Below are 115343 nucleotides of genomic sequence, written 5' to 3' on the forward strand. Positions count from 1 at the left end.
TCCAGCTCCTCGGCGAGTGCGGCGCGCAGCCAGGCGCGGACGTCGGAGGCGGCCGACCCGGGGCGGGGTTGTGGCCGCGCGGTCTCGGAGGCCTCGGTCCGGACCGGCTCCGCGCGCGCGTGGTCGCTCCGTGCGGGCGCGTACCAGTGGTCGCGCCGCGCGAAGGGGTACGTCGGCAGGCTGACGCGGCGCGGCGGGTGCCCGGTGTACAGCTCGCCCCAGGTGACGCGCGCTCCGGTCAGCCAGCTCCGTGCCGCCGCGTGCGGGTCACCGGTCGCGCCGCCCGCCGCCGAGGCGCTCGCGGCCGCGTCGGTGAGGTCGGCGTACCGGTCGGGGCCCGCGACGCCGTCGGCGCTGAACTCCGCCAGCGCGGTGGCCAGTTCGGCGGTGGAGCGGACGACGAGCGCCAGGCGCACCGGCAGCTCGTCACGGCCGGTCTGGAGGGTGTGCGCGATGTCGCGCAGCGGCGTCCTGCGTCCCTCGCGCTCCGCCTCGCGCAGGTGTGCGGCCAGCCGTCCGGCCGCCGTGCGCAGCCGCTCGGGCGTGTGCGCCGACAGGGGGACCAGGCAGGTCTCGTCGGCCGCCGCCTCGATGGAGCGCGCCTCGTCGTCGGCCATGTCCTCGTATTCCTCGATGATCAGGTGTGCGTTCGAGCCGCCCGCGCCGAAGCAGGAGATGCCCGCGCGCCGCGGCACGGGGCGCCCCGCGGCGTCGGCCGGGTTCCAGGGGGCGAGCTCCCGCTGGACGTGGAACGGCGACTGCTTGAAGACGATGCCGGTGTTGAGGTCCTCGGCGTTGATGGAGGGCGCGAGCGCGCGGTGGCGCAGCTGCATCAGGACCTTGGTGAGGCCGGCGACGCCCGAGGCGCTCTCGCAGTGGCCCAGGTTGGACTTGAGCGAGCCGACGGCGCAGTACTGCCCCGGGCGGTCACCGGCGAAGGCGCGGCTGAGCGCGGAGATCTCCAGGGAGTCCCCGAGCGGGGTCGCCGTGCCGTGCGCCTCCACGTAGCTGACCGTGTCCGGCGTGACCCCGGCCCTGGCCAGGGCGCGGGTGACGACGTCACGCTGCGCGTCCAGGCTCGGCATGCTGTAACGGCTCGTGCGGCCGCCGGAGTTGACGGCGCTGCCCTTGATCACGCCGTAGACGTGGTCGCCCGCGGCCACCGCGTCGGCCAGCGGCCGCAGCACCACGGCGCCGACGCCCTCCGCGGCGAGGAACCCGTCCGCGTGTTCGGAGAAGGGGCGGCACCGCTCGCCGGACGACAGCAGGCCGTGCTCCTGGAGCACGTCGAAGTGGTCCGTGCCGAGGAGCAGGTTGACGCCGCCCGCCACCGCGCAGGCGCTGTCGCCGGAGAGCAGGCTCTGCACGGCCAGGTGCAGGGCCGTGAGCGACCCGGAGCACGCCGTGTCGACGGCCACGCTCGGGCCCTGGAAGTCGAAGAGGTACGAGGTGCGGTTGGCGATGGACGAGTAGGCCGTACGGCCGTTGTACGTGGCGTTCATGACGCCCACGAACACGCCCACGCTGCCGTGCCCGGCGAGCGCGGCGGGCGTGTAGCCCGCGTCCTGCACGGCGCCGTGCGCCGTCTCGATGAACAGCCGCTCCTGCGGGTCCATGGCCGCGGCCTCGCGCTCGTCGATGCCGAAGTACGCGGCGTCGAAGGAGGCCACGTCGCCGAGGAAGCCGCCCCAGGGGCGCTCCCGGTCCCGCCAGTCGCACCACCAGCGGTCGGCCGGGTAGGGCGCGGTCGCGCTCTCGCCCCTGGCCAGGTTCTCCCACAGGCGCGCGGGGCTGTCGGCGCCGGGGTAGCGCCCGGCGAGGCCCACGACGGCGATGTCGCCGGAGTGCGGCTCGGGCTGCCGCGGCGCGGCCTCAGGCCGCGCCGCGGCGGTGCGAGTCGCCGGACGGGTGTCTTCCGTCGGAAGCACCATGGGCGTCGCGGTGCCCAGGACCTCGGCGAGCCGCGCGGCATGTGTCGTCGCGAAGTACGCGGCAACGTCGCGGACCGTCGTGTGGTCGAAGAAGAGCGTGCTGCTGAGGTCCTCGAAGGCGCGGCCGAGGGTGTTGTTCAGCTGGACCACGAGGATGGAGTCCAGGCCGAGGTCGAAGAGGTCGGCGTCCGCGTCGAGCCGCTCGGGATCGAGCTTGAGCGTCTCGGCGACGAGGCCGGTGACGTACGCGACGGCCCGGTCGGCGAGGGAGGCCGCGGACGCCTGGGGCGCTTGCGGCACCTCGGGCGCTTGAGACATCTGGTGGGCTTGAGGCACCTGGAGTGCCTGGGGCGTCTCGGCCCGTTCGTCCCGGGCGGCTGCCGCGTCGAGGCCGAAGAGCGCCCTCAGCTCCGGGCGCCGCCGCTCCACGAAGTGCTCCACGAGCTCGTCCAGCGTGCGCAGTTCGAAGAACAGGGTGCTGCTGACGTCCTCGAAGTCCCGGGCCACGGCGCTGTTCATGCCGGACACGAGGATGGAGTCGAGGCCGTAGTCGTGCAGGTCCTTGGCCGGGTCGAGCTCCCCGGCGGCCAGGCGCAGGGCCTCGCGCAGCAGCCGCTCGAAGTAGTCGGCGGTACGGGCGCGCAGCTCGCCCGCGTCGTCCGCGAAAGGCGCTGCGGAAGCCGCCGCGGGAGGCGCCGCGGGAGGCGCCGTCACGGCGGCCGCGGGGGCGGTGGCGCGGGACGCGGCCCGGCCCCGGGGGCCGTCGGCCGTGCGGAACCGGCCGTCGCTCTCGGCGACGAGCAGCATCTGCCCCAGCACGTGGGCCTCGGTGTCCGGCTGGGCGCCGGTGCGGAACCCCTCGTCCTCCAGGACCTCGCGCCAGCTCTCGGCGGAGAGCACCGGGCTGCCGGGGATGCGCAGGGCGGCGTCCCGGTACAGCCACCAGCCGTCCAGGAGGCCGAAGGTGACGTGCGCGAGGAGGGTGTTGCGGCTCATCTCGTTGAGGAAGAGCAGGCCGCCCGCCCGCAGGGTCGCCTTGACGTTGCGCAGGGTGCGGGAGATGTCGGCGGTGGCGTGCAGGACGTTGGTGGCCACGACGACGTCGAAGCCGCCGAGGTCGACGCCCTGCGGCCCGGGCGCGTGCTCGGCGTTGAAGATGCCGGTGGTCAGGTGCGGGTAGCGGGGCTTGAGGCGCTCCTCGGCGCGGAACAGGAACGCCTTGGACAGGTCGGTGTAGCGGTACTCGGCGATCCGGTCGCCGAAGGGCTCCAGGGCCTCCAGAACCTTGACGCTGGTCGCGCCGGTCCCGGCGCCGACCTCCAGGACGCGCAGCCGCCGCCCCGGCTCGGCCGCGCCCCAGGCGCGCACCGCGTCGGCGAGGACCACGCCGAGCTGGTCGTTGAAGTAGTCGACGACCGGGTCGCCCCGGTAGACGCCCTCGACGCGGGACAGCGAGGAGCCGGGGAAGAGGATCTCGGTGCCCTGGCGCGCGCCGGTCAGGACGTCCGCCAGGGCCTGGAGGCAGGACTCGACGAGGTCGACCTGCGCGCGCTGGTTGGCGTTGGGCTGCCAGCCGTCGCGCTCGGCCCGCCACTGGCGCCACAGGGCGGCGGCGTCCAGGTCCCGGGCGGCGAGGGCGGGCCCGGCCTCGGCGAACAGCCGGTGGCTCTCCGCCAGCCAGCGCGCGTACCGGGGCAGGACGCGGTGGCCCGTGCCGTCCGGGCGGGCGGCGCCGAGCTCACGGAGCGTCACGTACAGCAGGTTCAGGGTGAGTTCGCGCATGCGCGGGTGCGGCAGGAGGCCGCGCAGGCGCTCCACCTCGCCGTGCGGCGCGCGGTGCGCGGACACGACGGCGTCGCGTACGGAGGGCAGCGCGGGGCGGTGGTCGCCCTGGTGCTCGTCCAGGGCGAGGCCGCGCAGCGCCTCGTCGCCGAAGGTGCGCATCAGCGTGACCTGGCTGTGCTCGCCCGCGAGGAAGGACTCCAGGGCGGTGAACGCCTCGTCGGGGTCGAGCGAGTCCACCCCGGCGGCGGCCATCCGCTCGCGGTAGAAGGCGTCGCTGACGACACCGGCCACGCCCCAGTACCCCCAGTTGACCGTCTTGGCCACGGTGCCGCGGCGGCGCAGGGCGTGCGCGAGGGCGTCCTTGAAGGTGCACCCGGCGGCGTAGTTGGCCTGTCCGGGAGCCCGTACGAAGCTCTCGACCGAGGAGAAGAACAGCAGGAAGTCCAGCGGCTCGGCCCCGAACACGTCGGCCACGTGGACGCCGACGTCGGCCTTCGCGGCGAGGGCGGCGCGGAAGCGGTCCTCGTCCATGTGCGCGAGGGTCTTGTCGGCGAGGACGATCGCCGAGTGCACGACGCCGTCGACGCGCGGGTGGTCCCGCTTGATCCGCGCGTGCGCGGCCAGCAGGCTCGCGTGGTCGCGCGCGTCGGCCTGGACGTAGGAGGGGGCCGCCGCGCCCGCCGCGCGGGCCCGCTCGGCGAGGTCGGCGAGGCGCCCCTCGACCTCGCCGGTCAGGGGGCGGCGACCGATCCACACGATCGTGGCCCGGTAGCTCTCCACCATGGAGCGGCTCCACAGCTCGCCGATGCCGCCCGCGCCGCCGATGACGACGTAGACGCCGCCGTGCCGGTAGGGGCCCGCGGCCGGTTCGAGGGCGGTGGTGGGCAGCAGCTCCTGGGAGAACCAGCGGCCGCCGCGCAGGGCCACGGTGGTGCCGGGCCGCACCCCGGTGAGGTGCCGCTCCTCCCCCAGGTGGTCGCCGACGCCGTCGCCGGAGTCCGGGTGCGGCAGGTCGACGAGGTCGACCGTCCAGCGCGCGTGCTCCCGGGCGAGGCTGCCCGCAAGGCCGTGGACGCTCGCGTGCGTCGCCGCGACCGCGTCCCGGTCCCGGACGGACTGGGTGCCGAACGTGTAGAGGGACCAGGCCAGGTCGCGCGTGCCGTGGCCGAGGGCGAGCAGCGCCTTGACGATCCGGAAGACCTCGACCGCGCCGCGCTCCTGGCCCTGGACCATGCCGTCGGGCGTCTCGGTCGGTGCGACCCAGACGACCCGGGCGACGCGCCCTTCGGTGGCGGCGCAGGCCGTGCGGACCAGCCCGGCGATGGCCTCGGGCGAGGCGCCTTCGGGCAGGTCGACGCGCTGGTGGCCGGGGTGGAGCGCGGCGAGTTCGGCCCGCAGCCTGCGGTCGGCGTCGAGGACGAGCACCGTGCCCTGAGGGCGCTGCGGGGCGGGGGCTTCGGCGGGGTGCCGGGGCTCCCACACCGGAAGGAGCGTGCGCAGCGCGGAGGCGGCGGACGGCGCGGGGCGGCCGGGCGCGGTCAGGGCGCGGTAGGCGAGGCCGCGCAGCGTGGCGCAGACCCGGCCGGCCGGGTCGAGGAGGTCGATGTCGAGGACGCGTTCCGCCGCCGTGGAGCGGTGGGCCGCCGGGCGCACCCAGGCGTACATCGTCTCGCCGAACGGCGCGTGCGCGTCGAGCCGGTCGAGGGCGAAGGGCACCCGCGTCGTCCCGTCCGTGACGGCCCGGACCGTGGCGGAGTCGAACGCCGGGTCCAGGCCGAGCGAGGCGTGGACGGCCGCGTCGAGGAAGCTCGGGTGGAGCGCGTACGCCGCCGCGGTGGAGCGCAGGTGCGCGGGAAGGCGCAGCTCGGCGAGGACCTCGCGGCGCCCGTCGTGCTCGCCCCGGTGCAGGACGTGCACGAGGCGGAAGCCGGGGCCGTAGGCGACGCCCGCGCGGGCGATGTGCGCGTAGACGTCTTCGCCGGGGAGGGGCCGCAGGCGCAGTCGGTCGCGCAGCTCCGCGAGGTCGACGCGGGCCGGCGGCGCGGCCTCCTCGGTGGTGGCGCGGCCCTGGACGCACGGCTGCTCGCCGTCCGTCAGGAGGGCGAAGCCCAGCGCCCCGGACGGTGCCGCGTCGTCGCGGGTGAGGGTGAACTCCACCTGCCTGCCGCCGTCGTCCACGACGACGGGGCGCGCCCACGTCACGTTCTTCAGGACGGTACGCCGCCCGGCCGTCTCCGGCAGGGCCTGCCGCAGGGCCGCGCAGGCCATCTCCAGGCTGGCGACGGCGGGCAGCAGCTTCCTGCCGTCGACGACGTGGTCGCGCAGGACGTACTCGTCGCCGGAGAAGGACGAGCGGTGGCGCTGTCCGTCCCGCGACGCGTTCTCGTGCAGCAGCGGGTGTGCGGGCGGCGTGCCGGGGGCCGCGTCCGGGCGGGGCGCGGTGGACGTGGCGGCGGCGCGCGGCGCGCGGGCCGGGTACGGGTGGCGCACCGGTGCGAAGGCGTACCCGGGCAGGCTCACGCGGCGGGCGGGCCGCTGCCCGGCGAGCGGGCTCCAGTCGGCCTCGGCGCCGCGCACCCAGGCCTTCGCCGCCTTCTTCAGCTTGCCCTCGGCGAGCCTGCGGGCGAGCTGCGCGGTGCGCTTGCGGGTGGCGTCGCGGTCGGCCGCGGCACTTCCCGCGGCGGGCCCCGCGAAGCGGCGTGCGGTGTCGTCGCCGTCGGGGTCCTGGACGAACGCCTCCAGCTCGGCGGCCAGTTGCGCCAGGTCGCGGACCACGAACGCCACGCGGCAGGCCATGGCGACGCGGCCCGTGCGCAGGGTGTGCGCGACGTCGTCGAGGCGCAGCGCGGCGGCGCGGGGCCCGGTCAGATGCCGGCGCAGCTCGGCGGCCGCGCGCACGAGGTCCTCGCGCGTACGGGCGGACAGCGGCACGAGCTGCGGCGCGCCCGCGCCGTCGGGGTGTGCCGGCGCGGCGGCGGGGACGTACTCCTCGAAGACGGCGTGGGCGTTGGTCCCGCCCAGGCCGATGGAGCTCTGCGCGGCGCGGCGCGGCCCCTCGGCCCGGGGCCACTCGCGCAGCCGGTCGACGACGTGGAACGGCGAGGTGTCCAGGCGCAGTTGGGGGTTGGGCTCGCGGTAGTGGAGGGTGGGCGGGAGCTGCCCGTGGTAGAGGCTCAGGAGCACCTTGACGGCCCCGGCGAGTCCGGCCGCGGTGTCGAGGTGGCCGAGGTTCGTCTTCACCGAGCCGATGCCGCAGTAGCCGGTGTCGGCCGTGGCGGCGCGGTAGGCCTCGGTGAGCGCGGCGACCTCCACGGGGTCGCCGAGCTTCGTGCCGGTGCCGTGGGCCTCGACGTAGCCGATGGTGCGCGGGTCGACGCCGGTGCGGTCGAGTACCTGGCGGATCAGCCGGGACTGGCCGTTGACGCTGGGGCTGTAGAAGCCGGTGGCGTCGCCGCCGTCGTTGTTGACGGCGATGCCGCGCAGCAGGCCGTAAATGTGGTCGCCGTCGGCCACGGCGTCGGCGGCGCGGCGGATCAGCAGGGCCACGACGCCCTCGCCGCCCGCCATGCCGTCGGCGTCCGCGTCGAAGGCCTTGACGCGGCCGTCGCCGGAGAGGTTGAGGCCCGCCTTGTGGACGTAGCCGAGGCCGTCGACGCTGTTCGCCGAGGCCGCCGCCACCAGGGCGAAGTCCGTCTCGCCGGACTGCACGGCGCGGGCCGCGAGGGCGAGCGCGCTCAGCGAGGAGGAGCAGTTGGAGTGCACGGACATGCTCGGCCCGCCGAAGCCGAGCTGGTAGGAGACCATGGAGGCGACGGTGCCGCTCTGGCTCATCACCCACGACAGGTACTGCCGGGGGTCCTCGATGACCGCGGCGGGCGTCTCGCCGGTGTCGTCGGGGGCGCCGTAGTGGTGGTTGCCCGTGGAGACGTACACCCCGGTGTTCGGGATCTGCCGGTGGTCGCGGCCCGCGTCCTCGACGGCCTTCCAGGAGTGCAGCAGGACCTGGCGGAACTGCGGGTCCATCAGCTCGACGTGCTGGGGCGAGAGCCGGAAGAACGCGCCGTCGAACTCGTCCTTGCCGTCGAGCCCCGAGCGCAGCGGCACGAAGTCCGGGTCGCCCAGGACCCGTTCGGGCACGCCCGCCGCGCGCAGCTCGGCCTCGCTCCACCGTCCGGCGGACGCGTGGCCGCGCTTGAGGTTCTCCCAGAACTCCCAGTGGTCGCGGGCGTCGGGGAAGCGGCACGAGATGCCGACGACGGCGACGGCGTCGTCGGGCAGCGCCGCGGGCTCCGACGCGGGAGCTGAAGCGGGAGCCGATGTGACGGGCTCCGTCACGACCGCCTCGCCCGCGTGGTCCGCCGCGTCCGGCGTCCGCTGTCGTACGTACGCGGCGACGGCGGCCGCGGTGGCGTACTTGAACAGGTCGGCGGCCGTGAACGCGACGCCGAGGCGGCGGCTGATGAGGTCCGCGAGCACCACGGCCGACAGGGAGTTGCCGCCGGACTCGAAGAAGGAGGCGTCCGGGGTGAGGTCCTGGAGCTTCAGCACTTCCCGCCAGCAGGCGAGGACGTCCCGCTCGACGTCACGGGACGGCTGCGCGGCCGCCCGCGCGGGCGCGGCGGGTGCGGACACGGGTGCGGCGGGCGCGGGTGCGGGCACGGCCGACACCTCGCGCCGCATCAGGGCCGTGCGGTCGACCTTCCCGCTGCCCGTCAGCGGGACGGTGTCGAGCGGCACATAGAAGTCCGGGACCATGTACGCGGGCAGCAGCGCGCGCAGGTGTTCCTTGAAGGCGTCGGCGCGGGCGCCCGCGCCGCGCGGCACGTAGTAGGCGACGAGCTGCTTGGCGCCGTCCTCGCCGCGCGCGACGACGACGCACTCGGCGACGTCCTGGTGGCGGCCCAAGTGGTACTCGATGTCGCCCAGTTCGATGCGGTAGCCGCGGATCTTCACCTGGAAGTCCTTGCGGCCCAGGTAGTCGATCTCGCCGTCCTCGGTCCAGCGGGCCAGGTCCCCGGTGCGGTAGAGCTTGCCGCCGGGCACCAGGTCGTGGTCGACGAACTTCTCCGCGGTGAGCTCGGGGCGGTTCACGTAGCCCTTCGCGAGGCCCTTGCCCGCGATGCACAGCTCGCCGGTCCCGCCGTGGGGCACCGGGCGCAGGTCCTCGTCGAGGATGTGGACCTGCGTGTGGGCGACCGGCCTGCCGATGGTGGTCGGCCGGTCGTGGCGGACCGGGCCGCCGGTGGAGTACACGGTCGTCTCCGTCGGCCCGTACAGGTTCCACGCCTCGGTGCCGGTGTCGCGGAAGAACTCCTTGAGGGTCCGGGGCAGCGCCTCGCCGCCGCAGAAGACGCGCACGCCCTCGGGGTTGCGCCAGCCCGAGTGGAACAGCATGCTCCACGTCGCCGGGGTCGCCTGCATGACGGTGGGCCGCACCCGGGCGACGCGCTCCTTGAGCCGCTCCACGTCCTTGATCGTCGGGCTGTCGCAGACGTACACGCGGGCCCCGCACACCAGCGGCAGGAGCAGTTCGACCTGCGCCATGTCGAAGCTGACGGTGGTCACGGCGAAGAGCGTGTCCGCCGCGTCCATGCCGGGCTCACGGCGCAGCGAGCCGAGCAGGTTGGTGAAGCCGCGGTGCGGGATCATCACTCCCTTGGGGCGGCCGGTGCTGCCCGAGGTGTAGATGACGTACGCCAGGTCGTCGGCGGCCACCGCGGCGGCGGCCGGTCCGGAGCCGAGGGCGGCCGTGAGCGCGGCCCGCTCCGCGTCGAGCACGAACAGGGCGGGCGCGGCGGCGCCCTCCGCGAGGCCCCGGGCGCGGTCCTCGTGCCGGGCCTGGGTCACGATCAGCGGGGTGCCGCTGTCCGTGACGATGTCGGTGAGCCGGGCGGCGGGCAGCTCCGGGTCGAGCGGGACGTAGGCGGCGCCCGCCTTGAGGATGCCGAGCAGGGTCACGACCAGCTCGGGCGAGCGGTCGAGCAGCACGGCCACCAGGTCGCCGCGGCGCACGCCCCGCGCCGCCAGGCAGGAGGCCAGCGCGTCGCTGCGGGCGCTGAGCGCCTCGTACGTCAGGACCTCCTCCTGACCCGCCACGGCGACCGCGTCCGGGGTGCGGCGCGCCGTCTCCTCGACGAGGTCCTGTACGCACCGCTCGCCGCTCCGCCGCCGCAGCGCGGCCACGGTGGTGTGCGGGTCGTCGCACACCACCGCCAGGACGCCGAGGAAGCGGGCCGCCAGCTCCTGGACGAAGGCGGGCCGGTAGAGCTCCGGCTGGTACTTCCAGTACAGCGCGTAGCCCGCGCCGCTGCGCCACACCTCCACGGAGAGTTCGTACTCCCCTTCCTGGTGCAGCTCCTCGACGAGCCGGTAGGGCCGGTCGGCGTCGGCGATGCCGTCGAGGACGTCCTGGAAGACGAACGCCGTCTGGAACACCGGGGAGCGCCCCGCCGGGGTGTCCTGCGCGAGGTCCCGCACGAGGGCCGGGAAGGGGTGGCCGTGCAGCAGGTCGTCGGAGACGTCGCGCTGGGCGCGGGTGACGAGCCGGTCGAAGGGCTCGTCGGCGGGGAGCGCGACGCGCACCGGCACCATGTTGATCATCAGACCCACGGTGCGGGCGAGGGCGTCGCCCTCGCGCTCGTTCACCGGCATCCCGACGACGAGTTCGGCGGCGTCGGAGTACGTCGCCAGGGTCGCCGCGTACGCGGTGAGCATGGCCGTGGACACGAAGGTCCGGCGCGCGGTGGCGAACTCGGCCACGCGCGCGGCCAGTTCCGCGGGCACCTCGGTCACGAGGGTCTTCCCGGCGAAGCGGTCGGCGAGGGCCGTGTGGGGCCGCTCGGCGGGCAGGTCGAGCACGGGCAGGGGCGGGGCGAGCCGGGTCCGCCAGTACGGAAGGCGCTCGGCGCCGCGCCCGGCCAGGGTGCGGCGCTCCTCGCGGACGAAGTCGTGGAAGCCCGCGCCCGCCTCGGCGCGCGGGGCGCGGCTCCCGGCCGGGGCGCCGCCCACCCGCGCCTCGTACTCCTCGAACAGCGTGCTCATCAGGAGCGTCGCCGACGTGCCGTCGAAGACGATGTGGTGGACGACGATCAGGATCAGCGACTCGCCCCCGGGGCGGTCGAAGACCCGGACGCGGAACAGTCCCCCGCCGTCCTGCGTGATCGTTTCTCCCGTCCCGGCCAGCGAGAACACCCGCTTGCTCGCGCGCTCGACGACGGCGAGCGCCTCGCCCTCGTCGGCGGTGCCCGTCAGGTCGACCCGCGCGAAGTCGAGCGCGCGGGCCGGGTCGACGGACTGCGTCGGCTCCCCCGCGTCCTGGCGGATCACCGTGCTGAGCGCGGGGTGGCGCACGAGCAGCGCCCGGCAGGCGTCCTTGAACGCCGCCGCGTCCAGGCCGCTGACGCGGAAGCACAGCGGTACGTTGTACGCCGCCATGTCCGGGTACGCCCGCTGGAGCGCCCACAGTCCGCGCTGGCCCTCGGAGAGCGGGTAGGCGAACTCCCCGGCGGGGCGCGGGGCTTCCCCGGCCCCGGCCTCGGCCCCGGCCGCTGCCCGGGCGCGCGGCTCCGCCGCCTGGTCGCGCAGGTCGCGCAGGAGGTCGCCGACCTCACGGGCGCCGACGCGGCCCGCCTTGTAGTCCGCGATGAGGGCGCTGAGCTCGTGCTTCACTTCTCGTAACTCTCTTCGTCGAGGAGCGCGATGGCGTCGTCGAGGTGCAGGGCGCCGGCGCGCAGGCACTCGAGGACGTCCAGGACGTCGGGCGCGGTGGGCCGTTGCTCCGGCCCGGCGGACGGCCGGTCCGGGTCCGGGGTCTCCGGGATCTCCGGGGCCTCGGGGGCCTCGGGGGTCTCCGGGATCTCCTGCGGCTCCGGAACGCCGGGGGCCTTGGGGCGCGTGGCGACCAGGCGCTTCAGGCCCGCGGGCCACCGGTCCGCCAGATGTCCGGCGAGTTCGGCGACGGTGCCGTACTCGAACAGGGCGCTGGGCACGAAGCCGGGCGCGACCGTCGCCGCCAGGTCCTTGCTGAGGCCGACGGCGCCGAGCGACGTCAGGCCGAGCTCGATCAGACCCGCGTGCGGGCCGATGTCCTGCGCGGGCCGTCCCACGCGGGCGGCGACGAGCTGACGCAGATAGCCGCGGGCCTTCTCCTCCACCGGAGGCTCGGCCCGGTGGACGGAGACGGGCGGCTCCGCGCCGTCCGGAACGAAGCACCAGCGGACAGCGTCCGTCACCGGGGCCCCGGCGGCGGGTGCCGCCACGGTGGGGGCGGTCGTCGTGGCGGGCACCGTCGCCCTGGCGGGGACCGCCGTCGTGACCCAGTGGCGCCGCTTGGCGAACGGGTACGTGGGCAGGTGCACGCGTCGCGGTGCCGCCGCGCCGTGCGGGGCGGGCCAGGCGACGGCGTGACCGCCGAGCCAGAGCTCCGCGACCTTGCCCCACTTGCCCTGCGCCGCCCACCGGCCGACGAGCTCCGCGCGTACGTCGTCCTCGTCGAGGAGCCGGGACTCGGCGGTCGTCTCCGTCACGCGGCCGCGCCACACCTGGACCCCGGTGCCGTCGGTCCCGGTGCCGCCGGCCACGGCCTCCAGGCCCTCGCGGACCTCGTCCAGGTCGTGCGCGAGGATCACCGCCCGCTCGGCCAGGGCCACGCGCCCGGTCTGGAGGGTGTGGGCCAGGGCCGCGGGGGCGAGCGCGGCGCCCTCCTTGGTGTCCAGGAAGCGCAGCAGCTTCTCCGCGTAGGCGCGCAGCCGGTCGCCGTCGGTCGCCGACAGCGGGACGAGCACGGGGCCCGTCGCCGCGCCGCTCAGTGCCTGGTCGGGCACCGGCGGCGCCTCCTCGACGACGACGTGGGCGTTGGTGCCCGTGGCGCCGAACGCGCTCACTCCGGCGCGGCGCGGCGTGCCGGGACCGCCCGCGTCCACCGTCCACTCCTCCAGGTCCGTCTGGAGCCGGAAGGGCGAGTCGGCGAGGTCGAGGTACGGATTGGGCGCGGCGGCGCCGACCAGCGGCGTCAGGGTCCGGTGGTGCAGCTGGAGGACCGCCTTGGTCAGCCCGCTGATCCCGGCGGCCGCCTCGGCGTGACCGATGGCGGACTTGACCGAGCCCAGCGCGCAGAAGCCCTTGGCGTCGGTGTGCTTCTCGAACGCCCGCCGCAGCCCCTGGACTTCGATGAGGTCGCCGATCTCGGTGCCCGTGCCGTGGGCTTCGAGGTAGCCGATCGTCCCGGCGTCGACCCCGGCGCGCTCCAGGCAGGTCTCGATGAGCTCCGCCTGCGCGGCGACGGACGGCACCCGCATGCCGGGCGTCCGGCCGGAGTGGTTGACCGCGGTGCCCTTGATGACGGCGTACACGGCGTCGCCGTCGGCGAGCGCCCGCTCCAGCGGCTTCAGGAGCACCGCGCCGACGCCCTCCGCCGCCACGTAGCCGTCGCCGCCCGCGCCGAAGGAGCGGGCGGGCGCGTCGCCCGCCAGCAGGTCGAGGCCTCCGTACGTGCCGTACTTGGCGGGGTGCAGCGAGAGGTTCACCCCGCCCGCGAGGGCGGCGTCGCACTCGCCGCGCCGCAGGCTCTCCACCGCCAGGTGCACGGCGTTGAGCGACGAGGCGCACACGGAGTCGACCGCGAGGGACGGGCCGCGGAAGTCACAGACGTGCGAGACGCGGTTGGCGACGGCCGCGGCGTTCAGCGCCAGGGGCGGGCCCGCCGGGTCGCCGTCCGCCGCGTCGTGCTGCACCAGGACGTAGTCCTTGTGCATGACCCCGGCGAAGACGCCGACGGTCCCCCGCCGTCCGCCGTCCTCGGCCCCGGAGAGGCCCGCGGGCGTGTATCCGGCGTCCTCGACGGCCTCCCAGCACACTTCGAGGAACAGCCGCTCCTGCGGGTCGAGCCGGGCCGCCTCGGCGTCGGATATCTGGAAGAACTCCGCGTCGAAGCAGTCGGGGTCGTCCAGGAAGCCGCCCAGGTGGGACACCGGCCGCCCCGAGGGGGTGCGCTCGCCGCCGAAGGTGTCGCGCGGCCAGCGGTCCTCGGGCACCTCGCCGACGCAGTCGCGCCCGGACTTGAGGTTCTCCCAGAACTCGGCGAGGCCGCGCGCCTTCGGGTACCGGCCGCCGATGCCGACGATCGCGATGTCCCGCGTCCCGCTGCGGTCGGGCAGGGCGGGGACCGGGGCCGGAGCCGGGGCCGGGGCGGCGGGGGCCTCGGGGGCGGCGGAAGGCTCTGCCGACTCCCCCGACTCCACGGCCTTCGCGGCCTCCACCGGCTCGGCCGGCTGGTGGTGGCGCGCCAGATGCCCGGCCAGTGCCGCCACCGTGGCGTGCTCGAACAGCAGCGTCGGCGCGAGCCGCGTGCCGAGCCGCTCCCCGAGCTCCGCCGCGACCCGCAGCAGCGTCGCGGAGTCCAGGCCCAACGCGTAGTAGCTCGCGCCCGCGTCGACCCGCTCCGCGGGCACGCCGAGCCGATCGGCGACGACCGACCGTACGAGGGCCTGCATGGCGTCGGCCGCCGGTGCGCCCACCGGCACGGCCGTGACCGAGGACTCGGCTGCCGCCACGGCCACCGGCGCCGCTTCCCGCGCGGGGGCGATGTGTCCCGCGTCGCGCACGGCCTTCGTGGTCAGGCCCGTCAGCTCGGCCAGCTTGCGCCCGTGGTCATCGAAGAACTCCATCCCGAAGGTGAGGAGTTCGTCCCCGCGCGTGATCGTGTCCCGCCGCACGCGCGTGTGGCAGGCGCGGCCCAGCGGGCCCGTGGCCCGGAACGAGGCGTAGTGCAGGGGCAGGAAGAGCCGCGGCTCGCCGCCCAGGGCGACGGCACTGGCCGCCACCGCGCTCCCGTCAATGAGAACGGGCTGGAACGAACGTTCTATCCAATCGTGCAACAGGAAGCCCTCGTCGACCGCCACGCTCACCCAGATGTCGTCGGGCGTGGTGCGCACGGAGCCGACGGCCTTCATCGCGCCCGAGTGCACGAGTTCCTGGGACCGGAAGCTCCGGTAGATCTCGCTGAGGTCGCGCGCGTCCTCGCCGGGGGCGTGCAGCGCGTCGAGGACGTCGGCGGGAACCTCCGTGGCGAAGGCGGTGGGGTGGTCCGTCAGGTGGACATCGGCCGTCACGTACGGGGCCGGGGCCCCGCCCTCGCCCCGTACGGCGTCGGTGACGGTGATCCGCCAGGCGTCGGCGGCCGTGGCGCGGGCCTCGACGCGCAGGTCCACGGCGGCGCCCTCGTCCACGCCGAGCGGCCGGTAGATCGACAGGTCGCGCAGGACGAGCCGGGCGGGCGACGCGTCGGGCGTCAGCTCCGCGCAGCACCCGTAGAGGAGGTCGATCCAGGCGAGACCGGGCAGCAGCCGCCGTCCGTAGACGCGGTGTCCGTCGACGACGGCGTCGCGGGCGTCGACGCGCCGCGTCCACACCCGTGCCTCGGCGACGGGAGCGCCGGTGCGCACGTCCCGGCGGTCGAGTTCCGGGAGCGCCAGGGGGCGCCGTCGCTCCTCGCCGGGGCGCGGGGCCGCGGGGCGGCCCAGGACGACGTGCCCGTTCGTGCCGCCGTCGGCGAAGCTGCTGACCGCCGCGTACGCCAGGTCCACCGGCTCGGCGTGCCGGGGCAGGCGGAGCACGGCGGGGTCGATCGTGAAGTGCTCCATGGGCTGCTCGCCCGACAGGAACGGCACCGTCCGCTGATGGTGCACCATCAGCGCCACCTTGATGAACGCGGCGATGCCCTCGGCGCACAGCGGGTGCCCGATGTTGGGCTTCATCGACCCGACGTGCAGCGGCGCGGCGCGGTCCACGCCGTATACCTCCTGGACGGCCTTGAGCTCCAGGAGGTCAGTCAGTTCGGAACCGGAGCCGTTGACGTCGAGGTGGCCCACCTGGTGCGCGGGGCAGCCCGCCTGGCGCAGCGCTTCGCGCATCACCTGCTTCTGGGCGGTGAGGTTGGGCGTGGCGGGTCCGGCGGTGCGGCCGTCGTTGTTGACGGCGAGGCCCTCGACGACGGCGTACACGGTGTCGCCGTCGCGCTCGGCGGCGGCCAGCGGCTTGAGCAGGACGACACCCGCGCCCTCGCCGAGGACGACGCCGCCCGCGCGGCGGTCGAAGATGTGGAACGCGCCGTCCTCGCGCAGCAGTCCGCGGCGCCGGAACAGCTCGTGCGCCTCGGGGTCGGCGAGCAGGCTGACGCCCGCGACCAGGGCCAGGTCGACGGAGCCCGCGGCCAGCGCGTCGGTGGCGACCTTCATCGCCGTCAGCGCGGACGAGCAGGCGGTGTCCGTCACCATGGCGGGTCCGTGCCAGTCGAAGAACTGGGAGACGTTGGCCGCCAGGTAGTTCTGGCCCACCGTCATGATGGGGTTGCGGGCGCCGTCCACCAGCGTGCCGTCGGGGCGCTGTCCGCTGCGGGCGCCCACGTACACGCCGGTGCGCGAGCCCTCCAGGTCGGCCGCACGGTAACCGGCGTGGTGCACGGCCTTGAGGCTCTCCTCCAGGAGGACGAGCGCCTGCGGGTCCATCGCGCGGACGTCCTCGTCGTGCAGCATGAAGTGCCCGGCGTCGAAGCCGTACACGTCGTCGATGAGCCCGGCGCGGAAGCCGGTCGGCCGCCCCCAGCGCTCGGCGGGGACCTCGCGCACGGCGCGGCGGCCCTCGGACAGCAGCTCCCAGTAGGCGTCGAGACCGGGGGCGCCGGGCAGTCGGCAGGCCATGCCGACCACGGCGACCCGGCGGTCACCGGCACGATCCGTGTCCTCGTTCGAGGCGCGCGTCTCGGCAGGGGCGGGCACGGCCGCGGACGGCGTCGGCCCGGGCCGCACCGGCTCCGCGCCGAACCGCGCGGCGACCTCCGTCGGATAAGTGTCCAGCAGCCAGGTCACGAGCTCGCTCAGGGTCGGGTACTCCAGGAGGACCGACGGGTCGAGCGGCACGTCGAGGCGCTGCCGGATCCGCTGGAGGATCTGCGCGAGCAGGATCGAGTCGGCGCCGTAGTCGGCGTACGAGGTGTCCGTGTCCAACTGGCCGGACTTGAGCCCGAGTTCACCGCTGAAGGTGTCACTGAGGAAGGCGGTGAGCCGCGCCCCGAGGGACTCGCTCGCGGCGGAGTCCTCCTGGACCTCGACGGGACGGGTCCGGGGCGCCGGGGCGGCCGGGGCGGCGGGGCGCGCGTCCAGGAGGGCGGTCGCGTCGAAGCGGGCGGCGTCGACCCGGACCGGCATGACCACGGGGCCGCGCGGTGCGGTGAGGATCTCGTCGAGAAAGGCGAGGCCCTCCGCGTTGGTGATGCTGAGCAGGCCCGTGTCGGTGTACGCCTTGTTGGTGACCTCGCCGAAGCCGGTCTCCCGCCAGCTCGGCCACTGCACGCTGGTGACGGGCAGTTCGTGGGCGCGGGCGTGGGCGAAGTAGTCCATGAAGGCGTTGCCCATGGCGTAGTCGCTCTGCCCGGCGCCGAGGGTCGGCAGGGCGGCCGAGACCGAGGAGAAGAGGACGGCGAAGCGCAGGGCGCGCGGGTCGAGGGCCGCGAGCAGGTTCACGGTGCCGTCGATCTTGGGTGAGACGACCCGGGCGACGTCGGCCACGGGCTTGCGGACGAATGCCGGGTTACTCGTGTCCACGAGCCCCGCCGCGTGCAGCAGGCCCGCGATCGGCCCGAGCGTCGACTCGACGGTGGCGACGGCCGCCGCGACCGCGTCCGCGTCGTCCAGCGGCAGCGCGAGCACCCGCACCTCGACGCCTTGTGCCTCCAGGGCGGCGACGGCGTCGGTCTTCGCCCGTACGGCGGGCGGGCAGGCCTGCGGGTCCGTCCACAGGTGGCGCGGCGGCAGGGCCTCACGGCCCGTCAGGACGAGCCGTCGTACGCCGTGGCGGGCGACGAAGTGCCGCGCGCACAGCAGCCCGATGCCCCGGGTGCCGCCGGTCACGAGCAGGACCTCGTCGGGGGCGAAGGCGGGCGGGGTGCGCCGGGACCCCGCGGGTGCCGGGGACGCGGCGAGCACGGGCGCGAGCCGGGCGCCGTCGCGGTGGCAGACCTCCGGCGCGCGCCCCTCGTCGAGGAGCTCGCGGTGGACGACGGCCGCGAGGGCGGCGAGGTCGCGCACGGCGGGGTCGAGGTCCACGTGGCGGGACGTGAGGCTCCGGTACTCGCTCTGGAGCAGCCGGTAGAGCGCGGCACGGGCGGCCCCCGCCAGCGGCACGCGACGGGACTCACCGCGCTCGGCCGCGTCGGCGCTCTCCAGACCCTGGGTCACGAACAGCAGCCGGATGTCCCGCGACGCCTTCGCGTCGAGCACGCGGCGCAGCAGCGCGAGCGCGCGCCCGGAGGGGCTGTCCTCCGCGATCCGGTCGATGCCCCCGGCCGGGGCGGTGTCGTCGCCGGTCCCGGTCAGGTCGATCAGGGCGGCGCACGCGGCGGCACGCCGGTCGACGAGGCTGTGCGCGCCGGGGTCCGTGGCGTCCACCAGCACGGCGCCGTCGAGCAGTTCGGCGATCCGCTCGGCGAGCCGCCGGGTGGCGGGGCCGTACAGGACGAGGGCGCCGGACGGCCCGGAGGAACCGGGCGCGGACGGGGCCGGGCGCCACTGCTTGGTGAGGAAGAGCTCCGCGGTGGACGCCGAGCCGGAGGAGGCGGCGGCGGACGCGGGGGCGGCGGGCGTCTCCCCGGCAGCCGCGGGAGAGACGGGCGCGGCCTCCGGGACCCAGTGCCGGTCGCGGGCGAACGGGTACGTGGGGGCGCTGATCCGCCGCGGCGCGACGGCCGCGGCGGCGTGCAGGGCCTGCCAGTCGGGCGCGGCGCCGCGCGCCCACAGCTCCAGGAGTTCGGCCGACTTGCCGCGCCGCGCCAGGGAGGCGACGGTCTCGGCGAGTTCCTCGGCGGGGACGATGGCCAGGGCCTTCCGGTCGCGCTTGGCGTTGCCGCGGCAGACTCCCTCGACGGCGGTGTCACCGGCCAGGTGGCGCTCCAGCTTCTCGGCGAGCGAGGCGAAGGAGTCGGCGACGACGCCGAGGCGCTCGTCCATGGCCTCGCGCCCGGTCTGGAGGGTGTACGCGAGGTCCGCGGGGGTCACGTCGGCGAGCCCGGCCGTGTCCTTCGCGAAGCGCAGCAGCCGCTCGGCGTAGGCGCGCAGCCGCTCGTCGTCCTTGGCCGAGAGCGGGAAGAGCTGCGGGCCGTGTGCGGCGGGGGCGGGGCGGCGGTCGGTGTGCTCGGCCACGATCAGATGCGCGTTCGCGCCCCCGGCGCCGAAGGAGGAGACACCGGCGATCCGCGGCTGCGGGCGCCCGTCGACGACGGGGCGCTCCCAGTCGCGCAGCTCCTGATTGACGACGAACGGCGTACGGGAGAAGTCGATGTGGGGGTTGAGCGTGGCGGAGTGCAGCGACGGGGCGATCTGGCCGTGCTGGAGCTGGAGCAGGACCTTGGTGAGCCCGGCGATGCCCGCGGCGCTCTCGCAGTGGCCGATGTTGGACTTCGCCGAGCCGAGGTGGCAGGGGGCCGCGGCGCCCGCGCCGTCCGGGGTCGCGGCGGTGAAGGCCTGGCTCAGGCCGGTGATCTCGATGGGGTCGCCGAGCTTGGTGCCGGTGCCGTGCGCCTCGACGTAGCTGATGGCCCGCGGGTCGACGCCGGACTCGCTCAACGCGTCCTGGATGGCGGCCTGTTGGGCACGCGGGTTGGGCACGGTGTAGCCGTTGGTGCGCCCGCCGTGGGACAGGCCGCTGCCCTTGATGACGCCGTAGACGTGGTCGCCGTCGCGCTCGGCGTCGCGCAGGGGCTTGAGCAGGACGACGCCGACGCCCTCGCCGGGTATGTAGCCGTCGCCGCCGACGCCGAAGCTCTCGCAGTGGCCCTGGCTGGAGATGAACTGGCCGGTGCTCAGGCCCAGGTACTTGTTCGGGTGCACGGTCACGTTGACGCCGCCCGCGAACGCGAGCCCGGTGCGGCCCCGGCGCAGATCGCGGCAGGCCAGCTCCACGGCGGTGAGCGAGCTGGAGCACATGGTGTCCACGGTCATGCTGGGGCCGTGCACGTTCAGGACGAAGGAGACGCGGTTCGCGACGCTGGCGTAGCTGCTGCCGAGGGCGTGGGGGTTGCCGCGGCCCGCGCCGCCGTCCGGGAACAGCAGTTGGTACTGCCCCCACATCACGCCCGCGTACACGCCGACCCGCCCGGCGGCGCCGTCGCCGGTGGCGCGGCCGAGGCGCTCGCGGGTGTAGCCCGCGTCCTCCATCGCCGTCCAGGCGTGTTCGAGGAACAGCCGCTCCTGCGGGTCCAGATAGTCGGCCTCGTGGGGCGCGATGTTGAAGAACAGCGGGTCGAAGCGGTCCACCTCGCTGATGAAACCGCCCCACTTGCTGTAGTGGCGGCCGGGCACGGTGCGGTCCTGCTCGTAGTACTCCCGCCAGTCCCAGCGGTCCTCGGGGACCTCGACGACGCAGTCGCGTCCGGCGCGCAGGTTCTCCCAGAACTCGCGTACGTCCCGGGCTTCGGGATAGCGGCCCGACAGGCCGATGACGGCGATGTCCAGGGCGGAGTCCGCCACGGCGGGGGCGGCGTGGCGCGCCTCGGTCCCGGGGGCTTCCTGGGCGACCGCCGCGCGCGCCACGGCAGCGGGCTGCCGCTCCGGCTGCGCGGGGGCGTCCGCCCCGGGGGCGTCCGCGAACATCGCCTCCAGGACGGTCCGGTGCGCGCCGGCGAAGTAGCCGCCGAGCTCGGCGAGCGTGTGGTACTCGAAGAGCAGCGTCTTGGGCAGCGAGCCGAACGTCTTCTCCAGGCCCGCCGTCAGCTCGGTCGCCAGGATCGAGTCCATGCCGTACGCGCCCAGGGGCTCGGCGTCGTCGAGCTCGTCCGGCGGCAGCTGGGTGAGGCGGCAGAGCTCCGCCTTGAGGAACTCCACCGTGCGGGCGCGCAGGGCCCGTTCGTCGGGCGCGGGGACGGGCTCGGAGGCAGGCGCGGTGGCGGGCGTGGAGCCAGCTGTGGAGGCAGGCTCGGGCCGCCCGGCGTCGGCGGCGGCCGGGGCGGCCTCGGGGGCGGGCGCCGCGTCCAGGAGGGCCCGCTCGCCCGCCGAGCGGTCTCCGGCCCAGACGACGACGTGGGGCTCGGCGCTGTCCAGGGCGCGGTGGAAGGCGTCGATCCCGGCGTCCGTGGCCATCGGCAGGAAGCCGCCGCGCAGCCGCAGGGCCCGGCGCGTGTCCTCGTCCGCGCCCATGCCTCCGCCGTGCCACAGCGGCCAGGCGACGGACAGGGTGCGGCCCTTGCGCTCGCCCGTGGTGACGCGGGCGCCGCGGTGGTGTGCGAACGCGTCGAGGAAGGCGTTGGCGACGGCGTAGTCGCCCTGGCCCACGTTGCCGGTCGTGCCCATGACGGACGAGAACAGCGCGAAGAAGTCCAGGTCGAGACCCTTGGTGGCCTCGTCGACGGCGCGGCACCCGGCGAGCTTGGGGGCGAGCACGCGGCGGAACTCCGCGTCGGTCTTGCGCTGGAGGAAGGCGTCGTGCAGGACTCCCGCGGCGTGCAGGACGCCGTGCAGCGCCTTGTGGCGCCGCGTCAGCTTGCGGACGAGGCGCTCGGTGGCGCGCCCGTCGGTGACGTCGAGGACGTGGTACTCGGGGCGGGCGCCCGCGGTGCGCAGCGCCGCGAGTTCCGCCTCGACCGCGGGGCCCAGCGGCGACCTGCCGGTCAGGCACAGGACGGCTCCGGGGGCGCGGCGGGCGATGTCCCTGGCGAAGATCCGGCCGAGGCCGCCCGCGCCGCCGGTGATGAGGTACACGCCGCCGGGCCGCCACGGCACGGGTGACGCCCCGGTCGCGGCCGTCTCGTCCAGGGGCTCCCAGGCGAGTACTTCGCGGGTGCCGTCGCCGCGGTGGATCCGCTGGTCGCCCGGGTGGCGGCGCTCCGCGTCCAGGGCCTCGGCGAGGTCTGCCGCCGTCGCGTCGGCGGGCACCGCGATGACCTGGCCGAGGAGGGCGGGGTTCTCCAGGCGGGCCGTGCGCAGGAGTCCGGACAGGGCCTGGTGGAGCGCCTGCTCGCCCTCGGCGTGGGTCAGGACCTGGAGGAGCACGGAGCCGGTCGGCCTGCCGATGAGCAGGCCCCGTACCGCACGGAGCAGTTCGACGGCGTGCTCGGCCACGGAGTCCGCCACCGGGCGGCCGGAGGCCTGCTCGGGCGGCTCAAGAAACGTCACTTCTGGGGCCAGCGCGCGCAGTTCGCCGAGCCGGTCGTCGAAGCCGCAGGCGAGCACGAGCCGCGCCGTGTGCGTGGGGGCCTCGGGGCGGGCCTGGATGTCGGCCGCGCGCCACACCGGGCGGAACAGCGTCACGTCGTGCGTGGCCCCCGGCTCGGCGGCGGGCTCCGTCGTCTTGCGCATGGAGTAGCCGCGCAGCCGCGCGAAGATCCTTCCCTGGGGGTCACAGAGGTCGAGGTCCCAGCGCCGCACCTGGCGCGAGGTGGTGGGCACCGCGCGGACCCACGCGTACGCGGAGCGCGGCGTCGGCCCGTGGACGTCGATCCGGTCGAGGGCGAAGGGCAGCGCGAGGCCGCTCCGTTCGGCCGCGTGGGTGTCCGGCGCGAAGGCCGCCTGGAGCGCGCCGTCGAGCACGCTGGGGTGGAGTACGCAGGCGTCGAGGGTGTCCGCCACCTCGTCGGGCACGGTGAGCGCGGCGAGGATCTCGCCGTCGCCGAGGCGCAGTTCGCTGACCGCCCGGTGCGCGGCGCCGTAGTCGAGCCCCGTGGCGCGCAGGGTGGCGTAGAAGTCGTCGACGTCGAGCGTGGCCGCGCCGGTGCGCGTCTTCAGCGCGTCGAGGTCGAGGGGCTCGGGCGGGGCCGTCCGTATCCGCGAGGCCACTCCACGCGCGTGGGCGGCGTCGGCGGCGCGGATCTCGAAGGCGACGGGGCCGGGCCCCGGGGCCGGGGCGTCCACGGCGGCCGGGCCCTCCCCGGGAGCCGGGCGGTGCGCACCCGCGGTCACCACCGTGCGGACCGTCCGCGTCCCTTCGCGTACGACGACGGGGCGCGACCACACCACGTTCTCCAGGCGGAGCACCTCGACCGCGCCGGCCGGGCCGGAGTCCGTGCTGTCGGCGGCGGGCAGCGTGCGGCTCGCGGCCTCGCGCGCCATCTCCAGGGAGGCGACGCCGGGCAGCACGGGATCGCCCGCCACCCGGTGGTCGCGCAGGAAGAGGTCCTCGGCGGAGAAGGCGGACGCGAAGGAGGCGAGGGCGTCGGTGTCCTGGATCGCGCGCTGGAGCAAGGGGTGCCGCGGGGCGGCGGACGGGTCCGTGGCGGGCGCCGCCGGGGCCGCGGGGCGGTCCGCGGCGCCGCGCGGCCGGGCGTCGGCGGGCTCGTCGGCGAGCCAGTAGTGGTCGCGGTCGAAGGCGTGCGTGGGCAGCGGAACGCGGCGCGGCCGGGCCCCGCCCGCGTGGCACGCCTCCCAGTCGACGCGGGCGCCGCGCACCCACGCGGCCAGGACGTCCTCGGCCGCCGCGCCGGGGGCGGCGGACGCGGCGTCCCGCTCGGCGCGTCCGCGCAGCACGGCGGGTGCCGCGCCGGCGCCCGCCACGAAGTCTTCGAGGAGCGCGCCGAGGGAGGCGACGCTCGTCACCGCGAGGCCGAGGCGCTCGGGCAGCTCCGCGCGGCCCACCTGCGTGGTGTACGCGATGTCCCGCAAGGCGGTGTCGGCCGGGCGCTCCTGTCGCAGGTGGTCGAGCAGACGCCGGGCCTGGCGCAGCAGTTGGGGCGTACTGCGGGCGGACAGGACGACCATCGCGGGCTCGTGGGCGCCGCCCTGGCCGTGGGTGGTGTCCGGCGCGGCCCCGGCGCGCGGGAACTCCTCGACGACGACGTGGGCGTTGCTGCCGCCCGAGCCGAAGCTGCTGATCCCGGCGCGGCGGAGGGGGCGCCCGTCGAGGTGCCAGTCGCTGAGCCGGGTCACGACGGAGAACGGCGAGGCGTCCAGGTCGATGTGCGGGTTGGGGCGTTCGTAGTGCAGCGAGGCGGGCAGCTGCCGGTGCTGGAGGGCGAGGACCGTCTTGAGCAGTCCGGTGATGCCCGCGGCGGCCTCCAGGTGGCCCAGGTTCGTCTTCACCGAGCCGAGCGCGCAGGGCGCGTCGCTGTCGGCGAACGCCTTGGTGAGTCCCTGGATTTCGATGGGGTCGCCGAGGGCGGTGCCGGTGCCGTGCGCCTCCACGTAGCCGATGTCGCGCGCGCCGAGGCCCGCGTCGGCGAGGGCGGCCTCGACGAGGCTCGCCTGGAGGGCGGCGCTGGGCACGGTCAGACCGCCCGCCTGGCCGCCGTGGTTGGTGGCGCTGCCCTTGATGACGGCGTGCACGGGGTCGCCGTCGGCGAGCGCGGCGGCGAGCGGCTTCAGGAGCAGGGCGACGCCGCCTTCGGAGCGCACGTAGCCGTTGGCGGACGCGTCGAAGGTCTTGCACTGTCCGTCGGGCGACAGCATGCCCGCCTGGTGGTAGGCGACGCTGTTGGCCGGGTGGGCCAGGACGTTGACGCCGGCGACCAGGGCGGTGTCGCACTCCCCCGCGCGCAGCGCGCGCAGGGCCGTGTGCACGGCGACGAGGGAGCTGGAGCAGGCCGTGTCGAGCTGGACGCTCGGGCCGCGCAGGTCGAAGAAGTACGAGACGCGGTTGGCGATGACGGCCATGGAGGTCGCGAGTCCGCTGTGGGCGCGCACGGGCAGGCCGCGGGTGTCCATGACGCGCTGGTAGTCCGAGCCGCTGGCGCCGACGAAGACGCCGGTGCGGGTGCCCGCGACGCCGCTCGGCGCGTATCCGGCGTCCTCCAGGCAGGCCCAGGCCAGCTCCAGCGTCCAGCGCTGCTGCGGGTCCATGTGCCGTGCCTCGTACGGGGTGACGCGGAACAGGGCCGCCTCGAAGGCCCCGGCGTCGGTGACGAAGCCGCCCCGGTCGATGCCGGGGTGGGTGTCGGGCCCGGTGCCGTCGGGCCACTGCCAGCGCCCTTCGGGCAGGGTGCCGATCGCGCTGGTGCCGGTGGTGAGCAGCTCCCACAGTCCGGCGCGGTCCTCGATGCCGCCGGGCAGCCTGCAGGCCGTGCCGATGACGGCCACGTCACGGGAGTCGTCGGCGCCCGCGGGCCGTGCGGCCGCGGCGGAGGGCGAGGCGTCCGGTGTGTGGCCTGTTTCTCCCTCCCTGAGATCTTCCAGATAGGAAATGATCAAGGCGCCGGTGTTGTGCTCGAAGAAGAAGAGGGGCGCGAGGGCAATTCCGTATCGGGACTCGATCTTTTCCTGAAGATCCAGAAGCCCGGCCGAGTCGAATCCCAGCTCGAAGAGAGGGCTTTCTAGCGGGTGCTCGATTCCCTCGTAGTCAACGCCGAGTATAACGTCGAAGAACTCCCGTATTTCTACGGCGAGTTGCGCGCGCGGCGGAATGGGTGCCGCCGCGGACTTCTCTCCTTCGCTTTGGAGAATTCGCACTCGTTCCTGACGGTCCGACAGATCGTAGACGACGAGTACGCCGTTTCCCTCGTTGACCAGATCCCCCGGCCGATATCCCGGGACGAGCGCGCGGATCTCGGCGCCGTGCAGCTGGTGCATGCGCAGGACGGTGTCGAGGCAGCGGCCCCGCGCGTTGGTCGCGCGGAGGTACGCGGCGAGGTCCGGCTCAGGGTGCCTGCCGAAGTCCCGGAAGCGGGTAACGCCGACCGCCGCCCCGATGGACGTCTCCTCTTCGGCGCAGGTCAGCAGGTGTTCCAGGAGCATGTCACCGAAACGGAAGCTTTGCTTCGAAGGGTCGACGTTGAGCGAGAGGACCTGGGCGACCGGGCCGTCGGTCCGGTGCAGGCGGTCGGCGGTGTCGAAGGTCGCCGCGAACACGTCGTCCGGGCTCCCGATGCGCTGGGAGTAGATGACCGCGTGCACCGCGCCGTCGGACTCGACGACGAACTGACCGACGGGATAGGAGAAAAGGCGCCGCCGGATGACTTCTGCGGAGACTCGCAGCGGCTCGGCCCAGCACAGCTCCTCGAGTTCGAGAAGTCGGGGCATGTCGGAGAGGCGAGCATGACGAATGACATCGTTGCGCTGCTGAACCATGTGTACGTACGCCCCGTCCCCCGTGCCCGGCGTTTCCCAATCGTCGAGCAGTCGCCCTACTCGCCTACTCACTGACGACTGTCCCGCAACACTGCGTCACGAATGGGCCGACCGTCAAGCACCAATTTCCTGGCCGCACCCGCCGTCGCGAGTTCCGCCTGTCCGGAATTCATGGTGGACCGAGGATGGAGGGGGTACGAGCTGCGGGGACGGAGTCACGGGCCGGTCGCCGCAGTGGCTCGAAATATACCTCAGCGTGCCCGGCCCCCCTCCAGTGTCACGTCGGGGGCGCGGGGAGCTTAAGGTAGCCCTCGCCCGCGCACCACTCCCGCGCGAGCACCACCCGCAGGACCGGGTACCACCCGGCTGACCTGCACCACCGGCACGAAGCGGAGAAGAGGCACCGTGGTGGCATCGACCGGCAGCGCCTGGGTCCGGCGGTTCCATCCGGCACCGGAGGCGGGCGCCCGCCTCGTCTGTTTCCCGCACGCGGGCGGCTCGGCGACGTACTACTTCCCGCTCTCCGCCGCGCTCGGCGAGGCGGCGGACGTGCTGGCCGTGCAGTACCCCGGCCGACAGGACCGCCTCCAGGAACCGTGCATCACGGACATATCAACCCTCGCTGACCGTCTGGCCGCTGAGCTCACGCCCTGGACGGACCGGCCGCTGACGTTCTTCGGGCACAGCATGGGCGCCACGGTCGCCTTCGAGGTGGCCCGGCGCCTGGAGGAAAGCGGTGTCATCCTGCGCGGCCTCTTCGCGTCCGGGCGCCGGGCGCCGTCGCGCCACCGCGACGAGCGGGTGCACCTGCGCGACGACCAGGGGCTCGTCGAGGAGCTGCGACGGCTGAGCGGCACCGACGCGGAGCTGCTCGCCGACGAGGCGGTCCTGCGGATGGTCCTGCCCGCCATGCGCGGCGACTACCGCGCCATCGAGACCTACCGCTACCGGCCGGGGCCGCCCCTGAACTGCCCGGTCGTCACGCTGACCGGCGACAGCGACCCGCTGGTGGACGTCGCCGAGGCCCGGGCCTGGGCGCAGCACACCGTGGCGCCGTTCCGGCTGCGCGTCTTCACCGGCGGACACTTCTTCCTGGGCGAGCACACCGAGTCCGTCGCCCGTGAGCTCACCGAGCACCTCGGCGCCACGGCTCCGGGCCGCTGAGCCTGCCGCGTACGCGAGCGCACACGGCACAGACACAAGCGCACACGACACACACGACCGCAACGGGCAGAACGAGGAGCTGGGAGCGCTGGAGCTCGACGAGTACGCGTCCTTCGACGCGGTGGGCCTCCGTGAGCTGATCCGGACGCGCGAGGTGAGCGCGGCCGAGGTCGAGGCCTGCGCGCGGCGCGCCCTCGAACAGGCCGACGGCGAGCTGAACGCGCTGACGCAGCCGCTGTTCGACCCGTCCCTCGCCCATGAGCCCGAGGGCCCCTTCGGCGGGGTGCCGTTCGTCATCAAGGACAGCGGGCCCTTCGCGCAGGGCGTGCCGTTCACCCTCGGCAGCCGCTCCATCAAGGGCGCGTACGCCCTGGTCGACCACGACCTGATGGCCCGGTTCCGCGCCGCGGGTCTGGTGGCGCTCGGGCAGAGCACCGCGCCCGAGTTCGGCCTGAGCTTCGCCACCGAGTCGGTGCGCTACGGCCCGACGCGCAACCCCTGGAACCCGAAGCGGGGCGTGGGCGGGTCCAGCGGCGGGGCGGCCGCCCTGGTCGCGGCGGGCGCCGTGCCGTTGGCGCACGCGAACGACGCGGGCGGCTCCATCCGCGTCCCCGCGTCCTCGTGCGGCCTCGTCGGGCTCAAGCCCGGCCTGGGGCGCACGCCGTGCGGGCCGACCAGCGGCGAGATCGCCTTCGGGCAGCTGGTGGAGTTCGCGGTCACGCGCACCGTGCGGGACACCGCCCATCTCCTGGACGCCGTCTGCGCGCCCGCCGTCGGCGACAAGTACCAGGCGCCGCCGCCGACGCGGCCGTACGCCGAGGCGATCCGCACGGACCCTGGGCGCCTGCGGATCGCCCTGACCACCGTGCCGTGGACGGGCGGCACCGTCGACCCCCAGGTCGCCGACGCGGCGGTCACCGCGGGCCAGGTCCTGGAGTGGATCGGCCACACGGTGACCGAGGCCGGTCCCGACGTCGACGGCGGCGCCGTCGTCGAGGCCGCGATGCTGACGGTGGTCACCACCGGCGGCGCGGTGCTGCGCGGCGCGCCCCGCAGGCCCGACCCGGCGAAGCTGGAGGCGGTGTCGCGGCGCGTGCTCACCGAGACCGAGGACTTCACGCTGCTCGACGTGATGGCCGCGACCGAGGCGCAGAACGTGGTGACGCGGGCGGTCGGCCGCTTCTTCCAGGAGCACGACCTGCTCCTGACGCCCACCCTCGGCCGGCTGCCCGCGCCGCACGGGACCCTCGACTACGACCACGAGGGGCACTCGGCACGCTCGTGGCTGCACCGCCTGTTCACGTACGGGCCGTTCACCGCCACGTTCAACGTGTCGGGCAACCCGGCGATCAGCCTGCCGCTCGGCCAGAGCCGCGAGGGCCTGCCCATCGGCGTGCAGCTGGTGGCCGCGCACGGCCGCGAGGACCTGCTGCTCCAGGTGGCCGCGCAGCTGGAGCAGGCCGTTCCGTGGCGGGACCGCACCCCTCAGGTCTCCGTCGGCTGAGCGCACGTGCGCTCCGGCAGGCGTACGCCGCGGTCCCCGCTCTCGATGCGCCGCAACAGGGCCTGTACGGGGGCGACGGCGTCCTCGGTGGCGAGGTGGCCCGCCACCAGCTGGGCACGCTCCCGGTGGCGGGGGTCGCTCGTCGCCCGGATCAGCGCGTGGGTGAGGCGCTCGGTGGTCAGCCGGCGCAGGGGCAGCGGGTACGGGGCCGCGCCCAGGGCGGTGAGGCGGTCGGCCCAGAACATCTCGTCGAACTGAATGGGCACGGGCACGGCGGGAACGCCCGCGCGCAGGCCCGCGGCGGTGGTGCCCGCGCCGCAGTGGTGCACGACGGCCGCGGTGCGCGGGAAGAGCAGACGGTGCGGGACGTCGTCGATGGTGAGCATGTCGTCACCGGTGGCGGACAGGCCCGCCCAGCCACGCTGGATCACGCCGCGCAGGCCCGCCGCGCGCAGGGCGCCGACGACCTGGCCGCAGAGGCGGGCGGGGGCGGGGACGGTGGCGCTGCCGAGCCCGACGTAGACCGGGGCGGCGCCCGCGGCCAGGAAGTCCTCGAGGTCCGCGGGCAGTCGGTCCCGGAGGTCGTGCGGCCACCAGTAGCCGACGACGTCCAGGCCGGGACGCCAGTCCGCGGGCCGGGGCACGACCCGGGGGCTGAAGCCGTACAGGACCGGCCAGTTCTGCCGTTCGCGGGCGCGGCGCGCGGCCGCGACGCCGAGCGGCGGCAGCCGCAGGCGGCGGCGCGCCTCGCGGGCGGCCCGGGTGAAGATCTGCTCGATGAGGGCGGTGACCGCGTGCCCGGCCAGGCGGTTGCCCGCCGGACCTAGCGAGCGCGCGGTGGCCAGCGGGGGCGCGAAGGCGCGGGTGGCGTGCATGGGCTGGAGGTTGACGCCGACGCTCGGCAGCTTCAGGCCCTCGGCGACGGCGCAGCCGAGGGGGGCCACGACTCCGCCCAGGATCAGGACGTCGCTGTCCTTCGCGACCTCGATGAGGCTGTCGGTGAACTGCCCCACGACGGCTCTGCCCATCGCCATGGCCCGCAGCAGCTTGCCCGCGCCGGTGCCGCTGCGGTGCAGGCCCTGGCCGCGCTCGGAGTGCAGCTCCGCCCGCGGGTCGACGGGGAGCGGGTGGAAGCGGACGCCGGAGCCCTGGACCAGGGGCTCGAACATGGCGTGCGTCACCAAGGTCACGTCGTGTCCGGCCCGGACGAGTCCGGCGCCGAGTCCGGTGAACGGGGCGACGTCGCCCCGGGAGCCCGCTGTCATCATCGCAACCCGCACGGCGGACAGTATGGGTGCACGGCGGCCCGTTCCCGAGGCGAACGCGCGGAGAACGACGGAAAGGTGCCGGCGCGCGCCCGAACCGCCGCGCCCCCTCCTGGCGGGGCCCGGCGGCTCGGGTGGGGGTCAGCAGCTCAGGTTGTCGCCGGGGGTGGTGCCGAGGACCTGGACGAACTCCTTGTAGCGGTTGATGCGGCTCTGGACCTGGGCGGGGTTGCCGCCGTTGCACTCCAGGGTGCCGTTGATGCTGCGGATCGACTCGCCGAAGCCGTGGCCGTCGACGATGGCCTGGTGGCCCGTCACGGTGCCCGGGCCCTTCTGGGTGTTCCAGTACCACAGGCCGGTCTGCCAGGCGACGGCCGGATCCCGCTCGACCAGCCACGGGTTGTTCAGCAGGTCGATGCCGAGCGCGTCGCCCGCGGCCTTGTAGTTGAAGTTCCAGCTGAGCTGGATGGGGCCGCGGCCGTAGTAGGCGTCGTTGCCCGCGGGGCAGCCGTAGGGCTGGGTCTTGTCGCAGTAGTGCGGGTAGTTGGCCTGGTTCTGCTCGACGACGTGGACGAGCCCGCCGGTCTCGTGGCTGACGTTGGCGAGGAAGGCCGCGGCCTCCCGCTTGCGCACGGTGTCGCTGCCCGTCCTGGTGAACTCCGGGTAGGCCTTCAGCGCGTCGACCAGGCCCTGGTAGGTGTAGAAGGGCTTCCTGTTCGGGAACATCCGGTCGAACTGGGCCTGGCTCACGATGAAGCCGCTCGGGTCGGGGTTCCCGCCCCCGGTGCCGCACTCCCCCTTGTCCACCCAGACTCCCCACTCGCCGGTGGTACCGGGGGTCTCGCCCTTGGTCCACCACTTGGCCTGCCAGTTGCGCTGCCCGTGCGACACGGTGGAGCCGTTGGTGTAGACGGCGCCGGAGTCCCACGCGCCGGCGCAGGCGGGTGCCGCGGCCGGGGCGGCCGACGCCGACGACGTGGGGATCAGGGTGGCCAGGAGGGCCGCGACGCCGGTGGCGGCCGACGCCGCGAGCAACGGCCGCAGCCGTCGCACGCGTTCGCGGACCCGGGCGGCGACGCCTCTCTTCGGCTTGCGCTCGTTCAATCTCATCACTCCTCGATGCGGCAGCGAGCCACGCTGGGGGGTCGAGACGGACTGGGGCGCAGTCAACCCGGCTTGGTCTATACCAGTCAAGGTGCAGACCAGTGGGAATTCCTTTAACTCCCCTTGGGGAAGCCTTGGTTCGCGGCCAGGACCCCGTCGGTGGTGGTGACCACGGCGCAGCGGCCCGCGGCCCAGCGCAGGGCCATCGCGTGGTCGTCGGCGGAGAAGTCGGCCACGGCGTCGGCCACCACGAAGGCCTGGATGTCGCGCATCCAGGCGTCGCACGCCGTCATCAGGACGCCGATGTGGGCGTACACGCCGACGATCACCAACTGGTCGCGGCCCTGGGCGCGGAGGTCGTCGGCCAGGGACGTACGGACGAACCCGCTGTACTTCCACTTCGTGAGGACCTGGTCGCCCGGGCCCGGGGCGACGGGCCCGGCGATGGCGGCGGCCTGCGGGTCGTCGGGCAGGCCCGGCCCCCAGAAGTCCTGCTGGAGGCCGCGTTCGGCGGGGGTCTGGCCGCCGGGCTGCGCGGTGTAGACCACCGGGACGCCGACGGCGGCCGCGCGCTCCTTCAAGACGCCCACGTTGCGCAGCAGTTCGGGGACCGGCGCGGCCTCGGCGTCGTACGCGGACAGGAAGTAGTTCTGCAGGTCGTGCACGAGGAGCACGGCGCGGGCCGGGTCGACCGTCCAGTCGACGCGGTTGGCGGGCAGGTCCGCGGCGGCGGGCATGGGATAGGGGGTGATGCGGGGCAGGGCCATGGTGCGGTGCGTTCCGTCCGGGTGGGGTGCGAATCGGTGGGTCGGGTGGCGAGGGGGCAGACCCCGTCAGGGCGCGGCGGGCCGTTCGGCGGCGGCCGCCCTGAGGTCCTTCTTGGAGATCTTGCCGACGCCGGTGTGCGGGAAGGCGGTCACGAACTCGACTCGGTCGGGGACCTTGTACGCGGCGAGGCCCCGCTCGCGCACGAAGCGCTTCACGGCGACGGGCTTCAGCGGCTCCGCTCCGGGGCGCAGGATCACATAGGCGCAGGTGCGCTCGCCGAGGTAGGGGTCGGGTTCGCCGACGACGTTGGCGTCGTGGACGGCGGGGTGCGCCAGGAGGTGGTTCTCGACCTCCTCGGCCGCGATCTTCTCGCCGCCGCGGTTGATCTGGTCCTTGGCGCGGCCCTCGACGACGAGGTGGCCGGTGTCGGTGAGACGGACGATGTCCCCGGTGCGGTAGAAGCCGTCGGCGGTGAAGGAGCGGGCGTTGTGCTCGGGGGCGTTCCAGTAGCCGCGGATGGTGTACGGGCCGCGGGTCAGGAGGTGTCCGGTGGCGCCGGGCGGCAGGTCGTTGTCCTCGTCGTCGACGACGCGTATCTCGTCGTCGGGGGAGATCGGCCTGCCCTGGGTGGTGACGATCACCTCCTCGGGGTCGTCCAGGCGGGTGTAGTTGACCAGGCCCTCGGCCATGCCGAAGACCTGCTGGAGCGTGCAGCCGAGGGCCGGGCGGACCCGCCGGGCGGCCTCCTCGCTGAACTTGGCGCCGCCCACGAGGAGGACGTCGAGGCTGCTCAGGTCGTGGGCGGTGGTGGCGGCCGCCTGGGTCCACAGCAGGGCGAGCGGCGGCACGAGCCCGGTGAGGGTGACGCCTTCGGCCGCGATGAGCGAGAAGGCGGTCTCGGGGTCGGGGCGCGGGCTGAGGACGACACGGGCTCCGGCGTACAGCGCGCCGAGCGTTCCGGGCGAGGACAGCGGGAAGTTGTGGGCGGCGGGGAGCACGCACAGATAGACGCTGTGCTCGTCGACGCCGCACAGTTCGTTGGAGCCGCGCAGGGAGTAGAGGTAGTCGTCGTGGGTGCGCGGGATCAGCTTGGGCACGCCGGTGCTGCCGCCGGACAGCTGGAGGAAGGCCAGGTCGCGCGGTGCGGGCCCGGTCATGTCCACGGGGCCGCCGGTGTCCTCGCGTACGTCGTCCAGGGGTGTGAGCGGCCCCGGTTCGCCCTGGGCGACCCACACGTGCCGCAGCGTCGGCACCTCGGCGCGGACGGTGGCGGCGAGGGCGCGGTAGTCGTAGCCCCCGTGCTCGGCGGCGATGACGTAGGCGGCGGCCTCGGTGAAGCGGCAGAAGTAGGCGATCTCCGTCTCGCGGTGCGCGGGCAGCGCGAACACCGGAAGCGCGCCGATCCGGAAGAGGGCGAAGACGACCTCGAAGAACTCGGCGATGTTGGGGAGCTGGACGACGACGCGGTCGCCGGGCGCGATGCCGCGGGCGAGCATTCCGGCGGCGAGCCGGTCGGCGCGCGCGTCGAGCTCGCCGTACGTCCAGCGGCGGTCGGTGGCGGGGTCGACGATCGCGATCCGGTCCGGGTGGGCCGCGGCGCGCTCGCGCAGCATGCTCCCGAAGGTCTCGCCGCGCCACCAGCCCGCCGCGCGGTAGCGGGCGGCGAACTCCTCGGGCCAGTCGGGTGCCAGGGACCGGGCGGTCAGGGGCGTTTCGGTGCTCACAGCTCGGCTCCCACGGCGGCGAGGAACGTACGGAACTTCGCGGCGGTCTCCGCGGTCTCGGCCGCCGGCTCGGACGCGGCGACGACGCCCGCGCCCGCGTACAGGCGCAGGGAGTTCCGCTCGGCCTCCGCGCAGCGGATGGTGACGACCCACTCGCCGTCACCCGATGCGTCGCCCCAGCCGACCATGCCGGTGAAGAAGCCGCGGTCGAAGGGCTCGCTCTCGCGGATGACCTCGCGGGCGGTGGCGGTCGGCGTGCCGCACACGGCCGGGGTGGGGTGCAGGGCGCAGGCGAGTTCGAGCGCGGAGGTCTCCGGCCTCGCGAGGGTGGCGGTGACGGTCGTCGACAGGTGCCACATGGCGGCGGTGCGGATCAGGGTGGGCGCGGCCGGGACCGTCAGGTCCGCGCAGTACGGGGCGAGCGCCTGGTGCACGGCGTCGACGACGACGGCGTGCTCGTGCAGGTCCTTCGAGGACCGCAGCAGGGCCGCCGCGCGGCGCACGTCCTCCGCCAGGTCCTCGCTGCGCGGGACGGACCCGGCGAGCGGGTTGGCGACGACCTGGCGGCCGCGCCGGGACACCAGGAGTTCGGGGCTGGCGCCGATGAGGGTGCGCTCGGGGCCGGTGGGCAGGGCGAAGGTGTAGCCGCCGGGGTCGCGGCGGGCGAGGCGCTGGAGCATCGCGGCGACGTCGACCGGCTCCGCGCTGTCGAGGGCGTCGAGTTCGAGGGTGCGGGCGAGCACCACCTTGCTGAACTCGCCCCGCCACATGCGGTCGACGGCGGTGGCGACGGCCTTGCCGTAGTGCTCGGGCGCGGGCACCTGCCGGATGCGCCAGTCGGCGGCGGCCGGAGCCTGGGCGGGCAGGGCGACGAGCGGGTCGGCGGCCAGCGGCGGCGCGCTGTGCAGGGCTGCGGGCACGGCGAGCGCCGCCGGGGCGTCCTGGTCGAAGGGCACGGCGCCGATGACGACCGGGGCGTCGACGCCCGCCTCCCGGGCGGCGGCCAGGGTGTGCGCGACGCGCGCGGCCAACGGTCTTCCGTCGTGCGGCACTTCGCTGTGGACGCCCTGTCCGAGCAGGGTCCGGGTGGGGCTGCCGAGGAAGCGGGCGCCCGGCGCGTAGTCGGCGAGGAGCGCGGTGGCGGCCCCCACGGCGGGGTGGTCCGGGTCGGCCTCCACCGCCCGGCGGGCCTGGTCCGCCGCCCTGGTGGGGGCGGCCGGGGCCGGGGCGTGCGGGGCGACATCGGGTGCCGTCGACACGAGGGTCTCCGTTTCTCTCACGGTCCGTGGGCGTGCGGGCGTACGGACGCGATGGGCGTGCGGGTGCGGGTGCGGCAAAGAAGTGCGGCAAAAAAGAGGTGTGGCAAAGGGGTGTGGCAAAGGGGTGTTGTGGGCGGTGGAGCCTCAGCGGAGGGTGGCGCCGCCGTCGACGTAGAGCTCCTGCATGGTGATGTGGCGCGCCCGGTCGGAGACGAGGAAGACCACGGCGTCCGCGATGTCCCGGGGCTCGGCGATGCGGCCGAGCGGGATGCCGGTGCGGTAGGTGGCGGGGTCGCCGTCGATGACCCGCCGGGGGGCGCTTTCGTCGGTCCACAGGGCGCGTTGCATGGCGGTGTCGGTGGAGCCGGGGGCGACGACGTTGCACCGCACGCCGCTGCGGGCGAGCTCCAGGCCGAGGCACTTGGTGTACATGGCGGCCGCGGCCTTGGACGCGGCGTAGGCGGCCATGCCGGTGCGGGGCACTCCGGCGGCGTTGGAGCCGACGGTGACGACGCTGCCCCGGCCGCGCGCGGCCATGCGGGGCGTGACGGCGCGTGCGGTGTGGAGGACGCCGCTGGTGTTCACGGCGAAGGTGTCCGCCCAGTCGGCGTCGGTGAGTTCGGCGGCGGGCCCGGGGCGGAGGATTCCGGCCACGTTGACGAGGATGTCGAGCGGTCCGTGCGCGCGCTCGGTGGCGGCGACCACGGCCTCGACGGACGCGGCGTCGGTGACGTCCATGACCTGGGCGGTGATGGTGCCCGCGCCCCCGCCCCACCGGGCCGGGTCGGCGGCCCAGTCGGCGGCGAGTTCCTTGACGCCGCCGGCGTCGCGGTCGGTGGCCACCACCTGGGCGCCCTCGGCGGCCAGCGCCTCGGCGACCGCTGCGCCGATGCCCTGTCCCGCCCCGGTGACCAGGGCGGTTCTGTCGGCGAGCGCGGCGCGGGCGCCGGGTATGTGGTCAGGCATGGGCGACTCCCCCCGTATCGGTTAGGTAAGCCTAACCTAATGCAGTCGCAATGATCACCCAAGGCGCGCACATTCGGGGAACTCCTTTGGTAAGGCTAACCTCACTTGCGGCGGGCGCGATACGAGGTCGCTCCCCCAGGTCTCCGCTGAAGGGTCGCTGAAGGGCCCTTGGTCCGGGGGAAGTTCATGGCCGCCCACCGCGCCGCCCCTGCTCACACACGGGCCAGCCTGGGGTAGTCGCGCGTGAACGCCTCGGGTCCCGGGGCGGCGCCGCCGCCCTCGACGAGCAGGGCCAGATAGCCGCGGGCCGCGTGCGGGGCGAAGTCCGGACCCGCGTCGCGGTAGGCGGCACAGGCGGCGGCGAACTCCTCGGCCGTGCCGATGACGATGTCCGCCAGATACGCCTCGCCGCCCTCCGGCGACAGCGGCTCGGAGCCGAGGCGAGCGACCGTCATCGCCCTCGTCCGCTCCAGGAGCGGGACGAAGAAGTCGGCGTACTCCTTGGCGCGGTGGACGTCCGGCGCGATGACGTGGACACCGGCGCCCCGGTGGACCGCGTGCCCGGCGTCCCGCGAACCGAGCGCGTACAGATGGCTCACCAGGAACAGCGCGGTCAGCTTGGCCTGGCCGCGCAGCCCGCGCACCGGTCTCTCGTCGCCCTCGCACAGGGCCAACGCGGCCGCCACGACGGCCTCCTGGGGCGGCCGGGACACGCTGATCAGACCGTAGGCGAGGGCGAAGGAACTGCGGCGCACGTCCGCGGAGAAGTCCTCGGCCGTGAGCGCCTGGGCGGTCCGGGAAGAGCGGAGGGAGGAGCCCACGGAGGACAGCCGAGCCGGGCCGAGCGCCACCCTGCGCCCGCCGAGCAGCGTCAGCAGCGCGTCGAGCGGGAAGGGCCGGCTCACGTCGAGGAGCGTCGTCACGGCGATCAGGACCTCCCCCGACTCCCGTGCCGCGGCGGCGACGTCAGCCCCGATCGGGACGTCGTGCCAGGCGTGGACGACGCCGCCGCCGTGCCGCACGTCGACGGAGATCCGGTCCCCGTCGAGCACGGCGGACAGGGCCGGGACCGCGGGCGGCCTCCTCGACGGGAAGTCCAGGGCGAGGCCCAGCGACACGAAGGGGTCCAGCGTGGCCACGCGCCAGCCGCCGTCCCGCGCCCGGCGCAGCAGCGCGCACTCGTACGACGGGTTCACGACGAAGGTCGGCACGCCGCCCGGAGGCAGCAGGGCGCAGCCCGCCCGCCAGGACAGCAGCGGCCGCTGGGCGGACGTGCCGGGCGGGTGGTCCTGCCAGGCGGGGCGGCGGCAGCGCGGATGGTGCAGCGCGGCGGCGGCGACCGCGTCCCGTGCCTCCACCTCGAGAGCGGCCGCCGTCCACCGCCCCAGCGGGCGGCCGCAGCTCTGGCAGTCGACCGGCCACAGCTGCGCCTTGAGTTCAGCGATGACGGCCGGGCCGAGGCTGCCCTTCGTCACCGCGTCGGTCCGTAACCGGGAAACCGCCATCGCTCCGCCCGCCCCATCTCGACGTCGTCGGTCGGCGCACGCGGGCGACGGGGCCGTGCGGCGGACGCCTGTCCCCCTCCGGCGGGCGTCCGCCGCCGGGCTCCGTTCCTCGTCCGGGTACGCCGTGGCAGTGTCCTGCGCGGGGTTCGGGAGGGGTCCCGCACCCGGCGGGGCGCGTGGGTCCGGCCGGCGGGCGGGCCCTCAGCCGGCCATCGCCGGGCGCAGCACCAGTTCGCACCACGCGCGGAAGGCCGTCGGGCTCGCGGTCGCCGGGGTCCGGGGCACGCCGTCGTCGAGGCCCTCCTCCTTGGCGCGCTTCATCTCGATCAGGCCCTGGACGAACGCGTCGCCGAGGCCGTGGCCGGTGAGTTCGGCGGCGAGAGCGTCGTACGACCGGCGTTCGTAGCGAACCGGCCGGCCGAGGGTCTCGGACATGACGCGGGCCATGTCGTTCGGCGAGAGGTCCTCCGGGCCGAGGACCGGCACCTCGCCGGTGCCCGACCAGGACCGGTCGAGCAGCAGGCGGGCGGCGGCCGCCGCGATGTCCCGCGTGCTGGCCAAGGGGGCCTTGCGGTCGGCGGCACAGGTGTCGGTGAACACCCCCTCGTCGCGCAGGGAGCCCACCTCGCCCAGCAGGTTCTCCATGAACGACGGGCAGGCGAGCGCCCGGTAGGCCACGCCCGTGCTCGCGATGAGGTCGTCCATGGCCAGCGACGCCGTGACCAGTCCGGCGCGCCCGGCCAGGGGCGTGCCGCCGCCGAGCGCCGAGACGCCGACCACGTGCCGCACGCCGTGGGCCGCGAACGCCCGCGCGGCGGCACGGGTGAACCCGCTGTACGCGGACTCCAGGGTCGGCGCCGCGGGGTCCGGCGGGACGATCCACAGCACCGCGTCCGCACCGGCGAAGGCCCGGTCGACGACCTGCGGGTCGCGGTGCGAGCCGGGCACGACGTCGACGCGTGCGCGCAGCGGGGCGGAGAGCTTGGCGGGGTCCCGTACGACGACGCGGAGCGCCTCGTCGTGCGCGGGAGCCCCGTCGAGGAGGGTGTGCAGGACCTGGTTGCCGATGTTCCCCGTCGGAGCGGTGATGACGATCATGCGTCGAGTCTCGGCCGCGGCCGAACGCGCCGTCCAATACCTTCTGTTGACGATTGATACGCTCAGGGTATGGATCTTGACTTGCGCAAGCTCCGCTACTTCGTCGCCGTGGCGGACCAGCGGCACTTCGGCCGGGCCGCCGAGCGGCTCCACATCGCCCAGCCCGTCCTCAGCCGCCAGATCCGGGCCTTCGAGCGGGAGTTGGGCTGCGCGCTCTTCGTTCGTACGACGCGCAGCGTGGAGCTGACCGCCGCGGGCCGGAAGCTCCACGAGGAGGCGCGCGGGCTCACCGCGTCCGTCGAGGCGGCGCTGCGGCGGGTGCGGGACGCCGACCGGGGCGCCCGGCGCCTGGCCATCGCCTTCTCGCCCGGGCTGCACGTGTCCGAGGCGATCGTCGCGTTCACCGCGCGCCACGCGGACCTGGAGGTCGACCTCGTCCCGTCACGCTGGTGGGAGGGCGACGCCCCGCTGCGGGACGGCCGGGCCCACGTCGGCTATCTGCGCGGGCCGTTCGACACGGCGGGGCTGCGCGTCGTGCCCGTCGGGCGCGAGCCCCGGGTCGCCTGCGTGCCCGTCACGCATCGCCTCGCCCGGCGCGCGGAGTTGCTCTCGGCGGACCTCGAAGGCGAGCCGGTCCTCGACGCGCGGCGGCGGCGTACGTCGTCGGTCGAGGAGAAGTTCGAACTCATCGCCGCCGGGCACGGCGTGGCCCTCGTACCGCTGAGCGTCGCGCGGTCCTATCCCCGGCCCGACCTCGTCCACGTGCCCGTGACGGACGCCCCGCCGGTCGAGACGTGTCTCGCCGTGCCGGAGGGCGGCTGCGAGGGGCCGGTGGCCGACTTCGTGGAGGTCGCCACCACGGTGCTGCGGCAGCGTGCGGCGGCGCACGTCCCCCGGCCCGCGCGCGAGCACCCTGGAGCACCATGAGCGCCCGCCCCGCCTCAGGCCACGGCCCCGGTGCCGTGGCGGCCCGGCTCACCGGACTGGCGGCGACCGCCGAGCGGCCGCTGTCGGCCGCGCTCACCGAAGTCGTCCTCGACGGCGGGCGGGTGGTCGTGGTCAAGCGCGACGACGCGCCCGGCGCGGCGCGGGCCGAGGCGGCGGGCCTGCGCTGGCTCGCCGCCACCGGGACGGTCCGCGTGCCCGCCGTGCACGGGCGCGAAGGAGGGTGGCTGGTGATCGACCGCGTACCGACCGGCCCGGCGAGCGCCGACGCGGCGGCGCGGTTCGGCCGGGACCTGGCCGCCCTGCACGCCACCGGAGCGCCCGCCTTCGGCGCACCGCCGCCCGGCGGCCTTGAGGACGCGTACATCGGGCTCGCCCCCATGCGCAACGTTCCCGGCGACGACTGGCCGAGCTGGTACGCCGCGCACCGGGTACTGCCCTATCTGCGCCGTACCGTCGACGACGGTACGGTGCGGCCCGCCGAAGCCGCCGTGGTCGAGCGCGTCTGCGCGCGCCTTCCGGAGTTGGCCGGGCCCGCCGAACCGCCCGCCCGGCTGCACGGGGACCTGTGGAACGGCAACGTCCTGTGGGGCGCCGACGGACACGTCCGGCTGATCGACCCGGCCGCCCACGGCGGACACCGCGAGACCGACCTCGCGATGCTGGACCTGTTCGGCTGCCCGTGCCTGGAGCGGATCCTCGACGGCTACCAGCGGGCGGCGCCGCTCGCCGACGGCTGGCGGGACCGCGTCGGCCTGCACCAGCTCTTCCCGCTGCTCGTCCACGCCGTGCTCTTCGGCCGCGGGTACGCGGAGCGGGCCCTGGCCTCGGCCCGGTCGGTTCTGGCGCGCTGAGCGGCCCGTGCGGCGGCCGTAGGGGATGCGGCTTCCGCTTCCCCTCCCCGACTCCGGCGCGCCATACTGGTGGCGTGGACACTGGGGCGTCGACCGATCCGCCGCGTCGGACCGAAGGCGAGTCCGAGCGGCGAGAACTACTCCTGCGTGAGCGTGAGGAGGCCGTCGACGAACGGGAACGCGCCGCCGATGCGAGACAGGCCGCGGCCGAGACCCGCGACGCCGACGCGGAGGCACGTGACCACGCCGCCGACGCACGCGAGGACGCCGCGAACACCCGCGAAGACGCCGCCGACGCGCGCGATGGCGTCGCGAACGAACGCGGCCTCATCGCCAACGCGCGCGAGACCGCCGCAGACGCGCGCGAGGCCGCCGCAGACGCGCGCGAGGCCGCCGCAGACGCGCGCGAGGCCGCCGCAGACGCGCGCGAAACGAAAGCGGACGCGCGCGAACGCGGTCTCGACGCCCGCGAAGCGAGAGCGGACCTGCACGGTCGCGCCCTGCGCCAGGTGGTGCCCGCCGAGCGGCAGCGGTCCTACGAACACATCGCGCGGGCCCAGACCCTGATCGCCTCCAGCCAGGCGAGGCTGGACCGCAGCGAGGCGAGACTGCGCCGCGCGGACGCCCGTGACGTGCGCGAGCAGAAGGCGGTGGACCAGGAGGTCGCCGCCTCCGCGCGCCAAGCCGACGACCAACGCCGTTCCGCTCGGCCCGGGGACGCCGCGTCACGACCCGACCAGGGATAGACGGCCGTCGGCCCGCACCCTCCGCAGGGATCACCCGGCCGTGCTCATGGCAAAATCACCGGGTGCAGATCGGGATGCTGGGTCCACTGGAGGTTCGCACGGACGACGGCGTCTCGGCCGACGTGCCGGGCGCGCGGTTGCGCGGGCTGCTCGTCGCCCTCGCGCTCACACCGGGGCAGGTGGTCCCGAAGGCGTCGCTCGTCGACTGGATCTGGGGCGAGCGCCCGCCCGCCGACGCGACGAACGCCCTGCAACGCCTGGTGTCCCGGCTGCGCAAGCTGCTGCCGGACGGAGCGGTCGAGGGGCAGCCCGACGGCTATCGGCTGCGCGTGGAGCCCGACGCGGTCGACGCCGTGCGGTTCGAACGCCTCCTCGGCGCGGGCCGGGCCCGCACCGAGGACGCCTCCCGGCGGGTGCGGGTGCTGCGCGAGGCCCTCGGCCTGTGGCGCGGTGCGGCCCTGCAGGACGTCGGCCTCCAGGACAGCGAGGCGTGCGCCGCCGCGGCCGTCCGCCTCGAAGCGCTGCGCCTGACCGCCACGGAGGAGCGCGTCGACGCGGAGATCGCCCTCGGGCACGGCGCGGAGCTGGTCACGGAGCTGACCGACCTGGTCGCCGCGCACCCGGTGCGCGAACGGCTCGTCGCCGCGCTGATGCGCGCCCTGGTCGCGGCCGGTCGCGACAGCGAGGCGCTTCAGGCGTACCAGCACGCCCGGGAGGCCCTGGCCGACGCGCTCGGCGTCGACCCCTCACCGGACCTCGCCGCGCTGCACGTCGCGCTGTTGCGGGGCGAGCTGGGGCGCGACGAGCGGAAGCGGGAGCGGGCGGAAGCGGGGCGCAGGACCAATCTGCGCGCCGAGCTGACCACCTTCGTCGGCAAGGGCGGCGACGTCGCCGCGGTCCGCGAACTCGTCGCCGAGCACCGGCTGACCACGCTGATCGGGCCGGGCGGCGCGGGCAAGACGCGGCTGGCCACGGAGACCGCGCGCACGCTGCTCGACGACGTACCGGACGGGGCCTGGCTGGTGGAGCTCGCCGCCATCGGCCCCGAGGGCGACGTGGCCCAGGCGACGCTCGCCGCGCTCGACCTGCGGGACACCCTGCTCGGCGAGGCCGCGAACGCCGAGCCGACGGACCGGCTCGTCGCCGCGATCCGCGAGCGGGACGCGCTGCTGATCCTGGACAACTGCGAGCATCTGATCGAGTCCGCGGCGGTGTTCGCCCACCGGCTGCTCGGCGAGTGCCGGCGGCTGCGGATCCTCGCGACGAGCCGGGAACCGCTCGGCATCACCGGGGAGGCGCTGTGGCCGGTCGAACCGCTGGCCCTGCCCCAGCCGGACGCGGACCCGGGCGCGATCGCGTCCTCGCCCGCCGTCCAGCTGCTGCGGGACCGGGCCGGAGCCGTGCGCCGGGACCTCGCCGCCGACGCCGCCACGCTGGCGACCATGGTGCGCGTGTGCCGGGCCCTCGACGGGATGCCGCTGGCGATCGAACTGGCCGCGGCCCGTCTTCGCACCCTGTCCGTCGAGCAGCTCGCGCACCGGCTCGACGACCGGTTCCGCCTGCTGACCAGCGGCAGCCGCACCGCCCTTCCGCGGCACAAGACGCTGCGCGCGGTGGTCGACTGGAGCTGGGAGCTGCTCACCGAGGCCGAGCGGACGGTCCTGCGCAGACTGTCGGTGTTCGCGGGCGGGGCGAGTCTGGAAGCGGCCGAACGGGTCTGCGCGGACCACCCCGACACCGCCGCCGACACCGCCGCCGCCGACGGTGTCGGCTCCGTCGCGCCGGAGCAGGTCCTGGAGCTGCTCACCTCGCTGACCGAGAAGTCGCTGCTGCGCGCCGGGGGCGACGGCGCGCCGCGCTACCGCATGCTCGGCACCATCAAGGAGTACGCCGGATTCCGGCTCGCGGAGGCCGGTGAGGCGGAGTCGGCGCGCCGCGCCCACCTGGCCTACTGCACCGAACTCGCCGAGACCGCGGAGCCGCATCTGCGCCGCGCCGAGCAGTTGGAGTGGCTCGCCGTGCTGCGGGCCGAGCACGACGACATCGGGGCGGCCATGCGCGGCGCGCTCGCGGCGGGCGAGGCACAGGCGGCGATGCGGCTCGCGGCGGGCGCGGGCTGGTACTGGTGGCTCAGCGGGCACAAGACCGAGGGCCTGGAGCTGATCACCGCGGCCACGGAGACGCCCGGCGAGGTCACCGACGCGTACCGGGCCACGGTGTACGCCCTGGGCTCGATGTTCGTGACCTCCGGCCTCGGCGACGAGCACCTGGCCGCGGAGTGGATCCACCAGGCGTACCGGTTCAGCCGCGGCGCCGCGGCCGGTGGGCAGCGCCACCCGGCGATCGGGCTCGTCGCCCCGATGGAACGCCTGTTGCGGGCCCCCGACGCGTTCCTGCCCGCCTGGGAGGCGCTGCTCGCCGACGAGGACCCCTGGGTGCGCGCCCTCGCCCGGCTGCACCTGGGCAAGTTCCGGGTCGTGTTCGGCCACAAGGGGCAGGACGCGGACGCGTATCTGGAGCGGGCGCTCACCGAGTTCCGGGCGCTCGGCGAGCGGTTCGGGATCTCCTTCGCCCTCAGCGAGCTCGCGGAACGCATGGCCGTGCGCGGCGAGTTCACCACCGCGTGCGCGTACTACGAGGAGGCGGTCGAGGTCGTCACCGAGGTCGGCGCCGGGGAGGACGTCATCCGGCTGCGGTCGCGCCAGGCCCAGCTCTACTGGCTGCTCGGCGACGAGGCCGCGGGCGCCGCCGCCCTCGCCGAGGCACAGCGGTGCGCGGAGGGCGTCACCTGGCCGGGAGCGCTCGCCCTGCTGGCCCTCGCGAAGGCGGAACTCGCCCGGTGGGACGGCCGTGCCGAGGAGGCCCGGCAGCACCTCGACGCGGTGACGGCCGTGCTCGGCCGGGAGGCGGAGCAGGCGAGCATCCGCGCGGTGACGCACGACCTGCTCGCCTATCTGACCGACGACCTCGACGAGGCGAGGGCGCACCGCGCCACGGCCTGCGCGGCGGCGTCCGAGTCGGGGCACGCGCCGCTGCTCGCACAGGTGCTCGTCGGGGTCGCGGACCTGGCGCTGCGTCATGACGAGTACGCGCAGGCGGCGCGCCTGCTCGCGGCGGCCGCGGACGTGCGGGGCCTGCCGGACCGCTCCCACCCGGACGTCGTACGGATCGAGCGGACGGCGCGGAGCCGCCTCGGCGACGCGCGGTTCGCCGAGGCGGCCCTGGAGGGGGCGGGGACCGGCTGGTCCCGGTTGGTGGAGGTCACGCTCGCTTCTTGAAGGTGGCGAGGGCCCACACGTATCCGACGAGGGCGAGGCCGAGGCACCAGGCGACGGCCGCGAGCGCGTCGCCGGTCGACGGGTCGCCCGCGAGGAGCCCGCGCAGCGTCTCGATGATCGGGGTGAAGGGCTGGTACTCGGCGAACTGCCGCACGCCCGCTCCCATCGTGTCCGCCGGGACGAACGCGCTGCTCAGGAACGGCAGCATGATCAGCGGCACGGTGGCGAGCCCCGCCGACTCCGCGCTCTTGGCTGCCAGGCCCAGGGCGACGGTGAGCCAGCTGGCCCCGAAGGTGAGCAGGACGACGAGGCCGAGCACGCCGAGCCAGTCGAGGGCGCTCGCGGCCGGGTCGAACCCCATGGCGAAGGCCACCCCGACGATGGCCGCGTTGGCCACCAGGCAGCGCACGGTGGTGACGACGACCTGGCCGGTGAGGACGGCGCCGCGGGAGACGTCCATGGCCTTGAAGCGGTTGATGATGCCCTTGGCCATGTCGTCGTGGACGGCGGCCGCGGTGGAGCCGAGGCCGTAGCTGACGGCCATCACGAGCATGCCCGGCGTCGCGTAGTCGATGTAGTCCTCGCCGACCGCGAAGGCGCCGCCGAACACCTTGACGAACAACAGCATGATCACGATGGGGAACAGCACCGCGTTGAAGAGCACGAGCGGGTTGCGCAGGGTGTGCTTCAGATTGCGGCGCAGCATGATCGTCGAATCGGTCAGGGCCGTCTGGAGAGTACTCACTGGGCGGTCGCCTCCGTGCTCGGGCGCCCGGTCAGGGCGAGGAAGACATCGTCGAGGTCCGGCGTGTGCACGGAGAACTCCTGGGCGTTGATGGTGTGCCGGTCGAGCCGGTCGAGCAGGGCCCGCAGCGACTTCGACTCGCCGTCGCTCGGCACCCGCAGGATCAGCTCCTGCTCGTCCCGCGCGGCCCCGGCCAGGATCCGCGCCGCCGCGTCGAGCCCGGACCGGTCGGCGAAGCGGAGCCGGACGTGGGTGCCGGGGACCTGGCGCTTGAGCTCCTCGGGGGTGCCCTGGGCGACCAGGCGGCCCTGGTCGAGCACGACGATCCGGTCGGCGAGCTGATCGGCCTCTTCCAGGTACTGGGTGGTGAGGAAGAGGGTGGTGCCCTCGGCCACCAGCTCGCGGACGATCCCCCACATCGTGCGCCTGCTGCGCGGGTCGAGACCCGTCGTCGGCTCGTCGAGGAAGATGATCCGCGGGCTGCCGACCAGCGTCATCGCCAGGTCCAGCTTCCTGCGCATGCCGCCGGAGTAGGTCGCGGCCAGCTTGTCGGCCGACTCCGCCAGGTCGAACCGGTCGAGCAGCTCCCCGACCACCCGGCGGCCGGAGCGCACGCGCTTCAGGTCCGCCATCATCCGCAGGTTCTCGCGGCCGGTGAGCAGCTCGTCGACGGCGGCGAACTGTCCGGTCACGCCGATGGCCGCGCGCACCTCCTTGGTCGCGGCCGCCACGTCGTGCCCGGCGACGCGGACCGTCCCGGCGTCGGGCTCGGCCAGCGTCGCCAGGACGTTCACCGTCGTGGTCTTGCCCGCCCCGTTCGGGCCGAGCATGGAGAAGACCGATCCCTCGGCGACGTCGAAGTCGATGCCGTCGAGCACGACCCGGTCGCCGTACGTCTTGCGCAGCCCCGAGACTGCGATTGCCGAACTCTTCATGCCCCTACCGTCGCGGCCGGGCCTGACACGCCCCTGTCACTGCCCTGACACGGCGGCCGACACGGCTGACACGGCCGACACGGGGGGCGGAGTCGACGACTGTCACGCGGGGTCGGAGTCGACGGCCGACAGCACCTCCTTGACGACGGGCCCGGCGGAGGCACCGCCCGTGCGGCCCTTCTCGACGACGGCGGCGATGGCGACGTTGCCGCGGTGGGCGACCATCCAGCCGTTGTTCGGGGTGCCCTCGGCGACCTCGGCGGTGCCGGTCTTGGCACCGACCGCGCCGGACAGCCCGGCGAGGCCGCGGGCGGTGCCGTCGGTGACGGTCGTCCGCATCAGGGACCGCAGCGCGCCGGTCACCTCACGGGGCAGGGCCCGCGTCCTGGTCGTGTCCTTCTGCCCCGGCACGAGGGTGGGCTGGCGGAAGGTTCCGGAGGCGGCGGTGGCCGTCACCGACGCCATCACCAGCGGGTTCGCCAGGACACGGCCCTGCCCGATCATGGCAGCGGCCTTCTCCGTCTCGTCCCGGGGCGCGGGCACGGCCCCGTCGAAGGACGGCACGCCCGTGCGCCAGCGCTGCCCGATGCCGAAGTACCGCTTCGCGACGTCGCCCAGGCCGTCGTCGGGGAGCTTGCCGCGCAGCCCGATGAAGGCCGTGTTGCAGGACTCGGCGAAGTCCTCCCGGAAGGTGGCGCCGCGGTGCTCGGACTTCTCCACGTTGTGGAACTGCTTGCCGACGGTGAGGTAGCGCGGGCAGTCCACGGTGTCGCCGGGCGCGACGGCGCCCTTGAGGAGCAGCGCGCTCGTGGTGACGACCTTGAAGGTGGAGCCCGGGGCGTAGGTGCCGGACAGGGCGCGGTTGAAGCCGGTGGCCGGGGAGTTGGCCACGGCCAGGATCTCGCCGTTGTCGATCCGCAGGGCGACGAGGGCGGCGTCCTTGCCCTTGGCCCCGGCCGCGAGGGCCCGTTCGGCGGCGGACTGCCAGGCGGGGTCGAGGGTGGTGGCGACCGGCTTCGTGGGGGTGCGGGCGCGCCGCGCGCCGAAGGTGGCCTCCGTGCCGGTGACTTCGCCACTGGTGCGGTCGACGCGGTGGATCGCGCCGCGGGGCCCGGCTCCGGCAGCGCCGGACAGCTGGGCGAGGACGGGCGCCAGGGACGGGTGGGTGTCGCCGGAGAGCGCCGCGCCCCTGCGGTCGTTGACCCTGGCGGCGCCGGTGTCCTCGCGCTCCAGGCGGAACTTCTGCGTGTCGCTCAGCTTCGGGTGGACGACGGACAGCTTCCAGTCCACGGCCCAGGTGCCGTCGTCCCGCTCGCGCAGCGGGAGTCGGGAGCGGTAGGTCCAGGTCCCGAGGCCGGTGACGGGCATCGTGGCGGTGAAGGGCACGGTCACGGTGCCGTCCTCGTCGGCGGTGGCCTCGCCCGCCCGCAGCTCGGGCTCGGCGATGTCGAGGCCGGTGGTGAAGTTGCGCAGCACGCGCTCCGCCTGCCCGGGGCTCGACGTGAGCCGGGCCGCCCGCGCCAGGCGGCCCGCCGACCAGTCGGCCAGGAACGCCCGCGCCTGCGCGGTGGCCTCGGGCGCGGCCTTCGGTGCCTTCGGCGACTTCGGCGCGAAGGGCCCGAGGTCGGTCGCGTACGCCGTACCGGCGGCGAGTGCGACGGCCGTGCCCGCCGCGACGGCCGCGCGGGTCCCGCGGGCCCTGCGGGCAGGGGCGCCGCGGCCGTAGGTGGTGCCTTCGGTGTCGTTCATCAAGGGCTCCCTGGTGGCGGCTACGCCATCGAGTCGGCGACCACGGACGCGGCCTCGGCGATCAGCTTGTCGTCGGGGGCGGCGTCCTTGTCGCCGCGGTGCGACAGGATCGCCACGACGAGGGGAGCGGCGTCGGGGCGCCACACGACGGCGATGTCGTTGCGGGCGCCGTAGTAGCTGCCGGTTCCCGTCTTGTCGCCGACCACCCAGTTCTTGGGGACCCCGGCCTTGATGACGTGGTCCCCGGTGGTGTTGGTCTTCAGCCAGGTGGCGAGCTGGGCGCGCTCGGGCCCGGCGAGGACGTCGCCGAGTACGTACGCGCGCAGGTCCTTCGCCAGGGCGCGTGCCGTGCTCGTGTCCCGCTTCTCGCCCGGCACCCACCGGCTCAGCAAGGGCTCGACGCGCTCCATCCGGGTCACGTCGTCGCCGATCCGCTCCAGGGCGGCGTCCAGGCCCTTGGGGCCGCCGAGCTTGTCGAAGAGCAGGTTGGCCGCGGTGTTGTCGCTGTAGCGGACGGCCGCGTCGCACAGCGCGCGCAGGGTCATGCCGGTGTCGACGTGCTTCTCGGTGATGGGCGAGTAGGTGACCAGGTCGTCCTTGGAGTACTTCACCACCTGGTCCATCTTGTCCGGCGCGTACGAGCGCAGCGTCTCCCCGGCGGCCAGGGCCTTGAAGGTGGAGTTGTACGCGAAGCGGCGTCCGTCGTGGTACGCCACCTCGCGGCCGGTGCCGGTGTCGACGGCGTACACGCCGAGCCGCGCGTCGAACTTGCGCTCCAGCTTCTTGAACGCGCGGGCGTACGACGCGGTGTCCGCCTGCGCCGCGGACCTCTCGGTCCGCTGCGCGGGCTTCTCGCCGCGGTCCGCGGTCGGCCGCTCGGCCGCCGAAGCCGGGGAGTCGCCCTGGCCGCAGGCCACGAGCGGCACGAGGACGAGGGCGGTGACGGCGCCGAGGGCGGCGCGCCGGACGCGGGAGTGCTGCATGGTCAACCTCCAAGGAGCCCCGCTCGCGGGGCACGGGGAACGGAGCGGCACGGCCCCGTTCCGGCGTGTGGTGATCAGTGCCGGGACCACCCTCGCCCGAGGCTTCCCATGCGGTCCAATACGCTTGTGCGCGGTTCCATGCCGATCTGGCATAGGGTGCGGGCGTGGATCTCGTAGGAGCGTGCCGGGCGTTCGTCAGCGTCAGTGAGCGCGGCAGTTTCACCGTGGGAGCGGCGGCGGCCCGCATGTCCCAGTCGGTGGCCAGCCGCCGCGTCGCCGCGCTCGAGGAGCGCTTCGGCGAGCCGCTGTTCGAGCGGACCTCGCGGCGGGCCGTCCTCACGCCCTTCGGCCGGGACATGCTGCCGACGGCGAGGCAGCTGGTGCAGGCCGCGGACGTGCTGCTCAGCGAGGCGGAGGCCGCACGGCGCAAGCCGTGGCGGCTCGCGGTGCCCGGGATCTGCCCCACCGCCGCCCTGGCCCGCCTCGTCGCCGAGGCGCGCGAGCACGAGGTGACGCTCGATCTGCGCGTGGCCCCGCCGGCGCAGCGCCGGGAGCTGCTCCACGCCCAGCAGGTGCGGGCCGCGCTGCTCGCGGTGCCCGCCGACGAGGCCACCTGGTCCGTGCCGCTCGGCGTCGCCACCGCCCAGGACCCCGGCGTGCGGCGCGTCTATCTGGAGACGCTGCGGCTCGGCCGCGGCGCGACGGGCCCGGCCCGCCGCGTCTGGATCCAGCCCGAGGACGACGTGCCGCACATCCGCGACCCGCTGACACGGCTGCGCGACGCGCTGGGCCTGCGGCCCGCGCAGCTCGTCGCCGCGGCGGACCTGACGGGCGCCGCCGCCGAGGCCCTGGGCGGGCACGACCTGCTGCTCTGCTCCCCCGCGCAGGCCGCCGAACTCGGCCTGGTCTGGCGGCCGATCGGCGAGCTCGCGCTCAGCCGGGGGTTCGCGCTCGCCGCCGCGGCGGAGGGCAACCCGCAGCACCTCCGGGCCCGCCTGGGCGAAGCCATCACGCGCTGCCTCGGCGCCGCCGTCCAGGCGCCCGTACCGGAGGGCCAGGCGACCGCACCGGAGATCCAGACGATCAATGGGGGGATCCGCCCCCGCACCCCGGAAGGGACCCGTCCCCGCACCCCGGAAGGGAAGACCACGTGAACCCCGAGGCGCTCCTGCGCGAGCTGCGCCAAGAGCTGAGCGACGGCGGCCTGCACGGCTGCTTCCTCGTACGGGACCTGCACACCGGTGACGAGCTCGGCCTCGAACCCGACACCCAGCTCCCCGCCGCCTCCCTGGTCAAGATCCCGCTCGCCCTCGCGACGGCGGAGCGCATCCGGCGCGGCGAGCTCGACGGGGCGACGGCGCTCGACGTGCGGCCCGGCCGGATCACCACGCCCGGCCCGACCGGTGTGAGCCGCTTCCGTCACCCCGCCCGCATCGCGATCGACGACCTGCTGTACCTGAGCACGTCCGTGAGCGACGGGTCGGCCGCCGACGCGCTGTTCGACCTCACCCCGCCCGCCCGGGTCGCCGCCGTCCTCGACGACCTCGGCCTGCGCGGCTTCGCCGTCCGGCACGACACGCGCGAGCTGTCCGACACCCCCACGGAGCGCTTCGCCGCCGCGCAGGCCCACCTCGCCCACGCCCTGGCCATCGACGCGGGCACCAGCGGCCGCGGGCACCGTCTTCCGCAGCTCGACACCACCCGCGCCAACACCGGCAGCGCCCGCGCCTACGTCGACCTGCTCCAGGCCCTGTGGACGCCGTCGGCGATCCACCCCGAGGTGGCCGGGCGCGTGCGCGAGCTCATGGGCAACAACCTGATCCGGCACCGGCTCACCCCCGACTTCAGCTCCGACGCGACGACCTGGTCGTCGAAGACCGGCACCCTCCTCAACCTCCGCCACGAGGTCGGCGTGGTCGAGCACGCCGACGGCCAGGCCTTCGCCGTCGCCGCCCTCACCGAGTCCCTGGTCCCGGCCTCCGCCCAGCCCGGCGCCGACGCCCTCATGGCCCAGGTCGCCCGCTCCCTGCGGGACCACCTGCGCCAGCTCTAGTACCGCATCGCGACTCCGGTTCAGCCGACCTCGTACGTCCGGGCGAGCGCGCCCACCGTCGCCGCCATCGCCTCGCGCAGCGCCGCCGGGGCGACGGCCTCCACGTCGGTGCCGAGGCGCAGGAGTTCGCCGCGGGCGTGCTCGACGCTCTCGATCGGGACGACCGCCTCCACCCAGCCGTCGTCGCCGACCGGCGTCGCGGTGGCCTCGACCGCCCGCACGACCTCCGGCGGCGCGTTGTCCGGCAGCCGGCGGCGCCCTCGCGGGGACAGCCGTACGGTGGCCGTGCCGGTGTGGCGCCGCTGCTCGAAGTCCTCGACGTAGGCGGCCCAGTAGGCGCCGAGGTCGAAGCCGTCCGGCCGCTCGAACCGCTCGTCGGCCGGTACGGCGTCCAGGACTTGGGTGACCCGGTAGGTCGCGACGCGGCTCTCGGTGAGGGCGGCCACCAGGTACCAGACGCCGGACTTGAGCACGAGTCCGTAGGGGCGCAGCCGGCGCCGCACCTCCTGCGGCGCGCGCCAGCGGCGGTAGCGCACGTCCACCGCGCGCCGGGTGAGCACCGCGTCGACGAACAGCGGCAGGTACGGCGTCTCCTCGGCCTCCCGGTACCAGCTGGGGGCGTCCACGTGGAAGACCGCCGCGGTCCGCTCCGCCTCCGCGCGCGGCCCCTCGGGCAGCGCCGCCAGCAGCTTGAGCCGTGCCGCCGCCACCTCGTCGCCCAGGCCCAGGTCGGCGGCGGGGCCGGGGAGTCCGGCGAAGAACAGGGCCCGGGCCTCGCCCTCGCTCATGCCGGTGAGCCGGGTGCGGTAGCCGTCGAGCAGCTGGTAGCCGCCCGCGCGGCCCGGCTCCGCGTACACCGGGACACCGGCGTCCTGGAGCCGCGCCAGGTCGCGGTAGGCGGTGCGCACGGACACGCCCAGCTCGTCGGCGATCCCGCGCGCGGACATGCGGCCGCGGGACTGCAGCAACAGGAGCACCGAAAGCAGTCGACCGGCAGACATGCGGGCATCCTCCCGCGAAACACTGACAGCCCCTGGCACACGGCCCCCTTAACGTCGGTCCGCGACACCCCCTGTCCCCTTTCCTCCGGTCTGCCAGGAGCCCTCCATGCCGCGCACCACCCCGCCCGCCGGTCCCGCCGACCGCCCCTCGGTGATCGAACTCCGTCAGTACACGCTCCGCCCCGGCCGCCGCGACGAACTCATCGCCCTGTTCGACCGGGAGCTGGTCGAGCCCCAGGAGGACACCGGGATGGCCGTCCTCGGCCAGTTCCGCGATCTGGACGCCCCCGACCGCTTCGTGTGGCTGCGCGGGTTCCGCGACATGGCGACGCGCCACCGGGCGCTGACGTCGTTCTACGGGGGTCCCGTCTGGGCCGAGCACGGGCCGCGGGCGAACAGCACCATGGTCGATTCCGACGACGTCCTGCTGCTGCGCCCCCTGGCGGACGGGAGCGGCCTCGCGCCGCGCCCGGAGGCCCGGCCCGGTCGTGACGCGGCCGCGCCGGACCGCTTCGTGTCCGCCACCGTCTGGTCCTTCCCGCCGGGGCGCGACACGGGCGTCGAGCTGATCCGCGGCGGACTCCTTCCCGCCCTGGCGGCCACGGGGCCCGCTCCCCTGGCCGCCCTCACCACCGAGACGGCGCCCAACACCTTCTCGCGCCTTCCGGTGCGCACCGGCGAGAACGCCGTCGTCGTCCTCACGTCGTACGCGGACGAGGACGCCTGCCGACGCCACCGTGCCGCCGTACGGGCCGACCGGCTGGTGCGCGACGAGATCCTGCCGGGCGTCGAGCGGGAACAGACCGCGCCTGCGCAGCAGTTGCGGCTCGCGCCCACGGCCCGCTCGCTCATCGGGACCGCGCGCTGAGGGGCGCCCGAACCGGGATCCCTCGAACGTGAGGCCCTCGAACTCAACTCGATCACCCCCGACGCGCCGCTATGCCCTGCGGACCACGTCACAGGGGTGGGACCGTGGGAGGCGAGTGGAAGGCCGGTCCAAGAGGCCTGCCGCCACCTCGACGGGAAGGTCGGCCGCGGATGGGATTCGGCTTCACGCAGCGACGCGGCGGGCAACTGCCCGTGGAGCGGACGGGTTTCGTCGGGCGGTCCGACGACCTCGCCCGGGTCCAGGAGGCGTTCGCGCGGGCTCCGCTGGTCACCCTGGTGGGTCCCGGCGGCGTCGGCAAGAGCCGCACGGCGCTGCGCGTGGCCGCCGCGGTCACGGAGGACTTCCCCGACGGAGTGTGGCTCGCGGAGCTGTCCGGCCTGCGCGACCCCGAGCTCGTGCCCGCGACCCTGGCCGCCGTGCTCGACCTGCCCGAACAGCCGGGGATGGAGCCGCTGGACGCGGTGGTGGCGCATCTGCGGGCGCGCCGTCTGCTGCTCGTCCTCGACACCTGCGAGCACCTCGTGGACGCGTGCGCGCTGCTCTGTGACGTCCTGCTGCGGGAGGCCGCGGGCGTGGCGGTCCTCGCCACCAGCAGGCAGCCGCTGGACGTGCCCGGCGAGCGGTGTCTGCCGCTCGCGCCGCTCCCGGCCGACGACGCCCTGGAGCTGTTCGCGCAGCGCGCGGCCGCCGTCGTACCGGACTTCACCGTCCACGACAGCAACCGGGCGCAGGTGGGGGCGCTCGTGGAGCGCCTCGACGGCATTCCCCTCGCCCTCGAACTGGCCGCCGTACGACTGCGGGCCGTGCCGCTCGCCCAGCTCGTCGCGCGCCTCGACCAGCGCTTCGGGGTGCTCACCGGCGGGCGCCGCACGGAGCTGGCCCGGCACCAGACGCTGCGTACGGCGATCGACTGGTCGTACGAGCTGTGCGCGCCCGCGGAGCGGCTGCTGTGGGCGCGCCTCTCGGTGTTCGCCGGCCCCTTCGAGCTGGCGACGGCGGAGCGGGTGTGCGCGGGCGGCGGCCTGGGGGCCCGGGACGTCCTGGAGGCGCTCGTCGGGCTCGTCGACAAGTCGGTGGTGCAGCACCTGGGCGGAAGCACGGGCCGCTACCGCCTCCTCGACACGATCCGCGCGTACGGCGGGGAACGGCTCGACGACCCCGACGGCAAGGGGCACGCGGACGACGCGGTGAGCGTGCGGGAGCGGCACTTCGCGCACTACCAGGAGCTGGGGCAGCGGCTGTGGGACGAACTCCTGACCCCGGCGCAGGCCGCGCTGTACCGGGAGGCGCGGGAGGCGGTCGCCGATCTGCGGGCGGCCCTGGGGCACGCGTTCGCCACCCCGGAGCGCGCCCCGCAAGGGCTGTGGCTCGCGGCGCAGTTGGCGCCGTTCTGGCGTGCGGTGGGGACGCTCTCGGAGGGGCGGTACTGGATCGACAAGGGGCTCGACCTGGTGCCCGAGGAGCGTGCGGAGCGGGCCTGGGGCCTGTTCCTCTCCGGGGTGCTCGCCGTGTGGAGCGGCGACCTCATGGCGGCGCCGGGCCTGTTCGAGGAGGCGCGTGAGGTGGCGGTGCGCTGCGGCGAGCCGCGCGTGGTGCTGTTCACCGAGCCGTATCTGGGGGCCATGCGCGCGCTGTGCGGCGAGGTCGACGAGGGCCTGGCCGAGCTGGAGCGGGGGCGGCGGCGGATCGTGGAGGCCGGGGACCTGCTCGGCATCGGCGTGGTCCACTACGAGGGCGCCCTCCTGCGGGCCGTCCTCGGCGACGTCGACGGCGCCCTGGAGCTGTGCGCGACCGGGCTCGCCCACCTCGAGGACACCGGGGACCGGCAGCTCTACGCCTCGACGCTGATGGTGCAGGGCGTCGTCCTGTGGCTCGCCGGGCGGCACGACGAGAGCGCCCCACCGCTGCGCCGGGCCCTCGACGCCGTGAGCGAGGTCGGGGACGTGCTGGTCGCCGCGCTGTGCTGTCTGGGGCTCGCCGGGCACTCCGCCCAGCAGGAACGGTACGCCCGCGCCGCCTGGCTGCTGGGGTACGCGGAGAGCGCGCGGCGGCTGACCGGGGATCCGGTGGCCATGCTGCCCTCGCTCCTGGACGAGCAGGAGGCGGTGCAGCGGGCCGTGCGCGGCGCCCTGGGCGAGGCGGTGTTCGCGCGCTGGCACGGGCTCGGGGCGCGGCTCACGGGCACGGAGGTCCTCGCGGCGGTGCGGGCCGACCTCGACGTGCCCGCGTCGGCGCGGTCCCTGCCCGGTGCCCGCCGGGGCCACGCGGCCGACGCCCTCACCCCCCGCGAGCGCGAGGTCGCCGCGCTCGTCGCGCGGGGCCTGTCCAACCGGGAGATCGCCGAACGCCTGGTCATCTCCAAGCGCACCGCCGACACCCACGTCGAGCGCATCCTCGCCAAGCTGGACCTCACCTCGCGCGCCGACGTCCGGGCGGCGCTGGAGGACTGATCCACCGGCATACGTACGTACGCGGCCGCCCCCACGGCCGCCGCGGGGGCGGCGTGGCCCGCGCCCGCACGCGCCGCGTACGTATACGGATCGTGGCAGGTCACGGATGCCGGGACGCCCCGGAGCCCGGGACAGTGGGCAGAGCCAGCCGGGACGCGGTGCCGGGCGCCGGCAGCGTCGTACGCACGCCTGCCAGGCACGGGCGCCCCGCACCGCCTCCCCCACCGGGCTCGCCGTCCCGGCCCGGCCGGACGCGGCCCGCCGGTGAGACACCCGGAAAACCGGTGGAGCGGCGCCGCCGTCCTGCCCTACCGTGCTGGCGAACCGAGTCGCCTGGGCAAGGACGTGCCGTTGTACACCGTGTGAGACCTCCCGAGAGCTGATCTGTCGCGCGTCGCGCCTGCGTGCCGCGCTCCTTTTTGCTGCGGACTTCTCACTGGAACCGGTGTACTTCTGTGCTCACTAGCTGGGTGGTCATGCCCACCTGCCTGCCGACCGTCCTCCGCCGCTGCGCCGCGTGCGCGTCCGGCCGCTTCCGGGCGAACGGCAAGTTCCGTGTCAACGCCCACCACAAGCTCCTCGACGCCTGGCTCCTCGTGCTCTGCACCGCCTGCGGGGACACGGCGAAACTCACCGTCCTGGAGCGGACGAACGTGCGCTCCATCCACCCCGGACTCCTTGGCCGGATGCACGACAACGACCCTTCCCTGGCAGCCGAACTGCTCCAGGACCCGGTCCTGCGGCGCCGCAACCGCGTCGCCCTCGACTGGGACGGGGCCTGGCGTCTGGACACCGGCGGATCGGATCACCTGGACCGCGAGGTACTGGACGTCTCGGTCCGCTTCGCGGCCCGGATCCCCGTCCGTCCGGCACGCCTGATCGCCGAGGGCTGCGGCCTCTCGCGGGCCGAGGTCGAACGGCTCGTAGCGGAGGGGAAGCTCGTCTCGGCGGTCCGGCTGAGCGGCAAGCACTCCAGCGACTTCACCTTCACGCTGAAGCGCTGAGCCCTCCCCCGCGCCAGGGCCCGTCCGGCACGACCTGCGGACAGGCCCTGGTGGTCGCGGAGTTCCCGTGGCACGCGCCTCCGCCCCCTCCCGCTCAGAAGACGGTGCCTCCGGCGTCGACGTGGAGCGTGGTGCCGGTGATGTAGCTCGCCCGGGGCGAGGCGAGGAAGCAGATCGCCTCGGCGATCTCCTGGGACGCGGCCGTGCGCTGGAGCCCCAGCTCCTTGGCCACGCCCTCGTTGCCCTCCTCGCCCCATGCGGCGAGGACGCCTTCGGTGCGGGTCGGGCCCGGGGCGACGCTGTTGACCCGTACGCCGCCCTCGGCGAACTCCGCCGCCCAGGTGCGGGTCAGCGAGTCCAGCGCGGCCTTGGAGGCGCTGTAGACCGAGGCGCCGGGGATCGCCTTGTGCGCGGCGAGCGAGGTGACGTTGACGATGCTGCCCCCGCCCCTTTCGCGCATGTGCGGCACGAGCGCGGCGACCAGGAAGTAGGCACCGCGCACATGGGTGTCGAAGACCCGCTCGTAGTCCGCCACGCTCTGCTCGACGGTGAGCGAGGTGGGGAAGACGCCCGCGTTGTTGACGAGGATGTCCACCGGACCGCTCCGGCGCGCCAGTTCCGCCACCGAGTCCAGGTCGGCCACGTCGGCGGGGACGAACCGGACCGCCCCGTCCTCCTGCGCGGCGTGCGCCGCGTTCTTGCCGCGCCGGGCGTCGCGGCCGGTGATGACCACGTCGGCACCCGCACGGGCCAGCGACCGGGCCGCCGCAAGGCCGATACCGGAAGTGCCTCCGGTGACCAGCGCGACCTTTCCCGTCAATTCCATGACGTGTGTCCTCTCTGTATGCGTAAGGGGAGGGGCGATTCAAGTGCGATGGCCGTGGCGGAAATGCGACCACCTCCGCTATTCCGGTAGATCATTCCGGCCGGATCTCCAGCTCTGCTCTTCGGGTCGGCGTTTCGGAATTCCCGCCGTGTCAGCCCCTGGGGAATTCGCCGCCGTCCACGACGAGGCTGCTCCCGGTCAGCCAGCTCGCCCGGGCGGAGAGGAGGAACAGCACCGCGTCGGCGATGTCGTCGGGCTCGCCGTCGCGCCCCAGCGGCGGGGCGGTGAGGTCCTGGCCCGGCCCCTCCGACAAGTGCGCCCACTGCTCCCGGGTGCGCTCGCCGCCGGGGGTGGCGGTCCGGCCGGGCGACACCGTGTTGACGCGGACGCCGAACGGGGCCAACTCCTGGGCCAGGCCCCTGCTGTAGTTCTCCAGCGCCGCCTTCGCCGCCGTGTAGTGCAGGAACGGCGGCGCCACCGTGGGGACCGCGGCCGAGGAGACGTGCACGATCGCCCCGGAGCGCCGCTCCCGCATCTCCGGCGCCAGCAGCGCGTCCAGGCGCACCGAGGCCAGGAAGTTCAGGTCGAGCGCGTCCTGCCACTCTTCGTCGGGGATGGCGAGGGCGCCCCGGTGCGGCCCCGCCCCGCCCGCGTTGTGGACGAGCATGTCCACCCCGCCGAGGGCCTCCCGCGCGGCCGCGGCGAGCGCTTCGGCACCGGCCCGTGTGCGCACGTCGGCCTCCACGAACACGGCTCCCTCGGGCACCGTGTCCGCCGCCGACCTGGCCGTCGTGAGCACCTGGGCGCCCGCGTCAAGGAGCTGCCGCACCACGGCCGCCCCGATGCCACGGGACCCGCCCGTCACCAGGGCACGCTTCCCTACGAGTTCCCACGTTCCCGGTCCCGCCGTGTTCTCCATAGTGGTCATGGTCGACCGATCCTCTCCCCGCAATGTCGGCATGGAACGCTCGACGGAAGAAATAACGACGTACGCGGCGCGTGCCCCCGCGGAGAATGCGCGGTAGGGGGCGCCTCGTCGAGCGGTTTCACCGTACGTACGGAAAGGAGCGAGGAGCAAAGACGAAATGCCAACAGGCGCTATAGGAAGGCCCTATGGCCTCCTCGACCGCCCCGGCGCCGCGCCCGGCGCAGCGTGGCGATGAGGGCGGCGGACGCCGTGACCATCAGGGCGGCGAAGACGGGGTGCATGTCCTTGGACAGGCTCTCCGCGGCGTCGGGGCGCGTCAGCCAGACGACGAGCGGGACGAGGTAGGTGACGGCGAGCACGGTGGCGGCCCGGCGTGCCGCCGGTTCGCGGACGCGGCGGACCGCGCCGACCAGTGCGACCGCGACCGGGAGGCCCGAGACGAGCGCGAACTGACCGATCACCATGACGGGCACCGCCCAGGCGGAGACGGTCACGGAGCGGGGGACTCGGCGGGTGGGGCGGGCCGGGGCGCGGCGTGCGGCGACTGTGGTGGTCATGGGGTTCCCCTCGTCTGCTGGAGCACGGCGGCGCGCGGCCGCACCGCGCGCCCCACACTGAGATAGATGTCAGCGTGTTCGTTAGATGTTGTAACTCAGAGGGGAGTGAGGGGTCAACAGGCTGCGTGATAGCTTCTAACTAAATCGCGAAGATATAGCCGTAGGGCGCGGAGGGTGCAGGCCATGGCGAAGGCAGAGCCGGAAGCAGGGACGAAGACTCCCAGGGAGCGCTACCGCGCCCAGGTGCGCGCGGAGGTCAAGGAGCACGCCTGGGAGCAGATCGCCACGGCGGGGGCCACCGCGCTCTCCCTCAACGCGATCGCCAAGCAGATGGGCATGAGCGGACCCGCGCTGTACCGCTACTTCGCCAGCCGCGACGAGCTCATCACGGAGCTGGTCCGGGACGCGTACCGCAGCCTCGCCGACACCGTCCGCGCGGCCGCCGCCGACGGTGCCGACCTCGCCGGACTCGCCCACGCCCTGCGCGGGTGGGCCCTGGCGGATCCCCAGCGGTACTTCCTCGTCTACGGCACGCCCGTGCCCGGCTACCACGCGCCGGAGGACATCACCGGCATCGCCTCCGAGATCATGGCGACCCTGCTCGACGCCGGCGCGGCCCTCGCCCCGGACGGCTCCGCGACGCCGTTCCGCGCGCACCTGGAGGACCACCGGGCCTGGGCCGGGGACCACCCCGCCCCGCCCGCGGTCCTGCACCGCGCCCTGTCCTTCTGGTCCCGGCTGCACGGCGTCCTGTCGCTCGAACTCGCCGGGCACTTCACCGGCATGGGCTTCGACCCGGCCCTGTTCTTCGCGGCCGAGCTGGACAGCCTGCTGCCGAAGGGGACGTGACCCGCCTCAGGCCGTGCGCGCCGCGTCCGCGAGGACCTCGGCGACGACGTGGCGCGCCACCGTCGCCATCCGCCGGTTCCTGTCCCGGTAGTAGCTCAGCTCCATCAGGGCGATCGACAGGGCCCAGCCGCGGCCCCGCGCCCAGGCGGCGTCGTCCGGCGGCAGCGCGGCCCGGAAGGCGTCGCGCACCTCGGCGGGCAGGACGTACCACGCCACGATGAGGTCGACGGCGGGATCGCCGAGGCCCAGGCACTCGAAGTCGATGACGGCGCTCAGCCGCCCCCGGTGGAGCAGCAGGTTCCCCGGTTGCAGGTCCGCGTGGATCCACACCGGCGGGCCTGACCGCTCGGGGGCGCGCAGGGCCGTCTCCCACGCGGCGGCCGCCGCGGCCGTGTCGATGACCCCGTGCAGGTCCGCGAGGGCGTCGCGGGTCTCCGCGTCCCGGTCCTTCAGGGACCCGCCGCGGTACGAGGGCGGCCCGCCCGCGGGGTCGACGCCCCGCAGCGCCAGGACGAACTCCGCCAGGGCGGTGGCGAGCGCGCCCGGTTCGGCGATCCGGCCGACGACCGGGTTCTCGCCCTCGATCCAGCGGTAGACGGCCCAGCGCCAGGGGTACCCCTCGGCCGGTATCCCCTCCCCCAGCCGCACGGGCACCGGCACGGGGAGCGACGGCGCGAGCCTCGGCAGCCACACGTCCTCCTTGGCGACCTCGTCGGCGGACCCCGACTCGCGCGGCAGCCGCACCACCAGGTCCTCGCCGAGCCGGTACATGACGTTCGACGTACCGGCCGAGTCCACCGCCTCGACGGCGAGGCCCACCCACTGCGGGAAGTGCGCGGCGATCAGCCGTCGTACGAGAGACGCGTCGACGCGCGGGGTGCCAGAGCTCATGGATGCCCTTCCGAGGCGGGTTCCTCAACGTGCGCGGGGGCGTGCGGACGCGCAGGACATCCGAACGCTCCGGGGCCGGGCGCGTCAACCGAAATTCGCCGGGGGCGCGCGGTGTCAGCCGCGCAGCCGCGAGTTGAGCCGGGCCGCCTGGCGCGTGAGGTGGTCGCGTTCGGGCAGGGTGGGGGCCGAGCGGGCGGCTTCGGCGTAGAGCCGTGCGGCGGTCACCGGGTCGCCGTCGCGCTCGTGCAGATACGCCGCGACGGCGGTGTGCCGGGGCAGGGCGGGGTCGAGCTCCGCCAGGGCGGCGAGGCCCGCCCGCGGGCCGTCGGCCTCGCCCACCGCGACGGCCCGGTTGAGGCGGACCACGGGACTGTCGGTGAGGCGCACCAGTTCGTCGTACCACTCGACGATCTGCACCCAGTCGGTCTCCTCGGCGGCCCGGGCGTCGGCGTGCAGCGCGGCGATGGCCGCCTGGGCCTGGAACTCGCCCAGGCGGTCGCGGGCGAGGGCCTCCTGGAGGATGGCGATGCCCTCGGCGATGAGCGAGGTGTCCCACCGGCCGCGGTCCTGCTCGGCGAGCGGTACGAGGCTGCCGTCGGGGCCGGTCCGCGCCGCGCGCCGGGCGTGGTGGAGCAGCATGAGCGCCAGCAGGCCCGCGACCTCCTCGTGGTGGGTCCTGGCCGCCAGTTGGCGCGTGAGCCGGATCGCCTCGGCGGCGAGGTCGACGTCGCCGGAGTAGCCCTCGTTGAAGACCAGGTAGAGCACGCGCAGCACCGTGGCGACGTCGCCGGGCCTGTCGAGACGGACGCCGGAGACGGTCCGTTTGGCCCTGCTGATGCGCTGGGCCATGGTCGCCTCGGGCACCAGGTACGCCCGGGCGATCTGCCGGGTGGTGAGGCCGCCGACCGCGCGCAGCGTGAGCGCGACGGCCGAGGCCGGGGTCAGGGACGGGTGCGCGCACAGGAAGTACAGCTGGAGCGTGTCGTCCACCCCCGCGCCCGGTCCGGGCGCGGGCTCGGCCTCGACGCGCTCCTCGCGCCGCCGCCGCGAGGTGTCGGCGCGCACGGCGTCGAGGAACTTGCGCCAGGCCACCGTGACCAGCCAGCCCTTGGGGTCCCGCGGCTCCCCGGCCGGCCACCCCCGCACGGCCTCGACCAGGGCCTCCTGCACGGCGTCCTCGGCCGCCGCGAAGTCGGCCCCGCGGCGGACGAGGACACCGATCACCTCGGGCACGAGGTCGCGCAGCAGCGACTCGTTCACTCGGCGGTCGGGCAGTGCTCGCCGTAGACGGGGCGCAGCTCCAGCCACTCGTGGATCGGCTCGCCGCCCGCGCCCGGAGCGGCGGACAGCTCACCGGCCAGTTCGACCGCCCGGTCGTACGTTTCCACGTCGATCATCATCCACCCGGCGATCAGGTCCTTCGTCTCCGCGAACGGGCCGTCGGTGACCGGCGGGCGGCCCTCGCCGTCGTAGCGGACGAACGTGCCCTGCGGGGAGAGCGCCTGGCTGTCGACGAACTCACCGGTCTTCTCCAGGCGGGCGGCGAAGTCGTTCATGTACCGCACGTGGGCGGTGACCTCGTCCGGCTCCCACTGGTCCATGGGCACGTCGTTGACCGACGCCGGGGCGCCCCGGTAGTGCTTGAGCAGCAGGTACTTCGCCATCGTGAGCTCCTTGGTGAGGTACGGCCCATTGTGGCCGTGTTCCGCTCCTGGGACGGAGCCGCACACGGGTTCTCGACATCCCCCCGCGAAGTTCTTCCGACGGATTTCACAGCCTCCGCGGGCTAGCCGTGGAACGCCTTGCGCAGGGCTTCGCCGAACGCGCGGGGGTGCGTGGTCAGGCCCGTGTGCCCGCCGGGGAAGCTCAGCAGGCCGGTGCCCAGGCGCTCGGCCAGGCGGGCGGTCGCGCGGTGGGGCAGTTCGCCGTGCGAGTCCTGGCCGCCCGCGAGCACGAGGCGGTCCGCCAGCGCGCGCAGCCGGTCGACGTCCGGGGTGTGGGACATGAACGGCGGCACGACGCGCGTGACGAAGTACGGCAGGTCGGCCATCGTCCGTTCGGCCCGCGCCGCCGCCCGGGGCGGCAGTGCGGGCGGCGCCTGGGGCGCGGCCTCCCGCGCGGCGGTGGCGCCCCGCGTGAGCCCGGCGGCGAACACGGTCATGGCCGCCCTCAGCCCCTCCGCGTGGAAGGTCTCCTGTACGCGGGCGACGAGGGCGCGGTGCTCGGCCGCGTCGGGCAGGAGCTCCACCAGCGGCGGCTCGTGCGCCACGAGGCGTTCAACGCGCTCGGGGTGGGTGCCGAGCAGGTGCAGGGCCGCGATCGCCCCCGAGCTGGCGCCGAAGACCCGGGCGGGCCCGGCGGGCGAAAGGCGTTCGAGGAGCCGGTACGCGTCGTCGGCGTGCTCGGCCACGTGCTGCGCGGCGCCGGGGTCGTCCAGCGGGCTGCGGGACAGGCCGCGCGGGTCGTAGGTGGCGACGGTGTGGTCGGCGGCCAGGTCGTCCGCGACGCCGTCGAAGGCGGCCGCGCCGCCCGACCCGCCGGGGATGAGCAGCAGGAGCGGGCCCCGGCCGCGCACTTCGTAGTGCAGGGTCGCGCCGGGCACGCGCAGGCTGCCGGTGGTCGGTCCGGTCATCGGGGGTCTCCTTCTCGGGACGGGGGCCAGTGCTCCAGGAGGGTGTGCAGGGCGTCGAGGGCGCGCTCCCAGGTCCGCTGCGGCGACCGCTCGTGCGCGAAGGCGCCCGCGGCCTCCAGGGCGACGAAGCCGTGGAAGGTGCTGCGCAGCACGCGGACCGCGTCGGTCAGATCGGGCTCGGCCAGGCCGTAGCCGCGCAGCATGCCGTACGTCAGCTCGACGGCGCGGCGCGGTCCCGCGGCCCGGGCGGCCAGTTCGGGGTCGATGGGGATCGGGGTCTGCGTCGCCGTGTAGCGGCCCGGGTGCGCGTGGGCGTACTCCCGCCAGGCGTTGGCGAACGCGACCAGGGCGTCCTTGCCGGACCGTCCCACGGTCGCCTCCGCGATGCGGAGGGTCTTCTCGTCCGCCGCGAGGAGCGCGATGCGGCCGCGCAGGTCCTCCAGGCCGCGGACGTGCCCGTACAGGCTCGCGTCCTTCACCCCGAGCCGCCGCGCGACCTGCGACATCGTCACGCGGTCGAGGCCGACCTCGTCCGCGAGCTCCGCGCCCGCCCTCGTCACCGACTCCGCCGTGAGCCCGGCCCGCACCATGCGCCCTCCCGCTTTCCTAGGGATCCTAGTTTTAACCTAGGACCCCTAGGATGGCAAACGGAAAGCCTTCCCTTTCCGGCCCGCCTCGCACCGGCCAGGGGCGGGCCCGCGGTCCGCCGGGAAGCCCGCGCCCGCGCCTTGCGCCCGGCGGATCCCGGGGCGCGGCGGCACGCCCCGCCCGACCGGCCCGGCGGGGCGCCTTCCAGCCAGAGTCACCGCCGCTCGCTCACGCTCAGCGATCAACCCCTTGCTCACCGTTCAGGAATCTGACTAGCGTCCTTCGCCTACGGGGCGCGCCCCGCGCCGACGTCCGTACGCGCGCCACGCCCTCACCCCCAACCCCGAGGAGGCAGCCGCATGCCCCAGCCCGTCGAGGTGTCCTCGTCCGTCGCGGAAGCGAACCGCGCACAGGGCGTCCGGCAGGACGCGGACGACTTCGAGGACGCCACGCGCGGCCATCTGGCGATCCCGCCCCTGCCCGCCGTCCCGGCCCGCACCCCCGGCGGCGCGCCGGTGTGGGACTTCGCCGGCTCCGCGTTCCTGCACCGCAGCGACACGCCCCCGCCCTCGGTCAACGCGCACGTGTGGCGCCGGGGCCAACTCGCCGCCATCGCCGGTCTCTTCCTGGTGACGCGCACGCCCGAGCACGCCCTCTACCAGGTGCGCGGCTACGACCTCTCGAACATGACGATCGTCGAGGGCGACGCGGGCATCGTCGTGCTCGACCCGCTGGCCAGCTACGAGACCGCGCAGCACGCCCTCAAGCTCTACCGCGACACCACGGGCAGCCGGAAGCCCGTCGTCGGCGTCCTCTACACCCACAGCGACGTCGACCACTTCGGCGGCGTGCGCGGCCTCTTCCACGAGCGCGGCGGGGAGGTGCCCGACATCCCGGTCATCGCTCCCGACGGCTTCCTGGAGCACGTGACCGGGGAGCAGCTGGGCGCGGGCCCGGCCGTGGCGCGCCGCGCCACGTACACGTACGCCGCCGGGCTCGACAAGAACCCGTACGGTCAGGCCGGTTCGGGACTCGGCCTGACCGTCTCCACCGGTGAGGTGACGCTGATCCCGCCCACCGTCAGCGTGGGCGACGCCGACCACGGGCCCGTGCCGCGCGAGCAGTGGTCGGGCGAGGACGTCATCCCCTGGCGGCCGGGCCTGTACCGGCAGGTCGTGGGCGGCGTCCGGATCGTCATCCAGCGGGACCGGGGCGCCACCGAACCGGCGGCCATGAACCTCTACTTCCCGCAGTTCAAGGCCCTGTGCATGGCGGACAGCGCGGCGCACGCCCGGCCCGGCGGGCGGGTGCGCGACGCCCACACCTGGTCGCGCCGCCTCACCGAGGCCGTGCAGAGCTTCGCGGGGCACACGGAGGTCGCCTTCGCCTCGCACCACTGGCCGCTGTGGGGCCGGGAGAGGATCACCGAGTTCCTGAGCGTCCAGCGCGACGTGTACGCGTACCTGAACGACCAGACGCTACGGCTGATCAACGGGGGCAGGAACGGCCCGGAGATCGCCGAGGAGCTGCGGCTGCCCGCCGTCCTCGCGGACCACTGGTACACGCGCGGCCGCCACGGCCCGGTCGGCCAGGACGCGAAGGCCGTCCACCAGCACTACCTGGGCTGGTTCGACGGCAACCCGGCGCACCTGTGGACGTATCCGCAGGCCGAGGCGGGCCGCCGGTACGTGGAGGTGATCGGCGGGCCCGACGCCGTGGTGAGCGCGGCACGCAAGGCCTATCAACAGGGCGATCCGCGCTGGGCCGCCGAGCTGCTCAACCACGTCATCTTCGGCTGCCCCGAGCGGAGCGGCCCGGCCAGACGGCTCCAGACCAAGGCGCTCAGCCAGCTGGGCTACGGCGCGGAGAGCGGCACGTGGCGCAACCTCTGCCTCAGCGGCGCCCGCGAACTCGCCGTCGGCGTGCGGCAGTACGCCCGCCCGGCCACCGCCGACCTCATCGGGAGCCTCAGCGTCGAACAGTACTTCGCCGCGCTGGCCCGCCGCCTCGACGGCCCCCGGGCCGCCGACGAACAGCGCTCCCCCCTCGTCCTGCGGTGGCGCGTCACCGGCGCCCCCGAGCAGGAGTGCACCACCACGCTGCGCCACGGCGTACTGATCCACGTGCCGGGCAGGGACCGCCTCGCGGGCACCCCGCAGGCGACGATCACACTCTCCCGGGCCGTCCTCGACGACTTGTGCCTCGACGGCCCGGACTTCCGGCGCAACTTCACCGCGGCGGTCGGCAGGGGCGAGATCACGCTCGGCTCGACGGATCAGCTGCCGTACGCGGAGGCGGTGTTCGCGTACGTCACGGCTCCGGACCCGGGGTTCCCGCTCGCGGCCCCGGCCGTGCCGCGTCAGGCGCCGGTCCCCCCGAGGGCGGGCAGGAACTGGTCGTAGAAGTCCGTCTTGAGCCGCAGGGAGCGCTCCTCCATCTCCTGGAAGCCGTCGGCCGAGGGCTCGCGGGCGAGCAGTTCGCTCAGGCGGCGGCCGAGGCGGTCGGCGTGGGTGGTGGAGAGCAGGGAGACCCGGGCGAGCGGGTTGGCCTTCGCGTCGTGCGAGTGGTGCGGGTAGTAGAAGCGCGAGCGGTTCTCGCCGTCCCGGGTGAGCAGGGGCCCCATGCGTTCCCACAGGCGTCCGTACTCGACGGACACCAGGATCTCGCCCCAGAAGCGCAGGAGCGTCAGCATCCGCACGTCGGCGTCCGGCTCGGCGCCCGCCTCGGCGATCATGTCGAGGGAGTCGAGGATGACCTTGCGGGTCGTCGCGGAGGGCTTCGACGTGACGATTCTCCGCTGCGGGATGCCCAGTTGGCGCAGGTCCTCGGTCATGTCCTCGCGGTGCGAGCGGGTGTGGCCGTGGCTGTCGGGGTACTCCTCGCGCAGGATGACCCGGGCGATCCGCAGGCTCACCTCGTCGCTGAGGAGGTCGATGGCCAGGTCGTAGCACGGGGTGAAGGCGAGGGACACGAAGCGGCGTTGCAGCAGGACCTCGGCGAAGGCGTCGTCCGGAAGGAGCGCGATGTTCGCGAGCACCGGGTGCCGGTCGAACCGCTCGACCAGGGCGTCCTCGAAGGCGTCGAGGCGGTCGAGCCCGCCCGCGGCGCCCGGCGCGCCGAGCACGCCGGTCACGGCCGCCGCCCCGGCACGTCCGTCACGTCGGTCCGATCCGTTCTGTCGCTGCATGGCCGTGCTCTCTCTTCCCGGGTCACAGGTTGATCCTTCCGACGGATCCGCGCCAGTCGCTCATGTCCACGGCGCAGCCGATGCTCCAGAGCGTGTCCACCTCCCGCTGCACCTCCCTGCCCATCACGGTGGCGCAGCCCTCGATCTCCATCTGGGTGGAGCGGATCGCGAGCCGTCCGTGCAGGAACGAGCTCACCAGGTAGTGCTCGTCGGCTTTGTAGACGGCGACGGACGGCAGGGAGTTGTACACGCGCACTTCGAGGCGGGCGCGGTCCTCGTCGCCCGCGTCGTGCACCAGGGAGGCGAGGGTGGACAGGCACTGCTCGATGTTGGCCCTGACGTCTCCGTCGCGGGCGGGGTCCCGCACCGTGCGCAGGGCCTCGCTGCGCAACCCGGCCACCGGCGACGACGGGTGCAGGAGCAGGACGCGCACCCGCACCTGGCGCTCCACGATGGCCTTGCGCAGCCCGCGGTCGAACTCGTCGAGGTTCGGTATCCACGTCTGCAGGATGGTCACCTCGCGCGTCGCGCCGTCCACGAGCGTGGCGAACCGGTCGTCGGGGAACCGCTCGTGCACCCGCACCACACCGGCGTAGTGCCGCTGCCTCAACTCCTGCGCGAGGGCGTCGATGTCGAGCTTGGACAGCTGCGCGTGCACGTCGTCGAGCACCTTGAGCCGGTCGAACTCCAGGAGCAGGAAGAGCGTGACGGTGCTCAGGATGAGCAGGGTGACCTTGGGCAGGGTGCTCCCCGGCGCCAACTTGTCCAGCCAGCCCAGCAGATCGGCGAGCACCACCACGATGCCCGCCCCGGCCATCACGGCCAGCGCGATCCGCTCGGCCCGATAGCGCATGCCGCCCCGCATCCCCCGCTCCCACCTGCCGATCGGCGCCGTCGGCGACGATGCTAGCCGGGGGGCGGGGGCAGCGGAGGGCGTTCACGTAGTACGACGACCATCGAAGTTTGACAGTCGTCGTACTTTCGGCTTGGGTGATCCACGGTGCCGCACGGCGCGGTGCCCCAACTGGGGGAAGGACGGCGCGTGATGGCCAGGACGGTGCGGTTCCACGAGTACGGCGGGGCTGATGTGCTGCGGATCGAGGACGTGGCGGTCGGTGCGCCCGGCGCCGGTGAGGTGCTGATCCGCGTGGACGCGATCGGGCTCAACCGCGCCGAGGTGCTGTTCCGCGGCGGCCACTACATCGAGACGGCCAGGGAGTTCCCCGCACGGCTCGGCGCGGAGGCGGCGGGAGTGGTCGAGGCCGTCGGCGCCGGGGTGACGGGCTTTCGGACCGGCGACGCGGTCAGCGTGGTGCCCGCCTTCTCGATGAACGACTACGCCGAGCGCGCGCTCGTCCCGGCGGCCGCGCTGCTGCACCGCCCCGAGGGCCTCGACGCGGTCGCGGGCGCGGCGGTCTGGATGCCCTATCTGACGGCGTACGGGGCTCTGGTGGAGGTCGGGGGGATGCGCGCCGGGGACACGGTCGTCCTGACCGCGGCCTCCAGCAGCGTGGGCCTCGCCGCGATCCGGACTGCCCGCAGGGTGGGAGCCGTGCCCATCGCCACCACCCGCACCGGCGCCAAGAAGGAGGCACTGCTCAAGGCGGGTGCCGCGGCTGTCGTCGTCACCGAGGAGGAGGACGTCGTCGAGCGGGTGCGCGCGCTGACGGGCGGCCGGGGCGCCGAGTTCGTCTTCGACGCCGTCGCCGGTCCGGGCGTGGTGGACCTGGCGAAGGCCGTCGCCCCCGGTGGCACGCTCTTCCTGTACGGGGCGCTGAGCGGCGAGGTCACCCCGTATCCCGGCTTCGACCTCGGCATGCCCGCGCTGAACATCCGCACCTACACCCTGCACGAGGTGACCACCGTGCCCGAACGGCTGCGCCGCGCCGAGGCGTTCGTCGCCTCCGGCCTCGCCACCGGCGCGTTCGAGCCCGTGGTCGACCGCACCTTCCCCCTGGAGGAGATCGCCGACGCGCACCGCTACATGGAGGCGGGCCGACAGGTGGGCAAGATCGTGGTGACCGTGGGGGCACACGCCGTGGGGACACACACGGACGGCGACGGCGCTGTCGTCTGAGCGGTTCCGCGGAGGGGCCTAGCCGCCGCGCACCGCCCCGCCCGGGGGTGCCGTCCGGAAGTCCCCCGGCGTCCACCCCGTCGTCCGCCGGAAGAACTTCCCGAAGTTCGCCGCCTCGTCGAAGCCCAGGCGGCGCCCGATCGCGGCGGCGCTCAGGTCGGTGTGGACCAGGAGCCGCTTGGCCTCAAGGGCCACGCGCGCGTCGATGACGGCCTTCGCGGGCCGTCCGGTCGCGGCGAGGCAGGCCCGTGTGAGGGTCTTGGGGGTGGTGGCGAGCCGGTCGGCGTACACCGCCACCGAGCGTTCGGCGGCGAAGCCCTCCTCCACGGCCGTACGGAACCGGCCGAACAGTTCGCCGGGGCCGACCGGGGCGGGCTCGCCCTCCGGCTCCGGGAGCAGCGCGATCCGCAGGAGCAGCGCCGCCAGGGTGTGGCGCAGCAGATCGGTGCCGAGGCCGCGCGGCCCCGTCTCGTACGCGTCGTGGGCGGTGCCCAGCAGGTCGGTGAGGCGCGTGAGGTCCCTGAGGTCGGGGCCTCGCGCGCGCCAGTGCGCGGGCGCGAAAGGGTCGTCGAGGAGGGGTCCGATCCGCAGGGGCGGCGGGAAGTCGGGCGTGAACAGCACGAGGCGGGCGCCGAGCCCCGGCTCACGGGCGTAGGCGTGGACCTGACCGGGCCTGATCCACAGCAGGGTGCCGGGGCGGCAGTCGTGGCCGACGAAATCGACCATGTGAGTGCCGTGCCCGCGCGTGACCAGGACGAGCAGGTGGAAGTCAAGGCGCTGCGGCCCGCCGCTGCCCTGGTCAGGGGCGTGCTCGCGCTCCTCGGCGAGGGTCCGCACGTCGATGCCGAGGGCCGGGCAGTGCGGGTTGCGATAGCTGATGTCGCTGATCGGCGCCGCAGACGGTTGTCCGTTTTTGACCATGACTGCTCCCGAAGATACCTCGTGTTCCGGGTGGGGCGCAGCGAGTGTGGAGGGGTGCCGGAAAGCCCTCCGGCCCCGCAACGGGAGGACGGCCGAACGCCTTCCCCCTGGCATCGCCCACGGAGGCCGCGATGACCCTGACCTCGCCCACTCCCTCCGCCCCGCCCCGGGCACCCGCCGTGCGCGGCCGCCTCCTGCTGGCCGCCCTCGCCGCGGCCCCGGCCGTCGTGCTGCGGCTCGGCGGGGCCGAGCCCGGCCCCGCCGTGGGCATGCTGGTCTTCGGCCTGGGCGTGCTCGCCGCCGCCGTGCTCCTGATGTGGGCCGCGGAGACCGCGCGCGCCGACATCTCCGGCGCGCTCGCCCTGGCGCTCCTCGCCTTCATCGCCGTCCTGCCGGAGTACGCCGTGGACCTGTACTTCGCGTACACCGGCGGCAGCGACCCCGCCAACGCGGCGTACGCGGCGGCGAACATGACCGGCGCCAACCGGCTCCTGATCGGCGTGGGCTGGCCCCTGGTCGCCCTCGCGGGCTATCTGGCCGCCCGCAGGAGCGGGGCCCGCCCGGCCGTCGCGAGCACCACGCTCGGCGCGCACCGGCGCGTGGACATCGGCTTCCTCGCCGTGGCCGCCGTGTTCGCGTTCGTCCTGCCCCTGACGCGGCAGATCGCCTGGTACGTGCCGCTGCTCATCATCCCCTGGTACGGCTTCTACCTGTGGCGCGTCGCCCGCTCGGGCCCCGGTGAGGAAGAGGAGTTCACGGGCGTGCCCGCGCGGCTCGCCCGGCTCCCCCGGCGCCGGCGCAGGCTGACGACCACGGCGCTGTTCACGGCGGCGGCCGCGGTCGTCTTCGCCGCCGCCGAGCCCTTCGCGACCTCGCTGATCTCGGCGGGCGGTTCCCTGGGCGTCGACCGGTTCCTGCTGGTGCAGTGGGTCGCGCCGCTCGCCACCGAGGCGCCCGAGCTGATCGTCGCGGTCGTCTTCGCCTGGCGGCTGCGGGCGGACGACGGGCTCGGGGCGCTGCTCTCCAGCAAGGTCAACCAGTGGACGCTGCTCGTCGGGCTGCTGCCCGTGGCGTATCTCGTCGGCGGCGGCGGCTTCGGGATGCCGCTCGTGGGGCGCCAGGTGGACGAGGTCGCGCTGACGGCCGCGCAGACGGTGCTCGCCGTCGTCATCCTGCTGGACCTGCGCTTCCGGCTCTGGGAGGCGGCCACGCTGTTCGGCCTCTTCGCCGCCCAGTTCCTGCTTCCCGCGGAGAGCGCCCGCCTCGTCCTCACCTACGTCTACCTGGGCCTGGCCGCCGTCCTCCTCGTGCCACGGCTGCGGCACGTGGCGCCGTCACTGCGGGCGATCGGCGGCCGGTGAGCGACCACGGCCGTGGCACACGCCGTCCCTGGAGGCCCTCACGCGTCCCGGGGCACCCTCGCCGGATCGACCCGGGCCAGGGCCGCGGCCCTGTCCAGGCGCCAGCCGCTCTCGTACGCCTCGGCGAAGCGCTCGGCTCCGAGCTCCGCCCGGCCGCGGCCGCTCACCGCGCCGACCTGGGGGTCGGTGGGGTCGTGCGCGCCGCGCAGCCGGGCGGCCGCGCCGAGCAGGACGGCGGCCTCGTCGAAGCGCCCGCGCAGCGCGGCGAGGCCCGCCACGGTCACCGCCACGATCGCCACGACCGGCATGTCCCGGCTGCTGACCGCCATGGCGTACGCCCGGCCCAGTGCCTCTTCGGCGCCCGGGCCGTCGCCGAGCGCGAGGCACAGCGCGCCCCGCAGGGCACCGAGCACCGCCTGGCCGTGGTCACAGTCGAACAGGGCCCGCTCGGTGCGGGCGGCGGCGATCGACTCGGCCAGGTCGCGCGGTCGGGGCAGCGCTCCGGTGCCTATCGACAGAGCGGCTTCCCACGCGTCGAGCAGCACGGCCGTCCCGGGCAGCGCGGAGCGCAGCACGCGCTCCCGGGCCACGGCGATCGTCTCAGCCGCCCGCGCGGCCTCACCGAGCCGCACGTACAGGTCGATCAGGCGCAGGTCGACGTACACCTCGTCGGTGAGGCTGAGCGAACCGAACGCGTCGGCCAGCCGTTTGGCCTCGTTCAGGTCGGCCACGGCGCCGCTGAGGTCACCGTCGTACTGCCGCGTCAGGGCGCGCAGGGGCAGCGCCCTGGCCAGGCCCCAGCGGTCGCCCGCCCGGGTGAAGCACTCCAGGGCGGCCCGCACGTCGCCGCCCACTTCCTCGAAGCGGCCGTCGTTCTCGGCGAGATGGGCCCGCAGCAGACGGGCCGTCCCGGCCGTCCAGGCGTCGGGCGCGGCGGTCAGCTCCGCGAGGAGCGTGGCAGGCACCTCGGTCCCGACGAGCGGGGCGAGGCCGACCACGGTCAGGACGCCGCAGAGGCCCGGCAGGTCCGGTCGGCTCAGGCGCTCGGGGCGGCTCAGCAGGCGGCCGACGAGCGCCCGCAGTTCCGCGCGCCGCTCATCGGGCCAGTGGCCGACCCGCTCTCCGCCCCGGGGGACGAGGGTGTTGAGCACCAGCAGCCCTTCGGCGACTTCGCACCGCACGTCCGGCCGCTCGACCGGCAGGGCGACCGCCTCGGCCAGCCAGTAGGCCGCGTCGGCGTGCCGCCCGAGCATCTGCCAGTACCAGCTCAGGTCCAGCGCGAGCGTGAGGGCGCTCGCGGCGTCGCCGGTGGCGCAGAGGTGGCGCAGGGCGGCGAGCACGTTGGCGTACTCGGCGTGCAGCTCGTGCAGCGCGTCGAGTTGCACGGGGCCGCGGAGCAGCGGGTCCTGGTGGGCGGTCCACGCGGCGAAGTAGCGCGCGGCGAGGTCGCGCACGCCGGTCAGCACGCCCTGCTCGGCCAGCCGCTCCTGGCCGTACTCGCGGAGGGTCTCCAGCATCCGGTACCGGCCGGTGTCCGGCGCCAGGTGCAGCAACGACCGGTCGACCAGGGCGGCGAGCAGCTCCGGGACCTCGGCGGCGGGCACCGGGGTGCCCGCGCAGACCGCCGCCGCCGAGGCCGGGGTGACGCCGCCGGGCAGGACCGAGACGCGCTCCGCGACCGCGCGGGCGTCGGGGCCGAGCAGGTCCCAGCTCCAGGCGATGACCGCGCGCAGCGTGCGGTGCCGGGGCAGCGCGGTCCGACTGCCGGTGGTGAGCAGCCGGAACCGGTCGGAGAGCCCGGCGGCCAGGCCGGTCAGCGACAGCGTGCGCAGCCGGGCCGCGGCCAGTTCGAGGGCGAGCGGCAGGCCGTCCAGGCTGCGGACGACGCGCAGCACGTCGTCGAGGTTGTCCTCGTGGACGTCGAACCCGGGCCGCACGGCCGCCGCCCGCTCGGTGAACAGGCGCACCGACGGCGCCCGGCGGGCCTGTTCGGCCTCCGCGTGCGGCCCGGGCAGGGCGAGCGGGCCGAGCGGGACCAGCGCCTCGCCGTCGACCGCCAGGGGTGCGCGGCTCGTGGCCAGGACCCGCAGCGCGGCACAGCGGGTCAGCAGCGCCGTGACCAGGTGCGCCACGGCGTCGATCAGGTGCTCGCAGTTGTCCACCACGAGCAGGCTCTCGCGGCCGTCCAACTGGTCGACCAGTACGTCGAGTTCGTCGGCCCGGTGGCCGCGCAGCCCGGCCGCGGCCGCGAACAGCGCCGAGCCGCGCAGCCCGATGGCGGCCAGCAGGGCCGCGCCGACCTTGGCGGGCTCGGTGACGGAGGCGAGGTCGATCAGCCACACGCCGTCGGGGTGGGCGTGCCGGTGGCGGCGGGCGGCCTCGACCGCCAGGCGCGTCTTGCCCGCGCCGCCGGGACCGACCACGGTCACCAGGCGCCCGGTGGCGAGCAGGGCGTCGATCCGGGCCAGGTCGTCGTCGCGGCCGATGAAGCTGGTCAGCGGCGCGGGCAGGTTGCCGCTCCTGATCCGGGTGGCGTCGGGGGCGGGCCGCTCGGCGCGCAGCAGCGACAGGTGGCGTGCGCTCAACGCGGCGCCCGGCTCGGTGCCGAGGGCGTCGGCCAGGCTCTCGCGGACCCGCTCGTACAGGGCCAGGGCGTCGGCCTGGCGCCCCTGGGCGGCGAGCGCGTCCATCAGGAGCGCGGCGGCGCGCTCGTGGACGGGGTGTTCGGCGAGCAGCGCGGCGAGGCGGGCGGCGGCCGCCTCGGCCCGGCCGAGGGCCAGTTCGGCGTCGGCGAGGTCGGTGACGGCCTCGACCGAGGCGTGGGCAAGCCGGACCGCGACGGCGGGCGCCACCGCGGCGACGGCCGCGGGTTCGGTGCCGGGGCGGTCGCCCCACAGCGCCACGGCCTCGCCGAGCAGGCCCGCCGCGCCAGACAGGTCACCGGCGCGCAGCCGGTCGCGGCCCGCGCCGGCGAGCTGTTCGAAGCGCAGCGCGTCCACGTCGGCCGCGTCCACGGCCAGGTGGTAGCCGCCCGCGAGCTGGGTGACGGCACCGGCCGAGCCGAGGGTCCGGCGCAGCCGCGACACGAGGGCCTGCAGGGCGTGGCCCGGACCGGACGGCGGATCCTCGGCCCAGATCGCCTCGATGAGGGCGCTCGCCCCGACCGCGTGGCCGCCCGCGAGGGCGAGTCGTGCGACCAGGGCCCGCGACCGGGCGCCCGGCACGGGCAGGACCGCGTCGCCGCGGCGCACCTGGAAGGCGCCGAGCAGCGTGACACGCAGCCGCGTGCCGCTCGCGGCACGGACCCGCGCGTCCGTCGTGACACGAAGCCGCGTCCCCCCGTTCATCCTCCGATCCTCACACACAAGCGGGCGGTTCCTCACGTCAGGGCCGCGCCCCCGCGCCCGCTCGTCAGCACCGCGTGTGCCCCGTGTGAAGGGCCCTCAAGAGCCTTGGCGCGTCCCCGAAACCGGCTTCGGACAGAGGAGTTTCGTCATGCACGACGTGGTGATCGTGGGCGCGGGCCCGGTCGGCCTCTTCCTGGCCTGCGAACTGGGCCTCGCGGGCTGCTCCGTCCTCGTCCTCGAACGGGAGCCGGAGCCGGGCTCGCCGGGGCGGGCGTACCCGCTCGGGATGCGGGGCCTGTCCCCCGGGTCGGCCGAGGCGTTCCACCGCCGCGGCATGCTGCTCCCCTTGCTGGCGGCGTCGGGCGCCCCCGACGCCGTCGGCCAGGACGCCGACGCTGACGCCGACGCTGACGCTGACGAGCCGTCACCTCCCCGTGGCGTGGGCCACTTCGCCGGCATGGTGCTCGATCCGGCCGTGGTCGACCTCGCCGCCCTGCCGTTCCGGCTCCCCGGCCCCGCGGCGGACGGCCTGTTCACGCACCTCGAAGCGGTCGAGAGGGTGCTGGCCGAGCGGGCGGACGAGCTCGGTGTGGAGATCAGACGGGGCGTCACGGTCGAGGACGTCGTACAGGACGACGGGAGCGTGGTCGCGCACACCGGCGAGCAGGGGTACGAAGCGCGCTGGCTCGTCGGCTGCGACGGCGGGCGCAGCGCGGTGCGCGGCCGCGCGGGCTTCGCGTTCGTGGGCACCGAACCGCAGTTCACCGGCTACGTCATGCTCGCCGATGTCAGCGACCCCGACGAGCTGGCCATGGGGATCCATCTGACGCCGCAGGGCATGTACCTCCGCTTGTCCCCCGAGCACATCGGCGTAATGGACTGCGACGGCGGCGCGTACGACCGGACCCGGCAGCCGACCGCCGAGCACCTCCAGACGGTGCTGCGGCGCGTGTCCGGCACCGGTGTGACGCTGGGCGCCGTCCATCGCGCCTCGACGTTCACCGACCGGGCGATGCAGGCGACGACGTACCGGCGCGGGCGCGTCCTGCTCGCGGGGGACTCCGCGCACATCCACTCCCCCACCGGTGGCCAGGGGCTCAACCTCGGCATCGGCGACGCCGTGAACCTGGGCTGGAAGCTCGCGGCGACCGTGCGCGGCCACGCGCCGGACGGGCTCCTCGACACCTACACCCGCGAACGGCATCCGGTCGGCGCCCGGGTGCTCGACTGGACGCGCGCCCAGGCCGCGGTGATGAGGCCGGACCCGCACGGCTGGGCGCTCCGGGAGGTGCTGCGCGACCTGCTCGCGACCCGTGACGGCACGACCCAGGTGTTCGAGCGGGTGTCGGGGACGTCGATCCGCTACGACCTCGGCAGCGAGCAGCCGCTGGTCGGCCGCAACGCCCCGGAGTTCCGTCTCGAGAACGGCACCCGCCTCGGCGAGTTGCTGCGGGACGGACAGGGCGTCGCGCTCGACTTCAGCGCCGGCCGCCGTCTGCGTGCCGCGACGGCGGGCAGGCGGGGCCGACTGCGGTACGCGGCCGGGGCCGCGCGGAACGACCTCGGACTGGACGCCGTCCTCGTCCGGCCGGACGGCGTCATCGCCTGGGCGGGCGCGCGCGACTTCGGCCCCGCGGACCTCGAAGGGTTCGAGCGGGCCGCCGACAGGTGGTTCGGCACGTCGTGACACCCAGAGACGGTACGGCCCCCGGGCGCGCTCGGAGTGCCACGCCGTCCCGCACGGCCCGAAGACCCGGGCCGCGCGGGACCTCACAGGGCGATGAGCCCCGCGGGCGTGGGCCGGAACCCGCAGGCGTCGAAGTAGAACGGCGCCAGCCCGTCGTCGAAGTCGACGTGCAGCCACTCGCACCCGGCCGCCCGGGCGCGCCGCGCGGCCTCGGCGACGAGCCCCGCACCGACCCCGGAGCGCCGCCGCCCCGTGGCGACGACCGTGTCCAGGACGAAGGCGTGCACGCCGCCGTCCCACGCCACGTTCACGAAGCCCGCCAGGTCGCCGCCGTCGCGCGCGCAGACCCAGCCGAGGCTGTGGCGGCGCACCTGGCCGAGCCAGTCGATGTACAGGACCGGGTGGCCGAAGCCCTGCGCGTGCAGCGCGTTGACGGCCGCGTTGTCGAAGTCACCGCGCCATTCGTACGTGATCGTCATGGCGCCGAGGCTCTCATGCGCCGCCGGGACGGCCCGACCGTGCCCCACCGCGCCGCACCACGCCGCGCCTGCGAACCTCGCCGTTCCTCCGCCGAAGCCCGATGCCCCTGACTAAAGTCAGAGAATGGCTGACGACGCGCAGATCGCCCAAGTACGCCGCTTCAACCGCACCGTCACCGAACGCGTGGGCGTGCTCCACGACCACTACTTGGGCCTCGACCGGCCCATCGGGGAGGCCCGGCTGCTGTGGGAGATCGGTGCGGACGACGCCGGGCGGGACGTACGGCGGCTGCGGGAACGGCTCGGGCTCGACTCCGGGTACATGAGCCGGCTGCTTCGCGCCCTCACGGCCGACGGGCTCGTGGCCGTGCGGCCGAACCCGCGCGACCGGCGGGTCCGCACCGCCCGGCTGACCGCCGCGGGACGCGCGGAGCGCGCCCTGCTGGAGCGGCACAGCGACACCCTGGCCGGGACCCTCCTGGAACCGCTCAACTCCGCGCAGCGCGGCAGGCTCGTCGCCGCGATGGCCGAGGTGGAGCGTCTGCTCACCGCCGCGACCGTCACGCTCGACGCCGTCGACCCCGGCCACCCGGACGCCCGCTCCTGTCTGACGTCGTACTTCGCCGAGATGCGGGAGAGCTTCGAGACGGGCTTCGACCCGGCGCTCAGCCTGCTGCCCGACGCGGGGGAACTCCGGCCGCCCCACGGTGTGTTCCTCGTCGCGCGGCTGCACGGCGAGCCCGTGGGCTGCGCCGGTCTGAAGCTGCCCGCCGACGCGCCCGCGGAGATCAAACGCATGTGGGTGGAGCCCCGGGTGCGCGGCCTCGGCCTCGCCCGCCGGTTCCTGGCCGAGCTGGAGGACCGTGCCGCGCGGCACGGCCACGACCGGTTGCGCCTGGACACCAACAAGGCCCTGACGACGGCGATCGGCCTGTACCGCGCCTACGGCTTCGACGAGGTCGCCGCCTTCAACGACGAGCCGTACGCCCACCACTGGTTCGAGAAGCGGGTCACCGGGCCCGCCCCGGAGGACGCCGCCGGGCGGCGGCTCACGTAGACCCGGCGAACGGGCGCGGCGACGGCCGGGCCGCCGCGGGCACCGGCGCGGACCGGAACAGCGGCATGGCGAGTGCCACCGGAGGGAACGCGCGCGGCGCCCCCGCCGACCGTCGCGGCGCTCCGGCGGGCCGGGCCCGGTCGCGCGGGCCGGGGTGGCCGTCGGCGCGCGTCCGGAGGGCTCGGTCGGCCGCGTGCAGCACCTCGCAGCGGCGCTTGGCGCGCTTCCAGGCCTGGCACCACTGTTCCCACGCGCTGCCCGTCACGTCGCACACGTGCAGGAACGCGTAGAGCTGCTGGAGGTCGAACATGGACGTGCCCGCCAGCATGCGCCGCACCGTGCTGTGCGGCAGTTCGCCGTGGTCCCCCGCGCGGTGCTCCATCTCGTCCATGGGCATCGCCCCGGCCTTGTAGTAGAGCTGTTGCAGGGCGTGGATCAGCTCGCCCTTGTTGTACACGCGGTCAGGACGCGGCACGCGCGCGCCCGGGTTCCGGTGCCGGTGCTCGGCGTAGCGGGCCGCGCGCCACAGCCTCCGGGCGTGGGTGACCGAGGCTCCGCAGGCCCGCGCGTACGCCTCCACCACCGGGAGGCGGGGGATCCGGGTCCCGGTGGTGGCCCGCGAGAACGTGGTGTCGGAGAAGGCGTGCGCGGAGCGTCCCGCCAGCTCCCGGTGGGTCAGGCCCGCGGCGTGCCGCTGGGCCCGCAGCCACTGGGCCAGCTCCTCCAGGCACGCGTTGGCGGTGGCCACCGGCCGCTCCGGGCGTCCCACGGCCGCCCCTGTCACCGCTCGGCCGGCGCGAGCGGGGCGCGCCGGGCCAGCTGGGCGGCGACCAGGCCCGCGGCCGTCAGCGCTTCGGCGATCACGACGACGGGCAGTCCGGCGAGGGCGAGCGCGGCCCCGAGGACGAGGACCACGACGACGATGACGGTCTGCTCGCCGGTGGGCCGGGCCGGGGGCGTGGGAACGACACACGGCAGGCGTCGACGCGACTTGTCCATGAACTTCCTCTGGATCTCGGAGTGCTGATGTTCCTGGGCCCCGCGACACCAAAGGTGCGGGGCCCGACCGGGCGACGGCGTACGCCCGTTGCGCAGCATGGTGGCACCGGATGCGGGCCCGCGCCGGAGTTGATGCATCCCCGCCCCGTCTGCGCGACGGCCCCCTCGCCCGGCAGCCGCCGACGCGCCTGCCGGGCCCCGGACGACCTGCGCGGATGCCGTGCGCCGGAACGTCTGGGGCGTACGGCGGCGGAATTGATGCATCGAGGAGTACGTCCGCCTCCGCCGCCCCGGTCCGCCTCTTCGCCCCCTCCCCCTGAGTACGTCCCCGCTCACAGCTGGCCGTCGGAGCCGATCCGCCGCCACAGCGCCGCCAGCGCGTCATCGGTGTCCGTCTGGGTCACCGTCCGGGAGAGGGCCTGCTCGGTCTCGTGGAGCATGTCCCGCACCAGGTCGCCGCCCGCGTCGAAAGGGTCCTCGCCCGGAGCCGCGAGCGCTGCCCGCAGCTGGGTGAGGGCCTCGGCGTGGAGGCGGTCGACGCCCTGTGCCGTCAGGCCGAGCACGCCCGCGATCTCGGCCCGCGTCAGCCCTTCGTAGAAGAACAGCGTGACGACGGTCTTCTCGCGCTCCGGCAGCGCGTGGACAGCGTGCGCGAGCAGCCGGAGCAGCTCGCGGTCCTCGGCGGCCGCGCCGGAGTCGTCGGCCACGGCACCCAGCAGGTCGTGTTCCTCGGCGCCGGAGTCAAGGAGCTCCTCCAGCGACGCGTCGCCCGCGGGCGACCACCGGCGCAGTGTCCGCAGCTCGTCGATCATCGCCCGGCGGATGCGCAGGACCGCGTACGTCTCGAACCTGACCCCCCGGTCGAGGGTGAACCCCCGGACCGCGTCGAAGAGTCCCCACATCCCCGCGGAGACGAGGTCCGCCTGGTCCGCTGGGACGGGCGCGCCGACGCTCACGCGGTCCGCCACGTACCGCACCAACGGCATGTAGTAGTGGATCAGTTGGTCACGCAGGAGCCGCTCATCCGTCGCCTTGTACGCGCGCCACAGCTCGTCCGGTGTCGTGGGCACGGCGGGCAGTTCGGCGAGGCGAAGGTTCTGGCGGTGCGTCACTGCTCCCCACCTCGCTCCCCGTCAAGCAGACCCATGCGCCGCAGCTCCTGCGACAGCGGCGCGAGCGTGCGCCGCGCCTGGCTCAGGAGGGCGCGTACGGTCGACTTCTCGATGCCCATCGTCCGGGCGATCTCGGCCGTGGGCAGGCCCGCGAGATGGCGCAGCGCCACGGCTTCGCGCTGCCGCAGCGGCAGGCGCGCGATCGCCCGGCACACCTTGAGGTAGCCCTCCTTCACATCCATGAGCGCGGCCGGCTCGGGGGCGCGAGCGGGGCGGTCGACGTCGTCAAGAGGGATGCTGCCCGAGTGACGGCGGGACAGGCCGATCGCCTCGCGGACCACCGTGGTGGTGAGCCAGGCGTCCCACGCGCGCACCGGCTCCGCGTCCGGGTCGTTCATGCGGCGCCAGCACTGGTAGAAGGCTTCCTGGACGGCGTCGTGCGCCAGCGCGGGCATGCCCCCGCACACCAGGGCGGCCTTGCCGAGCAGCCTCGGCCGGAGGTCCCTGTACAGGGCGTCGAACGCGGCGCCGACGGGCCGCCCCGGCTGACCGGGCATTCACCGCTGCTCCTCGTCGTGGACCGTGACGGCCCAGGAGACGCCGTCCTGTTCGGTCACCTCGGCGGAGCCGCCGCCGCGTGCGAGACCGTGCAGCATGGCCGTCATCGTGTCACGCCGCACCCGCTCGCGGACCCGGTACGCGTAGGCCCGCGCCACGATCCCGACCGCGGCGCTCGCCCCGGCGCCCAGGTACACCCACCCCCACACTGTGAGCACGGTGGTGTTCTCCTCTCCGCTCTTCCCGACCCGCCGGGAGACCCCGACACTGCGTAGAGCGGAGCGGCCTCGAAAGCGCTTAGGGGAGGCCGGGGGACCACCTGTCCGGGCGACGCGCGGAAAACCCGTGCGAGTCCGGCGATGAGTTTCGGGGGCGAGCCGGGTCCAGAGAAGCACGGGCCGTTGCAGAGAGGAATCGATCATGTCGAGCGCGCAGACGCCGCGGAGTGCCGGGACCCCTGGTACGTCATCGCCGACGGGCACGGAGCGGCAGGCCGCCGCGGGGAAGGTGCTGTGGCACTTCACGATGTCCCTCGACGGGTTCGTGGCGGGGCCCGACCACACCGTGGACTGGATGGAGGGGACCGCGTTCCGCCCCGGCCTCGTCGACGAGTACGCCGGGACGACGGGCGCCGTCCTCGGCGGCAGGGACGGCTGGGACGCCTTCCCCGACGCCGGCGGCATCTACGGCGGCCGCTGGCGGGGACCGGTGTTCGTCCTCACGAACCATCCGGAGGACGCGAAGCCCGCCGACGGCGTCACGTTCCTGTGCTGCGACGTCGCCGAAGCCGTCCGCGTCGGCCTCGAAGCCGCCGGGGGCAAGAACCTGGAGGTCCTCTCCGCCTCGATCGGCCGGCAGCTGCTCCAGCGCGGCCTGATCGACGAGATCGCCCTGCACGTCGCGCCGGTGCTGCTCGGCGACGGGATCCGCCTGTTCGACAACCCCGGCGGCGCCCCCGTACGCCTCGAACTGCTCGGCGGCGACGCCCCCTCGGCCGCCGTGGACGTGCGCTACCGCCCGGCCCCGGCCCGCTGAACCTCCCGCACGAGGCCGTGTACACCAGGGCTCCCCGGGTACCCGGCGGTCTCCCAGCTGCGCGTACGGGCTCAGTACACGACATGAGGGAGGACCGGCATGACCAGCGGCACCGAGACCGGTGACGTCACCGGCACGCGGGACAAGGACTACAACCTGCTCTGGTACGTCGAGGCGTGCCTGAGCAACGCCCTGCGGCTCGAGGCGTACGTCCGGGACGCGGAGCGCGCCAAGGACACCGAGGTCGCGGAGTTGTTCCGCAAGGCGCAGGCCGACAGCCGCAAGGGCGCCGAGCTCGGCAAGAAACTGCTGCGCTCGCGCCTGCAGGAAGGCTGACGGGCACGCGGGAAGGCCTCCTCACCCGTGCGGTGAGGAGGCCTTTTCGCGGCCGCGGGGCCGCACCCGGCTGAACGCCGCGCCAACGGACACCGGCCTCACGACGCGTCAGAAACGTCCCGCTCCCTCCGCCCTATACGATCTCGATCACATGTGGGCTCCTGCGGGCCCCGACCATTTCGAGACGCAGGCAGGCTGGGGGAATTCCCATGGTGAGAAGCGGGTTCGTACGGACGGCCACGGTGGCCGTGACCGGTGTCATGCTGGCGGCGGTGGGCACGGCCCAGGCGTCGGCCACCGACCGGGCCGCGGAGCCGGTGCCGGACGCGGCGGGGGTCCAGGCCGCTCTCGAGCGCACCGTCGCGGCGGGCGCGCCCGGCGCGTTCGCGGTGATCCGGGACCACGACACCCCGGGCGTCGACCGGACCGTCGCCGTCGGCAAGGCGAACCTCGACGGCACTCCCATGAACGGCGAGTGGCGCTTCCGGGTGGGCAGCAACACCAAGATGTTCACCGCCGCCCTCGTGCTGCGCCTGGCCGACCAGGGCCGCATCGACCTGGACAAGCCGGTGCGCGAGTACCTCCCGGCCGGCACCCTGCCCGCCGACTGGAACATGACCGTCCGCCAGGTGATGCAGCACCGCTCCGGCATCTACGACCACACCAACGACCTCCTCGAGCAGCCGGGCGAGGAGACCACCGACGCGTTCGAGAAGCGCATCCGCAACACCGTGTACAAGCCCGCCGACCTCGTGGCGCGCTCGGTCAAGCACGGCCCGCAGAGCACGCCGGGCACGAAGTACTCGTACTCGAACACCAACTACGTCGTGCTGGGCCTGGCGATCGAGCACCTCACCGGCGACACGTACGCGAACGTGCTGCGCAAGGAGATCATCAAGCCGCTGGGCCTGAAGAAGACCTCCTACGTCGTCCCGAAGAAGACCATCTCCGGGGCGCACGTCACCGGCTACCTGACGAACGACGACCGCTCCAAGCCGCTGCTCGACTCCACGAAGCAGAACGGCTCCTGGGTGGGCAGCGCGGGCGCCGTCATCTCCTCGGCCGCCGACATGGACCGCTTCCTCACCGCGCTCCTCTCCGGCGACTCCGGCGAGCTGATCTCCGACAAGTCGCGGGGCGAGATGACGACCGTGCTGCCGACGCCGACGGCGAAGGTCAGCTACGGCCTCGGCCTGCGCGAGATCGCCCTGTCCTGCGGCAAGGTCTACGGCCACGGCGGCATCGTCCAGGGCTACCAGACGCAGTCCTTCTCCTCCCGCGAGGGCGACCGCACGGTCGTGGTCTTCGCCAACGCGTCCAACAACAGCGCGGTGACGCAGGGCCTGACGAACACCCTCGAACCGGCCTTCTGCGGCACCAAGCCGTCCCCGGCCGCGAAGAGTTCCCAGCGCGCCCCGCGCTCGGCGGACGTGAACACCACCCCGCGGGTGCCGGCCGTCGAGGATAGCCGCATCTGACACTCACCGGGTGAGCGGCCCGCGGGCGGGGGTGCGCCCCGCCCGCGGGCCGTAGCGGATTTCAAGCCTCCGCTACGGCCTCCAGGGGGCTGGGGGCGGCCGCCCTGCGGTCCGGGACGGCGTCCCCCAGGGCAGCCGCAGGGAGTACTGCTCCAGCGCCCCGTTGGCCAGTGAGCCGACCGCCCAGGTGCCGAACAGGCCGGCCGCGAGGCCGCGCGCGGTGCCGAACGCGGCGACGGTGACCGCCTCGACGCGGATCATCCGCCGGATTCCCGCGCGGTCCATGCCGAGGGCACGCGGCGCGCCGATCTCGCGGGTGCGTTCGGTGACCGATATGGCCAGGGTGTTCACGATGCCGAGCGCGCAGATGACGACGCCGATGGCCGGCATCCCGTACACCACGTTCAACAGGTCGGCCATGGGCCCCGCGGCCTCTCGGGCGAGGACGTGTTCCGGGCGGCGGTGGACGGCCTGTGCCGGGCCGCCTCCGTACGGACGCCTCAGCGCGACAGGGGCCCGGATCCGATGGGCGATCAAGCGCTTCCTGATACGTGGCCAATACACAACAGGCCCCCGGACCCGCCCGCGTGATCACCGTAGGATCGCGGTGAGCGGACCGCCCCGGTGCCGTAAGGGGCCCGTCCGAGGGGGATGGCGGTCGACACCTGCGGAGGCACGATGGACGAGCGCCGGGCACTCCCCGACGACGCGCTGGCGGAGGCGGCGGACGCGTTCCAGCGGCTGCGGCCCCGGCTCTTCGGCATCGCCTACCGCGTCCTGGGCAGCGTGAGCGAGGCCGAGGACGTGGTCCAGGACGCGTGGGTGCGCTGGCAGGGCACCGACCGGGACACGGTCGTCGCGCCGGGGGCGTTCCTCGCGAAGGTCACCACGCACCTGGCGATCAACGTGGCCCAGTCGGCACGAGTGCGCCGCGAGGCGTATGTGGGGCCGTGGCTGCCGGAGCCCGTGGACACCAGCGTGGACCCGCAGGTCGGCGCGGAGCGCGGCGAGGCCGTCGAGCTCGCCGTGCTGCTGGTCCTGCAGAGCCTGAACCCCGTGGAGCGGGCGGCCTATGTGCTGCGGGAGGCGTTCGGCTACGCGTACGACGAGATCGCGGACATGCTGGGGCTGAGCCAGGACAACGCGCGGCAGGTCGTCAGCCGGGCCCGCAAGCACCTGGCCGCCGGGCGCCGCGCACCCGTCGACGCGGCCCAGCACCGGCGGCTCCTCGAAGCCTTCGTCGCCGCCGCGCGCGACGGGGACGTCGCCGCCCTGGAGGACGTCCTGTCGGCCGACGTGGTCGCCTACGCGGACGGCAACGGCATGCGGGGCGTGGCGCGCCTTGAGGTCGTGGGGGCCGGACGCGTGGCGCGGATCAGCGCCTTCGCCAAGAAGTTCTTCCCCGGGGCCGAGTACGCCCTGGTCGAGGCCAACGGCCGCCCCAGCCTGCTCCTCGTCCAGGACGGCGCCGCCGTCGCCCTGGTGAGCGTCACGGTGGGGCCCGACGGGATCGACGGGCTGTACTGGGTCCTGGCGCCCGACAAGCTGCGGGCGTACGAGCGGTCGGTCCGCGCGCGCACCGGCAGGCCGTAGCGCGGGGGCGGCATCCGCCGGTGCCGGTCAGTGCCGGGCGAGCCAGTCCTCGTAGCGGGTGGCGGCGGTGTGCGCCGTGCCGTCGCCGGTGAGCACGTCGGGGAAGCCCGCGAACAGTCCGGCGCCCTCGTCGGTGACGACGGAGCGGCCGTCGGGCTTGGCCGCGAGGGTGATCTCGCCGAGCCGGTCGAGCCGGTGGACCTCGGGGCCCGCGACGTCGCGCACGCCGTTCGAGGGCGCGCCCTGCGCCGCGTCGGCGACGGCGGCCGCGACGTCGGCGGAGGCGATCGGGCGCAGCGGAAGCGAGGGCAGGCGCACCTCGCCGCCCTGGGTGGACATGTCCATCACCGGGGCGACGAACTCGAAGAACTGGGTGGCGCGCACGATGCTGTACGGGACGCCGCCGCGCACGGCTTCCTCCTGGGCGACCTTGGCCCGGTAGTAGCCGTAGTCGGGGACCTGGTCGACGCCGACGATGGAGAGCGCGACGTGGTGGCGGACGCCCGCCGCCCGCTCCGCCTCGGCCACGTTGCGGGCCGCGCGCGTGAAGAAGTCGAGCGCCGCCCCGCCCTCGAAGGACGGGGAGTTCGACACGTCCACGACCACGTCCGCGCCCTTCAGGGCCGGGACGAGGCCCTCCCCGGTGAGGGTGTCGACGCCCGTGGACGGGGAGGCAGCCACGGTCTCGTGGCCGCGCTCGCGCAGCAGCGCGACCACCTGGGAGCCGACGAGGCCCGTACCGCCGATGACCACGATCTTCATGACTGTCTCCGTTCGCTGCTCCGGCTCGTGCCCGGCCGCGGTGCGGGTGGCACCTCGGTGGGCCCGGTGCGTGTGTGCACATCAACAGGACAGGGCAGCGGCCGTTTCTGTGACAGCCGGATACGCGCCCTTTCCGGAGCGGGGCGGCCGGGGTCCGGGGCGCCGGGCCGCACATCACGGCCGTCCGGAACGCAGCGCCTCCCCGGGGCCCGCCGGGGGGTGAGACGGCCGTCACACGTACGGATGTCACAGGCGGCCGGGCCGTCTCGTCCAAGGGTGTGTCACCGCAACGACGACACAGGAGCACACCATGACCGCTCGCCTGAACTTCTTCACCAACGCCGTCGCGACCGCGTTCGCCCGGCACCTCGTCGCGGCGGACAGGGCCCTGGCGGATTCGGGGCTGCCCGCCGCCACCCAGGAACTGGTGAAGCTGCGCGCCAGCCAGATCAACGGCTGCGGCTTCTGCGTGGACATGCACGCCAAGGACGCCGCGCACGCCGGGGAGAGCGCGACGCGCCTGAACCTGGTCGCGGTCTGGCGCGAGGCCACCGTGTTCACCGACGCCGAGCGGGCCGCCCTGGAGCTCGCGGAGCAGGGCACCCGCATCGCCGACGCGGCGGGCGGGGTCACCGACGAGGCCTGGGCGAACGCCGCCAAGCACTACGACGAGGACCAGCTCGCGGCCCTGGTGTGCGCCATCGCGCTCATCAACGCCTTCAACCGGGGCAACGTCATGGTCCAGCAGCCCGCCGGTGGCTACGAGCCCGGTCAGCTGCACTGAGACGGGTGACGCGCGGTCAGCCCGCGGTCTCCGCGCCGTCCCCGGCGGGGAAGCGGGCCCGCACCGCCGGGTCGTCGAGCAGCCGGGGCGGGAAGCCGGGGCCGATGCGCACGGTCACGTCCTCGTGGCGGAGGGGTTCGTCGCAGGACGAGCAGACGACGCGGGCCCGGGTGTCGTGACCGCAGGTCGTGTGGCGCAGGACCGTGGGCACGCCTTCCTCCCCCGACTGCCACCGGTCTCCCCAGGCGTTGATCGCCGCGAGCACACCGAAGAAGTCGCGGCCCTTGTCCGTCGGCAGATACGCGTGGCGGACGGGGTCGCTCTGGTAGGCGCGGCGCTCCAGGAGGCCCGCGCCCTCCAGGCGCCGCAGGCGGTCGGTGAGGGTGTTGCGGGCGATGCCGAGCGTCCCGATGAAGCCGTCGAAGCGCGACTCCCCGTAGAAGACCTCGCGCAGCACCAGCAGCGTCCAGCCGTCGCCCAGGATGTCGACGGTGCGGGCGATGGAGCAGGGCCAGCTGTCGAAAGAGGTCCGTCTCATCCGCCCAGCTTATCGGTTTCATGATGAGACCCACTTGTGAGCATGCCCGGGGACGACTACCGTCCAGTAGGTCTCATCATGCAACTGACGAGGAGGGCTGATGGTTTCCACGCCTGCGGACACGGCCGCGGTCACCGTCGAACGGGACGGGCACGTGCTGTTGATGGGCCTGAACCGCCCCGCGAAGCGCAACGCGTTCACCCGGCAGATGCTCATTGAACTGTCGCTCGCGTACGGCCTGTTGGAGCGGGACGACGACCTGTGGTGCGGAGTGCTCTTCGCCCACGGGGAGCACTTCACCGGCGGCCTCGACATGCTCGACGTCGGCGCCGAGCTGGCCGCCGGGGAGTTCCCCGCGCCCGAGGGCGGCCGTGACCCGTGGCGCCTGGACGGGCCCTGGACCAAGCCCGTCGTGGCGGCCGCGCAGGGCTGGGTCATGACCCTCGGCATCGAGCTGCTGCTCGCCGCCGACATCCGGGTGGCGGCCCGGGACGCGCGCTTCGCCCAGCTGGAGATCCGGCGGGGCATCTACCCCTTCGGCGGGGCGACGTTCCGGCTGCCCCAGCAGGCGGGCTGGGGCAACGCCATGCGGTGGCTGCTCACCGGCGAGGAGTTCGGCGCCGCGGAGGCCCGTCGCATCGGCCTGGTGCAGGAGGTCGTCGACGACGGTCCGGCCGCCCGCGCCCGGGCCGTCGAGCTCGCCGCCCTCATCGCGGCGAAGTCCGCGCCGCTGGGGGTCCGTACGACCCTGGAGTCCGCGCACCGGGCGCGCGAGCACGGCGACGCGCGTGCCATCGAGCGGCTGCGCCCCGACGTCGCGCGGCTCGTCGCGACCTCCGACGGGGCCGAGGGGGTCCGGTCCTTCGCCGAGCGGCGCGACGCCGTCTTCACCGGCACCTGACGGCCGACGGGCGGAACGACGGGGTGGCGGCCCGACCGCCTCCCGGCCCCGGCAGCCGTCTGAACTGCTGGGTCACCTTGAGGTGCCCCAGTCACCAAAAAGTGCATCCTTCCACGTCAGCGGCTGCTCTCCTACGGTTCCCGAGTAACCACTGGAGAGCACACGCGTCTTGGTTTCGGAGGCATCATGGCCATCACCCTCGTCAACCCCGCCGGACTGCCGGAGGTCGACGCCTACCGGCAGGTGTCGATCGCGTCGGGGTCGAAGCTGGTCTTCGTCGCCGGGCAGGTCGCCTGGGACACCGCGGGCGTGACGGTCGGCGAGGGCGACCTCGCGGCCCAGGTCGAGCAGTGCTACCTCAATGTCGGCACCGCCCTCGCCGCGGCCGGCGCCACCTTCGGCGACGTCGCGAAGCTGACCGTCCACGTCGTCGACTGGGCACCGGACAAGATGCCCCTCCTCCTGGAGGGGATCGCCCGCGCCGCCGCGAAGCTGGGGGTGACACCGGTGGCGCCGGGCACGCTCCTCGGGGTCGCGGCCCTCGACACGCCCGACCACCTGGTCGAGGTCGAGGCCACGGCCGTCATCGACTGAAACGGCCGCCATCGGCGGAAGAGGTGCCGCCCGGGCCGCCGTGGCCCCGCCCCCGGGACGGGGCCACGGCCCGCGCTAGTCGTTGCTGACAAGAACGTTGAGCCGGTAGTTCAGAGGATCCGACCACTCGATGTTGACCCAGATGACGTACTGGCCGTCCCTCGGCGCCACGTTGTGCACCGTCATGCGCGCACTGCCGACGAAGGAGTCGCCGTTGGCGTCGACTTCGGTGATGGAGGCGACGATGGTGCTCCCCTTGAAGGCGACAGGCGAGTTGATGGGCTGCACGAAGCTGCCGCGTCCCCTGCCGTTGAATACCCGTCGGATAACCGTGCTCATGTCCCCTCTTTCCGCTGCTCGTGCCCTATCCGCTCCTGTGGTCCTGCCGCTCCCCGCGTCCGCGCGCCGAGGTCACACCGCCTCGTCCTCGGCGACTTCGAGCACCGCGGGGGCCACCGCGCTCTCCGCGGCGTCCGCGGCCTGGTCCGCGCCCTCCGACAGGGCGCTGGGCGGGGCCACGCCCGGGCCCGCGGGTTCGTCCTGGCCCGCTCCGGCCACTTGCGGCGCGGGCTCCCCTACGTGGCTGCCGCTCACACCGCTCCCCTTTCTGTAGTTTTCTGCAGTTCTGCGGATCTGTGCGGTTGTGCGGAACGTCCGTGGGACCCCTTCACGTCCGGCGCCGGGTCCCCGGGGCGCGGGGCACCCGGTCCGAGGACGCGAAGGGGCGTAAGGAGTTGCTGGCGAGTCGCTACTGTCCCCCCGGCGCGGGGGTGTGTCCATCACCCACAAGGAGCACAAGGGGGTACGGGCCAACCAGTCTCGGACAAAAGCACTATGGCGAACCGTCAGGGACCTGTCCGGATCGCGGGCCCGGTGTGCCGCGCCGACCGCCCGGAACCGGACCGGACAGCCCCGCGACGACCGGCCACACCAGGACGCCGGGCTCGACCCGACCGCCGATCAGGCCATTGATCAGGCATTACGTGAGTCTTACGGATCCCGTCCCGGGCCGGATCCGGGCCCGTGGTGAGGTGTGCTTGCGTCATGAACCTCTCGCCGCGACGCCGTGTCGTCGTCCCCGCGCTGCTGGTCACCACCCTGGTGGCAGCCTTCGCGCTGTACTTCTTCCAGCCGTGGCGCGCCTTCACCAACACCACCGTCAACGAGTCCCTGCCCACGGCGACGGCCGGAGGCGGCGAGGACGCGGGCGGCGGCAGCGCCCCCGCCGCCGTCAGGGAGCTGGCCCGCGGCAGCCTCGTCGCACACGAGCACCCCACCAGCGGCACCGCCCGCACCCTGCGGCTCGCCGACGGCCGTCAGCTGCTGCGCCTGGAGGACCTCAAGACGTCGGAGGGTCCTGACGTACGGGTCTATCTGTCCACCCGGCCCGCCTCAAAGGCCGCCGACGGGCTCGGCGCGGGAGCCGTGTGGCTCGGCCGCCTCAAGGGCAATCTGGGCAACCAGAACTACACCGTGCCGGACGGCTCCGACCCCGCCGGGTTCCGCAGCGCGGTCGTCTGGTGCGAGCGCTTCGGAGTCTCCTTCGGCGCCGCCGACCTCACCCCGTCACCCGCCGCACCACGCTGATCACACGACCACCGCACCCGGGTACCGGGCCGCGGGCCCTCCTTCCTGCGGCCCGGCCGGCACGGCCGACCACACCGCGAGCACCGTGGGGTCGCGGAGCACCGGGGGGTCACCGGAGCCGGGCACGAGCCCGTGGATCGCGTCGACCTCGGCCGCGAGGAGCCGCTTCTCGTCCCACTGCATGAGGTGAGGCTAACTGCCGCGTGCAGCCCGCCTGTTCCGGTTTCGAAGGGTGCCCCTCGTTCCGGACTCCGGGCCCCCGCCGCTGAGGCGGCGTTCGAGGGGAGTGCGGTAGCAGGGGGTGACGCGGGTGCCGTCGAGGAAGGCGGTCAGACGTCCGATGGCGTCCTCCACGGCCGTGCGGGCCTCGCGGCCGGGGTCGGCGAGGAGGTGGTGGCGCACGTGTCCGTCGGGCCCTTGGGACCAGGCGCCGATGACGCGGCCGCCCCACCAGACCGTGGGGCCGATGTTGCCGTTGCGGTCGAAGAGTTCGGGCGTGTACGCCGGGTCGAGGTACCAGTCGCGGTGGCGCCAGCCCATCGCGGTGGGGTCGAGGCCGGGCAGCAGCGCGGCTTCCGGCGCGGCGGCGGGGAGCGGGTCGACGTCCTCGGGCAGGACGTGGCCCGTGCCCTCGGCGAGCTCGACGGCCTGCGCGGCGGTGGCCGCGAGCGCGGCGCGGGTGGCGGTGAGCGTCCATCCCGTCCACCACTTCAGGTCGTCGACGGTGACGGGCCCGAAGGCCGCCAGATAGCGGCGGGCCAGCTCGGTCCGCGCCTCGGCGGCGGGCAGCGGCGGCTGCGGTCGCGCCGGGGCCCAGCGGAACTGCCCGGACGTCCACGAGCCCACCGGCCGGGCGCGCCGCACGCGCCCCTCGGCGGCCAGCAGGCCGAGCACCGGCGAGGCGGCGCGCTGCCGCGACGCGTAGGGCTTCTCGGGGCTGACGACGAACTGCTCGCCCAAGTCCGGCACATCGGCGGCCAGTTCGGCAGCGGAGGCCTCGCCGCGTGCCGCGAGGGCGTCGAGGAGCGCTCGCTCCACGGCGGCGCGGCGCCGCTCGTCCCAGCCCAGGGCGTCGCGCAGCTTCGCCGTGGCGTCGGCGCGGTGCGGGTCGCTGCTCTTGGCGGTCGCGTGCCAGACGGTCGGGGCGAGCGCGGCCGGGACCACGAACAGGGTGCGGCGCATGCACCGTACGCGCGCCAGTTCCGGCTCGGCCCCAGGGCCGGTGTCGTAGAGCGCGGCGTCGATGGCGGCGACGGTGGGCGTCCGCATCCGGGCGGCCGCCGCGAGGAAGACCGTCGCCGGGTCGGTGGCGTGCAGCCCGGTCAGGGCGTGCGCGACCTCCTGGGCCGAGGTGACCCTGGTGGCGGCGGTGAGGAGATGCCGCCGGGCCAGACGGGTGCGGCGTTGGGCGGCGGTGACGCCGGGCAGGGCGGTCATGCGGGTTCCCTGGGCTCGTGGTCGGTCGCGGCGGGGGTCAGCGGGCGCCGTGGACGCAGAACGGCTGGCCCGACGGGTCGAGGAGGACGGTCCAGTCCGTGCCGCCCGGCTGGAACGCGGGCTTGGTCGCGCCGAGTTCGAGGAGGCGTTCCTCCGCCGCGCGCGCGTCGTCGAAGGCGAGGTCCAGGTGGAAGGGCAGCGGGTCCTCGGGCCAGTTGGGGGCGGTGAAGTCCTCGCTCGCAGAGAAGAGGTACAGGGCCGTGCCGACGTGGAACGCGTGGGCGACGTCGGTGCCGTGCTCGTCGGGGAAGGTGTCGCTCACCTCGGTGCCGAGGGCGGCGGCGTAGAAGTCGGCCAGCTGCCGCCCGTCCTTGGCCCACAGCGCGTGGCAGATGACCTTGCCCGCCAAGGGGGTGCTGGGTGTGTCGGTGCTCGTCATGGCGTGTCCTTGCGGTCGCGTGGGCGGCGGGCCGCTCAGCGCACGACCTTGATGCCGAAGTGGCCGCCGAACCGCTGGCCGAGGCCGAAGCCGATGGCGGAGTGCATGTGGGCGTACATCTCCATGCCGCGCGAGCAGACGAGCGGGCCGAGGTCGAGGATGTCGGTCCAGCCGTAGGACGTGAGCAGGTCGGTGACGGTCCGCTTGGCGTCGTCGTGGTCGGAGGCGACGAACATGGTGTGGTCGCCGTCGCCGACCGCCTTCGGGTTGACGACGGTGGACTGCTCCTGCGTGACGAAGCTCTTGACGACCTTCGTGTCCGGCAGGGCGCGCTGGATCCGCTCGCCGAGGCTGTCGGTGTCGCAGGGGTCGAGCTTCGGCATGACGCCCCACGGCGTGGGCCAGGGGTGCTCCGACGCGTGCTGGTACACGAACGGCACGGCGTAGTCGATGAGGGTCTTGCCGCTCAGGCTGCCCGCGATGCCCGTCAGGGCGGCGACGGCGTTGTGCCCGTCGATGCCGTTGATGACGACCCTCTCGGCGGCCTCGGCGGCGTCGCCGAAGCTCAGCAGGGTGACACCGGGGTGGTCGGCGAGCCACTGCCCGTAGGGCGCGTTGCCCATGACGTCGGGCTCGGTGCGGGCCAGGGTGGCCTCCGGGTCGCGGGTGCCGACGAACACCTCGTGGCCGAGCTCGACGAGCTTGGCGGTGTGCTCACGGGCACCGCCGCCGGTACCGAGAACGGCGATCTTCATGACGGAGCCTTTCGGTGCGGTCAGGGCCCTGGTGGCGAGCCCCACGCTTGATTAGTACATACGTACTGTACATCGACGCCAGCAAGCTCGCCATACGGACATCACCCCCACCGCACCCTCCACAGAACCACTGACCAGCGCACACTCGGCCACGAAAAGGGGGATACACGCCGGCCCACTTACGCCGCCCACTCAGCAGTACATACGTACTAGACAGGAGAAGGGCAGCCGGTCGGGGCGCAGAGTTGCCAGGGGCCCCACGGGCCGCCGGGAGCCGTCTGTGTGATCTGCCAGTGGCGGTCCCTGTTCCACTCGCGGACCGAGACGTTCAGCCGGTCGTCGGCGAGCTGGGTGACCCGGTCGGGGTGGCTGAGGCCCACGTTCGGCTCGGGCAGGGGGCCGAGCGACTCCACCGGACCCCACACGTCGCCGGGGCTCGGCCGGCGGCGCAGCTCCAGGGAGCCGCCGCTCGGCCGCGCCGACGCGAAGGCGTCGATGCTGCCGTCCCGTTCCGTGAAGAGCACGACACCCCCGTGGTACGGCATGGGGGCCAGGCCGAAGGGCTCCGGGGCCGTCCACGCGTGATCGCCCGGCCGCTGCGCGGAGTGGCAGAAGGTGCCGTACGCCGAGAAGAGGAGTTCCAGGCGTCCGTCACCGTTCTCGACGGCGGTGACGTAGTAGCTCTTGGGCCCTACGGTCGCCGCGCTCACGCGTTCCCAGGGGCCGAACCGGCCTCCTGGCGCCTCCTGTTCTCGGTGCCACACGAAGGGGAGGCGGGCCGTCGCCGTCGTGTCGTAGAACTGCTGGAACTGTGCCACGCGCCCGTCGGACCGCGGTACGGAGACGAGGCTGTCCGGCACCGGGGTGCTCGCCAGGCCCTGGGCCCGGTCGTCGGTCGGGCAGGCGGCCGTGGCCGCGCGGGCGGGGGACGGGGCCGCGAGGCCGCCGCCCAGGGCGCCGAGCAGCAGCGCGGCGACGGCGAGCAGGGTGCGTAACGGAGAGGTTCGCGTCATCCGGGCATTGTCGTGGCGCCGTGGGGTGCGGGGTGGAGAGCGGTTCCGGTCACCACCGGTAGGAGAAGCGCAGGGCGCCGCCCTCCTCCCGGTAGCGGCCGCGGCCCCGTCTGCCGAAGGGGTTCGGGAGCATGCGGACGCTCACCCGCTCCGGCTCCCGGACCGAGGTGACCACCAGGAGCCGCCAGCGGTCGCCCGCCGCGTGCCGCTGGGCCGCGCGGACCTCGCTCTCGCCGAGCTCAAGGCGGCCGCCGTCCCCCTGGGTCGCCTTCACCTCGAACATCAAGGGCCGCGGGCCGGAGCCCACCGCGAAGTCGTAGCCGAGGCCGTCGTCGCCCGCCGGGCCGGGGAAGAGCCGCCTGCGGTTCGAGGACACCCAGCTCGTCTCGTCCGCCTCGGGGTAGCCCCGGCACAGCCAGTGGTAGGCGTACCACTCCCCCATGTATCCGATGGCGTCGCGCTGGGCCGGGGAGAGCCCGGCGTCCGCGCCGCCGTGGCGGCCGCCGGGCCCGCGCCGCCCGCCGCCGGACGGGCGGCGGGCGGGCGGCAGTTCCTGGGGTCGGGTGAAGGCGACGCGGCCGCCGCCGAGGGCGGGGATGGCGCCCCGGTCCAGGGCGCCCTGGAGTGCGGCGGTCAGGTCGCTGAGGTCGTCCGCGCGCAGGTCGATGTCCCTGCCGCCGACGGAGAGGGTGCGCCGGCGGCGCTCCTGTGCGCGGCGCTCGTGCTCCGCCGCGTGCCGCACCCGGTCCAGGGCGACCGTGGTGAGCCCGTGGGCGTCGAGGTCGACGGTCGCGGGCATGCCGTCCGGCCAGTGGCCGAGCGCGGCGAGCCAGCCGACGACGTCGTCCGGGCCGAGGAGCCGGAAGTCCAGGGCTCCGGCCGCGTCGAGGAGGCCGGTGACGGCCTCGGCCGGGTTCGCCCCGGCCAGGGGTTCGGGCGGGGGGTGCCGGGCCGCCTTCACCAGGGCCACGAGGTCCGCGACGGCGTCGGCGACCGCGCGGCGGTTGCCGCTGCGGACCTGGTCGACCGGGGGCAGGTGGGCGCCCTCGCGGGGAGCGGGCGCGCCCAGGCGCAGCGTGAGCTGGGCCTCGATGTGGGACGCGATCAGCGGGGTGTCGGCGGTGTCCACGGTGTACTCCCACGCCTTTGGGGCCGTGATCCAGTCCAGGGTGCGCAGCACCGGCCAGTCCGGCAGCGGCTCGCGCGCGTCGAAGGCGTCCTGCGCGGCCCGGCGCAGCCGGTTCACGAGGGTCTTGCGGTGCAGGTCAAGATGCCCGCGCACCGCCTCTTCGTGGGCCTCGGCGTGGCTGATGCGGCCGGGGCGCGGCAGGGTGCCCAGGGTCTCGTTGAACGCGGCGAAGTCGATGTCCAGGAGCAGCCGCAGCTCGTCGAGGTCGCGGGCCGTGCGGGCCAGGCGGATGAACTCCTCCGGAGGCAGGGGCAGTTCGTCGCCGCGGCCGTCGAGGGCGCTCTGGAACTCCCTGGTGTCGCGGGGCGGCGGCACGGTCAGGTCCTCGGCCGCGGCGGAGCCGAGGAGGTGGACGAGGAAGGGGAAGCAGCGCTCCAGGACCCCGCCGATGGCTCCGTCGATGCGGCGACCCGTCTCCTCGACCTGGGAGCGCGTGACGCCGAGGGCGTCGGCGAGTTCGTCCGGCGCGGGCGTGCGCGGATCGGCGTGGCAGGAGGCGAGGTGGAGGGCCGCGAGGCGCAGCCGGATGCCGAAGTCGCGGTGGCCGAGCAGATCGGCGAGGGCGGGTGCGAGCCGGGCCGTCTCCGCCCAGCCGGGGTCGGCGTCCCGGGTGAGGAGCAGCGGGTGCTTGGGGTCGGGCAGGGGCAGGACCCCGCCGAGCCGGTCCGGCATGGTGACCGGCCTGCCGTCGAGCCCGATCTCCCAGGTGCGGTAGCGGTGCAGGCGGATCCGGCGGACCGTGGCGGTCAGCCCGGCCAGTTCGGCGTCGCTCGGCCGGGGGCCGTCCGCCACGTGGTCGGCGAGCACGCCCGCCGCGAGGGTGAGCCAGGGCAGCTCGTCGACGAGGGGCTCGCCGAGGGCGGCCGCGTTCACGACCTCGCCGTCCACGGTCACGGAGAACGCGGCGTCGTCGACGTGCCGGACCCCGTCCGGGCGGCCGAGGCGCGCGGCGGCCTCGGCGGCGACGCCGGGCACGACGAGCAGCGGCCGCCCCATCTCCCGTACGAGCCGGGCGGTGAGGCTTTCGCGCTCGCCGCTGACGTACAGCACGGAGTGCGGGCCGCCGGGGCCGGAAACCGGGCCGCCGGGGCCGCAGGGCCCGTCGCCGGATGCGGCAGGCGTCTCCCCGGCCGTGGAGGACGCGGTGGCCGGGCCGCCCAGTTCGGAGAGCCGCACCGCGATCAGCCGCTCCCCCGCCTCGGCGAGGACGCACGCGTCGTCCGGCAGGGTGCCGGACGTCTGCCTGACGAGGTGCTTCCAGGCGCGTTCGTTGGCGCGCTGCGCGGCGGGCCGGTCCTCGCCGCCGACCTCGCCGTCGGCGACGAGCCGCCCGAGCGCGGCGACGAGCCGGACGCTGTCGCGGGGGTCGTCCCACGTCGGAAGCCCCAGGGAGCGCAGCCGCGCGCCGGTCTGCTGCGGTTCGACGAGGGGGCGGACGCGACGGTCGACGCCCGGCGCGTACAGCGGCTCCTCGTCGAGTCCCGGCGGGCAGTACCAGGCGTCGGCGGGGCGTACGAACCGCACGGTCCTGCCGCGTCCGCGCACCGGGAGCCACGGCTGCTCCCTGAGGAAGGCGGCCAGCGGGGTCCGCACCCGCTCCCGGTCGTCCCTGCGGCTGCCCGCGCTGGACCACGTGCTGGTGAAGTACCGGTCCGTCCACTCGGCGAGGCCGTGCAGGACCAGTCGCGCGTACGCGAGGCGGGCGCTCTCGCCGAGCCGTCCGACGACGTCCTGCCCCGGCAGCCAAAAGGCGGGGCTGCCCTCGTAGGGCGTCTGCGGGTACCAGGCGGTGGAGGCGGCCCTGCCGATGTGCGGCTCCCACTGCGCGGCCACCCCCGGGGGCACGTTGGCGAGGCGCACCAGGCGGGCGGCGACCAGGTCCTGGCCGTACTCGCGGCGCACGGCGTGGGCGGCGTACACCGGCGAGAGGCCGTCGCCCACGCCTGCTTCGCGGAGGAACTCCCGCCACTCCTGGGCGGTTTCGCCGCGCCTGAGGAACGCCTCCGGCGGGGCGGTCAGGCGCCTGCCGATCCGCTTGAGGCTCGGGGAGGCCTCCTGGCCCGCTTCGACCACGACGACGAGGTCGTCCCCGCAGGTGCCGTCCCAACCCCGGCCGAAGACCGCTTGGGCGGCCCTGACCGGCATCCCGTCGGCGGAGGGCACGTAGAGGCCCAGGCCGCCGACGGCCATCCCGCTCGTCGTGCGGCGGGAGCGCCACAGCCGGAAGACGAAGCGGAGCGCCTGGTCGCGCAGCTTGCGGTCCTTGCTCTCCGCGAGGGCCCTGCGCACGTGTTCCAGCAGGCCCTTCACGTCGAAGGGGCGTACCAGACCGGCGTGTTCGAGGAAGAAGCGGGCGGGCTGGCGGCGGACGTGCCGCGCCGTGCCGGTCCAGGTCAGGCCGGGGTGCAGGGAGAAGAGCCGCTTGCCGAGCACGGCGGGGACGGCGAGGGCGTCCGCCTCGCCGCCGAGGTCGCCGCGCACCGGCTGGAAGAAGGCCTCGCGTCGGGCCCGGCGCCCGCCGCGCCCCGCGGGCCGCACCTCGCCGTTCGCGTGCCGCAGCGTCCCGTCGTCGGCCAGGAGGATCCGCCGCCCGCGCAGGACGGTGCCGTCGTCCTGGAAGAGGGCCGCCATGTCGTCGTACGCGCCGTCCCACGCCTCGGCGGTGTCGCCGGGCCCGGGCAGCGGAAGCGTGGCGATCATGCGCTCCACGTGTTCGGCGAGCGCCTCGGGCGCGGGTTCCCAGGGGCAGCCGAGGGCCTTGCAGACGGCGGCGAGGCGCTTGAGCCGCTCGCCGCCGACGTCCGGGTCCGCGACCACGGCACCGGCGTCGTGGGCGCGCCGCGCGGTGAGGACGGCCAGGTCGTGGTCGGGCCACAGGACGGCCTGCCGGGGCGCGGCCCAGGCGGTGTGCGGGGGCGCGCCGTCGGCGGCGAGCACGGGGACGAGCGGCACGTCGGCCAGTTCGCGGCCGTGCACGTGCCGGGCCGCCGTGACGAGGAGACCGGCCTTGCGCCTGCCGGACTCCCAGCTCACCAGGTCCACGGCGAGGCGGCGCAGCCGCGGGTCCGGTGCCGCGCGCAGGCGCTCGGCGGCCGCGAGGCAGGTCTCGGCGAGCGCGTCGAACAGCATGGCGTTCAGGGGGTGTTCGGCGTCGAGGCCCGTCCGGTCCATCTTGGTGAAGAACGGCGCGTTGACGTGGGCGGCGAGGGGCGCGGTCGCGCCGTCGCCCAGCGGCAGGAACGTGTACGTCTGGCCGCGGCGCGCCTTGCCCGCGGCGAGCGGCACCGCGACCTCGATGACGGCGGGTTCGCTCCACTCCAGCCAGGCGTCGTCGAGGAGGCCGAGGCCGGTCGCCTCGGCGAGGGTGCGCCGCAGCCGCTCGGGCGAGACCTGGCCGCGGGCGACGAGGAACTCCCCGGCCCCTTCCAGGGTGACTTGGGCCAGGGCGACTTCGGGGTGGGGCTCGGCGGGGCGGGGCACCACGGGGTGGGGCTCGGCGGCGCGGGACGGGAGCGCTTCGGGCGCGGCGGGCCGGAGGGGCCTTCCTGACCGGCTGGGCCTTCCCGGCTGTCCGGACCCTCCTGACCGGGGGGCCTCCTCCGACGGGAGAGGCCCCCTCGACGGGGGAGGCTCCCCCGACGGGAGGGGCTCCCCCGACGGGAGGGCGAACGGCTCCTCCGCGCGGGCGAGTTCATGCACCTGCCGCACCTCGCCGCCGCCCCGCCACTCCAGCGTCAGTCCGGCGAGCCGGTCGAGGAAGAGCATGACCGGCGTCCTGGCCTCGGCCAGGTCCCGCAGGCGCAGCCGCACCTCGTCGCGGGCGGCCTCGCCGCGCAGCGGAAGCCGGACCACCGTGACGTGCCCGAGGGCGGCGAGCTCCGCGCAGACAGCGGGCACCTCCGTGACGGGGAACGGGACCTGGAACGGCGGCAGCTCGTCATGGGCCTTGCGCGCCGTCCGCTCGTCCTGAAGCAGTTCCACCAGGTCGTCCCGGCGCGCGAAGCGGAAGCGGTAGCCGTCCAGCGGGCCGGGCTCCCGCCGCGCCGACGCGGCGCTGTAGATCTCCGGGGCCTCGGTGATCTGGAGGATGCTGCGGAACCCCACACCCTTGTTGCCGATGCCCTCCCCGATCGGCTTGTCGCTGCGGGCGAACTTGCACACGGCCTCGACCCTGGACCAGGTGAAGGGGGTGCCGCCGTTGGCGACGTAGAGCGTGCCCGCCTCCCCTTCGTCCTCGTCGAGCAGGACGTGCACCCGGCCGTCGCCGCGGTCCTTGGGGTGCGCGTCGTGGGCGTTCTGCAGCAGCTCCAGGAGGAAGCGCCCCGCGTAGTCCCGGGCGTTGCTCAGCGAGGCGGCACGCAGTTGCAGACCGGGCTGCCAGGTCGGAGCCAGCTGCCACTCGTGCAGCACCTTGAGCGCGTACTCCCGCAGCCGGGCCCCATACGCATGGTCAGTCATGGTCCCCCCTAGGGCCTGTCCGCATGCTCGGCGCAACGGTAGCGGGGTGACCGCGGGGCGGTGACCGAGACCCACACCGAGCAGGGACGTGCCCCGCGCTCCTGCCGGTGCCGACCGCTTCTCAGCGCCGGGCGTGGCGGACCTTCAGCCGCCCGAACCCCATGGCTCCGCTGATCCGGATCGTCGGCCCGCCGGGGGCGGTGCGCCGCGGGGCCGTGTAGCGCGGCGCCTTCCACCCGGCCTGCAGTGCGCCGATGTCGACGATCGCGTCGCGCGGCACCGTGATCTTGGCCCTGCCCGAGCCGAGTGCCAGCTCGATGTCCACCACCGGATGCTCGATCACCGCCCGGGACAGGTCCAGGTGCACCTTGCCGAACGCCGACGCGACCTTGAGGGTCCTCGGCACCCGCCACGCGCCCCGCCGCTTGATCCGCCCGCTGCCGGCGGAGATCGTGGACGCGGCCTCCGCCGCCGGCTCCGGAAGCGAGGCCAGCGCCGCCGCCAGGTCCTCCCGCGTCCTGGCGGTGAGCGCCCGCTGGAGGCGGTCGTCCATCTCCTCGTGGGCGATGTATCCGTCGGCGTACGCCTCCTGAAGGCGCGTGGCCGCCGCTTCGCGGTCGCCATCGCCGATCAGGGTCGACGGGCCTGCGGACAGGCCTGTCGGCGCGTCCGCCGACGCCTCTGCCGGTATGTCTGTCGACGGGTCGTTCGGGGGCGAAGTCACCGTTTCACTTTAGTGCCAAGCCAGTTGACGCCACCGCCGCGCGCCACGCGGCGGCCCAGGCCACCGCCCCGGCGGGTCCACACCCGGGCACGACGGGACAGCGGAACACCGGGCCCCCGCACCCATCCACTTGCCCGCCCCGCCCGCCCCTGACAAGGTCACGCCCATGCCTACGTTCTCCTCGTACGACGGAACCAAGATCGCGTACCACGTCTCCGGCGCCGGGTCGCCGCTGGTCTGCCTGCCCGGTGGCATGCGGGACTCCGTCTACCTCGGCGATCTCGGCGGGCTCTCCGCGCACCGGGAGCTGGTCATGCTCGACCTGCGCGGCACCGGCAGGTCCGAGGTCCCGGCGGACCTCGGCAGCTGCCGCAGCGACCGGCTCGTCGCGGACGTCGAGGCGCTGCGCGAGCACCTCGGCCTGGAGACCATGGACCTGCTCGCGCACTGCGCGGGCGCGAACGTGGCGGTTCAGTACGCGAGCGAGCACCCGGACCGCGTCGGCACCCTCACCCTGATCACGCCGAGCGTCCTGGCCGTCGGCATCGAGATCAGCGCGGACGTGCGCCACAGGACCGCGCGCCTTCGCGCCGACGAACCCTGGTTCCCCGAGGCGTACGCGGCCCTGGAGGCGATCACGGCCGGGCGGGCGACGGGCGGCTCCTGGGAGGCCATCGCCCCCTTCCTGCACGGCCGGTGGGACGAGGCCGCGCAGGCCCTCCAGGCCGCCGACGCGGAGCAGAAGAACAGCGAGGTCGTACGGGCCTTCAGCGCGGAGGGCGCCTTCCGCCCGGCCGAGACCCGCGAGGCGCTGGCCCGCTTCACCGCGCCGGTCCTGCTGCTCGCCGGAGAGGTCGACCTCAACTCCCCGCCCCCGGCCATGGCCGAACTCGCCGCACTGTTCCCGCGTGCCGAGCTGGTGACGCAGCCGGGCGCGGGACACCACCCGTGGCTCGACGACGCGCAGCTCTTCGTGAGCACCGTGACGTCGTTCCTGGACTGATCAACCACCCCTTGCCGTAAGCGTTCACCACGACCTAGGGTCATTACATGTCGCGCATACGCCAGGCAGTGGGGGACGACGTCCCGGAGCTCGTACGCCTGCGGGCGCTGCTGTTCGAGACCCTCGGCGGCGCGTTCTTCAACCCCACGGCAGGGGACGAGGAGTGGCGGCACCGACTCGCCGCGGTCCTCAAGGAGCAACTGGGTTCGGACGCCGTACGCATCCTGGTCGTGGACGGCGGGGACGGGCTCGCCGCCTGCGGCATCGGCACCATCGAGCAGCGGCTGCCGGGCCCGCACCTGCGCAACGGCCGGATCGGGTTCGTCCTCGGCGTGGTCACCGACCCCGCCCACCGGCGGCGCGGCCACAGCCGCGCGATCATGCGGGGGCTGCTCGACTGGTTCCGCGAGCAGGGTGCCGCCCGCGTCGACCTGCACGCCTCCCCCGACGGCGAACCCCTCTACCGCGACCTCGGGTTCACCGACCACCCGGACCCCGCGCTGTACTGGCGGCCGTGACGCGCCCCGCCGTCAGAGCTCGCCGGCACCCCGTGGCCCGCGCACTTGTGGCAGTGCGGAAAGCCGGGTAATCGAATCATCCGGGACGTAGCCGAGACGCGGAGGCGGCATGGACTGGGCCCGGTTCGGACAGCAGATGGCGGGCATGGCGCGGGACCTCCTGGCGCAGACGTCGGTCGACGGCACCCTGCGGCGGATCACCGCGTCGGCCACCGAGCTGGTGCAGGGCTGCGACGCGGCGGGCATCCTCGTCCTGCACGGCGCGGACGTGGAGACGCTCGCACCCACCCACCAGCTGGTCGTGGACAGCGATCGGCTCCAGGAGCGGGTGCGGGAAGGGCCGTGCTTCGACGCCGCCCGCAGCTCCCTCGGCGCCCAGGTCTTCCGCATCGCGGACTTCAGCCGGGAACAGCCGCGGTGGCCCGCCTACGCCCCGCGGGCCCACCGGCTCGGCGTGGGCAGCATGATGGGCTTCCTGCTGTTCACCGAGGACACGGACCTCGGCGCGCTGAACCTCTACTCCCACGAGCCCGGCGCCTTCACCGAGGCCAGCGAGCTGGCCGGCTGGCTCCTCGCCTCCCACGCGGCGGTGGCCCTCTCCAGCGCCCGTACCCACGCCCAGATGGAGCAGGCCGTCGCCACCCGCCACGTCATCGGCGAGGCCATGGGCATCCTCATGGGCAGCCACCGCCTCACCGAGGAGCAGGCCTTCGACGTGCTGCGCCGCTACTCCCAGGAGAACAACGTCAAGCTCCGCGAGGTCGCCCGGCTCGTCTGCGAAGGCGGCACCCTGTGACCCTCCGGCAACGGCTCCGCGGCGACGGCGCATGACGGCTCCGGTACCGGGTACCCGCGGCGGGCGGTGACCTCCGGGTACGAGCCCATCAGGGAATCCCACGCCCCCCTGGGTACCCGTCGAGGAGTGCGTCCGCAGGCCGAGTGCGCCTGCGGACGCACGCGGCCGCCACCACCCCCGGTGACGGCCGCCGTCCCGTCGGCATCGCCTCCGTACGGGACGCCCCGGGCAGCGGCCTGCGGAGGCCTCGAGGGAGCCGTGGCCTCGGGCGGCACTGCCGGCCTCGGGCGCACACCGCGCCATGCCTCCGGTCTACTCCCCCGCGCCCGGCTCGGACAGGGGGCAACCGGCCTCCGGTACGGCACGGCGGCGGCCCGACGGACACGGCCTCCGCCTCGGTGCCCCTGGAGGTGACGGGGCAGTCATTCGAAGGACGTACCCGAAGGTCGTCCTCGGCGTCGATCCGATGCCGGAACCCTCGGCCGAGCATGGAAGTGACCCCCCGGACAAGGCGGTGACCCCTCATGCTGCGCGACGGACTCCCTTCCCCCGTCGGTCCCCCCGATCCCCTCGATTCCCTCCTCGACGAACTGGCCCGCGTCTCGACGCTTCCGCTGGAGCGCGGCGAGACCCTTCCGGCCCGGGCCTACACCAGCGACTCCTTCCACGCGTGGGAGCGGGAGCGCGTCTTCCGCGGCGACTGGCTGTGCGTCGGCCACGTCAGCCAGGTCGCGCGACCCGGTGACTATCTGCGTACGGACGTCCTCGGCGAGCCCCTGGTGATCACGCGGGACGAGAGCGGCGGCCTGCACGCGCTCTCGCGGGTGTGCCGCCACCGCTTCATGGACGTGCTGCCACCCGAGACCACCCCCGAGCAGGGCACGCTCAAGCGGCTCACCTGCCCGTACCACACGTGGACGTACCGGCTGAACGGCGAGTACGCCGGGCAGTTGGCCGGGGCGCCGCTGATGAACGAGGTCGACTTCGACCGTGCCGCGTGCCGACTCCCCCGCCACCGCCTGGAGGTGTGGAACGGGCTGCTCATGGTCAACGCCGACCCCGGCGCACCGGCGCTCGGGCCGCGGCTGACCCGGCTCGACGCCGTGCTCGCGCCGTACCGCATCGCGGATCTCGTCGTCGCGTACACGGCGCGCTGGGAGAACGTCCCGGCGAACTGGAAGGTGGCCTTCGAGAACGGCTCGGAGAACTACCACCACATGGGCACGCACGCGGCCACCCTGGAGCCGGTCGTGCCCGGCAAGGACACCGTCGTCGAGGAGTGCGACGGGCGCGGCTTCAGCATGTTCACGCCGTTCGCCGACGAACCGCCCGGGGAGCCGACCGCCGAACCGGGCGCGGAGCCGACCGTGGAGCCGGGGGCGGACGGCGAGCCACGGGTCGGCACGCTCATCCCCGGGCTCGGCGCCCGGCAGTCGTCCGGGATGACGGTCGCGGGCCTCTTCCCGAACCTGGTCCTCGCCCTCGTACCGGACAGCGTCACGTTCCTGCGCTGGATTCCGACGGGTCCGGCCACCCATGACGCGCTCGCGACCGTGCTGGTTCCGGCCGACGCCGCCGACCAGCCGGACTACGCGGCGTATGTGGCCGCGTCGCGGCGGCAGTTGGAGCTCATCCAGGAGGAGGACCTGGTGGCCATCCGCGGCGTCCAGCGCGGTCTGGCCGCCGAACCGGGCCCGTCCGGCGGGCGGTTCTCGCATCTGGAGCGCCCGCTGTGGCAGTTCCAGCGGTACTTGGCCGACCGGCTGGTGGACCGCTCGGCGGCGCCGCCCCAGGCCGGTGCCACAGCTGCGGCAGGGCAGCGGGGAAACCAGTAGCCATGGGGTGCCCCGCTGGGCCTCACCCGGCGTTCCCGCCGAGTACCTGGCCGCCGCCGGGCGGGTCCTCGCCGTGGTCGCCGAGCGCGCCGACGCGGAGCCGGCGGCGCTCGACGCCCGGCGTCATGGCGGCTGCCGTACGTTCCCGGCTAGCTCAGCTCGACCGGGGCCTCCTCGTGGGCGAGCGGCTGCGGCATCGGCAGACCGGTCTTCGTGGACAGCTTCATCAGGTGGGCCCGCACGGTGGCGTCACCCTGCTCGTAGCGGGCACCGGTGCCCTTGCTGCTGTTGGTCCACTCGCGGACCTGGCCGTCGCAGACCGCGGCGGTGCCGCCGATGCCGGTGGACTCGTCGCCCTGGATGAGGGTGCTGCTGACGAACACCGGACCCGGGGAGCCGTCCGACAGACAGCGGTACGTGCCGGAGAGCGTGATGGTGCCGTCGGAGGCGATCGTGCCGGTGCCGTTGACGGCCACGTCGTCGAACGGGCCCGCGTGGGCGGGCGTGGCGGCGGCGAGGCCCGCGATGAGCAGGGTGTTCGCGGCGGCACCGAGGGCGAGACGGACGCGCATGACTGGCCTTTCGGGAGGTGGGGGGCGGTATTGCCGCCGCCAGGCATACCGGAACGCACCCTTTGTCGCTCGTAACCTCACTCGTTCGGGGACGAGTTGCGGGCCCGGGGGACGCATCCGGAGGCCCGGCCGCTCACTCGCGCGCGGCGCACCCGGATGCCCGCCCTTGCCGCGTGTGGCGGCTCCCCGCAGGGCCCCCCGCCGCCTTCCGGCCTAGGCTGAAGGCCGTACCTGAGGGACAGGAGACCGAGGTGGCCGAGACGACGCCGACCGGGACGACGGTCGCCGAGGTGATGGCCGAGCTGGCCGCGCTGGAGGACCCGAAGACGCGCGCGGTGAACGAGAGGCACGGCGACGACCACGGGGTGAACCTCGGCAGACTGCGGGCGCTCGCGAAGCGCCTCAAGACCCAGCACGAACTCGCGACCGGCCTCTGGGCCACGGACGACACCGCGGCGCGGCTGCTCGCGCTCCTGATCTGCCGCCCGAAGGCCTTCACGCGCGACGAGCTGGACGCCATGGTGCGCGCGGCGCGCGCACCGAAGGTGCACGACTGGCTCGTGAACTACGTGGTGAAGAAGAACCCGCACGCCGAAGAGCTGCGGCTGGCCTGGTCCGCCGACACCGACCCCGTGGTCGCGAGCGCGGGCTGGGCGCTGACCACCGAACGCGTGGCGAAGAAGCCCGCGGGCCTCGACCTCGCGGGACTCCTCGACGTCATCGAGGCGGAGATGAAGGACGCCCCCGACCGCCTGCAGTGGGCGATGAACCACTGCCTGGCCCAGATCGGCATCGAGCACCCCGGCCACCGCGCCCGCGCGATCGCCATCGGCGAGCGCCTGGGAGTGCTGAAGGACTACCCCACGTCCCCCGGCTGCACGTCTCCGTTCGCACCCGTCTGGATCACCGAGATGGTCCGCCGCCGAGAGGGCGAGCCGACGGCCTGATCGGCGGCGGCCCCGCGCGGCGGACCGAGCACGGACCGGGCGGCGGTGACCCGGCTGCGGCAGGTGGTGGAGCTGGAATGGGAAACTCCGCGGCCTACAGGTCGGCCCATCTGCGGCATCCCGAGGGCATCGCGGCTCTCCAGGCGCGTATGGCGGACACCGGGGAAACCGCTGTGCCGCGGATCGTGCTGGCCCGCGTGCTGACCGATGTCTGTGCCCCGCACGTCGCGGAGGCGATGACGGAGCTCGTACGCGACGACCTGCCGCTCGATGTACGGAGCAAGGCGCTCGCGGTGCTGACATCCCTGGCCCGCACCACTCCGCGGGCCACTGCCCTGCTCGCGGTCGCGGCGGCGGAGCCTGGGCTTCCGGCGGAGTTGCGGATCGAGGCGGCCGGTGGCCTCCCGAACCGGGCAGAGCAGGAGCAGGCGCTTCTGGCCGCGGCCGAAGCCCCGGCGGCCCGACGCCGAACGGCGGGGGCTGAGCGCGGAGTTGACGTACGCATGGGCATGGAGGGCCCTCACCGGGCTGGCCTCGTCGGCGACGCTACCCGGCGCGCTGCGCCGCATGGCCGCGCGTGCGGCGAAGCAGACGCGCCCGGCTGACGACGTGCCCGATCCGCGGCTGAAGCTGATGCGGGACGCGACGGCGGAGCCGCGCCCCCGCCCCGCGGCGCTCCTCGAGGCCCTGTGGGAGCGGGCCGTCCCCCTCGCGCTCCCCACGCGTTGGGCTCCTACCTCGCGGCCGCCGTTCCGTGGGACGGGGAGCTGCGGGTCTGAGGCCGCCGCCCCTAGGGCAGGGCGGTCCACTGGGGCGCCGGTGCGGGGCCCGGTCGTACGGTGATCTCCCCGCCCTTGGCCCAGTCGCGGTACTCCACGCGGAAGGCGTCGGCACCGGAGCCCGACGGCACCTCGGTCTTCAGGGACTCGGGCAGGTCGCGCGCCGTCACGACGAGGGTGAAGCGGACGGCGCCGTCCCGGCGCCCGGCCGCGTACGGGCGGTAGAGGCGGCCGACGGCCGGGTCCGCGGCGAGGGTGCGCACGGGCGTGCTGCCGGTGAAGGTGCGCAGGCCACGGGCGCGTCGCGTGGTCAGTTCGGTGGCGCCGTCGAGCAGCGCCGCGAGATGCGCGGGCTCGGCCAGCCACCGGGCCTCCAGGGCGTTGCGCAGCGCGACGTCGTCCCGCGCCGCGGCGGTGGCGTCGGGCTCGGTGCGGTACGCGCCCTGCGGGCCGTACTCGGGGCCGGTCATCTCCTTGTCGGGGGTGATGACGGCGCGGTTGCCGATCAGCACGACCTCCGGCGGGTACCAGGCGTGGCCCTCGCCCATGTCGTACAGGACGTGCGTCGCGGCCCGGGCAGAGGAGCCGTCGCGCAGATCGAGGCGGGCCTGGCCGGTGAAGAAGTCGGGGTCACCGCCCTCGCGGGCCACGACGTCGACGCCGACCCGCCGCTGGGCCAGCATCGCGGCGCGTACGGCCTCGGCCCGGGAAGGGGCCTGGGCGGCGGCCGACGACTGTGCCCGGCCGCCACCGCCGGGGCCGTCGGCGTCGCCGGGCCACAGCAGATGGGCGCCCAGTCCCCCGGCGGTGCCCACCAGCAGGCCGACCGCGACGGCCACGGCCGGCGCGCGGCGCCGGGGCGCCGCGGACTTCGGAGAGATCTCCTGGTCGCGCACGGCCCAGCCCCTTCCGCACCGCCCCGGCCCGTCGACGCGGGCCCGCGCCGACGAGAGGACTACACGGTAGGGGCGTACGGGACGGGCGTACGGCACTTCTCCGGATTCCCGGCGGAAGGGGTGAACGGCCGCCGCCCCGAAGCGAGATCGTCCGTAACGCGCTCTCTCTTCCTTGTACCGCACACGGGGAGGGATTGACCGATTCGAGCTGGGCACCTGCCGCAATGGCCAAATCCGGAATATCTCCTTCTTATCTCCCCATGGAGGTGACCGTGTTGTACGCTCGCCGTGAGCCTGACGTCCGGCCGAGGGGTGGCATCTTGGGTGTGACAGAGGCGCTCACGCGCATGGCTGATTTTCCCCGTCGGCCCTAGCGCAGCCGGGGGCGGCCCGCATGGCCGGATACCGGCACGAAAACTCAGACCAGCGAGGGGTACGCGTCGGACAACCCGCACGCGAACCCCCACTGTGGCGCTTCGCACTCGCTCCGCACCGGTTCAGCACTGATCGCCCCGATGCCGTGAAGAACTGCGCTATGCCGACGGTTCATGGAAATGGCTCGCATTGCCGCCTTTCCGCCCAAAGCAACGGCAATTGCGACGCATTGACAGGTCGGCACCATCTGACCTTATTCGATCTTGTGGCCGCTCCGACGCCCGGCCTCCACAGAGGCCCCGGACGGCCATACGGGGGAAAAGGAAGCCGCACATGGCTCAGATACGACTGCTGATCGCCGATGACCGCATCGTGACCCGATCCGGTCTCGTGGCGATGAGCAGGGAAGCTCCCGGACTCGATGTGGTCGGCGTGGCCCAGGACATGGCCGGCGTCGTGACCGCCGTCGACTGCCTGGACCCCGACATCGTCCTCCTCAATCTCCGCAAACTCTCGGGGGACGGCCTGCGCCGTCTCGCCCAACTCATCGGCGCACACGTCTCGATCATCGTGCTCTGGTGTCATGATTCCGCCGTCACCGTCCAGGACGCGTTACGGGCCAAGGTCGCCGGATTCATGGCCCTGGAGATCCTGCAAGAGGAATTCGCCGGTGTGATCGCCCTGGTCGACCGCGGCTGCGCCGCCTATCTCTTTCCGCGCGAACGGATCCGCGATATCAGCGACGGCTGTTCGACGCCGGTGACCTCGGGGGCGATGTCGACGCTCACATCACGGGAGAGCGACGTACTGCACCTGCTCGCGGGCGGCATGACGAACAAACAGATCGGTTCCGCCCTGCATATCGCGGAGAACACGGTGAAGAAACACGTGCATCGTGCGATGGGAAAGATATCGGCCTCCAGCCGCGTGGAAGCCGCACTCCTGGTATCCCGGCTCGGCCCGCTGAACGTGACGGCCCACGGCCGCGCCGCCGCGGGTCAGCAGAAAAGCGATTTGAGCAGCACCTCATAGGTCCGTCCGGCACCGGCGACCGCCGACGCGCCCTGCATCGCCACCTCGTGGCCGAGTGACGTCAGCGCGCCGAGCAGCGCGAGCGCGAGCCGCCGGGACCCGTCGGCGCCCGCGTCCGCCGCGCCGGGGCAGCCGCGTGCGAGACGGGCCCGCTCCACCAGGCGGACCGTCGGCGACAGCCACCACTGCTCGTCGATCCGGCGCCACCGCTCGTAGCCGAGGACCGCGGGCGCGTCGAGCAGGAGCACACGGGCGACGGCGGGGTCGGCGCAGAAGCCGAGGAACTCCAGGCCGGACCGCAGGAGGAGCGGGACGGGCGCGCCCTCGGTGACGCGGCCCTTCCCGCTGCCCTCGACGGCCCGCTCCGCCCCGCCGCCCTCGGTCGCGCGGTCCGCCCGGCGCCCCTCGGCGACGCGGCCCGCCCCGCTGCCTTCGGCGGCCCGCTCCGCCTCCCCGTCCTCCACGGCGCCGACCGACCCGCCGGACCTGATCCGGACGGCCAGCTCCCGATGGATGTCGTGCACGACGTCCACCAGCAGCGCCTCCTTGCCGGGCCAGTGGTGGTACAGCGCCCCGGTCGTGAGCCCGGCGCTCCGCGCGATCTCCGCGATGGTCGTGGCGGAGTACCCACGGTCGCCGAACAACTGACGTGCCGTATCGATGAGTTGGGCCCGGGTGGTCTCGGTGCGCTCTGCGTTGGATCTGCGCGGCGACATACCTAACGATGCTATGTTCCTTCGATGATGGATGTCGACGCGGCCCAAGCTGTCCTCGATCACAGCCCCTTCGGCCCCTGGTGGGGATTCAGGGTGGAAGCCGTCGCCAAGGGGCACGCCAAGGTCTCGCTGCCCCAGCGCCCCGAACTCTTCCGCCCCGGCGGCGTCCTGCAGGGCGGATGCGCCATGACGCTCGCCGACGTGACCTGCTGGATCGCGATCATGTCGCTGTTCGGCGAGGACGACCCGTCCGTCACCCAGCAGATGACGACGAGCTTCCTCGGCCCGGCCCGCACCGATCTGATCTGCGAGTCCACCATCGTCAGGCCCGGCCGTCTGATCGTCTACAGCACGGCCGAGACGACCGACACGGCGGGCAAGCTCGTCTCCCACCACACCCTCACCTACATCCGGCCGCCGCGGCGCGACAGCGCCTGAGGCCGGGCACTCCCCCGGCCCGCCGGGCACTCGGCCGGATCCCGGAAAGCGCCCGGAGTACCACCAAAGAGCCATCGGAATACCCCCATCGTGCCCCAGTGATATGGCCCCAACGTGGCCTGTCGACCTCGCGAGTCGGCCGGATAGTCTCCATTTCTCGGCTACCCGGAGGAGATTCGTATGGGAGACGTCTTTTCGGAGACTGTAAACCTGGAGAGTGTCGGTGAACTCCCCGAGGAATACCACGAGGTACTGACACATCAGATGCTCGCCAATGGCGAGGGCGAGCTGAGTGCAGGCGACACCTACGTCGATTCGTTCTACCCGCTCGCACCCAATGCCGACGAGCGCTATGTGTGCCTCAAGTTCGGCATGGAAGAGGTGGACCATTTCCGCCGCTTCGCCAAGCTGCTCACGCCGCTCGGCATCGACACCTCGCACATGGTGAACCAGGCCGTGGCGGACCGGCGCTATTTCCCGGCCGAGAGCATGACCACCCAGGTCACCGTCTGGGAGGAGCGCGCCGCGTTCAGCTTCCTCTGCGAGCTCGAAGGGCACTTCCAGATCAAGGAAATGACCACGAGCACCTACGGGCCGCTGCGCGTCGAGGCCGACGCGATCCTCAAGGAGGAGGCCCGGCACTTCGGCTACGGCAAGCGCCTGATGCAGGAGGCGTACGACACGGGCGGGCAGTCCCGTGACCGGGCGCAGAAGGCGCTGGACAAGTTCTACCCGATGGCGCTCGACATGTTCGGGCGGCCCGACTCCCGGCGCGGCCGCCTCGCCGTCAAGTGGGGTCTGCGCAAGCACGACAACGGCGAGCTGCGCGAGCTCTACAAGGCCGCGATCGCCCAGCACATCGAGAAGATCGGCTTCTCCGTGCCCAAGATCGACCCCTCCCAGCTGCAGTACGCCTGAGCGGCGTCGGCCCGCCCTCCCCGGCGCATCCGCGCTTCCCCCCGGGCCCCACCCACCTCACCGGAGTAGGAATCGATGACGACGACCGACACGCTGATCGACCGGATCAAGACGCACCGCGTCTTCGACCACCCCCTCTACGACCACTGGGCCGCACGGCCCCCGACGGCCGAGGTCTCGGGCGCCCTCTTCCACCAGGTGCAGTCGTTCTGCGCCTCCACCCGCCCCGGCGGCGACTTCCCCACCGCCCTGCGGGGCATCGGCTGGGACGAGCAGGCCGTCCTCATCGAGGAGATCGTCGACAGCGAGTCGGGCCACGGCCCCGAACTCGCGACGATGGCGGGCCACATCGTCAACCGCACCGGTTCGCCCGTCTTCGACGACGTGTACGACACCGAGCGGGTCGAGGCGTGGCTCAAGACGTCGTCGGACCGGCTGCTCGCCGGGCTGCCCGGCTACGACCGCGAGACCGGTCTGACGGCTCAGGCCACGGCCGCCATCGAGGTGTTCAAGCGCCGCTTCTCCTCCGACACGGACACCACCGTCCGCAACCTGGGCACGGCCCTCGCCCTTGAGATCATCTCCAACCAGTCCCTGATCCCCGGCGAGAAGCGCGCCCTCATCGACTCCGGTCATTACAAGACCGACCTCGAAGAGCCGGAAATGCACTACATGGCGGAGCACTGGGGCGACGCGGGTGCCGAGCAGCAGCACGAGGCGAATGTGATCCAGGCCGTCTCGTCCGTCATGGACGCCTCGAACAGCGACCAGATCGCCCAGGGCGTGGAGGACTTCCTGGAATCGCTCTGCGCGTTGTGGGACGTCCTGGACGCGGCACTGCTCTCGTCCGGACTTCAGCCGACCGAATAGTTCACTGCCGGACGGGCCGGCGGTTCACGCCTGACGGCGGGGCCGCCGGTCCGGCCGTCACCGGACGGAATTCTGGGGTGGGTCATGAGTGTTTTCGACGAAATCGACGGCCACGAGCAAGTGCTTTTCAGCACCGGCCCCGGCGGGCTCCGGTGCGTCATCGCCATTCATTCGACGCTGTTGGGCCCCGCGCTCGGCGGCGTCCGTTTTCTTCCCTACCGCGACGACGACCAGGCGATCAGCGACGCGCTGCGCCTCTCCCGGGCCATGACGTACAAAGCGGCGTGCGCGGGACTCGACATCGGGGGTGGCAAGGCGGTCATCTTCGGCGGCTCCGGCGTGGAGAAGTCCGAGCCGCTGCTCCGCGCCTTCGGGCAGGCCGTCGAGAGTCTTTCCGGCCGATTCATCGCCGCCTGCGACATGGGCATCACCACCGCCGACCTCCGGGTCATGCGCAAGGAGTCCCAGTGGATCCGCGGCCTCGACGCCGAGGAGGGCGGCTCCGGTGAATCGGGGGCGATGACCGCGTACGGCGTGAGCCTCGGCATCCGCGCGTGTCTGCGGCACCTCGACGGCGACGGGAGCCTGGAGGGCCGGCACGTCGCCATCGACGGCGTCGGCAAGGTGGGCGCCCGGCTCGCGACGCTCCTCGCGGAAGGGGGCGCGCGGCTCACGGTGGCCGACATCGACCAGGAGAAGGCCGAGCAGGTGGCCCGGGCGTGCGGGGCGGAGGTCGTCAGCCGGGAGAAGCTCTACCTGCTCGACGTGGACGTCCTCAGCCCGAACGCCATCGGCAACGTCATCGACGCCGACCTCGTGGACCGGCTCCGCTGCCGGGTCGTCGCGGGCGGGGCCAACAACCAGCTCACCGCGCCGACGGTCGCGGACCGGCTCGCGGCACGCGGCATCCTCTACGCGCCGGACTTCGTCATCAACGCGCTCGGCCTGATCCAGGTGGTCGACGAACTGCACCCCGCGGGCCACGACATGGACCGGGTCAGGCAGCGCGCCGAGCTCATCCCGGAACGCCTCGGCGAGATCTTCAACCGGTCCCGGCACCTGCGGATCAGCACCGCCGCCGCGGCGATCAGCATGGCCAGGGACCGCCTCGCGGCGGTGCGGACGGTGCGGTCGTTCTGGCTGCCGCCGCGCTGCGCCTGAGCCACCGCCCGCCGGTACGGACCGAGGCCCTGCCCCCGACGAAAGGACGCCCGACCACCATGAGGAGCGACCGCTGATGGAGTTGGAAGCCGCGATACGCACGCGCCGCAGCCAGCACCGGCTGATCGACCCCGCCCCGAGCGACGAGGAGTTCGTCGATCTGCTCGGCTGGGCCGCGACCGCGCCGGATCACGGCCACCTCCGCCCCTGGCGGTGGATCCTCGTGCGCGGCGAGAGCCGGGCGGCGCTCGGCGCGGCCTTCGCGTCCGGCGCCACCGACGCGGAGGCCGTCCAGCGCGAGGCGCGCAAGCCGCTGCGCGCCCCGCTCCTCGCCACCCTGGTCCTCGTCCCGCAGCGCAACCACCGCGTACCGGACTGGGAGCAGCTGGCCGCGAGCAGCGCCATGGTCAACTCGCTGATGCTGCTGCTCCACGACCGCGGCTTCGGCAGCATGTGGCGCACCGGCCCCTCGGTCGACTCCACGGGACCCCGCCTGCTCCTCGACCTGGCCCCGCACGAACGCATCATCGGCTGGCTCTACGTGGGCACCCCGGACCCCACCCGCCGCTCCGCCCCCCGCGCTCCGGTCCCGGTCGGGCACCGGGTCTCCCTGTTCACCCCGCCGCGGCCCGCGCCGGCGGGGGCCCGCCTCGCGGAGGGGATCACCAGCCCCGTCCCGTAGCCGGGGCGCCTGCCCATCCGGCCCCCGCGCGGGGGAAATTGACTCGCCGCGCCGCCGGAGCGGATGACAGGGTGCGGCACATGTCATCCCTTTACCGGATTCGTGCTGACTACGACGCGCGCACGATCGTGCTCTATCAGGCGTACTCGCCCGCCATCGCCGACGCGGCGCTGCGGGCGGGCCGCTTCGTCGCGCCGTTCTCGTTCCACCGGATGACGTGGATCAAGCCCTCGTTCCTGTGGTTGATGCACCGCAGCAACTGGGCCCGCAAGTCCGGTCAGGAGCGCGTCCTCGCGGTACGCGTGAGCCGTGAGGGCTGGGAGGAGGCGCTGTCCCGGGCCGTCCTGACGACCTCGGATCCGGCGGCCGTGGCACAGGCGGCCGTGCACGTCCAGTGGGACCCGGAGCGCTCGCCGCGCGGGGCGGCGCTGAACCACTACAGCATCCAGGTCGGCATCGGCCGCCATCTGATCCGTACGTTCACCGACGACTGGATCGTCAGCCTCACCGACCTCACCCCACAGGTCCGCAAGGCGGCCGCCCTCATCCAGAACGGCCACGCCGCCAAGGCCCCACGACTGTTCCCGGCGGAGCGCGTCTACCCCCTCCCCCGCGCCTTGGAAGACCGCCTCTGCCCCCGCAGGTGAGGCCCTGGCGGTGCGCTGCGCGCTCCCAGCCGGCGCAGACACTCCCCCACGGCGCACCGCGTCACTACGGGCTTTCGCGGATACTGCCACGGGTACGACTGAGCCGTGTCGGGCCGATCAGGCCCGAGGGCAGGAGGAACAGGTGCGCAGGATCGCGATCGTGGGAGCGGGGCAGGCCGGGCTCCAGCTCGGCCTCGGGCTCCTCGGGGCCGGGTACGACGTCACGCTCGTCGCCGAGCGGCGGCCGGACGAGGTGCGCGGCGGGCGGGTCACCTCGACCCAGCTCATGTTCGGGCCCACGCTGGCGATCGAGCGGGCGGCGGGCCTCGCGTTCTGGGACGACACCGCGCCGGTGATGCCGGGCTTCGAGCTGAGCAACTGGGATCCACAAGGCGAGCCGGACGCTCCGGTGCGGCGGTTCACCGCGGCCTTCGACGACGAGGTGCGCTCGGTGGACCAGCGGGTGAAACTCGCGGCCTGGCTGGAGCTGTTCGAGGAGCGCGGCGGACGCGTCGAGTACCGCGCGGTCGGCCCCGCCGAGGTGGCCGCGCTCGCCGCGGCGCACGAGCTGACCGTGCTCGCCACCGGCCGCGGCGACCTGTCGGCGCTCTTCGGCCGCGACGACGCCCGGTCCGTCTTCGACCGCCCGCAGCGCTCCCTCGCCTGCTTCTACGTGCACGGCGGCGCCCACGAGGACGCCGACCCGGCGGCCGCGTACGTACGCAACACAGGGGTGCCGCCGACCGGTGACGTGATCATGCTGCGGGCGCTCACGGTCGGCGGGCCCTGCGACATCCTGCTGTTCGAGGGCCGGTGGGGCGGGGCCTACGACTGCTGGAGCGACCGGCCCGAGCCCGCCGACGGGCTGCGGCGGGCGCTCGGCCTGCTGCGGACGTACGCGCCCTGGGAGTACGAGCGCTTCCGCACGGCGGAGCTCACCGACCCGGGTGCCGCCCTGTACGGCGCGGTCACCCCGGTGGTCCGCCACCCGGTGGCGCGCCTCGACGGTGGCCTGTGCGTCCTCGGCATGGCGGACGTCATCGCCGTGCACGACCCCATCACCGGGCAGGGGTCCAACAACGCGGCGCGGGCGGCGTCCCGTTACCTCGCGGCCATCGTGGAGCGGGGCGGGCGGCCGTTCGACGAGGACTGGATGCGGGAGACGTTCGCCGCGTACTGGGAGACCGCCCGGCACACGCACGCCTTCACCGACATGATGCTGCGCGATCCCCAGCCCGAGCACGTGGGACGGGCCATCGGGGCCGCCTTCGACCACGCGGAGACCGCCCACCGCTTCGCCAACGGCTATGCCGATCCGCTCACTTACCGCGACTGGCTGATGGACCCGGCCGGAGCGGAGGCCTATCTGGCCCGGCTCGACACATAGGCGCCGAGGCGGGCCAGGCCGTCCGCTGCCTCGCTGTCCTCCCCCGCGCTGAACACGTGCACCACCATGCCCGTGACCTCGGGAGCGGCCTGGACGTGCAGCGGCTCGAAGTCCAGTGTGAGCAGCCCGGCCACCGGGTGCCGCAGCCGCTTGCGGCCCGCTTCGCACATGACGACCTCGCCGCTGTCCCAGATGCGCGCGAAGTCGTCGCTCCGCGCGGTCAGTTCGGCGATGAGGGCGGCGAGCTCCGCGTCGTCGGGGTAGCGCCCGGCGGCGACGCGCAGCTGGCCCACGGCTTCCGCGGCCCGTGGCTCCCAGTCGGGGAAGACGTCCCGGGACGCGGGGTCGAA

General features: G+C 74.4%; 88 protein-coding genes (2 of these 88 cut by a window edge). 39 read left to right on the forward strand and 49 right to left on the reverse strand.

Annotation, left to right across the window (positions count from 1 at the left end):
• Both C9F11_RS03330 and C9F11_RS03335 read right to left on the reverse strand, forming a co-directional pair.
• Positions 1–11384: the 5' portion of a non-ribosomal peptide synthetase gene (locus C9F11_RS03330; protein WP_138957830.1), read on the reverse strand. 10876 nt of this gene lie to the left of the window's left edge; the window shows 11384 of its 22260 coding nt (coding positions 1–11384); its start codon is at positions 11382–11384; its stop codon lies beyond the left edge, outside the window.
• Positions 11381–25705, reverse strand: a complete 14325-nt coding sequence (locus tag C9F11_RS03335) for an SDR family NAD(P)-dependent oxidoreductase (RefSeq protein WP_138957831.1) — start codon at positions 25703–25705, stop codon at positions 11381–11383. The genes C9F11_RS03330 and C9F11_RS03335 overlap by 4 nt, the downstream gene beginning before the upstream one ends.
• 456 nt (positions 25706–26161) lie before the next feature.
• Here C9F11_RS03335 and C9F11_RS03340 point away from each other — a divergent pair, with 456 nt between their 5' ends.
• Together C9F11_RS03340 and C9F11_RS03345 are read left to right on the forward strand one after the other, a co-directional pair.
• On the forward strand, positions 26162–26917 hold the full coding sequence (locus C9F11_RS03340) for an alpha/beta fold hydrolase (protein WP_138965996.1): 756 nt from the start codon (positions 26162–26164) through the stop codon (positions 26915–26917).
• Positions 26874–28421, forward strand: a complete 1548-nt coding sequence (locus C9F11_RS03345; RefSeq protein WP_249401577.1) for an amidase family protein — start codon at positions 26874–26876, stop codon at positions 28419–28421. The genes C9F11_RS03340 and C9F11_RS03345 overlap by 44 nt, the downstream gene beginning before the upstream one ends.
• On the opposite strand, the gene C9F11_RS03350 is transcribed toward C9F11_RS03345, so the two are convergent.
• From C9F11_RS03350 to C9F11_RS03385, 8 genes are all read right to left on the reverse strand, one after another.
• Entirely contained in the window at positions 28403–29686 is a 1284-nt protein-coding gene (locus C9F11_RS03350; protein ID WP_138966001.1) for a glycosyltransferase, read from the reverse strand. The two genes, C9F11_RS03345 and C9F11_RS03350, sit on opposite strands and share 19 nt — an antisense overlap.
• 141 nt (positions 29687–29827) lie before the next feature.
• Entirely contained in the window at positions 29828–30796 is a 969-nt protein-coding gene (locus tag C9F11_RS03355; protein ID WP_138957832.1) for a glycoside hydrolase family 19 protein, read from the reverse strand.
• Positions 30797–30903: 107 nt separating this feature from the next.
• Positions 30904–31557, reverse strand: coding sequence for an isochorismatase family protein (locus tag C9F11_RS03360; RefSeq protein WP_138957833.1), 654 nt, complete (start codon positions 31555–31557; stop codon positions 30904–30906).
• 66 nt (positions 31558–31623) lie between these two features.
• A complete protein-coding gene (locus C9F11_RS03365; protein WP_249401578.1) occupies positions 31624–33282 on the reverse strand; it encodes a (2,3-dihydroxybenzoyl)adenylate synthase in 1659 nt (552 codons plus the stop codon).
• A complete protein-coding gene (gene dhbC, locus C9F11_RS03370) occupies positions 33279–34460 on the reverse strand; it encodes an isochorismate synthase DhbC (RefSeq protein WP_138966005.1) in 1182 nt (393 codons plus the stop codon). Before dhbC ends, C9F11_RS03365 begins: the two co-directional genes overlap by 4 nt.
• Positions 34461–34685: 225 nt before the next feature.
• Positions 34686–35507, reverse strand: a complete 822-nt coding sequence (locus tag C9F11_RS03375; protein ID WP_138957834.1) for a 2,3-dihydro-2,3-dihydroxybenzoate dehydrogenase — start codon at positions 35505–35507, stop codon at positions 34686–34688.
• 212 nt (positions 35508–35719) lie between these two features.
• Entirely contained in the window at positions 35720–36982 is a 1263-nt protein-coding gene (locus C9F11_RS03380) for a hypothetical protein (protein WP_138957835.1), read from the reverse strand.
• A 231-nt stretch (positions 36983–37213) separates the two neighbouring features.
• The gene (locus C9F11_RS03385) at positions 37214–38110 is read right to left on the reverse strand and encodes an NAD(P)H-binding protein (RefSeq protein WP_138957836.1); all 897 of its coding nucleotides are present in this window, start codon (positions 38108–38110) and stop codon (positions 37214–37216) included.
• 69 nt (positions 38111–38179) lie between these two features.
• On the opposite strand from C9F11_RS03385, the gene C9F11_RS03390 reads away from it, so the two are divergent.
• The 4 genes from C9F11_RS03390 to C9F11_RS03405 all read left to right on the forward strand — a co-directional run bounded on the left by C9F11_RS03390 (position 38180) and on the right by C9F11_RS03405 (position 43933).
• Entirely contained in the window at positions 38180–39037 is an 858-nt protein-coding gene (locus tag C9F11_RS03390) for a LysR family transcriptional regulator (RefSeq protein ID WP_138957837.1), read from the forward strand.
• Positions 39034–39909, forward strand: a complete 876-nt coding sequence (locus C9F11_RS03395) for a fructosamine kinase family protein (RefSeq protein ID WP_138957838.1) — start codon at positions 39034–39036, stop codon at positions 39907–39909. Before C9F11_RS03390 ends, C9F11_RS03395 begins: the two co-directional genes overlap by 4 nt.
• 74 nt (positions 39910–39983) lie before the next feature.
• A complete protein-coding gene (locus C9F11_RS03400) occupies positions 39984–40655 on the forward strand; it encodes a hypothetical protein (protein WP_138957839.1) in 672 nt (223 codons plus the stop codon).
• Between the two features lie 62 nt (positions 40656–40717).
• A complete protein-coding gene (locus tag C9F11_RS03405) occupies positions 40718–43933 on the forward strand; it encodes a BTAD domain-containing putative transcriptional regulator (RefSeq protein ID WP_138957840.1) in 3216 nt (1071 codons plus the stop codon).
• Here the strand turns inward: C9F11_RS03405 and C9F11_RS03410 are convergent.
• The 4 genes from C9F11_RS03410 to bla form a co-directional block, all read right to left on the reverse strand.
• The gene (locus tag C9F11_RS03410; RefSeq protein ID WP_212767794.1) at positions 43917–44678 is read right to left on the reverse strand and encodes an ABC transporter permease; all 762 of its coding nucleotides are present in this window, start codon (positions 44676–44678) and stop codon (positions 43917–43919) included. The two genes, C9F11_RS03405 and C9F11_RS03410, sit on opposite strands and share 17 nt — an antisense overlap.
• Positions 44675–45613: an ATP-binding cassette domain-containing protein gene (locus C9F11_RS03415; RefSeq protein ID WP_138957841.1), complete on the reverse strand. Its 939-nt coding sequence runs from the start codon at positions 45611–45613 to the stop codon at positions 44675–44677. The genes C9F11_RS03410 and C9F11_RS03415 overlap by 4 nt, the downstream gene beginning before the upstream one ends.
• A gap of 102 nt (positions 45614–45715) precedes the next feature.
• Entirely contained in the window at positions 45716–47362 is a 1647-nt protein-coding gene (locus tag C9F11_RS03420; protein ID WP_138957842.1) for a penicillin-binding transpeptidase domain-containing protein, read from the reverse strand.
• Positions 47363–47382: 20 nt separating this feature from the next.
• The gene (gene bla, locus C9F11_RS03425) at positions 47383–48345 is read right to left on the reverse strand and encodes a class A beta-lactamase (RefSeq protein WP_138957843.1); all 963 of its coding nucleotides are present in this window, start codon (positions 48343–48345) and stop codon (positions 47383–47385) included.
• A 164-nt stretch (positions 48346–48509) separates the two neighbouring features.
• On the opposite strand from bla, the gene C9F11_RS03430 reads away from it, so the two are divergent.
• Both C9F11_RS03430 and C9F11_RS03435 read left to right on the forward strand, forming a co-directional pair.
• Positions 48510–49499: a LysR family transcriptional regulator gene (locus tag C9F11_RS03430; protein WP_138957844.1), complete on the forward strand. Its 990-nt coding sequence runs from the start codon at positions 48510–48512 to the stop codon at positions 49497–49499.
• Positions 49496–50398: a serine hydrolase gene (locus C9F11_RS03435; RefSeq protein ID WP_138957845.1), complete on the forward strand. Its 903-nt coding sequence runs from the start codon at positions 49496–49498 to the stop codon at positions 50396–50398. Before C9F11_RS03430 ends, C9F11_RS03435 begins: the two co-directional genes overlap by 4 nt.
• A 20-nt stretch (positions 50399–50418) precedes the next feature.
• On the opposite strand, the gene C9F11_RS03440 is transcribed toward C9F11_RS03435, so the two are convergent.
• Positions 50419–51399: a WYL domain-containing protein gene (locus tag C9F11_RS03440; protein WP_138957846.1), complete on the reverse strand. Its 981-nt coding sequence runs from the start codon at positions 51397–51399 to the stop codon at positions 50419–50421.
• A 106-nt stretch (positions 51400–51505) separates the two neighbouring features.
• Here C9F11_RS03440 and C9F11_RS03445 point away from each other — a divergent pair, with 106 nt between their 5' ends.
• From C9F11_RS03445 to C9F11_RS03455, 3 genes are all read left to right on the forward strand, one after another.
• Positions 51506–52267, forward strand: coding sequence for an NIPSNAP family protein (locus C9F11_RS03445; RefSeq protein ID WP_138957847.1), 762 nt, complete (start codon positions 51506–51508; stop codon positions 52265–52267).
• A gap of 170 nt (positions 52268–52437) precedes the next feature.
• Positions 52438–54738 carry a LuxR C-terminal-related transcriptional regulator gene (locus C9F11_RS03450; protein WP_138957848.1) on the forward strand — a complete coding sequence of 767 codons (2301 nt, stop codon included), beginning with the start codon at positions 52438–52440 and terminating at the stop codon, positions 54736–54738.
• A 455-nt stretch (positions 54739–55193) separates the two neighbouring features.
• Positions 55194–55742: a DUF1062 domain-containing protein gene (locus C9F11_RS03455; RefSeq protein ID WP_138957849.1), complete on the forward strand. Its 549-nt coding sequence runs from the start codon at positions 55194–55196 to the stop codon at positions 55740–55742.
• A gap of 94 nt (positions 55743–55836) precedes the next feature.
• Here the strand turns inward: C9F11_RS03455 and C9F11_RS03460 are convergent, their stop codons facing one another.
• From C9F11_RS03460 to C9F11_RS03470, 3 genes are all read right to left on the reverse strand, one after another.
• Positions 55837–56568, reverse strand: coding sequence for an SDR family oxidoreductase (locus C9F11_RS03460; protein WP_138957850.1), 732 nt, complete (start codon positions 56566–56568; stop codon positions 55837–55839).
• Positions 56569–56719: 151 nt separating this feature from the next.
• The gene (locus C9F11_RS03465) at positions 56720–57496 is read right to left on the reverse strand and encodes an oxidoreductase (protein WP_138957851.1); all 777 of its coding nucleotides are present in this window, start codon (positions 57494–57496) and stop codon (positions 56720–56722) included.
• 170 nt (positions 57497–57666) lie between these two features.
• Positions 57667–58053 carry a hypothetical protein gene (locus C9F11_RS03470; protein WP_138957852.1) on the reverse strand — a complete coding sequence of 129 codons (387 nt, stop codon included), beginning with the start codon at positions 58051–58053 and terminating at the stop codon, positions 57667–57669.
• A 183-nt stretch (positions 58054–58236) separates the two neighbouring features.
• Between C9F11_RS03470 and C9F11_RS03475 the strand changes: the two genes are divergently transcribed.
• On the forward strand, positions 58237–58902 hold the full coding sequence (locus tag C9F11_RS03475; RefSeq protein WP_138957853.1) for a TetR/AcrR family transcriptional regulator: 666 nt from the start codon (positions 58237–58239) through the stop codon (positions 58900–58902).
• Between the two features lie 6 nt (positions 58903–58908).
• On the opposite strand, the gene C9F11_RS03480 is transcribed toward C9F11_RS03475, so the two are convergent.
• The 5 genes from C9F11_RS03480 to C9F11_RS03500 form a co-directional block, all read right to left on the reverse strand.
• Positions 58909–59793 carry an aminoglycoside phosphotransferase family protein gene (locus C9F11_RS03480; protein ID WP_138957854.1) on the reverse strand — a complete coding sequence of 295 codons (885 nt, stop codon included), beginning with the start codon at positions 59791–59793 and terminating at the stop codon, positions 58909–58911.
• A gap of 114 nt (positions 59794–59907) precedes the next feature.
• Positions 59908–61053, reverse strand: coding sequence for a DUF6596 domain-containing protein (locus C9F11_RS03485; RefSeq protein WP_138957855.1), 1146 nt, complete (start codon positions 61051–61053; stop codon positions 59908–59910).
• Positions 61050–61457 (reverse strand): YciI family protein, encoded by a 408-nt coding sequence (locus C9F11_RS03490; protein ID WP_138957856.1) that lies wholly within the window; start codon positions 61455–61457, stop codon positions 61050–61052. Before C9F11_RS03490 ends, C9F11_RS03485 begins: the two co-directional genes overlap by 4 nt.
• Positions 61458–61579: 122 nt before the next feature.
• A complete protein-coding gene (locus tag C9F11_RS03495) occupies positions 61580–62425 on the reverse strand; it encodes an alpha/beta hydrolase (RefSeq protein WP_138957857.1) in 846 nt (281 codons plus the stop codon).
• Positions 62422–63015, reverse strand: a complete 594-nt coding sequence (locus C9F11_RS03500) for a TetR/AcrR family transcriptional regulator (RefSeq protein ID WP_138957858.1) — start codon at positions 63013–63015, stop codon at positions 62422–62424. Before C9F11_RS03500 ends, C9F11_RS03495 begins: the two co-directional genes overlap by 4 nt.
• Before the next feature lie 357 nt (positions 63016–63372).
• Between C9F11_RS03500 and C9F11_RS03505 the strand changes: the two genes are divergently transcribed.
• Positions 63373–65415, forward strand: a complete 2043-nt coding sequence (locus C9F11_RS03505) for an alkyl sulfatase dimerization domain-containing protein (protein WP_138957859.1) — start codon at positions 63373–63375, stop codon at positions 65413–65415.
• On the opposite strand, the gene C9F11_RS03510 is transcribed toward C9F11_RS03505, so the two are convergent.
• Entirely contained in the window at positions 65373–66200 is an 828-nt protein-coding gene (locus tag C9F11_RS03510; protein ID WP_212767795.1) for a hypothetical protein, read from the reverse strand. The two genes, C9F11_RS03505 and C9F11_RS03510, sit on opposite strands and share 43 nt — an antisense overlap.
• 22 nt (positions 66201–66222) lie before the next feature.
• Positions 66223–67053 (reverse strand): hypothetical protein, encoded by an 831-nt coding sequence (locus tag C9F11_RS03515; protein ID WP_212767796.1) that lies wholly within the window; start codon positions 67051–67053, stop codon positions 66223–66225.
• A 192-nt stretch (positions 67054–67245) separates the two neighbouring features.
• Between C9F11_RS03515 and C9F11_RS03520 the strand changes: the two genes are divergently transcribed.
• Complete coding sequence (locus tag C9F11_RS03520) at positions 67246–68277, forward strand: zinc-dependent alcohol dehydrogenase family protein (RefSeq protein ID WP_138957861.1); 1032 nt, start codon at positions 67246–67248, stop codon at positions 68275–68277.
• A gap of 18 nt (positions 68278–68295) precedes the next feature.
• Here C9F11_RS03520 and C9F11_RS03525 read toward each other — a convergent pair whose 3' ends face one another.
• Positions 68296–69198 (reverse strand): helix-turn-helix transcriptional regulator, encoded by a 903-nt coding sequence (locus C9F11_RS03525; protein ID WP_171075622.1) that lies wholly within the window; start codon positions 69196–69198, stop codon positions 68296–68298.
• Positions 69199–69329: 131 nt separating this feature from the next.
• On the opposite strand from C9F11_RS03525, the gene C9F11_RS03530 reads away from it, so the two are divergent.
• Positions 69330–70559: a sodium:proton exchanger gene (locus tag C9F11_RS03530; RefSeq protein WP_138957863.1), complete on the forward strand. Its 1230-nt coding sequence runs from the start codon at positions 69330–69332 to the stop codon at positions 70557–70559.
• 38 nt (positions 70560–70597) lie between these two features.
• Here the strand turns inward: C9F11_RS03530 and C9F11_RS03535 are convergent, their stop codons facing one another.
• Positions 70598–73906: a BTAD domain-containing putative transcriptional regulator gene (locus tag C9F11_RS03535; protein WP_138957864.1), complete on the reverse strand. Its 3309-nt coding sequence runs from the start codon at positions 73904–73906 to the stop codon at positions 70598–70600.
• A 148-nt stretch (positions 73907–74054) separates the two neighbouring features.
• Here C9F11_RS03535 and C9F11_RS03540 point away from each other — a divergent pair, with 148 nt between their 5' ends.
• Positions 74055–75593: an FAD-dependent oxidoreductase gene (locus C9F11_RS03540; RefSeq protein ID WP_138957865.1), complete on the forward strand. Its 1539-nt coding sequence runs from the start codon at positions 74055–74057 to the stop codon at positions 75591–75593.
• A gap of 83 nt (positions 75594–75676) precedes the next feature.
• On the opposite strand, the gene C9F11_RS03545 is transcribed toward C9F11_RS03540, so the two are convergent.
• Positions 75677–76072 (reverse strand): GNAT family N-acetyltransferase, encoded by a 396-nt coding sequence (locus C9F11_RS03545; RefSeq protein ID WP_138957866.1) that lies wholly within the window; start codon positions 76070–76072, stop codon positions 75677–75679.
• 124 nt (positions 76073–76196) lie between these two features.
• Between C9F11_RS03545 and C9F11_RS03550 the strand changes: the two genes are divergently transcribed.
• Positions 76197–77129 carry a helix-turn-helix domain-containing GNAT family N-acetyltransferase gene (locus C9F11_RS03550; RefSeq protein WP_138957867.1) on the forward strand — a complete coding sequence of 311 codons (933 nt, stop codon included), beginning with the start codon at positions 76197–76199 and terminating at the stop codon, positions 77127–77129.
• Here the strand turns inward: C9F11_RS03550 and C9F11_RS03555 are convergent.
• The 5 genes from C9F11_RS03555 to C9F11_RS03575 form a co-directional block, all read right to left on the reverse strand.
• Positions 77122–77898 carry a helix-turn-helix transcriptional regulator gene (locus tag C9F11_RS03555; protein ID WP_171075623.1) on the reverse strand — a complete coding sequence of 259 codons (777 nt, stop codon included), beginning with the start codon at positions 77896–77898 and terminating at the stop codon, positions 77122–77124. The genes C9F11_RS03550 and C9F11_RS03555 overlap by 8 nt on opposite strands.
• Before the next feature lie 11 nt (positions 77899–77909).
• Complete coding sequence (locus tag C9F11_RS47240; RefSeq protein ID WP_171075624.1) at positions 77910–78128, reverse strand: hypothetical protein; 219 nt, start codon at positions 78126–78128, stop codon at positions 77910–77912.
• 332 nt (positions 78129–78460) lie between these two features.
• Entirely contained in the window at positions 78461–79240 is a 780-nt protein-coding gene (locus tag C9F11_RS03565; protein ID WP_249401579.1) for a sigma-70 family RNA polymerase sigma factor, read from the reverse strand.
• Positions 79237–79797, reverse strand: a complete 561-nt coding sequence (locus tag C9F11_RS03570; protein ID WP_138957870.1) for a sigma-70 family RNA polymerase sigma factor — start codon at positions 79795–79797, stop codon at positions 79237–79239. The genes C9F11_RS03565 and C9F11_RS03570 overlap by 4 nt, the downstream gene beginning before the upstream one ends.
• The gene (locus C9F11_RS03575; protein ID WP_138957871.1) at positions 79798–80016 is read right to left on the reverse strand and encodes a hypothetical protein; all 219 of its coding nucleotides are present in this window, start codon (positions 80014–80016) and stop codon (positions 79798–79800) included.
• A gap of 202 nt (positions 80017–80218) precedes the next feature.
• Between C9F11_RS03575 and C9F11_RS03580 the strand changes: the two genes are divergently transcribed.
• From C9F11_RS03580 to C9F11_RS03590, 3 genes are all read left to right on the forward strand, one after another.
• Positions 80219–80833, forward strand: coding sequence for a dihydrofolate reductase family protein (locus tag C9F11_RS03580; protein WP_138957872.1), 615 nt, complete (start codon positions 80219–80221; stop codon positions 80831–80833).
• Positions 80834–80932: 99 nt separating this feature from the next.
• Positions 80933–81169, forward strand: a complete 237-nt coding sequence (locus C9F11_RS03585) for a hypothetical protein (RefSeq protein ID WP_138957873.1) — start codon at positions 80933–80935, stop codon at positions 81167–81169.
• Between the two features lie 209 nt (positions 81170–81378).
• The gene (locus C9F11_RS03590; protein WP_138957874.1) at positions 81379–82647 is read left to right on the forward strand and encodes a serine hydrolase domain-containing protein; all 1269 of its coding nucleotides are present in this window, start codon (positions 81379–81381) and stop codon (positions 82645–82647) included.
• Between the two features lie 72 nt (positions 82648–82719).
• Here the strand turns inward: C9F11_RS03590 and C9F11_RS03595 are convergent, their stop codons facing one another.
• Positions 82720–83067: an ABC transporter permease gene (locus tag C9F11_RS03595; protein ID WP_249401580.1), complete on the reverse strand. Its 348-nt coding sequence runs from the start codon at positions 83065–83067 to the stop codon at positions 82720–82722.
• Between the two features lie 258 nt (positions 83068–83325).
• Between C9F11_RS03595 and sigJ the strand changes: the two genes are divergently transcribed.
• Positions 83326–84240 carry an RNA polymerase sigma factor SigJ gene (gene sigJ / locus C9F11_RS03600; RefSeq protein ID WP_138966014.1) on the forward strand — a complete coding sequence of 305 codons (915 nt, stop codon included), beginning with the start codon at positions 83326–83328 and terminating at the stop codon, positions 84238–84240.
• Between the two features lie 27 nt (positions 84241–84267).
• Here sigJ and C9F11_RS03605 read toward each other — a convergent pair whose 3' ends face one another.
• Entirely contained in the window at positions 84268–85002 is a 735-nt protein-coding gene (locus tag C9F11_RS03605) for an NAD(P)H-binding protein (protein ID WP_138957875.1), read from the reverse strand.
• A gap of 310 nt (positions 85003–85312) precedes the next feature.
• Between C9F11_RS03605 and C9F11_RS03610 the strand changes: the two genes are divergently transcribed.
• Positions 85313–85786, forward strand: coding sequence for a carboxymuconolactone decarboxylase family protein (locus tag C9F11_RS03610; protein WP_138957876.1), 474 nt, complete (start codon positions 85313–85315; stop codon positions 85784–85786).
• Positions 85787–85802: 16 nt separating this feature from the next.
• Here the strand turns inward: C9F11_RS03610 and C9F11_RS03615 are convergent, their stop codons facing one another.
• Positions 85803–86324: a helix-turn-helix domain-containing protein gene (locus tag C9F11_RS03615; RefSeq protein WP_138957877.1), complete on the reverse strand. Its 522-nt coding sequence runs from the start codon at positions 86322–86324 to the stop codon at positions 85803–85805.
• A 100-nt stretch (positions 86325–86424) separates the two neighbouring features.
• On the opposite strand from C9F11_RS03615, the gene C9F11_RS03620 reads away from it, so the two are divergent.
• Together C9F11_RS03620 and C9F11_RS03625 are read left to right on the forward strand one after the other, a co-directional pair.
• Positions 86425–87225 (forward strand): crotonase/enoyl-CoA hydratase family protein, encoded by an 801-nt coding sequence (locus C9F11_RS03620; protein WP_138957878.1) that lies wholly within the window; start codon positions 86425–86427, stop codon positions 87223–87225.
• Between the two features lie 186 nt (positions 87226–87411).
• Positions 87412–87819, forward strand: coding sequence for a RidA family protein (locus tag C9F11_RS03625; RefSeq protein WP_138957879.1), 408 nt, complete (start codon positions 87412–87414; stop codon positions 87817–87819).
• A 75-nt stretch (positions 87820–87894) separates the two neighbouring features.
• Here the strand turns inward: C9F11_RS03625 and C9F11_RS03630 are convergent, their stop codons facing one another.
• Together C9F11_RS03630 and C9F11_RS03635 are read right to left on the reverse strand one after the other, a co-directional pair.
• Positions 87895–88158, reverse strand: coding sequence for a hypothetical protein (locus tag C9F11_RS03630; protein ID WP_138957880.1), 264 nt, complete (start codon positions 88156–88158; stop codon positions 87895–87897).
• Between the two features lie 72 nt (positions 88159–88230).
• Positions 88231–88413 carry a hypothetical protein gene (locus C9F11_RS03635; protein ID WP_138957881.1) on the reverse strand — a complete coding sequence of 61 codons (183 nt, stop codon included), beginning with the start codon at positions 88411–88413 and terminating at the stop codon, positions 88231–88233.
• A gap of 450 nt (positions 88414–88863) precedes the next feature.
• Here C9F11_RS03635 and C9F11_RS03640 point away from each other — a divergent pair, with 450 nt between their 5' ends.
• Positions 88864–89406: a DM13 domain-containing protein gene (locus tag C9F11_RS03640; RefSeq protein WP_138957882.1), complete on the forward strand. Its 543-nt coding sequence runs from the start codon at positions 88864–88866 to the stop codon at positions 89404–89406.
• On the opposite strand, the gene C9F11_RS03645 is transcribed toward C9F11_RS03640, so the two are convergent.
• The 7 genes from C9F11_RS03645 to C9F11_RS03680 all read right to left on the reverse strand — a co-directional run bounded on the left by C9F11_RS03645 (position 89407) and on the right by C9F11_RS03680 (position 99352).
• A complete protein-coding gene (locus C9F11_RS03645) occupies positions 89407–89589 on the reverse strand; it encodes a hypothetical protein (RefSeq protein WP_138957883.1) in 183 nt (60 codons plus the stop codon).
• 9 nt (positions 89590–89598) lie between these two features.
• Complete coding sequence (locus C9F11_RS03650; RefSeq protein WP_138957884.1) at positions 89599–90843, reverse strand: winged helix DNA-binding domain-containing protein; 1245 nt, start codon at positions 90841–90843, stop codon at positions 89599–89601.
• Between the two features lie 37 nt (positions 90844–90880).
• Positions 90881–91282, reverse strand: a complete 402-nt coding sequence (locus C9F11_RS03655) for a VOC family protein (protein ID WP_138957885.1) — start codon at positions 91280–91282, stop codon at positions 90881–90883.
• Positions 91283–91317: 35 nt separating this feature from the next.
• On the reverse strand, positions 91318–92037 hold the full coding sequence (locus tag C9F11_RS03660; protein WP_138957886.1) for an NAD(P)-binding domain-containing protein: 720 nt from the start codon (positions 92035–92037) through the stop codon (positions 91318–91320).
• Positions 92038–92246: 209 nt separating this feature from the next.
• Positions 92247–93050, reverse strand: a complete 804-nt coding sequence (locus C9F11_RS03665) for a hypothetical protein (protein ID WP_171075625.1) — start codon at positions 93048–93050, stop codon at positions 92247–92249.
• A gap of 49 nt (positions 93051–93099) precedes the next feature.
• Complete coding sequence (locus C9F11_RS03675) at positions 93100–98697, reverse strand: DUF3883 domain-containing protein (protein ID WP_138957889.1); 5598 nt, start codon at positions 98695–98697, stop codon at positions 93100–93102.
• A gap of 121 nt (positions 98698–98818) precedes the next feature.
• A complete protein-coding gene (locus C9F11_RS03680; RefSeq protein WP_138966016.1) occupies positions 98819–99352 on the reverse strand; it encodes a DUF1707 domain-containing protein in 534 nt (177 codons plus the stop codon).
• Positions 99353–99587: 235 nt separating this feature from the next.
• On the opposite strand from C9F11_RS03680, the gene C9F11_RS03685 reads away from it, so the two are divergent.
• The 4 genes from C9F11_RS03685 to C9F11_RS03700 all read left to right on the forward strand — a co-directional run bounded on the left by C9F11_RS03685 (position 99588) and on the right by C9F11_RS03700 (position 103573).
• Positions 99588–100424, forward strand: a complete 837-nt coding sequence (locus C9F11_RS03685; RefSeq protein WP_138957890.1) for an alpha/beta hydrolase — start codon at positions 99588–99590, stop codon at positions 100422–100424.
• A 47-nt stretch (positions 100425–100471) separates the two neighbouring features.
• Positions 100472–100942 (forward strand): GNAT family N-acetyltransferase, encoded by a 471-nt coding sequence (locus C9F11_RS03690; RefSeq protein ID WP_138957891.1) that lies wholly within the window; start codon positions 100472–100474, stop codon positions 100940–100942.
• Between the two features lie 109 nt (positions 100943–101051).
• Positions 101052–101738, forward strand: a complete 687-nt coding sequence (locus tag C9F11_RS03695) for a GAF and ANTAR domain-containing protein (RefSeq protein ID WP_138957892.1) — start codon at positions 101052–101054, stop codon at positions 101736–101738.
• Between the two features lie 524 nt (positions 101739–102262).
• On the forward strand, positions 102263–103573 hold the full coding sequence (locus C9F11_RS03700; protein ID WP_138957893.1) for an aromatic ring-hydroxylating dioxygenase subunit alpha: 1311 nt from the start codon (positions 102263–102265) through the stop codon (positions 103571–103573).
• Positions 103574–103722: 149 nt separating this feature from the next.
• On the opposite strand, the gene C9F11_RS03710 is transcribed toward C9F11_RS03700, so the two are convergent.
• Entirely contained in the window at positions 103723–104145 is a 423-nt protein-coding gene (locus tag C9F11_RS03710) for a DUF6299 family protein (protein WP_138957894.1), read from the reverse strand.
• A gap of 293 nt (positions 104146–104438) precedes the next feature.
• On the opposite strand from C9F11_RS03710, the gene C9F11_RS03715 reads away from it, so the two are divergent.
• Both C9F11_RS03715 and C9F11_RS03720 read left to right on the forward strand, forming a co-directional pair.
• A complete protein-coding gene (locus tag C9F11_RS03715) occupies positions 104439–105092 on the forward strand; it encodes a DNA alkylation repair protein (protein WP_212767894.1) in 654 nt (217 codons plus the stop codon).
• Between the two features lie 77 nt (positions 105093–105169).
• A complete protein-coding gene (locus C9F11_RS03720; protein WP_138957896.1) occupies positions 105170–105697 on the forward strand; it encodes a hypothetical protein in 528 nt (175 codons plus the stop codon).
• Positions 105698–105882: 185 nt separating this feature from the next.
• On the opposite strand, the gene C9F11_RS03725 is transcribed toward C9F11_RS03720, so the two are convergent.
• Positions 105883–106767: a hypothetical protein gene (locus C9F11_RS03725; RefSeq protein ID WP_138957897.1), complete on the reverse strand. Its 885-nt coding sequence runs from the start codon at positions 106765–106767 to the stop codon at positions 105883–105885.
• Positions 106768–107475: 708 nt separating this feature from the next.
• On the opposite strand from C9F11_RS03725, the gene C9F11_RS03730 reads away from it, so the two are divergent.
• Positions 107476–108174, forward strand: a complete 699-nt coding sequence (locus C9F11_RS03730) for a response regulator transcription factor (RefSeq protein WP_138957898.1) — start codon at positions 107476–107478, stop codon at positions 108172–108174.
• Here the strand turns inward: C9F11_RS03730 and C9F11_RS48080 are convergent.
• Positions 108141–108890, reverse strand: coding sequence for a helix-turn-helix domain-containing protein (locus C9F11_RS48080; RefSeq protein ID WP_212767797.1), 750 nt, complete (start codon positions 108888–108890; stop codon positions 108141–108143). The two genes, C9F11_RS03730 and C9F11_RS48080, sit on opposite strands and share 34 nt — an antisense overlap.
• A 24-nt stretch (positions 108891–108914) precedes the next feature.
• On the opposite strand from C9F11_RS48080, the gene C9F11_RS03740 reads away from it, so the two are divergent.
• The 7 genes from C9F11_RS03740 to C9F11_RS03770 all read left to right on the forward strand — a co-directional run bounded on the left by C9F11_RS03740 (position 108915) and on the right by C9F11_RS03770 (position 114993).
• Entirely contained in the window at positions 108915–109328 is a 414-nt protein-coding gene (locus C9F11_RS03740) for a PaaI family thioesterase (RefSeq protein WP_249401581.1), read from the forward strand.
• A gap of 180 nt (positions 109329–109508) precedes the next feature.
• Positions 109509–110246 carry a Phenylacetic acid catabolic protein gene (locus tag C9F11_RS03745; RefSeq protein ID WP_138957899.1) on the forward strand — a complete coding sequence of 246 codons (738 nt, stop codon included), beginning with the start codon at positions 109509–109511 and terminating at the stop codon, positions 110244–110246.
• Between the two features lie 75 nt (positions 110247–110321).
• Positions 110322–111116, forward strand: coding sequence for a hypothetical protein (locus C9F11_RS03750; RefSeq protein WP_138957900.1), 795 nt, complete (start codon positions 110322–110324; stop codon positions 111114–111116).
• A gap of 84 nt (positions 111117–111200) precedes the next feature.
• On the forward strand, positions 111201–112277 hold the full coding sequence (locus tag C9F11_RS03755; protein ID WP_138957901.1) for a Glu/Leu/Phe/Val dehydrogenase dimerization domain-containing protein: 1077 nt from the start codon (positions 111201–111203) through the stop codon (positions 112275–112277).
• A 76-nt stretch (positions 112278–112353) separates the two neighbouring features.
• Positions 112354–112959: a nitroreductase gene (locus C9F11_RS03760; protein ID WP_138957902.1), complete on the forward strand. Its 606-nt coding sequence runs from the start codon at positions 112354–112356 to the stop codon at positions 112957–112959.
• A gap of 80 nt (positions 112960–113039) precedes the next feature.
• The gene (locus C9F11_RS03765; protein ID WP_138957903.1) at positions 113040–113606 is read left to right on the forward strand and encodes a DUF4291 domain-containing protein; all 567 of its coding nucleotides are present in this window, start codon (positions 113040–113042) and stop codon (positions 113604–113606) included.
• 142 nt (positions 113607–113748) lie between these two features.
• The gene (locus C9F11_RS03770; protein WP_138957904.1) at positions 113749–114993 is read left to right on the forward strand and encodes a styrene monooxygenase/indole monooxygenase family protein; all 1245 of its coding nucleotides are present in this window, start codon (positions 113749–113751) and stop codon (positions 114991–114993) included.
• Here the strand turns inward: C9F11_RS03770 and C9F11_RS03775 are convergent.
• Positions 114969–115343, reverse strand: partial view of a helix-turn-helix transcriptional regulator gene (locus C9F11_RS03775; protein WP_138957905.1) — the 3' portion only. It continues 534 nt past the right edge of the window; only the last 375 of its 909 coding nucleotides appear in the window; its start codon lies off the right edge, out of view — the gene reads right to left on this strand; the stop codon is at positions 114969–114971. The two genes, C9F11_RS03770 and C9F11_RS03775, sit on opposite strands and share 25 nt — an antisense overlap.

The sequence above is a fragment of the Streptomyces sp. YIM 121038 genome (assembly GCF_006088715.1).
Classification (GTDB): Bacteria; Actinomycetota; Actinomycetes; order Streptomycetales; family Streptomycetaceae; genus Streptomyces.

Bases quoted from the DNA above. Each gene is read 5' to 3' on its own strand.
- C9F11_RS03335 (WP_138957831.1), bottom strand. From the start codon at position 25,705: ATGCCCCGACTTCTCGAACTCGAGGAGCTGTGCTGGGCCGAGCCGCTG.
- C9F11_RS03350 (WP_138966001.1), bottom strand. From the start codon at position 29,686: ATGACAGCGGGCTCCCGGGGCGACGTCGCCCCGTTCACCGGACTCGGC.
- C9F11_RS03355 (WP_138957832.1), bottom strand. From the start codon at position 30,796: ATGAGATTGAACGAGCGCAAGCCGAAGAGAGGCGTCGCCGCCCGGGTC.
- C9F11_RS03360 (WP_138957833.1), bottom strand. From the start codon at position 31,557: ATGGCCCTGCCCCGCATCACCCCCTATCCCATGCCCGCCGCCGCGGAC.
- C9F11_RS03375 (WP_138957834.1), bottom strand. From the start codon at position 35,507: ATGCCTGACCACATACCCGGCGCCCGCGCCGCGCTCGCCGACAGAACC.
- C9F11_RS03385 (WP_138957836.1), bottom strand. From the start codon at position 38,110: ATGATCGTCATCACCGCTCCGACGGGGAACATCGGCAACCAGGTCCTG.
- C9F11_RS03390 (WP_138957837.1), top strand. From the start codon at position 38,180: ATGGATCTTGACTTGCGCAAGCTCCGCTACTTCGTCGCCGTGGCGGAC.
- C9F11_RS03395 (WP_138957838.1), top strand. From the start codon at position 39,034: ATGAGCGCCCGCCCCGCCTCAGGCCACGGCCCCGGTGCCGTGGCGGCC.
- C9F11_RS03415 (WP_138957841.1), bottom strand. From the start codon at position 45,613: ATGAAGAGTTCGGCAATCGCAGTCTCGGGGCTGCGCAAGACGTACGGC.
- C9F11_RS03420 (WP_138957842.1), bottom strand. From the start codon at position 47,362: ATGAACGACACCGAAGGCACCACCTACGGCCGCGGCGCCCCTGCCCGC.
- bla (WP_138957843.1), bottom strand. From the start codon at position 48,345: ATGCAGCACTCCCGCGTCCGGCGCGCCGCCCTCGGCGCCGTCACCGCC.
- C9F11_RS03440 (WP_138957846.1), bottom strand. From the start codon at position 51,399: ATGTCTGCCGGTCGACTGCTTTCGGTGCTCCTGTTGCTGCAGTCCCGC.
- C9F11_RS03445 (WP_138957847.1), top strand. From the start codon at position 51,506: ATGCCGCGCACCACCCCGCCCGCCGGTCCCGCCGACCGCCCCTCGGTG.
- C9F11_RS03450 (WP_138957848.1), top strand. From the start codon at position 52,438: ATGGGATTCGGCTTCACGCAGCGACGCGGCGGGCAACTGCCCGTGGAG.
- C9F11_RS03460 (WP_138957850.1), bottom strand. From the start codon at position 56,568: ATGGAATTGACGGGAAAGGTCGCGCTGGTCACCGGAGGCACTTCCGGT.
- C9F11_RS03465 (WP_138957851.1), bottom strand. From the start codon at position 57,496: ATGACCACTATGGAGAACACGGCGGGACCGGGAACGTGGGAACTCGTA.
- C9F11_RS03470 (WP_138957852.1), bottom strand. From the start codon at position 58,053: ATGACCACCACAGTCGCCGCACGCCGCGCCCCGGCCCGCCCCACCCGC.
- C9F11_RS03475 (WP_138957853.1), top strand. From the start codon at position 58,237: ATGGCGAAGGCAGAGCCGGAAGCAGGGACGAAGACTCCCAGGGAGCGC.
- C9F11_RS03480 (WP_138957854.1), bottom strand. From the start codon at position 59,793: ATGAGCTCTGGCACCCCGCGCGTCGACGCGTCTCTCGTACGACGGCTG.
- C9F11_RS03490 (WP_138957856.1), bottom strand. From the start codon at position 61,457: ATGGCGAAGTACCTGCTGCTCAAGCACTACCGGGGCGCCCCGGCGTCG.
- C9F11_RS03495 (WP_138957857.1), bottom strand. From the start codon at position 62,425: ATGACCGGACCGACCACCGGCAGCCTGCGCGTGCCCGGCGCGACCCTG.
- C9F11_RS03500 (WP_138957858.1), bottom strand. From the start codon at position 63,015: ATGGTGCGGGCCGGGCTCACGGCGGAGTCGGTGACGAGGGCGGGCGCG.
- C9F11_RS03505 (WP_138957859.1), top strand. From the start codon at position 63,373: ATGCCCCAGCCCGTCGAGGTGTCCTCGTCCGTCGCGGAAGCGAACCGC.
- C9F11_RS03510 (WP_212767795.1), bottom strand. From the start codon at position 66,200: ATGCAGCGACAGAACGGATCGGACCGACGTGACGGACGTGCCGGGGCG.
- C9F11_RS03515 (WP_212767796.1), bottom strand. From the start codon at position 67,053: ATGCGCTATCGGGCCGAGCGGATCGCGCTGGCCGTGATGGCCGGGGCG.
- C9F11_RS03520 (WP_138957861.1), top strand. From the start codon at position 67,246: ATGGCCAGGACGGTGCGGTTCCACGAGTACGGCGGGGCTGATGTGCTG.
- C9F11_RS03525 (WP_171075622.1), bottom strand. From the start codon at position 69,198: ATGGTCAAAAACGGACAACCGTCTGCGGCGCCGATCAGCGACATCAGC.
- C9F11_RS03530 (WP_138957863.1), top strand. From the start codon at position 69,330: ATGACCCTGACCTCGCCCACTCCCTCCGCCCCGCCCCGGGCACCCGCC.
- C9F11_RS03535 (WP_138957864.1), bottom strand. From the start codon at position 73,906: ATGAACGGGGGGACGCGGCTTCGTGTCACGACGGACGCGCGGGTCCGT.
- C9F11_RS03540 (WP_138957865.1), top strand. From the start codon at position 74,055: ATGCACGACGTGGTGATCGTGGGCGCGGGCCCGGTCGGCCTCTTCCTG.
- C9F11_RS03545 (WP_138957866.1), bottom strand. From the start codon at position 76,072: ATGACGATCACGTACGAATGGCGCGGTGACTTCGACAACGCGGCCGTC.
- C9F11_RS03550 (WP_138957867.1), top strand. From the start codon at position 76,197: ATGGCTGACGACGCGCAGATCGCCCAAGTACGCCGCTTCAACCGCACC.
- C9F11_RS47240 (WP_171075624.1), bottom strand. From the start codon at position 78,128: ATGGACAAGTCGCGTCGACGCCTGCCGTGTGTCGTTCCCACGCCCCCG.
- C9F11_RS03570 (WP_138957870.1), bottom strand. From the start codon at position 79,797: ATGCCCGGTCAGCCGGGGCGGCCCGTCGGCGCCGCGTTCGACGCCCTG.
- C9F11_RS03580 (WP_138957872.1), top strand. From the start codon at position 80,219: ATGTCGAGCGCGCAGACGCCGCGGAGTGCCGGGACCCCTGGTACGTCA.
- C9F11_RS03585 (WP_138957873.1), top strand. From the start codon at position 80,933: ATGACCAGCGGCACCGAGACCGGTGACGTCACCGGCACGCGGGACAAG.
- C9F11_RS03590 (WP_138957874.1), top strand. From the start codon at position 81,379: ATGGTGAGAAGCGGGTTCGTACGGACGGCCACGGTGGCCGTGACCGGT.
- C9F11_RS03595 (WP_249401580.1), bottom strand. From the start codon at position 83,067: ATGGCCGACCTGTTGAACGTGGTGTACGGGATGCCGGCCATCGGCGTC.
- sigJ (WP_138966014.1), top strand. From the start codon at position 83,326: ATGGACGAGCGCCGGGCACTCCCCGACGACGCGCTGGCGGAGGCGGCG.
- C9F11_RS03605 (WP_138957875.1), bottom strand. From the start codon at position 85,002: ATGAAGATCGTGGTCATCGGCGGTACGGGCCTCGTCGGCTCCCAGGTG.
- C9F11_RS03610 (WP_138957876.1), top strand. From the start codon at position 85,313: ATGACCGCTCGCCTGAACTTCTTCACCAACGCCGTCGCGACCGCGTTC.
- C9F11_RS03615 (WP_138957877.1), bottom strand. From the start codon at position 86,324: ATGAGACGGACCTCTTTCGACAGCTGGCCCTGCTCCATCGCCCGCACC.
- C9F11_RS03620 (WP_138957878.1), top strand. From the start codon at position 86,425: ATGGTTTCCACGCCTGCGGACACGGCCGCGGTCACCGTCGAACGGGAC.
- C9F11_RS03625 (WP_138957879.1), top strand. From the start codon at position 87,412: ATGGCCATCACCCTCGTCAACCCCGCCGGACTGCCGGAGGTCGACGCC.
- C9F11_RS03630 (WP_138957880.1), bottom strand. From the start codon at position 88,158: ATGAGCACGGTTATCCGACGGGTATTCAACGGCAGGGGACGCGGCAGC.
- C9F11_RS03640 (WP_138957882.1), top strand. From the start codon at position 88,864: ATGAACCTCTCGCCGCGACGCCGTGTCGTCGTCCCCGCGCTGCTGGTC.
- C9F11_RS03645 (WP_138957883.1), bottom strand. From the start codon at position 89,589: ATGCAGTGGGACGAGAAGCGGCTCCTCGCGGCCGAGGTCGACGCGATC.
- C9F11_RS03650 (WP_138957884.1), bottom strand. From the start codon at position 90,843: ATGACCGCCCTGCCCGGCGTCACCGCCGCCCAACGCCGCACCCGTCTG.
- C9F11_RS03655 (WP_138957885.1), bottom strand. From the start codon at position 91,282: ATGACGAGCACCGACACACCCAGCACCCCCTTGGCGGGCAAGGTCATC.
- C9F11_RS03660 (WP_138957886.1), bottom strand. From the start codon at position 92,037: ATGAAGATCGCCGTTCTCGGTACCGGCGGCGGTGCCCGTGAGCACACC.
- C9F11_RS03665 (WP_171075625.1), bottom strand. From the start codon at position 93,050: ATGACGCGAACCTCTCCGTTACGCACCCTGCTCGCCGTCGCCGCGCTG.
- C9F11_RS03675 (WP_138957889.1), bottom strand. From the start codon at position 98,697: ATGACTGACCATGCGTATGGGGCCCGGCTGCGGGAGTACGCGCTCAAG.
- C9F11_RS03685 (WP_138957890.1), top strand. From the start codon at position 99,588: ATGCCTACGTTCTCCTCGTACGACGGAACCAAGATCGCGTACCACGTC.
- C9F11_RS03690 (WP_138957891.1), top strand. From the start codon at position 100,472: ATGTCGCGCATACGCCAGGCAGTGGGGGACGACGTCCCGGAGCTCGTA.
- C9F11_RS03695 (WP_138957892.1), top strand. From the start codon at position 101,052: ATGGACTGGGCCCGGTTCGGACAGCAGATGGCGGGCATGGCGCGGGAC.
- C9F11_RS03700 (WP_138957893.1), top strand. From the start codon at position 102,263: ATGCTGCGCGACGGACTCCCTTCCCCCGTCGGTCCCCCCGATCCCCTC.
- C9F11_RS03710 (WP_138957894.1), bottom strand. From the start codon at position 104,145: ATGCGCGTCCGTCTCGCCCTCGGTGCCGCCGCGAACACCCTGCTCATC.
- C9F11_RS03715 (WP_212767894.1), top strand. From the start codon at position 104,439: ATGGCCGAGCTGGCCGCGCTGGAGGACCCGAAGACGCGCGCGGTGAAC.
- C9F11_RS03720 (WP_138957896.1), top strand. From the start codon at position 105,170: ATGGGAAACTCCGCGGCCTACAGGTCGGCCCATCTGCGGCATCCCGAG.
- C9F11_RS03730 (WP_138957898.1), top strand. From the start codon at position 107,476: ATGGCTCAGATACGACTGCTGATCGCCGATGACCGCATCGTGACCCGA.
- C9F11_RS48080 (WP_212767797.1), bottom strand. From the start codon at position 108,890: ATGTCGCCGCGCAGATCCAACGCAGAGCGCACCGAGACCACCCGGGCC.
- C9F11_RS03740 (WP_249401581.1), top strand. From the start codon at position 108,915: ATGATGGATGTCGACGCGGCCCAAGCTGTCCTCGATCACAGCCCCTTC.
- C9F11_RS03745 (WP_138957899.1), top strand. From the start codon at position 109,509: ATGGGAGACGTCTTTTCGGAGACTGTAAACCTGGAGAGTGTCGGTGAA.
- C9F11_RS03750 (WP_138957900.1), top strand. From the start codon at position 110,322: ATGACGACGACCGACACGCTGATCGACCGGATCAAGACGCACCGCGTC.
- C9F11_RS03755 (WP_138957901.1), top strand. From the start codon at position 111,201: ATGAGTGTTTTCGACGAAATCGACGGCCACGAGCAAGTGCTTTTCAGC.
- C9F11_RS03760 (WP_138957902.1), top strand. From the start codon at position 112,354: ATGGAGTTGGAAGCCGCGATACGCACGCGCCGCAGCCAGCACCGGCTG.
- C9F11_RS03765 (WP_138957903.1), top strand. From the start codon at position 113,040: ATGTCATCCCTTTACCGGATTCGTGCTGACTACGACGCGCGCACGATC.